The 114302-nt window shown below is 67.4% G+C and carries 99 protein-coding genes, 1 other RNA gene and 1 riboswitch (2 of these 101 cut by a window edge); of the genes, 66 read left to right on the plus strand and 34 right to left on the minus strand.

Translation table 11 applies throughout. The features are described from left to right. The 3 genes from KGR00_RS16255 to lipB form a co-directional block, all read left to right on the plus strand. Positions 1–164, plus strand: the end of a protein-coding gene (locus KGR00_RS16255; protein WP_224419665.1) for a D-alanyl-D-alanine carboxypeptidase family protein. 1069 nt of this gene lie to the left of the window's left edge; only the last 164 of its 1233 coding nucleotides appear in the window; the start codon falls outside the window, past its left edge; the stop codon is at positions 162–164. Positions 165–281: 117 nt separating this feature from the next. Next, positions 282–593, plus strand: coding sequence for a DUF493 domain-containing protein (locus KGR00_RS16260; protein ID WP_129138740.1), 312 nt, complete (start codon positions 282–284; stop codon positions 591–593). Further along, entirely contained in the window at positions 593–1273 is a 681-nt protein-coding gene (gene lipB / locus KGR00_RS16265; RefSeq protein WP_129138739.1) for a lipoyl(octanoyl) transferase LipB, read from the plus strand. The genes KGR00_RS16260 and lipB overlap by 1 nt, the downstream gene beginning before the upstream one ends. Before the next feature lie 102 nt (positions 1274–1375). Here the strand turns inward: lipB and KGR00_RS16270 are convergent, their stop codons facing one another. Further along, positions 1376–2362 (minus strand): LysR family transcriptional regulator, encoded by a 987-nt coding sequence (locus tag KGR00_RS16270; protein ID WP_129138738.1) that lies wholly within the window; start codon positions 2360–2362, stop codon positions 1376–1378. 177 nt (positions 2363–2539) lie between these two features. Between KGR00_RS16270 and KGR00_RS16275 the strand changes: the two genes are divergently transcribed. From KGR00_RS16275 to KGR00_RS16285, 3 genes are all read left to right on the plus strand, one after another. Further along, entirely contained in the window at positions 2540–3955 is a 1416-nt protein-coding gene (locus tag KGR00_RS16275) for an acetyl-CoA carboxylase biotin carboxylase subunit (protein WP_224419666.1), read from the plus strand. A gap of 13 nt (positions 3956–3968) precedes the next feature. Continuing rightward, a complete protein-coding gene (gene oadA, locus KGR00_RS16280) occupies positions 3969–5777 on the plus strand; it encodes a sodium-extruding oxaloacetate decarboxylase subunit alpha (protein WP_224419667.1) in 1809 nt (602 codons plus the stop codon). A gap of 211 nt (positions 5778–5988) precedes the next feature. Continuing rightward, positions 5989–6351, plus strand: a complete 363-nt coding sequence (locus tag KGR00_RS16285; RefSeq protein WP_224419668.1) for a DUF533 domain-containing protein — start codon at positions 5989–5991, stop codon at positions 6349–6351. A 66-nt stretch (positions 6352–6417) separates the two neighbouring features. Here the strand turns inward: KGR00_RS16285 and KGR00_RS16290 are convergent, their stop codons facing one another. Beyond that, on the minus strand, positions 6418–7611 hold the full coding sequence (locus KGR00_RS16290) for an ammonium transporter (protein WP_224419669.1): 1194 nt from the start codon (positions 7609–7611) through the stop codon (positions 6418–6420). 328 nt (positions 7612–7939) lie between these two features. Here KGR00_RS16290 and KGR00_RS16295 point away from each other — a divergent pair, with 328 nt between their 5' ends. Beyond that, the gene (locus KGR00_RS16295) at positions 7940–10450 is read left to right on the plus strand and encodes a DUF3141 domain-containing protein (protein ID WP_224419670.1); all 2511 of its coding nucleotides are present in this window, start codon (positions 7940–7942) and stop codon (positions 10448–10450) included. Positions 10451–10560: 110 nt separating this feature from the next. Here the strand turns inward: KGR00_RS16295 and KGR00_RS16300 are convergent, their stop codons facing one another. From KGR00_RS16300 to lipA, 3 genes are all read right to left on the minus strand, one after another. Further along, a complete protein-coding gene (locus KGR00_RS16300) occupies positions 10561–11040 on the minus strand; it encodes a methylglyoxal synthase (protein WP_224419671.1) in 480 nt (159 codons plus the stop codon). Then, on the minus strand, positions 11037–12509 hold the full coding sequence (gene pyk / locus KGR00_RS16305; protein ID WP_129138731.1) for a pyruvate kinase: 1473 nt from the start codon (positions 12507–12509) through the stop codon (positions 11037–11039). The genes KGR00_RS16300 and pyk overlap by 4 nt, the downstream gene beginning before the upstream one ends. A 356-nt stretch (positions 12510–12865) precedes the next feature. Further along, positions 12866–13927: a lipoyl synthase gene (gene lipA / locus KGR00_RS16310; protein WP_224419672.1), complete on the minus strand. Its 1062-nt coding sequence runs from the start codon at positions 13925–13927 to the stop codon at positions 12866–12868. A 378-nt stretch (positions 13928–14305) separates the two neighbouring features. Here lipA and topA point away from each other — a divergent pair, with 378 nt between their 5' ends. The 6 genes from topA (at position 14306) to KGR00_RS16340 (ending at position 20434) form a co-directional block, all read left to right on the plus strand. Further along, a complete protein-coding gene (topA, locus tag KGR00_RS16315) occupies positions 14306–16939 on the plus strand; it encodes a type I DNA topoisomerase (protein WP_224419673.1) in 2634 nt (877 codons plus the stop codon). Then, on the plus strand, positions 16936–17394 hold the full coding sequence (locus tag KGR00_RS16320) for a DUF6586 family protein (RefSeq protein WP_224419674.1): 459 nt from the start codon (positions 16936–16938) through the stop codon (positions 17392–17394). Before topA ends, KGR00_RS16320 begins: the two co-directional genes overlap by 4 nt. Before the next feature lie 47 nt (positions 17395–17441). Then, on the plus strand, positions 17442–17744 hold the full coding sequence (locus KGR00_RS16325; RefSeq protein ID WP_224419675.1) for a hypothetical protein: 303 nt from the start codon (positions 17442–17444) through the stop codon (positions 17742–17744). 112 nt (positions 17745–17856) lie between these two features. Continuing rightward, positions 17857–18966 (plus strand): cobalamin-independent methionine synthase II family protein, encoded by a 1110-nt coding sequence (locus KGR00_RS16330; RefSeq protein ID WP_224419676.1) that lies wholly within the window; start codon positions 17857–17859, stop codon positions 18964–18966. 127 nt (positions 18967–19093) lie between these two features. Beyond that, positions 19094–19930, plus strand: coding sequence for a transglutaminase family protein (locus KGR00_RS16335; RefSeq protein ID WP_224419677.1), 837 nt, complete (start codon positions 19094–19096; stop codon positions 19928–19930). A gap of 21 nt (positions 19931–19951) precedes the next feature. Then, positions 19952–20434: an NYN domain-containing protein gene (locus tag KGR00_RS16340; RefSeq protein WP_224419678.1), complete on the plus strand. Its 483-nt coding sequence runs from the start codon at positions 19952–19954 to the stop codon at positions 20432–20434. Positions 20435–20487: 53 nt separating this feature from the next. Here the strand turns inward: KGR00_RS16340 and KGR00_RS16345 are convergent, their stop codons facing one another. Next, on the minus strand, positions 20488–22422 hold the full coding sequence (locus KGR00_RS16345) for an aconitate hydratase (RefSeq protein WP_224419679.1): 1935 nt from the start codon (positions 22420–22422) through the stop codon (positions 20488–20490). Positions 22423–22801: 379 nt separating this feature from the next. Here KGR00_RS16345 and KGR00_RS16350 point away from each other — a divergent pair, with 379 nt between their 5' ends. From KGR00_RS16350 to KGR00_RS16375, 6 genes are all read left to right on the plus strand, one after another. Next, complete coding sequence (locus tag KGR00_RS16350; RefSeq protein ID WP_224419680.1) at positions 22802–24013, plus strand: thiamine pyrophosphate-dependent dehydrogenase E1 component subunit alpha; 1212 nt, start codon at positions 22802–22804, stop codon at positions 24011–24013. Continuing rightward, positions 24006–24983, plus strand: a complete 978-nt coding sequence (locus tag KGR00_RS16355) for a transketolase C-terminal domain-containing protein (protein ID WP_224419681.1) — start codon at positions 24006–24008, stop codon at positions 24981–24983. The genes KGR00_RS16350 and KGR00_RS16355 overlap by 8 nt, the downstream gene beginning before the upstream one ends. Positions 24984–25008: 25 nt before the next feature. Next, the gene (locus KGR00_RS16360) at positions 25009–26640 is read left to right on the plus strand and encodes a dihydrolipoyllysine-residue acetyltransferase (RefSeq protein ID WP_224419682.1); all 1632 of its coding nucleotides are present in this window, start codon (positions 25009–25011) and stop codon (positions 26638–26640) included. 19 nt (positions 26641–26659) lie between these two features. After that, positions 26660–28504, plus strand: coding sequence for a protein kinase (locus tag KGR00_RS16365; protein WP_224419683.1), 1845 nt, complete (start codon positions 26660–26662; stop codon positions 28502–28504). Positions 28505–28684: 180 nt separating this feature from the next. Beyond that, complete coding sequence (gene thpD, locus KGR00_RS16370; RefSeq protein WP_224419684.1) at positions 28685–29590, plus strand: ectoine hydroxylase; 906 nt, start codon at positions 28685–28687, stop codon at positions 29588–29590. Between the two features lie 135 nt (positions 29591–29725). Beyond that, on the plus strand, positions 29726–30322 hold the full coding sequence (locus tag KGR00_RS16375; protein ID WP_224419685.1) for a DUF4202 domain-containing protein: 597 nt from the start codon (positions 29726–29728) through the stop codon (positions 30320–30322). 31 nt (positions 30323–30353) lie between these two features. Here KGR00_RS16375 and KGR00_RS16380 read toward each other — a convergent pair whose 3' ends face one another. Together KGR00_RS16380 and KGR00_RS16385 are read right to left on the minus strand one after the other, a co-directional pair. Further along, positions 30354–32003 (minus strand): FMN-binding glutamate synthase family protein, encoded by a 1650-nt coding sequence (locus tag KGR00_RS16380; RefSeq protein ID WP_224419686.1) that lies wholly within the window; start codon positions 32001–32003, stop codon positions 30354–30356. Positions 32004–32430: 427 nt separating this feature from the next. Further along, positions 32431–33171 (minus strand): helix-turn-helix domain-containing protein, encoded by a 741-nt coding sequence (locus KGR00_RS16385; protein WP_224419687.1) that lies wholly within the window; start codon positions 33169–33171, stop codon positions 32431–32433. Between the two features lie 257 nt (positions 33172–33428). Between KGR00_RS16385 and KGR00_RS16390 the strand changes: the two genes are divergently transcribed. Beyond that, a complete protein-coding gene (locus tag KGR00_RS16390) occupies positions 33429–33971 on the plus strand; it encodes a hypothetical protein (protein ID WP_224419688.1) in 543 nt (180 codons plus the stop codon). A gap of 3 nt (positions 33972–33974) precedes the next feature. Here KGR00_RS16390 and KGR00_RS16395 read toward each other — a convergent pair whose 3' ends face one another. Then, positions 33975–34397: an STAS/SEC14 domain-containing protein gene (locus KGR00_RS16395; RefSeq protein WP_224419689.1), complete on the minus strand. Its 423-nt coding sequence runs from the start codon at positions 34395–34397 to the stop codon at positions 33975–33977. Positions 34398–34582: 185 nt separating this feature from the next. Between KGR00_RS16395 and KGR00_RS16400 the strand changes: the two genes are divergently transcribed. From KGR00_RS16400 to KGR00_RS16415, 4 genes are all read left to right on the plus strand, one after another. Next, complete coding sequence (locus tag KGR00_RS16400) at positions 34583–35776, plus strand: NAD(P)/FAD-dependent oxidoreductase (RefSeq protein WP_224419690.1); 1194 nt, start codon at positions 34583–34585, stop codon at positions 35774–35776. A gap of 45 nt (positions 35777–35821) precedes the next feature. Further along, entirely contained in the window at positions 35822–36226 is a 405-nt protein-coding gene (locus tag KGR00_RS16405) for a hypothetical protein (RefSeq protein ID WP_224419691.1), read from the plus strand. A gap of 131 nt (positions 36227–36357) precedes the next feature. Beyond that, positions 36358–37662 (plus strand): ergothioneine biosynthesis protein EgtB, encoded by a 1305-nt coding sequence (egtB, locus tag KGR00_RS16410; protein WP_224419692.1) that lies wholly within the window; start codon positions 36358–36360, stop codon positions 37660–37662. Between the two features lie 133 nt (positions 37663–37795). Continuing rightward, positions 37796–39655: a DUF3413 domain-containing protein gene (locus tag KGR00_RS16415; protein WP_224419693.1), complete on the plus strand. Its 1860-nt coding sequence runs from the start codon at positions 37796–37798 to the stop codon at positions 39653–39655. Position 39656: 1 nt separating this feature from the next. On the opposite strand, the gene KGR00_RS16420 is transcribed toward KGR00_RS16415, so the two are convergent. The 5 genes from KGR00_RS16420 to KGR00_RS16440 form a co-directional block, all read right to left on the minus strand. Further along, positions 39657–39872 (minus strand): hypothetical protein, encoded by a 216-nt coding sequence (locus tag KGR00_RS16420; protein ID WP_224419694.1) that lies wholly within the window; start codon positions 39870–39872, stop codon positions 39657–39659. 234 nt (positions 39873–40106) lie between these two features. After that, entirely contained in the window at positions 40107–40400 is a 294-nt protein-coding gene (locus KGR00_RS16425) for a YqjK-like family protein (RefSeq protein ID WP_129138707.1), read from the minus strand. Further along, complete coding sequence (locus tag KGR00_RS16430; protein WP_224419695.1) at positions 40387–40782, minus strand: phage holin family protein; 396 nt, start codon at positions 40780–40782, stop codon at positions 40387–40389. The genes KGR00_RS16425 and KGR00_RS16430 overlap by 14 nt, the downstream gene beginning before the upstream one ends. After that, positions 40782–41123, minus strand: coding sequence for a DUF883 family protein (locus KGR00_RS16435; protein ID WP_129138705.1), 342 nt, complete (start codon positions 41121–41123; stop codon positions 40782–40784). The genes KGR00_RS16430 and KGR00_RS16435 overlap by 1 nt, the downstream gene beginning before the upstream one ends. A gap of 57 nt (positions 41124–41180) precedes the next feature. Then, a complete protein-coding gene (locus tag KGR00_RS16440; RefSeq protein WP_224419696.1) occupies positions 41181–42131 on the minus strand; it encodes a phospholipase A in 951 nt (316 codons plus the stop codon). A 136-nt stretch (positions 42132–42267) separates the two neighbouring features. Between KGR00_RS16440 and mscK the strand changes: the two genes are divergently transcribed. After that, positions 42268–45636: a mechanosensitive channel MscK gene (gene mscK / locus KGR00_RS16445; RefSeq protein WP_343232817.1), complete on the plus strand. Its 3369-nt coding sequence runs from the start codon at positions 42268–42270 to the stop codon at positions 45634–45636. A 43-nt stretch (positions 45637–45679) separates the two neighbouring features. Here the strand turns inward: mscK and KGR00_RS16450 are convergent, their stop codons facing one another. Genes KGR00_RS16450 through KGR00_RS16470 form a run of 5 tightly spaced genes read right to left on the minus strand, consistent with a single transcriptional unit; the run spans position 45680 to position 50199 of the window. Then, a complete protein-coding gene (locus tag KGR00_RS16450; RefSeq protein WP_224419697.1) occupies positions 45680–46447 on the minus strand; it encodes a TlyA family RNA methyltransferase in 768 nt (255 codons plus the stop codon). Next, positions 46444–47556 carry an ABC transporter substrate-binding protein gene (locus KGR00_RS16455; RefSeq protein ID WP_224419698.1) on the minus strand — a complete coding sequence of 371 codons (1113 nt, stop codon included), beginning with the start codon at positions 47554–47556 and terminating at the stop codon, positions 46444–46446. Before KGR00_RS16455 ends, KGR00_RS16450 begins: the two co-directional genes overlap by 4 nt. Further along, entirely contained in the window at positions 47553–48917 is a 1365-nt protein-coding gene (locus KGR00_RS16460; protein ID WP_224419699.1) for a sensor histidine kinase, read from the minus strand. Before KGR00_RS16460 ends, KGR00_RS16455 begins: the two co-directional genes overlap by 4 nt. Then, positions 48914–49579 carry a response regulator transcription factor gene (locus KGR00_RS16465; RefSeq protein ID WP_224419700.1) on the minus strand — a complete coding sequence of 222 codons (666 nt, stop codon included), beginning with the start codon at positions 49577–49579 and terminating at the stop codon, positions 48914–48916. The genes KGR00_RS16460 and KGR00_RS16465 overlap by 4 nt, the downstream gene beginning before the upstream one ends. Further along, complete coding sequence (locus KGR00_RS16470) at positions 49576–50199, minus strand: helix-turn-helix domain-containing protein (RefSeq protein ID WP_224419701.1); 624 nt, start codon at positions 50197–50199, stop codon at positions 49576–49578. Before KGR00_RS16470 ends, KGR00_RS16465 begins: the two co-directional genes overlap by 4 nt. Positions 50200–50411: 212 nt before the next feature. Here KGR00_RS16470 and KGR00_RS16475 point away from each other — a divergent pair, with 212 nt between their 5' ends. From KGR00_RS16475 to KGR00_RS16485, 3 genes are read left to right on the plus strand one after another with little or no spacing between them, the layout of a single operon-like run. Then, a complete protein-coding gene (locus KGR00_RS16475) occupies positions 50412–51398 on the plus strand; it encodes a tripartite tricarboxylate transporter substrate-binding protein (RefSeq protein ID WP_129138698.1) in 987 nt (328 codons plus the stop codon). Positions 51399–51400: 2 nt separating this feature from the next. Beyond that, the gene (locus KGR00_RS16480; RefSeq protein WP_203234782.1) at positions 51401–51853 is read left to right on the plus strand and encodes a tripartite tricarboxylate transporter TctB family protein; all 453 of its coding nucleotides are present in this window, start codon (positions 51401–51403) and stop codon (positions 51851–51853) included. Beyond that, the gene (locus KGR00_RS16485; protein WP_224419702.1) at positions 51853–53367 is read left to right on the plus strand and encodes a tripartite tricarboxylate transporter permease; all 1515 of its coding nucleotides are present in this window, start codon (positions 51853–51855) and stop codon (positions 53365–53367) included. The genes KGR00_RS16480 and KGR00_RS16485 overlap by 1 nt, the downstream gene beginning before the upstream one ends. A 180-nt stretch (positions 53368–53547) precedes the next feature. Here KGR00_RS16485 and KGR00_RS16490 read toward each other — a convergent pair whose 3' ends face one another. Then, positions 53548–55572 (minus strand): hypothetical protein, encoded by a 2025-nt coding sequence (locus KGR00_RS16490; RefSeq protein ID WP_224419703.1) that lies wholly within the window; start codon positions 55570–55572, stop codon positions 53548–53550. Positions 55573–55604: 32 nt separating this feature from the next. Next, complete coding sequence (locus KGR00_RS16495) at positions 55605–56828, minus strand: carboxylate--amine ligase (protein WP_129138694.1); 1224 nt, start codon at positions 56826–56828, stop codon at positions 55605–55607. Positions 56829–57078: 250 nt separating this feature from the next. Between KGR00_RS16495 and ffs the strand changes: the two genes are divergently transcribed. The 8 genes from ffs to KGR00_RS16535 all read left to right on the plus strand — a co-directional run bounded on the left by ffs (position 57079) and on the right by KGR00_RS16535 (position 63040). Continuing rightward, an RNA gene (gene ffs, locus KGR00_RS16500) (signal recognition particle sRNA small type) lies at positions 57079–57175 on the plus strand. 342 nt (positions 57176–57517) lie between these two features. Next, complete coding sequence (locus KGR00_RS16505) at positions 57518–57790, plus strand: hypothetical protein (RefSeq protein ID WP_129138693.1); 273 nt, start codon at positions 57518–57520, stop codon at positions 57788–57790. A 127-nt stretch (positions 57791–57917) separates the two neighbouring features. Then, positions 57918–60023: a DNA polymerase III subunit gamma/tau gene (dnaX, locus tag KGR00_RS16510; RefSeq protein WP_224419704.1), complete on the plus strand. Its 2106-nt coding sequence runs from the start codon at positions 57918–57920 to the stop codon at positions 60021–60023. Between the two features lie 44 nt (positions 60024–60067). After that, positions 60068–60394 (plus strand): YbaB/EbfC family nucleoid-associated protein, encoded by a 327-nt coding sequence (locus KGR00_RS16515; RefSeq protein WP_129138691.1) that lies wholly within the window; start codon positions 60068–60070, stop codon positions 60392–60394. A gap of 109 nt (positions 60395–60503) precedes the next feature. Then, positions 60504–61109 carry a recombination mediator RecR gene (gene recR / locus KGR00_RS16520; RefSeq protein WP_129138690.1) on the plus strand — a complete coding sequence of 202 codons (606 nt, stop codon included), beginning with the start codon at positions 60504–60506 and terminating at the stop codon, positions 61107–61109. A gap of 33 nt (positions 61110–61142) precedes the next feature. Then, positions 61143–62297 carry a ribonuclease D gene (rnd, locus tag KGR00_RS16525; protein ID WP_224419705.1) on the plus strand — a complete coding sequence of 385 codons (1155 nt, stop codon included), beginning with the start codon at positions 61143–61145 and terminating at the stop codon, positions 62295–62297. Positions 62298–62300: 3 nt separating this feature from the next. Then, entirely contained in the window at positions 62301–62591 is a 291-nt protein-coding gene (locus tag KGR00_RS16530; protein WP_129138688.1) for a YcgL domain-containing protein, read from the plus strand. After that, positions 62591–63040 carry a YcgN family cysteine cluster protein gene (locus tag KGR00_RS16535; RefSeq protein ID WP_224419706.1) on the plus strand — a complete coding sequence of 150 codons (450 nt, stop codon included), beginning with the start codon at positions 62591–62593 and terminating at the stop codon, positions 63038–63040. The genes KGR00_RS16530 and KGR00_RS16535 overlap by 1 nt, the downstream gene beginning before the upstream one ends. A 109-nt stretch (positions 63041–63149) precedes the next feature. Here KGR00_RS16535 and KGR00_RS16540 read toward each other — a convergent pair whose 3' ends face one another. Then, entirely contained in the window at positions 63150–65249 is a 2100-nt protein-coding gene (locus KGR00_RS16540; protein WP_224419707.1) for a prolyl oligopeptidase family serine peptidase, read from the minus strand. Between the two features lie 53 nt (positions 65250–65302). Here KGR00_RS16540 and KGR00_RS16545 point away from each other — a divergent pair, with 53 nt between their 5' ends. The 9 genes from KGR00_RS16545 to KGR00_RS16585 all read left to right on the plus strand — a co-directional run bounded on the left by KGR00_RS16545 (position 65303) and on the right by KGR00_RS16585 (position 78012). Beyond that, on the plus strand, positions 65303–65731 hold the full coding sequence (locus KGR00_RS16545) for a hypothetical protein (RefSeq protein WP_224419708.1): 429 nt from the start codon (positions 65303–65305) through the stop codon (positions 65729–65731). A gap of 9 nt (positions 65732–65740) precedes the next feature. Next, positions 65741–67564: a vWA domain-containing protein gene (locus KGR00_RS16550; RefSeq protein WP_224419709.1), complete on the plus strand. Its 1824-nt coding sequence runs from the start codon at positions 65741–65743 to the stop codon at positions 67562–67564. Then, on the plus strand, positions 67557–68372 hold the full coding sequence (locus tag KGR00_RS16555; RefSeq protein WP_129138683.1) for a class II glutamine amidotransferase: 816 nt from the start codon (positions 67557–67559) through the stop codon (positions 68370–68372). The genes KGR00_RS16550 and KGR00_RS16555 overlap by 8 nt, the downstream gene beginning before the upstream one ends. Positions 68373–68532: 160 nt before the next feature. Next, positions 68533–70188 carry an AMP-binding protein gene (locus KGR00_RS16560; protein WP_129138682.1) on the plus strand — a complete coding sequence of 552 codons (1656 nt, stop codon included), beginning with the start codon at positions 68533–68535 and terminating at the stop codon, positions 70186–70188. A 161-nt stretch (positions 70189–70349) separates the two neighbouring features. Further along, positions 70350–74408: an ATP-dependent RNA helicase HrpA gene (gene hrpA, locus KGR00_RS16565; protein WP_224419895.1), complete on the plus strand. Its 4059-nt coding sequence runs from the start codon at positions 70350–70352 to the stop codon at positions 74406–74408. A gap of 43 nt (positions 74409–74451) precedes the next feature. Next, positions 74452–75594, plus strand: a complete 1143-nt coding sequence (locus KGR00_RS16570) for a beta-ketoacyl-ACP synthase III (RefSeq protein ID WP_224419710.1) — start codon at positions 74452–74454, stop codon at positions 75592–75594. Further along, positions 75591–76331, plus strand: coding sequence for a VacJ family lipoprotein (locus KGR00_RS16575; RefSeq protein WP_224419711.1), 741 nt, complete (start codon positions 75591–75593; stop codon positions 76329–76331). Before KGR00_RS16570 ends, KGR00_RS16575 begins: the two co-directional genes overlap by 4 nt. Positions 76332–76343: 12 nt before the next feature. Next, a complete protein-coding gene (locus tag KGR00_RS16580; protein ID WP_224419712.1) occupies positions 76344–77516 on the plus strand; it encodes a SpoIIE family protein phosphatase in 1173 nt (390 codons plus the stop codon). Beyond that, complete coding sequence (locus KGR00_RS16585; RefSeq protein ID WP_129138678.1) at positions 77503–78012, plus strand: STAS domain-containing protein; 510 nt, start codon at positions 77503–77505, stop codon at positions 78010–78012. Before KGR00_RS16580 ends, KGR00_RS16585 begins: the two co-directional genes overlap by 14 nt. 60 nt (positions 78013–78072) lie before the next feature. Here the strand turns inward: KGR00_RS16585 and KGR00_RS16590 are convergent, their stop codons facing one another. After that, on the minus strand, positions 78073–79776 hold the full coding sequence (locus tag KGR00_RS16590; RefSeq protein WP_224419713.1) for a methyl-accepting chemotaxis protein: 1704 nt from the start codon (positions 79774–79776) through the stop codon (positions 78073–78075). A 349-nt stretch (positions 79777–80125) separates the two neighbouring features. On the opposite strand from KGR00_RS16590, the gene KGR00_RS16595 reads away from it, so the two are divergent. From KGR00_RS16595 to KGR00_RS16645, 11 genes are all read left to right on the plus strand, one after another. Beyond that, on the plus strand, positions 80126–81328 hold the full coding sequence (locus tag KGR00_RS16595; RefSeq protein WP_224419714.1) for a Bcr/CflA family multidrug efflux MFS transporter: 1203 nt from the start codon (positions 80126–80128) through the stop codon (positions 81326–81328). Positions 81329–81434: 106 nt separating this feature from the next. Next, positions 81435–82481: a phosphate ABC transporter substrate-binding protein PstS gene (gene pstS, locus KGR00_RS16600; RefSeq protein ID WP_224419715.1), complete on the plus strand. Its 1047-nt coding sequence runs from the start codon at positions 81435–81437 to the stop codon at positions 82479–82481. A 113-nt stretch (positions 82482–82594) separates the two neighbouring features. After that, positions 82595–83533 (plus strand): phosphate ABC transporter permease subunit PstC, encoded by a 939-nt coding sequence (gene pstC / locus KGR00_RS16605; protein ID WP_129138674.1) that lies wholly within the window; start codon positions 82595–82597, stop codon positions 83531–83533. Between the two features lie 10 nt (positions 83534–83543). Next, complete coding sequence (pstA, locus tag KGR00_RS16610) at positions 83544–84383, plus strand: phosphate ABC transporter permease PstA (RefSeq protein WP_224419716.1); 840 nt, start codon at positions 83544–83546, stop codon at positions 84381–84383. A 23-nt stretch (positions 84384–84406) separates the two neighbouring features. Beyond that, complete coding sequence (pstB, locus tag KGR00_RS16615; protein WP_129138672.1) at positions 84407–85243, plus strand: phosphate ABC transporter ATP-binding protein PstB; 837 nt, start codon at positions 84407–84409, stop codon at positions 85241–85243. 293 nt (positions 85244–85536) lie between these two features. Beyond that, on the plus strand, positions 85537–86550 hold the full coding sequence (locus tag KGR00_RS16620) for a PstS family phosphate ABC transporter substrate-binding protein (protein ID WP_129138671.1): 1014 nt from the start codon (positions 85537–85539) through the stop codon (positions 86548–86550). Positions 86551–86665: 115 nt separating this feature from the next. After that, positions 86666–87922: a phosphate ABC transporter permease subunit PstC gene (gene pstC / locus KGR00_RS16625; protein WP_129138670.1), complete on the plus strand. Its 1257-nt coding sequence runs from the start codon at positions 86666–86668 to the stop codon at positions 87920–87922. Between the two features lie 22 nt (positions 87923–87944). Continuing rightward, positions 87945–89111 (plus strand): phosphate ABC transporter permease PstA, encoded by a 1167-nt coding sequence (gene pstA, locus KGR00_RS16630; RefSeq protein WP_224419717.1) that lies wholly within the window; start codon positions 87945–87947, stop codon positions 89109–89111. Between the two features lie 73 nt (positions 89112–89184). Then, complete coding sequence (gene pstB / locus KGR00_RS16635; protein ID WP_129138905.1) at positions 89185–90027, plus strand: phosphate ABC transporter ATP-binding protein PstB; 843 nt, start codon at positions 89185–89187, stop codon at positions 90025–90027. A 54-nt stretch (positions 90028–90081) separates the two neighbouring features. Then, a riboswitch (Fluoride riboswitch) is annotated at positions 90082–90178 on the plus strand. A 95-nt stretch (positions 90179–90273) separates the two neighbouring features. Beyond that, entirely contained in the window at positions 90274–90672 is a 399-nt protein-coding gene (gene crcB / locus KGR00_RS16640) for a fluoride efflux transporter CrcB (RefSeq protein ID WP_129138668.1), read from the plus strand. After that, the gene (locus tag KGR00_RS16645) at positions 90669–90995 is read left to right on the plus strand and encodes a DUF190 domain-containing protein (protein ID WP_224419718.1); all 327 of its coding nucleotides are present in this window, start codon (positions 90669–90671) and stop codon (positions 90993–90995) included. The genes crcB and KGR00_RS16645 overlap by 4 nt, the downstream gene beginning before the upstream one ends. Positions 90996–91022: 27 nt before the next feature. Here the strand turns inward: KGR00_RS16645 and KGR00_RS16650 are convergent, their stop codons facing one another. Continuing rightward, the gene (locus KGR00_RS16650; protein ID WP_224419719.1) at positions 91023–92210 is read right to left on the minus strand and encodes an acetyl-CoA C-acyltransferase; all 1188 of its coding nucleotides are present in this window, start codon (positions 92208–92210) and stop codon (positions 91023–91025) included. A gap of 131 nt (positions 92211–92341) precedes the next feature. Between KGR00_RS16650 and KGR00_RS16655 the strand changes: the two genes are divergently transcribed. The 5 genes from KGR00_RS16655 (at position 92342) to KGR00_RS16675 (ending at position 98729) form a co-directional block, all read left to right on the plus strand. Then, positions 92342–92920 carry a TetR/AcrR family transcriptional regulator gene (locus tag KGR00_RS16655; RefSeq protein WP_129138665.1) on the plus strand — a complete coding sequence of 193 codons (579 nt, stop codon included), beginning with the start codon at positions 92342–92344 and terminating at the stop codon, positions 92918–92920. Between the two features lie 238 nt (positions 92921–93158). Next, positions 93159–94829, plus strand: coding sequence for an AMP-binding protein (locus KGR00_RS16660; RefSeq protein ID WP_224419720.1), 1671 nt, complete (start codon positions 93159–93161; stop codon positions 94827–94829). Between the two features lie 16 nt (positions 94830–94845). Beyond that, a complete protein-coding gene (locus KGR00_RS16665) occupies positions 94846–95607 on the plus strand; it encodes an SDR family NAD(P)-dependent oxidoreductase (RefSeq protein ID WP_224419721.1) in 762 nt (253 codons plus the stop codon). Positions 95608–95736: 129 nt separating this feature from the next. Further along, a complete protein-coding gene (locus KGR00_RS16670; protein WP_224419722.1) occupies positions 95737–97548 on the plus strand; it encodes an acyl-CoA dehydrogenase C-terminal domain-containing protein in 1812 nt (603 codons plus the stop codon). A 131-nt stretch (positions 97549–97679) separates the two neighbouring features. Continuing rightward, a complete protein-coding gene (locus KGR00_RS16675; RefSeq protein ID WP_224419723.1) occupies positions 97680–98729 on the plus strand; it encodes an AI-2E family transporter in 1050 nt (349 codons plus the stop codon). Positions 98730–98804: 75 nt separating this feature from the next. Here KGR00_RS16675 and trxA read toward each other — a convergent pair whose 3' ends face one another. Further along, on the minus strand, positions 98805–99128 hold the full coding sequence (trxA, locus tag KGR00_RS16680; protein WP_129138660.1) for a thioredoxin: 324 nt from the start codon (positions 99126–99128) through the stop codon (positions 98805–98807). Positions 99129–99382: 254 nt separating this feature from the next. Here trxA and cysB point away from each other — a divergent pair, with 254 nt between their 5' ends. Beyond that, on the plus strand, positions 99383–100354 hold the full coding sequence (gene cysB / locus KGR00_RS16685; protein WP_129138659.1) for an HTH-type transcriptional regulator CysB: 972 nt from the start codon (positions 99383–99385) through the stop codon (positions 100352–100354). Between the two features lie 73 nt (positions 100355–100427). On the opposite strand, the gene KGR00_RS16690 is transcribed toward cysB, so the two are convergent. From KGR00_RS16690 to pabB, 4 genes are all read right to left on the minus strand, one after another. Continuing rightward, positions 100428–101048, minus strand: coding sequence for a phosphoadenosine phosphosulfate reductase family protein (locus tag KGR00_RS16690; RefSeq protein WP_224419724.1), 621 nt, complete (start codon positions 101046–101048; stop codon positions 100428–100430). 145 nt (positions 101049–101193) lie between these two features. Beyond that, the gene (locus KGR00_RS16695) at positions 101194–101982 is read right to left on the minus strand and encodes an ABC transporter ATP-binding protein (protein ID WP_224419725.1); all 789 of its coding nucleotides are present in this window, start codon (positions 101980–101982) and stop codon (positions 101194–101196) included. Further along, complete coding sequence (locus tag KGR00_RS16700) at positions 101979–103055, minus strand: iron ABC transporter permease (protein WP_224419726.1); 1077 nt, start codon at positions 103053–103055, stop codon at positions 101979–101981. The genes KGR00_RS16695 and KGR00_RS16700 overlap by 4 nt, the downstream gene beginning before the upstream one ends. A 23-nt stretch (positions 103056–103078) precedes the next feature. Beyond that, on the minus strand, positions 103079–104425 hold the full coding sequence (gene pabB, locus KGR00_RS16705; protein ID WP_224419727.1) for an aminodeoxychorismate synthase component I: 1347 nt from the start codon (positions 104423–104425) through the stop codon (positions 103079–103081). A 217-nt stretch (positions 104426–104642) separates the two neighbouring features. On the opposite strand from pabB, the gene KGR00_RS16710 reads away from it, so the two are divergent. From KGR00_RS16710 to prpD, 4 genes are all read left to right on the plus strand, one after another. Then, a complete protein-coding gene (locus KGR00_RS16710) occupies positions 104643–105365 on the plus strand; it encodes a GntR family transcriptional regulator (RefSeq protein WP_224419728.1) in 723 nt (240 codons plus the stop codon). After that, positions 105362–106240, plus strand: coding sequence for a methylisocitrate lyase (gene prpB, locus KGR00_RS16715; RefSeq protein ID WP_224419729.1), 879 nt, complete (start codon positions 105362–105364; stop codon positions 106238–106240). Before KGR00_RS16710 ends, prpB begins: the two co-directional genes overlap by 4 nt. A gap of 267 nt (positions 106241–106507) precedes the next feature. Next, positions 106508–107635, plus strand: coding sequence for a 2-methylcitrate synthase (prpC, locus tag KGR00_RS16720; protein ID WP_224419730.1), 1128 nt, complete (start codon positions 106508–106510; stop codon positions 107633–107635). A 96-nt stretch (positions 107636–107731) separates the two neighbouring features. Further along, complete coding sequence (prpD, locus tag KGR00_RS16725; RefSeq protein WP_224419731.1) at positions 107732–109216, plus strand: 2-methylcitrate dehydratase; 1485 nt, start codon at positions 107732–107734, stop codon at positions 109214–109216. Between the two features lie 140 nt (positions 109217–109356). On the opposite strand, the gene yacG is transcribed toward prpD, so the two are convergent. The 5 genes from yacG to pilB all read right to left on the minus strand — a co-directional run. Then, positions 109357–109593 (minus strand): DNA gyrase inhibitor YacG, encoded by a 237-nt coding sequence (yacG, locus tag KGR00_RS16730; protein ID WP_129138650.1) that lies wholly within the window; start codon positions 109591–109593, stop codon positions 109357–109359. Next, positions 109590–110231, minus strand: a complete 642-nt coding sequence (coaE, locus tag KGR00_RS16735; RefSeq protein WP_224419732.1) for a dephospho-CoA kinase — start codon at positions 110229–110231, stop codon at positions 109590–109592. The genes yacG and coaE overlap by 4 nt, the downstream gene beginning before the upstream one ends. Before the next feature lie 46 nt (positions 110232–110277). Next, on the minus strand, positions 110278–111144 hold the full coding sequence (locus KGR00_RS16740) for an A24 family peptidase (protein WP_224419733.1): 867 nt from the start codon (positions 111142–111144) through the stop codon (positions 110278–110280). Positions 111145–111362: 218 nt separating this feature from the next. Then, on the minus strand, positions 111363–112631 hold the full coding sequence (locus tag KGR00_RS16745) for a type II secretion system F family protein (RefSeq protein ID WP_129138643.1): 1269 nt from the start codon (positions 112629–112631) through the stop codon (positions 111363–111365). A 115-nt stretch (positions 112632–112746) separates the two neighbouring features. Beyond that, positions 112747–114302, minus strand: partial view of a type IV-A pilus assembly ATPase PilB gene (gene pilB / locus KGR00_RS16750; protein WP_224419734.1) — the 3' portion only. 259 nt of this gene lie beyond the right edge of the window; 1556 of the gene's 1815 nt are visible here — the last part of the coding sequence; its start codon lies beyond the right edge, outside the window; the stop codon is at positions 112747–112749.

The following is a 114302-nucleotide window of genomic DNA, read 5'->3' on the forward strand; positions in this document are numbered from 1 at the left end:
AGGCCCCGGTACAGGCCGGGCAGCAACTGGGCACCCTGCAGGTCAAGCTCGGCGACGAGGTGATCCGCGAAGAACCGCTGGTCGCGCTGCAGAGCGTCGAGCAGGGTGGTTTCTTCAAGCGCATCTGGGACGCGGTGCTGCTGTTCTTCACCGGGCTGTTCTGATCCGCATGTCCCTGCCGCCGCGTGGCGGCGGGCCAGGGTCGCGGCGACGTCGCGACCTTGGTCGATCTGGCGAGGTTGCGTAGAATACGCGCAGATACCCTTCATCGAGTGACCATCATGACCGACAAGTCCCTTCGGGATCTGCGTGTCGAGGCGCCACAGGCCGGCACCGGCGCGCCCAAGGTCGAATATCCCTGCGACTATCCGATCAAGATCGTCGGCGACGCCGCGGACGACTTCCAGGCCACCGTCATCGACATCGTCGAGCAGCACGCTCCGGGCGTCGACCGCACCACCATCACCGCCGTCGACAGCCGCAATGGCAAGTACCGCTCGGTGCGCGTGACCATCACCGCCACCGGCGAGGAGCAGTTGCGTACGCTGTTCGCCTCGCTCAAGGCCTCGGGTCGCGTCCACATGGTGCTGTAATGAGCGCCCTGGACGTCTATCGTCTCGGGCGTCTGCCCTATGAGCCGGTCTGGCGGGCGATGCGCGACTACACCGATACGCGCACGCCGGAGGCGCCGGACATGCTGTGGCTGGTCGAGCACGACCCGGTCTTCACCCAGGGGCAGGCGGGGCTGGCCGAGCATGTACTGATGCCGGGGGACATCCCGGTGGTCGCCACCGATCGGGGCGGCCAGGTCACCTATCATGGCCCCGGCCAGCTGGTGCTGTATCCGCTGCTCGATGTGCGGCGTCATCATCTGGGCGTGCGCGACCTGGTGACGGCACTGGAAAACGCCGTCATCGATGCCCTGGCCGAACACGGCGTCGAGGCGCGGGCCCGGCCCGATGCCCCGGGTGTCTACGTCGGCGAGGCCAAGATCGCCTCACTGGGCCTGCGCATCCGTCGGGGCTGCAGCTTTCACGGGGTGGCGTTCAACGTCGACATGGATCTCGCGCCCTTCGCGCGCATCAACCCCTGTGGCTATGCGGGCCTGGCGATGACCCAGCTTCGCGAGTGCGTCGCCGGCCCCGTGCGGCTCGACCAGGAGGCCTCGCGGCTGATCCGCTGCCTGGCGACGCGCCTGGGCATCGAGTCCCTCGTCGAGCATGAGGGCCTGCCCGCCGGGCTTGCCCCCGACGCCGCTTCCCGCGTCGGCTGACTCTCTGCCACGGGCCCCTTCGCGGTGCCGCAAACGACGAGCCCTCTGCAGGCGACTGCAGAGGGCTTTCTTGTCTTGCGAGCGGCAAGCTTCGGGCGTCCGTCAGGCGTCGACCATCGGCAGGCACACGAAGCTGGGGCCGGGGGCGGGTTCGATCGGGGCCTTGAAGTGGGCGTTGAGCTCCGGTAGCAGTTCGCGCAGAAAGCGCAGGAACAGTTCGGTCACCGGGGTCGGGTAGCGGTCCTTGGGATAGACCGTGCACCACGAGCGCTTGAGCGGGAAGCCGGGCAGCGCGGGGGAGGCGAGCAGCCCCGAGGCCAGTTCGAGCTGGACGGCCAGTCGCGGCAGCACGGCGACGCCGAGATGCGCCATCACGCCCTGCTTGATCGCCTCGTTGGTGCCCAGCTCCAGGGTGTGCGCCAGCGATACCCGCTCGCGGGCGACGAACTCCTCGAAGGCGGTGCGCGTCCCGGAGCCGGGTTCGCGCATCAGTACATAGTGCTGGGCGAAATCCTCGAGGGTCGGCTTCGCGGCGGTGAGCAGGGGGTGGCCGGGCCAGACGATGGGGATCATCTCGTTGTCGAGGATCGGCATGAAGGAGAGGTTGGCGTCATCCGGGACCATGCCCATGATCACCAGGTCGTCGCGCCGCTCGGCGAGGCGTTCCAGCGCCTGGCCGCGGTTGCAGACCCGCAGTCGGATATGGACCTCCGGGTAGCGTGCCCGGAACCGCGCCAGGATGTGCGGGACCACATACTGGGCGGTGGAAACCGCGGTCAGGTTGAGTTCGCCGCGGATGGTGCCGGCCAGCTCCGACAGTTCCATCTGCAGGCTCGAGACCTGACCGAAGATCGACTGCACGCTCGCCGCCAGGGCGTCCGCGGCCGGCAGCACGTGCAGGGTCTTGCCGGCGTACTTGAACAGCGGTTGTTCGAGGGCCTGCTCGAGCTGGCGAATCTGGGCGCTGACCGCGGGCTGGGTCAGGCCCAACTGCTCGGCCGCCCGCGAATAGGACTGCTGCCGATGCACGGCCTGGAAGACCTGCAGCTGTCGAAAGGTCAGTCGATTGAGCAGATGGGGGCGCGACATGGCGGTTTCCGCGTTAGGTATAAGCCGTAACTTATAGCTTGGCAAAAAAATATCAATTTTTCTATTGGCAACGAGCCGGGTAGCGTAAAAGGCACACCCTGCGAGGCCAAGGAAACGGGCAAGCAACCCGCTAGTTTTTCGCATGCCTGTCGTGGACGCAACCCTGGAGGACAGACCGTGTTCCGGAAACTGTTGATCGCCAACCGCGGCGAGATCGCCGTACGGATCGTGCGTGCCTGTGCCGAGATGGGCATTCGCTCCGTCGCCATCTATACCGAGCCGGACCGCTTCGCCCTGCACGTCAAGCGGGCCGACGAGGCGCATTTCGTCGGCGACGATCCGCTGGCCGGCTATCTCGACCCCCGGCGGATCGTCGATCTGGCCCGCGAGACCGGCTGCGATGCCATCCATCCGGGCTACGGCTTCCTCTCGGAGAACGCCGACCTGGCACGGATCTGTGCCGAGGCGGGCATTGCCTTCGTCGGCCCCGATGCCGCGGTGATCGCCAGGATGGGCGACAAGACCGCGGCGCGGGCCGCGATGCGCGAGGCGGGCGTGCCGGTCACGCCCGGTTCGGAAGGCAACCTGGCCGATCGCGAGGAAGCCCTGGCGCTGGCCGAGGAGATCGGTTATCCGGTGATGCTCAAGGCCACCTCGGGCGGCGGCGGTCGCGGCATCCGCCGCTGCGACGACGCCAGACAGCTCGAGCAGGCCTGGGACCGGGTGATCTCGGAGGCCACCAAGGCCTTCGGCAGTGCCGACGTCTTCATGGAAAAGTGCGTGGTCGAGCCACACCACATCGAGGTGCAGGTGCTCGCCGACCGCCATGGCCACGTCATCCACCTCTTCGAGCGTGACTGCTCGATCCAGCGCCGCAACCAGAAGCTCATCGAGATCGCCCCCAGCCCGCAGTTGACCCCCGAGCAGCGTGCCTACGTCGGCGAGCTGGCGGTGCGCGCCGCCAAGGCGGTGGGTTACGAGAACGCCGGCACCGTGGAGTTCCTGGTCAAGGGCAACGAAATCTACTTCATGGAGATGAACACCCGCGTTCAGGTCGAGCATACCATCACCGAGGCGATCACCGGGGTCGACATCGTCCGCGAGCAGATCCGTATCGCCGCGGGGCTCAAGCTGGCCTTCCGCCAGGAGGACATCCAGCACCACGGCTACGCGATCCAGTTCCGCATCAACGCCGAGGATCCCAAGAACGACTTTCTGCCCACGTTCGGCCGCATCACCCGCTACTACGCGCCGGGCGGGCCCGGGGTGCGGACCGACACGGCGATCTACACCGGCTACACGATCCCGCCGTACTTCGACTCCATGTGCCTGAAGCTGATCGTCTGGGGCCTGACCTGGGAGGAAACGCTGGATCGGGGCATTCGGGCGCTCAACGACATGCGCCTCCAGGGGGTCAAGACCACCGCGCCCTATTACCAGGAGATCCTGCGTCATCCCGACTTCCGCCGCGGCGAGTTCGACACCGGGTTCGTTCCCGCGCATCCGGAACTGCTCAACTACTCGGTGAAGCGCAACCCCGAAGAGGTCGCGCTGGCCATCGCCGCCGCCATCGCCGCCCACGCCGGACTATAACAAGGAGAGACTCATGAGCCCGATTCAACCCGCGCGGGTCCAGGTGACCGACGTCGTGCTGCGTGACGGCCACCAGTCGCTGATCGCCACCCGTTTGCGCACCGAGGACATGCTGCCGATCTGCCCGCAGCTCGACGCCATCGGCTTCCACTCGCTGGAGGTGTGGGGCGGGGCGACCTTCGATGCCTGTGTGCGCTTTCTCAAGGAGGACCCCTGGGAGCGGCTGCGCGCCTTGAAGGAGGCGCTGCCCAACACACCGCTGCAGATGCTGCTGCGCGGCCAGAACCTGCTCGGCTATCGCCACTACGCCGATGACGTGGTCGAGCGCTTCGTCGCCAAGGCCGCCGATAACGGCGTCGACATCTTCCGCGTGTTCGATGCGCTCAATGACCTGCGCAACCTCGAGACCGCCATGCGCGCGGTCAAGGCCAGCGGCAAGCACGCCCAGGGCACGCTGTGCTATACGGTCAGCCCGGTGCATACCCTGGCGATGTACATCGACCAGGCCCAGCGGCTGGTCGACATGGGTGCCGATTCGATCGCCATCAAGGACATGGCGGGCCTGCTCACGCCCTATGCCACCGAGGAGCTGGTCGCCGCGCTGGTCGAGGCGGTCGAGGTGCCGATCCACCTGCATGCCCATGCCACCTCGGGACTCTCGGCGCTGTGCCATCTCAAGGCCGTCGAGGCCGGTTGTCGTTATATCGACACCTGCAACTCGGCGTTCGCCGGCGGCACCAGTCATCCGTCCACCGAGTCCATGGTCGCCGCCTTCGCCGGGACCGATCACGACACCGGGCTCGACCTCGAGGCGCTCAAGGAGATCGGCGACTATTTCCGCGAGGTACGCAAGAAGTATGCCGCCTTCGAGAGCGAATTCACCCGCGAGGACGTCTCGGTACAGATCAATCAGGTGCCGGGCGGGATGATGTCCAACCTCGCCAATCAGCTCAAGGAGCAGAACGCCCTGTCGCAGATCCGCGAGGTGTTCGCCGAGATCCCGCGGGTGCGTGCCGACCTGGGGTATCCGCCGCTGGTCACGCCCACCTCGCAGATCGTCGGCACCCAGGCGGTGATGAACGTGCTGACCGGCGAACGCTACAAGACCATCACCAACGAGGTGAAGCGCTATCTGCAGGGCGGTTACGGCCACCCGCCGGCCGAGGTCGACGCCGGGATCCGGCGGCGGGCGATCGGCAACGAGCCGGTCGAGGAGGGGCGCCCCGCCGATGCGCTGGCGCCGGAGATGGCGCGCCTGACCCGGGACATCGGCGAGCTCGCCGAGGGCGAGGAGGACGTGCTGACCTTCGCCATGTTCCCCGAGCTGGGCCGCGACTATCTCGAGGGGCGCCGCGACGGCACGCTCACCCCCGAGCCGCTGCCCGCCCCGGATGACGGCGGCGGGCGTCCGGTTACCGAGGGGGTGCCCACCGAATTCGTGATCGACGTCCACGGTGAGTCCTACGAGGTGCAGATCACCGGCGTGGGCAGCATCGGCGGCAAGCGCCAAGTCTATCTGACCCTCGATGGCATGCCCGAGGAAGTCGTCTTCGAGGCCAAGGACGACTACGTCGGCGGCGGCGGTGCGGGGCGTGCCCAGGCCTCGCAGCCCGGTCATGTCACCACCTCGATGCCCGGCAACATCGTCGACGTGCTGGTCGAGGTCGGCGATTCGGTCGAGGAAGGCCAGGCGGTGCTGATCACCGAGGCGATGAAGATGGAAACCGAGGTTCACGCCCGCGTCGCCGGTAGCGTCAAGGCGGTCCACGTCGCCCGCGGCGATCGCGTCACCCCCGGCGAGGTGCTGATCGAGATCGAGTGACGCGTCGCGTCGCCTGGTGTCATGCTGACCCGGCCTTGTGCCGGGTTTTTTCCGTCGCGGCCACGATCGCCTATGCTGTCAGCGTTGCTACCCGGATTATTCGGCTAGCGGGGCGCATCGAGTCGCCGGGCGTCGGTCTTGTCACGCCGGCATCTGGCGCCTACCTGGCCCTCCTCAAGAGAGCCACCAAGGAACCAATGGGAGACACCTCATGGACGACAGACATACCTCCGACGAATTTGGCCGGTTGATCGACCGTTGCTGCGACCAGGCGGGTCGCGTGGATGCCCGCAGTGCCCTGGCAGGCGGGGCCCTGGGCCTGCTGCTCAGCAGTCGTCACGGCCGCGGCCTGCTGGGCAAGGCGCTCAAGTACGGCGTCGTGGCCGGGTTGGGCGCGCTGGCCTGGCAGACCCGTCGGCAGCGCAGCGGCTACGACGCCGACGAGGCCCGCGAGATGACCCGGCCGCCGGCGGCGAGGCCCGGGGACGGCGAACCGTCCGAGGCCGGCGACGCGCCGCGAGACGCCGGCGCCTCCGGCGAGGCACCGCGCGCTCCCGGCTTCCCCGGACCCTGACACGGGGCAACGCCCGAACCCGGCCGTTCGGGCGTCGTCCGCGGCCTGACGATCCCGGCCACGGGGTCAGTCACGACCCGGTGTGGCGCTGATCTTGTGCAGCGACAGGTCGGCGCCCTCGAATTCCTGCTCTTCGCTGAGGCGAATGCCGACGATGGCCTTCAATCCGCCATAGATGCCGGCCCCGGCGATCAGTGCCAGGACGATGCCCAGCAGCGTTCCCGCGCATTGCGAGGCGAGGCTGATGCCGCCCAGGCCCCCCAGCGCCTGCTGACCGAACAGTCCGGCGGCGATACCGCCCCAGGCGCCGCAGATCCCGTGCAGGGGCCAGACCCCCAGCACGTCGTCGATACGCCAGCGGTTCTGCGTCTGCGTGAACAGCACCACGAACAGCGCGCCGGCCACCGCGCCGGTGGCCAGTGCACCGAGCGGGTGCATGAGATCCGAGCCGGCGCAGACCGCCACCAGGCCCGCCAGGGGGCCGTTGTGAATGAAGCCGGGGTCGTTGCGGCCCAGCGCCATCGCCGCGAGGATGCCGCCGACCATCGCCATCAGCGAGTTGACGGCGACCAGTCCGCTGATGCCGTCGAGCGTCTGGGCGGACATCACGTTGAAACCGAACCAGCCGACCGTCAGCGTCCAGGATCCCAGCGCCAGGAAGGGGATGCTCGAGGGTGGATGGGCGGCCACCGCGCCATGGTGCGGATAGCGGCCCCGGCGCGCACCCAGCAGCAGCACCGCGACCAGCGCGACCCAGCCGCCAAAGCCATGGACCACCAGGGAGCCGGCGAAGTCATGGAAGGGCTGACCGAAGGTCGCTTCCAGCCAGGCCTGGATCTGCCAGTTGCCGTTCCAGACGATGCCTTCGAAGGTGGGGTAGGCCAGGCCTACCAGCAGCAGCGTGGCGGTGAACTGCGGGTAGAAGCGTGCCCGCTCGGCGATGCCGCCGGAGATGATCGCCGGGATCGCCGCGGCGAAGGTCAGCAGGAAGAAGAACTTGACCAGGCCGTAACCGTGATCGAGCGAGAGCTGCTCGGCGCTGGCGAAGAAGCCATTGCCATAGGCGATGGCGTAGCCGACCACGAAGTAGGCCAGCGTCGAGGCGGCGAAGTCGGTGATGATCTTGACCAGGGCGTTGACCTGATTCTTGGCGCGTACCGTACCCACCTCCAGGAAGGCGAAGCCGGCGTGCATGGCCAGTACCATGCAGGCGCCCAGCAGCAGGAACAGTACGTCGGCACTCGAGGGAATGTCAGTCATGGCGTGTGAGTTCGTTGTCTACGGGTTCGTTGCGGTGAACTAGCGGGGTCGTGCACTGCGGTAAAGGGGCTTGCACGTTTTGTGCCAGCTTTTTTATCGCCATTTCTCAACGGGTTGGGCGTAGGGTGAGCATTTCTGGTGCGTGTTGTGCGCTATTCGGGTGCGTCGTCGGGGATCTTGTGCACTGTTTTTGTGCTTTCGGGCGGTCTCGGTGCCACGGTTTGGCGCATTCGCCCGCAGGCCCGATTTTCATGATTGCCGGCTGCAACCACGCCCGGATGGCGTTATGCTGATCTTGCAGTGCAGCAAATTTCATCGGAGCCCACTCATGCTTCCCGTTCAAGCTTCTCTCGCGCGGACGATGTCGGCGTTCTGGGACCCCCTGGGGCTCGGTCAGGCCGCCATCGACTACTGGCGCGACACCGTCGAGCGCAGCGTGCTGTATCTCGACGTCATGCGCCAGCGCGGGAATCAGTATCTCGAGCATATGGAGCAGACCCGGCCCAGCGTGCTGGGATTCGAGGTCGAACTGCTCGTCGATGGGCGCGACTTGCCGCGTCCGGTCAACTACGAGTTGATGCGCATCGTGCCCCCCGAGGGCATCGAGATCGACGAGGACCGGCGGCCCTTCGTGGTCGTCGACCCGCGTGCCGGCCACGGGCCCGGCATCGGCGGCTTCAAGCCCGACAGCGAGATCGGCGTGGCGCTGCGTGCCGGGCATCCGTGCTACTTCATCGGCTTTCTGCCGTTTCCGGTGCCCGGCCAGACCGTGCTGGACGTCGTCGAGGCCGAGGCGCATTTCCTCCACGAGGTGATCGCGCGTCACCCCCAGACCGTCGAAAAACCGATGGTGGTGGGCAACTGTCAGGCCGGCTGGCAGCTGATGATGGCGGCGGCGCTCGAGCCCGACTGCTTCGGGCCCATCCTGATCGCCGGCGCACCGCTGTCCTACTGGGCCGGCGAGCGCGGCAAGGCGCCGATGCGCTACAGCGGCGGCATGACCGGCGGCAGCTGGGTCACCGCCTTCGCCAGCGACCTGGGGGCCGGCAACTTCGACGGCGCCTGGCTGGTGCAGAACTTCGAGAAGCTCAATCCGGCCAACACGCTCTGGACCAAGCAGTACCGGCTGTTCGCCAACATCGACACCGAGGCCGATCGCTACCTCGAATTCGAACGCTGGTGGGGCGGACACGTGGTGCTGGCCGGCGAGGAGATCCAGTACATCGTCGACAATCTGTTCGTCGGCAATCGCCTGAGCACCGCCCAGTTGCTGACCCGCGACGGGCGCCGCATCGACCTGCGCAACATCCGCTCGCCGATCGTGGTGTTCTGTTCCAAGGGCGATGACATCACGCCGCCGCCCCAGGCGCTGGGCTGGATCACCGACCTCTACGACAGCGTCGAGGACATCCAGGCCAACGAGCAGACCATCGTCTACTGTGTCCACGATACCACCGGCCATCTGGGGATCTTCGTGTCGGGCAGCGTCTCGCGCAAGGAGCATGCCGAGTTCACCGCCAACATGGACTACATCGACATCCTGCCCCCGGGTCTCTACGAGACGCAGGTCACCGAGCGCCCGCCCAGCGAGGCAGCACCGGTCGACGGCGATTACCTGCTCGAGTTCACGCCGCGAGGCCTCAAGGACGTCGACGAGATCGTCCAGCCGCTGCACGAGGACGAGCGGCGCTTTGCCACCGTGGCGCGGCTGTCGGAGATCAACCTGGGGCTCTACCAGCGCTACCTGCAGCCCTGGATGCATGCCCTGATGACCCCCGAAGCGGCACGCTGGATTCGCCGCATGCACCCCATCCGGCTGGGCTACAAGCTGCTGTCGGATCGCAACCCGGCGACCGTCCCGTTGCCGGTGATGGCCGATTACGTCCGTGCCAACCGCGCCCGGGCGGGGGAGAACAACCCCTTCCGGATCGCCGAACGCATGCTCTCCGACGACATCGTGCGCATGCTGGACAGTTATCGCGATGTGCGTGACCGCGCCACCGAGTGGACGTTCATGGAGATCTATGGCCAGCCCTGGCTGCAGATCCTGGCCGGGTTGGGCGTCGATCGCGGCGCGGTGCCGAGCCGCCGCCCCGGGCAGGAGCCGGAGCACCGTCGCTTCGTCAGCCAGCGCCGCGAAGAGATGCGCGCCAGGATCGATCAGGGCGATGTTCACGATGCCGTGATGCGGGCGATCATCTTCGTGCTCGGCGGGGCTCCGTCGACCGACGAGCGCAATTTCCAGCGCCTCAAGGCGACCCGCGCCGAAGTCGAGCCCAATCTCGACCTCGAACGGTTCAAGGCGCTGGTGCGCGAGCAGTTCTTCATTCTCAAGCTCGACCCGCAGGCCGCGCTCGGCGCGCTACCGACCCTGCTGGAAGGCGAGAGTGCCGAGACTATCGACGCGCAGCTGCAGCACATCGAGCACGTGGTCGAAGCCAGTGCGCCGCTCTCGGATCGCACCCAGGATCGCCTGGGAAAGGTCAGAACGTTGTTCCTTCGGGCGCGTCAGGCGGTGCGCGACGCGTCTCCGGTGACGGCCCTCGGTGGCGAGACCGGCAAGGCCGAGGTCGAGAAAGCCGAGGCCGAAGCGGTTGCCTCCGGAAAGCGCCAGTCCGGGACGCGCACGGCGCAGGACGGTGAAGCGTCAGGCGATGACACGGCCGAGACGCTCGCGGAAGCCCCACCGGCGGCGCAGCCAGCGGGTCAGGCGGCATCGGAAACCCAGCGATCGGGGCCGAGCGAGGGCACCACGAACCCCGAGGCGGCGGGCAAGGAACCGGGCCAGCGCACCACCGGCAACCGTCGCAAGCGCACGCCGCCGAAGCGCTCTTCCTGAGCCTGTCGCGGGTCCGCCACCCGCGCTGATCCGATGGCTCGTCGCGAAAAAAGGCGCCCCCGATAGTGATCGGGGGCGCCTTTTCACGTCTCGCCAGGGGGCTCGGGCCCTCAGGGCTGGGTACGCGAGGCGACCCAGTCGCTGGCGTCGGGAACATCGACGTCGTGATTTTCCGACAGATAGGGCGAGGTGATGATGAAGTCGGCGCTGGCGGCGTTGCAGGCGACCGGCACGTTCCACAGCGCGGCCAGGCGCAGCAGGGCCTTGACGTCCGGGTCGTGGGGCATCGGCGAGAACGGATCCCAGAAGAAGATCAGCAGGTCGAGACGCTGCTCGGCGATGCGGGCGCCGATCTGCTGATCGCCCCCCAGGGGGCCGCTCATCAGCCCTTCGACCGGCAGACCCAGGGTATCGGCGACACGCCTGGCCGTGGTGCCGGTGCCCAGCAGCTCATGCTGTGCCAGGGTCTCGCGCCAGTGCCCCGCCCAGTCCAGCAATTCCTGCTTCTTGCCGTCGTGAGCGATCAGCGCAATCCGCTTGCGACCCGGCAGGGTGCGCCGGGTATCGCGGCTGGGGCGCTGGGCGTTCATGCCTCGGCCCCCAGATCGAGGATCTTCAGGGTGTTGGTGCCGCCGTGGGCGTTCATGTGATCGCCACGGGTGAGGATCACGTGATCGCCGTCCTGGGCGATGCCGCGCTCGCGCAGCACCTGCAGGGCACGCGCGTCGAGGCCCTCGGCGGGGATGTCGGTGGTGTCGAAGGGCAGCGAGACCACCCCGCGATACAGCGCCATGCGCCGCTGGGCGATGGGGCTGTGAGCGAGGCCGACGATGGGCAGGCCGGAACGGATGCGGGAGGCGATCAGCGGCGTGTAGCCGGTAGCGGTCATGCAGGCGATCGCCGCCACCCCGGAGAGGTGGTTGGCGGCATACATGGCGGACAGTGCCACCGTCTCGTCGATCCGCGAGAAGCCCTCGTGGATGCGGTGCTTGGATTCCTGGGCGCTGCGCTCGCGTTCGGCGCCCAGGCACAGCCGGGTCATCGCCTCGATGGTCTCCACCGGGTAGTCGCCGGCGGCGGTCTCGGCGGAGAGCATCACCGCGTCGGTGCCGTCGAGCACGGCGTTGGCGACGTCGAACACCTCGGCGCGGGTGGGCAGCGGCGAGTCGATCATCGATTCCATCATCTGGGTGGCGGTGATCACCGCGCGGTTGAGCGAGCGGGCGCGCTGGATCAGGCGCTTCTGCACGCCGATCAGCTGGGCGTCGCCGATCTCCACGCCGAGGTCGCCGCGGGCCACCATCACCGCCTCGCTGGCGCGGATGATGCCGTCCAGGGTCTCGGCGTCGGCGACCGCCTCGGCGCGCTCGACCTTGGCCACCAGGCCGATCTCCGCACCGGCCTCGCCGAGCAGCTCGCGGGCGAGCTGCATGTCGGCCGCCGAGCGCGGGAAGGACACCGCGAGATAGTCGACGCCGATGTCGATGGCGGTCTTGAGATCCTCGCGGTCCTTGTCGGTGAGCGCGGCGGCGGAGAGCCCGCCGCCCTGCTTGTTGATGCCCTTGTTGTTGGAGAGCTTGCCGCCGACGCGCACCGTGGTGTGCACCCGCGGCGGTTCGACCCGCTCCACCGCGAGCTCGAGGCGGCCGTCGTCGAGCAGCAGCACGTCGCCCGGGGCGACGTCCTCGGCGAGGGCCTTGTAGTCGCAGCCGACCCGGGTGGCGTCACCGGCATCGCGTTCCAGCGAGACGTCGAGGACGAAGGGCTGGCCGGTCTCGAGGGTCACCGCGCCCTCGGCGAAGCGAGCGATGCGGATCTTGGGCCCCTGCAGGTCGCCGAGGGCGGCAACGCTGCGGCCGTGACGCTCGGCGGCCTCGCGCACCGCGGCCAGGCGGCGGCGGTGGTCATCGGCAGAGCCGTGGGAGAAGTTGAGGCGTACCACATCGACGCCGGCCTTGATCATCGCGTCGAGCACGCCCTCGCGATCGCTGGCGGGGCCGAGCGTGGCGACGATCTTGGTACGACGAATCGGGGCGTGGCCGTGCAATGCTTCCGGCATGAGTATCTCCTTAGCGGGCCGCTTTTCGTGAGCCTGGCCGTTTCGTGAGCCTGACTATAAAGGTGGCAAGAAAGCCTGAATGCGGAAACCGTTTTTTTCCGGGCGACAGGCGCCGGGCAGGTGGCATCCGTTTATGTAGTCATTTTACTACATAATAGTACAGCACAATGCCGGGTCACGGAAAAGGCCCGCCCGGCGGCAGCCGGACGGCCTGCCGTGTGCTGTCGACAGGATGGCCGAACGGGAACGCGTCCGGCGCCGGCGTATCGGCGCAGCAAGCGGCACGCAACGACGACGCCGGACTCTCCCATGAGAGTCCGGCGTCGTGACAGGGTGATGACGCTCGGTCCGGCGGGTCAGCTGACGTTGAGGGTGGGAATCCGGTTGGGATCGGTTTCCTGGCCGGGAACCTGGGCGGGGGAGGCGAGTTCCAGTCCCAGGTTGTTGTTCTCGAAGACCCGATCGGCCCGGTAGCTGGAACGCACCAGGGGGCCGGAGGGCACTTCCATGAAGCCCTTCTCGAGGCCCTGCTGGCGATAGCGCTCGAACTCCTCCGGCGTCACCCAGCGTTCCACCGGCAGGTGGTTGCGGGTGGGGCGCAGATACTGGCCCAGGGTGACGATGTCGACGCCGATGGCCCGCAGGTCATCGAAGGTCTGGAGGATCTCCTCGTCGGTCTCGCCGAGGCCGAGCATCAGGCTGGTCTTGGTGAGGATGTCGGGCCGGTGGCGCTTGGCGTGGGCGAGCACGTCGAGGGTCTTGCGGTAGCCGGCGCGGGCGTCGCGGACGCGATGGGTGAGGCGTTCCACGGTCTCGACGTTCTGGGCGAAGACTTCCAGGCTCGAGTCGACGACGCGTTCGACGTAGGCGGGCACCGCGTCGAAGTCCGGGGTCAGCGCCTCCACCACCACCTCGGGCGTGCGGGCCTTGATGGCGCGGATGCAATCGGCGTAATGGCCGGCACCGCCATCGGCCAGGTCGTCACGATCCACCGAGGTGAGCACGATGTAGCGCAGGCCCATCAACTCGACGGACTTGGCGGTGTTCTCGGGTTCCTCGGCATCCAGCCAGCCCTTGGGGTTGCCGGTGTCGACGGCGCAGAAGCGGCAGGCGCGGGTACACACCGAGCCCATCAGCATGATGGTGGCGGTGCCGTTGCTCCAGCATTCGCCCATGTTGGGGCAATGGGATTCGGCGCACACGGTGCTCAACCGGTGTTCCGAGACATTGCGCTTCACGGCATCGAAGCGTTCACCACCGGGTATCTGTGCACGCAGCCACTTCGGCTTGCGGCCGAGGGCGGGGTTGTCCGCCTCCTGCTGCCTGCGCTGCTTCATGCCGTCCTTGATCGCGGTCGCACCGTGTTCGTTGCGGTACTTTTCCCCGCTGGACACCGGTTTGGCGGTCCTGTTGCTCATGATCTGCGAGCCTCTCCGTTCGGCGGCTATGCGTCACGCCCACGCGTCAGTCAGGGGGCGCCCGTGATGTCAAAGCGGGACGGCCGGCGCCGGGCATGGCGAATCTATCGGTACGGGCGATAACTTAGCATATCGTCGGCTTGACTGGACAGGTGACTTGGTTGCTGGATCGCGCGAGGCCGCGGGCGGCGTCGCTCGCCTCTTGTGAATCCGGTCGTCCTCGGGCTAGGTTCAAGGGGCCGCCCGGCGCGACTGGCGTGATGCGGGTGGCTGGGGTAGGGTAGGCGCATTTTTCCGCCGGGAGCCCAGCGCTTCCGGTACGACGGACAGGTGCCGCGTCAACATTCGCTTGGCGGCGGCCAGTAAAAGTGGAGCACTATGGGCAAGTCACTGGTCATCGTCGAGTCGCCGGCCAAGGCCAAGACGATCAACAAGTACCTCGGCAACGACTACATCGTGAAGTCGAGCGTCGGCCATATTCGCGACCTGCCGACCAGCGGCTCCGGCAAGAATGCCAGCGATCCCAAGGAGCGCGCGCGTCAGGCCGCGGCGACCCGCAAGATGTCGCCGGACGAGAAGGCCGCCTACAAGAAGCACAAGGCCTGGAGCCAACTGATCCGGCGCATGGGCCTCGACCCGGAGAACGGCTGGGAAGCCAACTACGAGATCCTGCCCGGCAAGGAGAAGGTCGTCGAGGAACTGGCCAAGCTGGCCAAGAAGGCCGATGCCATCTATCTCGCCACCGACCTCGACCGCGAGGGGGAGGCGATCGCCTGGCACCTGCGCGAGACCATCGGCGGCGACGACGCGCGCTACAAGCGGGTGGTGTTCAACGAGATCACCAAGAACGCCATCCAGGAGGCCTTCAAGGAGCCGGGCAGTCTCAACATGCCGCGGGTCGAGGCCCAGCAGACGCGCCGCTTCCTGGACCGCGTGGTGGGCTTCATGCTCTCGCCGCTGCTGTGGAGCAAGATCGCCCGCGGGCTCTCCGCGGGGCGCGTGCAGTCCGTGGCGGTGCGCCTGATCGTCGAGCGCGAACGCGAGATCCGCGCCTTCGTGCCCGAGGAGTTCTGGGACGTGCATGCCGACCTGAAGCCGGCCGGTGGCGACGAGAGCGTGCGCTTCGAACTGGTGCGCCAGGACGGCAAGCCGTTCCGGCCCACCTCCGAAGCCGAGACCCAGGAGCGTATCGCCGCGCTGAGCAAGGCCGGCCTGGCGATCACCGCCCGCGAGGAGAAGCCGACCCGCTCCAAGCCCAACGCGCCGTTCATCACCTCGACGCTGCAGCAGGCCGCCAGCGGCCGGCTGGGTTTCTCGGTGAAGAAGACCATGACGCTCGCCCAGCGGCTCTACGAGGCGGGCTACATCACCTACATGCGTACCGATTCCACCAACCTCTCCCAGGAGGCGGTGAATGGCGTGCGCGACTACATCGGCAGCGAATTCGGGCAGCGCTACCTGCCGGAATCGCCCAACCGTTACTCCAGCAAGGAGGGCGCCCAGGAGGCTCACGAGGCGATCCGCCCCTCCGAGGTGACCCGCACCGCCGCCGATCTGGCGGGCATGGAGCGCGACGCCGAACGGCTCTACGAGCTGATCTGGCGTCAGTTCGTTGCCTGCCAGATGATGCCCGCCGAATACCTGTCGACCACGCTCACCGTGGAGGCCGACGGCTACGAGCTGCGCGCCAAGGGCCGGGTGCTCAAGTTCGACGGTTACACCCGGGTCATGAAGCCCGCCGGCAAGAAGGACGAGGACCAGACCCTGCCCGATCTGGCCGAAGGCACGGTCATGGAGCTGGTGAAACTCGATCCGCAGCAGCACTTCACCAAGCCGCCGGCGCGCTACACCGAGGCGAGCCTGGTCAAGGAACTCGAGAAGCGCGGCATCGGTCGGCCGTCGACCTATGCCTCGATCATCTCGACCATCCAGGACCGTGGCTACGTCAAGCTCGAGAACCGCCGCTTCTATGCCGAGAAGCTCGGCGACATCGTCACCGATCGTCTGGTCGAGTCGTTCGGCGACCTGATGGACTATAGCTTTACCGCTCGCATGGAGGACAGCCTCGACGAGGTGGCCGAGGGCGAGCGCAACTGGAAGGCGCTGCTCGATGCCTTCTACGCCGAGTTCCGCGCCGAACTGGAGCAGGCCGAGGGCGAGCAGGGCATGCGCCCCAACCAGCCGGTGCCCACCGACATCGACTGCCCCAAGTGCGGACGCAAGATGCAGATTCGTACCGCCTCCACCGGCGTGTTCCTGGGCTGCTCGGGCTACAACCTGCCGCCCAAGGAGCGCTGCAAGACCACCATCGACCTGATCCCCGGTGAAGAGGCGGTGGCCGCCGACGCCGGCGACGATGCCGAGACCGATGCCCTGCGCGCCAAGCACCGCTGCCCCAAGTGCGGCACGGCGATGGACAATTACCTGATCGACGAGACCCGCAAGCTGCATATCTGCGGCAACAGCCCGGATTGCGACGGCTACGAGATCGAGACCGGCAAGTTCAAGATCAAGGGCTATGAAGGCCCGACCATCGAGTGCGACAAGTGCGGCGCCGACATGCAGTTGAAGTCGGGGCGTTTCGGCAAGTACTTCGGGTGTACCAACGAGAACTGCAAGAACACCCGCAAGCTGCTCAGGAACGGCGAGGTCGCGCCGCCCAAGATGGACCCGATTCCCATGCCGGAGCTGGCCTGTCAGAAGGTCGACGATCACTATGTGCTGCGCGACGGTGCCAGCGGGCTGTTCCTGGCGGCCAGCCAGTTTCCCAAGAATCGCGAGACCCGCCCGCCGCTGGTCGCCGAGCTCAAGGCGCATGCCGAGGAACTGCCCGAGAAGTACCACTTCCTGCTCGATGCGCCGAGCGAGGATCCCGACGGGCGTCCCGCGCAGATCCGCTTCTCGCGCAAGACCAAGAGTCAGTACGTGATGACCGAGCAGGACGGCAAGGCCTCCGGCTGGAAGGCCACCTTCGAGGACGGCCGCTGGCAGATCGAGGACAAGCGCAAATGACCCCGCGAGGGCGCACCAATCAGTTGCTCTACCAGGCCGAACTGCTGCTCGAGGCGCCGGTCGGCGACGACGAGCACGCCGTGGCGCGGCGCATGGCCCAGGAAGAGGGCGCCCTGGCCACGCTGGGCCTGGCGCTGGATGCCACGCTGCGCGAACTCACCGAGCACGCGGCGCTGGCACGCCACGACTGGCGCGAGCTGCTCGGCCCTCAGGGCGAGGGGGTGGCCGAGTTGCGCCGCCTGCGCGCCCTGCGCGAAGACCCGGAAAGCTGGCTGGCGGGGCTCTGCCAGCGGCTCGACGCCCTGGCCGGGGTGGATGGCGTGGCGCGCCGCGAGCGTAGCGAATCGCTGATCGTCGCCGCCGACCGGATTGCGCTGGGCGACGAGTTGCGCGGATTCCTGCGGGCCTTCAAGGCCGAATTGACGGCGCTGCGTGAAACCAGTTTCGAATGGTGACGCCCGAGCGGCGTAAGTGATAAGCTGACGGCATGAGAACGACGACCATGGCCCATGCGCTGTGGTCGTTTTTTGTTGCCGTGGCACAAGACCGTAGCGAGGTGACCGTGTCAGAAACCGCTGTGCTGGAAATCGTCGAACTCGCCGATGGCGAAGTCATTCTGCGGCCCGCCGAGGGCGACGGCGAACCCTTGCTGAGCATCCGCTTCTCCGACGAGGCGGCCGATCTGCTGCGCCAGAGTCGCTTCGACGTGGCCCGCGAGATGATCGATCACGCGATCACCCGGACCCGGCTCTGGGAGGGGGATGCCAGTGACGAGGAGGTCGTGAAGCCGGGAACCGTCCACTGACGTTCACCGGCCATCATGAGCCGCTTTCATGATCATCCTGAAAAGTCTCCGTTAGCCAACTCATCATTCGCTCGGCATAGTGCGCTCCACACTCGAACGATGGAGCCGTACCATGCCGATGCCTCCCTTCCGTGCCGACACCGTCGGCAGCCTGTTGCGCAGCGACTCCCTCAAGCAGGCGCGCGCGCGCTTCCATGACGGCAGCATCGACGCCGGGACACTGCGTGACGTCGAGAACGAGGAGATCCGCCGGGTCGTCGCGCGTCAGGAGTCACTGGGCCTGAAGGCCGTTACCGACGGCGAATTCCGACGCGCCTGGTGGCATTTCGACTTCCTCGAGCGGCTCGACGGCGTCGAGGGCTACCAGGCCGAGCAGGGCATCCAGTTCCAGGGCGTGACCACCCAGGCGCGCAGCGTGCGGGTGACCGACAAGCTCGGCTTCCCGGCCGACCATCCGATGCTCGATCACTTCCGCTTCCTGGCCGACACGGTCTCCTCGGCGACCGCCAAGATGACCATTCCCAGCCCCAGCGTGCTGCACTTCCGCGGCGGGCGGCGCAACATCGATAGCAGCGTCTATCCGAGCCTCGACGGCTTCTTCGCCGATCTGGCCGACACCTATCGCGATGCCGTGCGCGCCTTCCACGCCGCCGGTTGCCGCTACCTGCAGCTCGACGACACCGTCTGGGCCTATCTGTGTTCCGCCGAGCAGCTGGAAGCGGTGCGCGAGCGTGGCGATGACCCGTCGCGGCTGCAGTCGATCTATGCCGAGGTGCTCAACCACGCCCTGGCCGGGCGGCCCGACGATCTGCATGTCAGCCTGCACGTCTGCCGCGGCAACTTCCGCTCGACCTGGATCAGCGAGGGCGGCTACGAGCCGGTCGCCGAGACGCTGCTGGGCGGGGTCGACGTCGATGCCTACTTCCTCGAGTACGACACCGACCGGGCCGGCGGTTTCGAGCCGCTGCGCTTTCTGCCGGAGGGCCACAAGCAGGCGGTGCTGGGGCTGATCACCACCAAGAGCGGCGAGCTGGAGCCGGCGGAGGCGATCGAGCGGCGCATCGAGGAGGCACAGCGCTTCGTCGCCCGGGACCAGCTATGTCTGAGCCCGCAATGCGGTTTCGCCTCCACCGAGGAGGGCAACCGCCTCAGCGAGGACGAGCAGTGGGCCAAGCTGGCTCGGGTGGTGGAGATCGCCCGGGACGTCTGGCCCGACGCCTGACGGCCGTCACCCGGCCTCGCGGTGCGGGGCCACGCCTAGATCCGGCCTGCGGGGCGACGAAAGATCGCGCTCTCGCTCCCTCCAGCGACTACGCTCTAGCTCTGGGACAGCGCAGGAGGGCGCGAGGATGCGGCTGAGGATCGGCTACGAGATCGTCTACGAGTGCCCGCAGGCGGTGCCGATGATCGTGATGACCCACGTGCACTATTCGCGGGCCTCGGATCTGGTGGCGCCGGATTATCTGGTCACGCTGCCGCCGTTGCCCAGCGAGCCCTACCGCGACTCGTTCGGCAACTGGTGCGTGCGGCTGGTGGCGCCGCCGGGACGCACCGTGATCGCCACCGATGCGGTGATCGACGACCCCGGCCAGCCCGATCGGGTGGATACCCAGGCGCCGCAATTGCCCGTGGAACGGCTGCCGGCCGAGACCCTGCTCTACCTGATCGGCAGCCGCTACTGCGAGACCGACCGGCTCTCCGACATCGCCTGGCAGCTGTTCGGCAACGGTCCCACCGGCTGGCAGCGCGTGCAGGCCATCTGCGACTTCGTGCACCGGCACATCAGCTTCGGCTACCCGTATGCCCGGGCGACCAAGTCGGCCTGGGAGGTCTATCACGAGCGCGGCGGCGTGTGTCGCGACTTCGCCCATCTGGCGGTGGCCTTCTGCCGGGCGATGAACATCCCGGCACGCTATTGCACCGGCTATCTCAGCGACATCGACATCCCCCCGCCACACGCCCCGATGGACTTCCATGCCTGGTTCGAGGCCTACCTCGACGGCGGCTGGTACACCTTCGACCCGCGCAACAACGACCGCCGGGTCGGACGTATCCTGATCGCCTACGGGCGGGATGCCGCCGATGTGCCGATCGCCAACACCTTCGGGCCCAACAGCCTGGTATCGTTTCGGGTCTGGACCCATGAAGACGACGGCGTGTCGCCCCTGGCGCACGGCCGGTCCTGACCCAGCGAGAGGGAGTGAGCCTTGGAGCGTGTTGCGATCCTGGTCGATGTGCAGAACGTCTACTACACCACCCGTCAGGCCTTCGGCCGGCATTTCGATTACCGGGCGTTCTGGCGCCGGGCCACCGCCGGCCGTGAGGTCGTCGCCGCGTTCGCCTACGCCGTGGAGCGTGGCGACGCGCAGCAGCGCCGCTTCCAGGAGATTCTCCGCGGGATCGGCTTCACGGTGAAGCTCAAGCCGTTCATACAGCGGCGTGACGGTTCCGCCAAGGGCGACTGGGACGTGGGGATCACCCTCGACGCCGTCGAGCTCGCCCCCGGGATCGAGCGCCTGGTACTGGTCTCGGGGGATGGCGATTTCGCGCTGCTGGCGGACCGGCTCGCCGAGCGTTTCGCCATCCCGACCGAGGTCTACGGCGTGAAAGCCCTCACCGCCGAGGCCCTGAGACGCTCGGCCTCGGCCTTCATCGCCATCGACGAGTCCCTGCTGCTGACGCCTTCCTGACGGGCCGTCGGAGCGCCGACCGCCGGATCGCCGGCCGCCGGATCGCCGGCCGCTCAAATATCGCGGTGACGCTGCATCCAGTTGATCAATCCGCCGTCGAGCAGCACCTCGACCTGCCGCGGGGTCAGGTCGTGGCGAAGCCGAACCTTGCCGTTGGGCGTCTCGGCGGGCACGGTATCGCCGTCCTCGAGCGCCTGGTGCAGCCCCGAGAAACGCAGCGTCTGGCCGGATTCCAGCGCGTCGTAGTCCGCATCGCTGTCGAAGCGCAGCGGCAGCACGCCGAAGTTGACCAGATTCTGCCAGTGGATGCGTGCGAAACCCTTGGCCACCACCACGCGCAGGCCCAGATAGCGCGGGGCGATGGCGGCATGTTCGCGGCTCGAGCCCTGGCCGTAGTTGCGCCCGGCGATCACGGCGTGGTCGCCGCTGTCGTGGGCATGGCCGACGTAATCCGCGTCGACGGGCCCGAAACAGAAGTCCGAGATTCGCGGGATGTTGCTGCGATAGGGCAGCACCTCGTTGCCGGCGGGCATGATCTCGTCGGTGGAGATGTCGTCGGCCATCTTGAGCAGAATGCTCAGCTCGAGGTCGTCACCGATCGGCTCGAATTCGGGCAGCGAGGCGATATTGGGCCCCTTGATCAACTGGACCCGCGAGGACTCCGATTGCGGCAGGGGCGGCATCAGGTTGCGGGTGTCGACGATCGGATCGCTCGGGTTGCCGACCCGGGGGACATCGAAATCGAGATCGCGGGGGTCGGTGATTTCGCCCCTGAGCGCCGAGGCGGTGGCGGTCTCCGGGCTGCACAGGAAGACCCGGTCCTCGCGGGTGCCGGAGCGGCCGGGAAAGTTGCGCGGCACGGTACGCAGACTGTTGGTGTCGTTGGCCGGGGCCTGGCCCATGCCGATGCAGCCGTTGCAGCCGGCCTGGTGGAGACGGGCGCCGGCGCCCAGCAGGCTGAGTACGTGACCGTCGCGGGTCAGGGTCTCGAGGATCGAGCGCGAGGTGGGGTTGACGTCGAACGACACCCAGTCGCTGACCTGGCGGCCCTTGACCATCTCCGCGGCGATGGCGAAGTCGCGATAACCGGGGTTGGCGGAGGAGCCGATATAGGCCTGGGTTAGGTTCTCGCCGGCGATCTCGCGTACCGGCACCACGTTGCCCGGGCTCGAGGGCCTGGCGATCAGCGGCACGACGTTGGCCAGGTCGATGGTCTCGTGCACGTCGTAGTCGGCGCCCTCGTCGGCCTCGAGCGGTGAGAAGTCGTCGCGGCGGCCCACCGACTCGAGGAAGTCTCTCACCGCCTCGTCGGCGGGAAACACGCTGGTGGTGGCGCCCAGTTCGGCGCCCATGTTGGCGATCACGTGGCGGTCCATGGCCGACAGGGTGGCGAGCCCCGGGCCATAGTATTCGATGATGCGCCCGGTACCGCCGTCGACGCCATGGCGGCGCAGCATCTCGAGGATCACGTCCTTGGCGCTGACCCAGTCGGGCAGCGCATTGGTCAGCTTGACGCCCCAGATCTCGGGCATCTTGAGATGAAAGGGTTCGCCGGCCATGGCCATCGCCACGTCGATACCGCCGGCGCCGATCGCCAACATGCCCATCGAGCCGGCGGCGGGGGTGTGGCTGTCGGAGCCGAGCAGGGTCTTGCCGGGTTTGCCGAAGTGCTGCTGGTGCGTCGGGTGGCTGACCCCGTTGCCGGCCCGGGAGAACCACACCCCGAGTCGTGCGGCGGCACTCTGCAGAAAGCGATGATCGTCGGGGTTCTTGTTGTCCTCCTGGATCAGGTTGTGATCGACGTACTGCGCCGAGACTTCGGTCTTGACCCGGTCGAGTCCCATCGCCTCGAGTTCCAGCATCACCATCGTGCCGGTGGCGTCCTGGGTCAGCGTCTGGTCGATGCTCAGGGCGATCGGCTCACCGGGGTGCATGCGTCCCTGCGCCAGGTGCGCGTCGATCAGTTTTTGCGCCACGTTCATGGCCATGGTGTTTCTCCTTTTGCGGGTCCTTCCTGCGTCCTGTCACGTTCGCTACCCCCAGTGTAGAAAACCTGACCAAGTCGACTAACGTTGCATGCCCGGGTGGCTGACTCGGGGTTTCGCATGTTCTATGTTACGTAAACGTCAATATTAGCCATGGCGCAGGCCGAGCGTTGAAAGCCGGCCCGTGGCGCGCGGTCGTGATGTCCCACCCTCGACGTTGCGGCCGGCTACATTGACGGGGAGGGATCGCCGCACGCGCCGTGGTCGCCGGCCGGGGCAGTGATCCGTTCCCCGGACGGTCGCTCACGAGGCGGCCGCTTCCCGCCGGTGCGTCGCGGCGCATCGCTCACCCCGTGATCCGGGACGAGACAAGGAACGCCAGATGAGTCAAACCAACAAGACTGCCATCGTTCACAAGCCGTCGTTCATGAACGGCGACGAGTTCCGCATCCCCGTCTTCAAGCTGCTCAAGCAGGACGGCACGCCCTACAAGCAGGCCAGGCTGCCCGAGCTCGACCGCGATCAGGCGCTGCGCATCTACCGCGCCATGCTCTTCACCCGCGTGCTCGACGAGCGCATGCTCTCGGCCCAGCGCCAGGGGCGGTTGAGCTTCTACATGCAGTCCACCGGCGAGGAGGCGACGGTGGTCGGCAGCACCGCCGCGCTCGACGACGGCGACATGATCATGGCCCAGTATCGCGAGCAGGGCGCGCTGGCCTATCGCGGCTTCGGCCTCGACGAGTTCATGGACCAGCTGTTCGGCAACGAACACGATCACGGCAAGGGCCGTCAGATGCCGATCCACTACGGCTCGAAGGCGCTCAACTACCTGACCATCTCCTCGCCGCTGGCCACCCAGATCCCCCAGGCCACCGGCTATGCCTACGGGCAGAAGATGGCCGGCGAGGGGCACTGCACGATCACCGTGTTCGGCGAGGGCGCGGCCTCGGAAGGCGACTTCCATGCCGCGCTCAACATGGCGTCGGTGCATCGCGTGCCGGTGATCTTCCTGTGCCGCAACAACGGCTACGCCATCTCCACGCCGGCTCACGAGCAGTTCTCGGCCGACGGCATCGCGCCGCGCGCCTTCGGTTACCGGATGAAGGTGATCCGTGTCGACGGCAACGACATCCTTGCCGTCTACCAGGCGACCCGTGAGGCCCGCAAGCTGGCGGTGGAGGACAACCAGCCGGTGCTCATCGAGGCAATGACCTACCGGCTCGCCGCCCACTCCTCCTCGGACGACCCCTCCGGCTATCGTAGCCGCAAGGAGGAAGAAGCCTGGCGGGACAAGGACCCGATCCTGCGCATGCGGTTGTGGCTCGAGGGGCAGGGCTGGTGGAGCGACGACGACGAGAAGCGCGAACAGGAGGCCCGTCGCCGCGAGGTGCTCGAGGCGATGAAGGCCGCCGAGAAGCGCCGTCCACCGGCCCTCGAGACCCTGGTCACCGACGTCTACGACCGGGTGACGCCGGCACTCGCGCAGCAGCTCGCCGATCTCGAGGTCCACATTCGCAAGTATCCGGACGCCTACCCCAAGAGTGCCCCCTATCTGGATGACGACACGGCGGCAGGAGGGCGCGATCATGGCTGAGATGAACCTATTGCAGGCCATCAACAGTGCCCTGGACACGGCGATGGCCGCCGACGACAAGGTGATCTGCTTCGGTGAGGATGTCGGCGTGTTCGGCGGGGTGTTCCGCGCCACCAGTCATCTGCAGGAAAAGTACGGTCGCGATCGCTGCTTCAACACCCCGCTGGTCGAGCAGGGCATCATCGGCTTCGCCAACGGCCTGGCGGCGCAGGGCTCGGTGCCGGTGGCGGAGATCCAGTTCGCCGACTACATCTTTCCGGCCTTCGACCAGATCGTCAACGAGACCGCCAAGTTCCGCTATCGCTCGGGCAACCTGTTCGACGTCGGCGGCCTGACCATCCGCACGCCCTACGGCGGCGGTATCGCCGGTGGCCACTACCATTCCCAGTCGCCGGAAGCCTATTTCGCCCATACCCCGGGGCTCAAGGTCGTGGTGCCGCGCAACCCGCATCAGGCCAAGGGGCTACTGCTGGCGTCGATCCGCGATCCCAACCCGGTGCTGTTTCTCGAGCCCAAGCGGCTGTACCGCGCCGCCGTGGGCGAGGTGCCCGACGAGGACTACGAGCTGCCGCTGGGCGAGGCGGAAATCACCCAGGCGGGCTCGGACATCACCCTGCTCGCCTGGGGCGCGCAGATGGAAGTGCTCGGCAAGGCGGCGGAGCTCGCCGAAAAGGCGGGCATCTCCTGCGAGATCATCGACCTGCGCAGCATCCTGCCCTGGGATGTCGAGACGGTGGCCGAGTCGGTGCTCAAGACCGGCCGGCTGGTGATCAGCCACGAGGCGCCGCTGACCAGCGGTTTCGCCGCCGAGATCGCCGCCACCATCCAGAGCCGCTGCTTCCTCTACCTGGAGTCGCCCATCGCCCGGGTGACCGGTCTGGACACGCCGTTTCCGCTGACGCTGGAAAAGGAGTACCTGCCGGATCATCTGAAGATCTTCGAGGCGATCAAGGCCACCATCGATTACTGAGCGGCGCGTTCGGGAGAGACAGGACATGAGTGATTTCATTCTGCCGGACATCGGCGAAGGCATCGTCGAGTGCGAGCTGGTCAAGTGGCTGATCCAGGAAGGCGACACCATCGAGGAGGACCAGCCGGTCGCCGAGGTGATGACCGACAAGGCACTGGTCGAGATCCCCGCCCCCCACGCGGGGCGCGTGACCCGGCTCTACCATCGCGAGGGCGAGACCGCCCGCGTGCATGCCCCGCTGTTCGCCGTCGAGCCGCTGGACGGCGCCTCGCCCGACGAGGCGACTTCGCCGACCGACCAGGCGGCGAGTCGGACCGATGAAGCGCCGAGCGCGATGGGCGCATCCGACGTATCGAGCGGCGCCACGCAGGACGCGCCCGGTTCCGCGGACGAGGCGGCGGCGAGCGAGGATTTCATCCTGCCGGACATCGGCGAGGGTATCGTCGAGTGCGAGGTCGTCGAGTGGCGCATCCGCGAGGGTGACGAGATCGAAGAAGACCAGCCGGTGGTCGACGTGATGACCGACAAGGCGCTGGTCGAGATCACCGCGCCCAGGGCGGGGCGCGTCACGCGGCTCTACCACCAGCCGCGGGAGAATGCCCGCGTGCATTCGCCGCTGTTCGCCTACGTGCCGCGTGACGGGCAGGTCGAACGTCCCTCGACACCGGCGCGACACGCGCCGGCGGGCCGCGCCCCGAGCGAGGCGTCGTCCGGTGCCGAGCGCGCCGCCGGTACGGGCAAGGGACCCCACGGGCGGATTCCGGCGAGCCCGGCGGTGCGACGCCTGGTGCGCGAACTCGGCGTGCGGCTCGAGGACGTGCCGGGCTCCGGCAAGCACGGTCGGGTGCTCAAGGAGGACATCCTCGCCTTCGACAAGTCGCGGCGCGACGAAACCCCGATAACGGCCGGAGCCAGTGAGGCAACCGCCACGACCGAGCGGGCCGAGCAGGGCGAGGTGCGCGTCGAGCCGATCCGCGGGGTGCGTGCGGCGATGGCCCGGCGCATGAGCGAGGCAGCGTCGACCATCCCCCATTTCAGCTACGGCGACGAGATCGATGTCACCGAGCTGCTGGCGCTGCGCGAACGGCTCAAGCCGATGGCCGAGCGCGACGGCACCCGGCTGACGCTGATGCCGTTGATCATGAAGGCGCTGGGGCTGGCGGTGACGGCCTATCCGATCCTCAACAGCCGGATCAGCGACGACGGCAGCGAGATCCACTACCAGCCGCACTGCAACGTGGGCATGGCGGTGGATAGTCGGGCGGGGCTGCTGGTGCCCAACGTCAAGCGCGTCGAGCGGTTGAGCATCCGCGAGATCGCCGACGAGGTGGCGCGGCTGACCGAGGCCGCCCGCGAGGGGCGGGTGAGTCAGGCCGACCTGCAGGGTGGCACCATCAGCATCTCCAATATCGGCGCGCTGGGCGGCACCTATGCGGCGCCGATCATCAACCCGCCGGAGGTGGCGATCGTCGCCCTGGGTCGGGTCCAGACCCTGCCGCGCTTCGATGCCGACGGCAAGGTGGTGTCGCGGTCGATCATGACCATCACCTGGTCGGGCGACCACCGGATCATCGACGGCGGTACCATCTCGCGCTTCTGCAATCGCTGGAAGGAGTACCTCGAGGCACCGCAGACGATGCTGCTCGACATGACGTGAACGCAAGATAGAGGGCGGCATGGCCCGGGATACGCTCGAACAGTTCTACATCCCCGAAGAGCAGTCGATCTACCTGCTCAGTCACGACGACGCCCGCAAGCTCAAGGACTGGGTCGCGCTGTGCCGCACCCAGCTCGAGCAGCTCGGCTATCGCGACATCGAACTGGTCGGCAAGGGCGCCTACGGCTTCGTCTTCGCCGGTGTCTCGGCGCATGAGGCGCATCACGTCTTCAAGTTCTCGCGGATCACCCTGCCGCAGCACCTTCAGGATCGCCTGGAGGAAGAGGCGTTCATGCTCGAGCAGGTCGATCACCCGCGGGTTCCCCGGCTGGTCGCCTTCCAGCGCATTCGCCGGCAGTCGATCCTGGTCATGGAACGCGCGCCGGGCATCAACCTCGAGGAGTATTCGCTGCGCCACGGTCGTCTGCCGCCGCGGCTGGTGGTGCGCATCGCCGCCCAGATCGCCGACATCCTGCGCGGCCTGCGTCGCGAATCCGGCCCCCACGGCAAGCCGATCGTGCATGGCGACATCAAGCCCTCCAACCTGGTCTTCGATCCGCGCAGCGAGACCGTGGCGCTGATCGACTGGGGCTCGTCGGTGTTCGCCCAGCTCGACGCCAACGGCCAGTTCATCTCGACCAGCGTCATGGAGCTGATGTCCGACGACCTGCAGCACACCAACGCCCGGCTGGGGGATGTCTATTTCATCGGCGAGGAGCAGCTGGGCGGCGGGCTGTCGTCGCCGCGCTTCGACGAGCAGGGCGCGGCCGGCACGCTCTACGCGTTGGCCTCGGCGCAGTCGTGTCGTTTCGGCCATCGGGCGATACCCGCCACCGCGCTGGGCCTGCCCGTCGAGTTCGCCCGGGTGCTCGACGGCATGCTCGATGACGACCCGCAGCGTCGCCGTCGGGCCGGTGACTATTTCCTCGCCGAGATGCCGCGCCTGTCGCGGCTGGTGATGCTCGATCTGCCGGAGCCGCCCGAGCCGGCGCTGGTGCCGGTCTGGGTGCGGCCCAGCCGGCGCGAGATCGATACCGTGGTCTACAGCTCGCGCAAGTCGTTCCTGCGCGAGGCGGCGGCCGCTACCGACACCCTCAGCGCGGTCAACGACGTCCAGCTCGACCGCTACTACAAGAACTTCATGCAGGGCATGGGCGAGACCGAGAAGGCCTTCCTCGCCGCGGTCAGCCGCCTTGGTCGTTATCCGGTGGTGGGCGGGCTGGCGGTCCGCTGGGAAAGCGACGGCGTGTACATCGACAGCGTGCTCAACCTGCACGACCTGTCGCGCCGCACGGCCTTCATCGCCGCGGTCAACAACATGGTGACCCTGGCGCGGGCGATCTACCGTCGCGGCGTGTTCAAGAGCTGCCTGTTCAATGCCCGCGATACCCTGCACATCGACCGCGCGGGGCCCGACGAGCCGTTTCATCCCGGGCCGGACATGACGCTGCCCTATGAGGTGAGTGCCGCGCCCGATCTCGAGGATCGCACCCGCATTCACTCCTACTTCGAGGACGGCCCGGATCCCGAGGAGTTCCTGCAGCTCCCCGAGGCGATCATGCAGCAGCTGGAAGCGCTCAACGCGATCCACCACACCGGCCTGATCATCTTCGAGGCGTTGCCGAACCACCTCAAGATTCACAGCTATTACCGCTTGCTCGACCCGGCGCGCGAGGCGCAATTCCGGGCCTGTCTCGACGCCATGCTCGCCGCGGTGCCGTTGATCCGCGGACTGGGGGTGTCCGGTTACATGAAGATGCCCTACAAGGACACCAAGGTGTTTTCGCACATCGAGCAACTGCCGGCGCGGTTCTATCCCCGGGACCCGCGGGGTGAAGGGCAGGCGCGACAGCGCGATACCTGAGTCGTTGTCGATTTAACCTATATTAAATACAAAGCGTGCTTAGGGGGTTACCGTGGCGGCATCGGACGACATCCGACGCCGTCACCGGCTGTGATTGTTGAGGCTTTATGTAACGTCTACGTTTAAGGTCAAGCAGCCGAAAGTGACGCTGTAGCAAGCAGACTAATGGAGGAGTTTGCGATGAAAGAGACCCAGGATCTTTTCCCGACCCGGCTCGAACGAAAACTGGGCATGTTCGAGCGTATCGACCCCGTGGTTCACAGCGAAGGTGAACAGCGCAAGGGGCCGCTCAGCGAAGAGCAACTCGACGAGTTCGACAGAAAGGGCTTTCTGTCCTTCGAGGGTTTCTTCTCGCCGGACGAGATGGAGAGCTTTCTGCAGGAGTTGCGCGATTACGAGGACGACGCGGACCTCAAGCTCTCCGAGGGGACCATCCTCGAGCCCGGCAAGGAGGAAATCCGCTCGATCTTCGGTATCCACGAGGTATCCGAGCGTTTCAGCCGGCTGACTCGCGACCCGCGGCTGCTGGCGATGGTTCAGCAGATCCTCGGCAGTGATGTCTACATCCACCAGTCGCGGATCAACTACAAGCCCGGCTTCAAGGGCAAGGGCTTCGACTGGCATTCGGATTTCGAGACCTGGCACAGCGAGGATGGCATGCCGCGCATGCGCTCGGTGAGCTGCTCGATCATCCTCACCGACAACGGCGAGTTCAATGGCCCGTTGATGCTGGTCCCCGGTTCGCACAACTACTTCGTGCCCTGCGTGGGACGCACCCCGGAGGACAACTACAAGGAGTCGTTGAAGAGCCAGGACATCGGCGTGCCGGACGACGCCAGCCTGCGCGACCTGATGGTCGAGGGTGACATCGAGGCGCCCAAGGGGCCGGCCGGTTCGCTGGTGATGTTCGAGTGCAACACCCTGCACGGGTCCAACATCAACATGTCCTGCTGGCCGCGCAGTAACCTGTTCTTCGTCTACAACAGCGTCGAGAACACCCTGCACGACCCCTACTGCGGGAATCGCCCGCGGCCGGAGTTCCTCGCCAACCGCAAGGACTGGCGTCCGCTGACCCCGGTCGAGTGAATCGCACACCGCGAACGCCGATCCCCTGCGACGGGCACCCCTCGGGGTGCCCGTCGCGTCTGTGCGCCCCCGGCGTTGGCGCTCTCCACGGCATGCCGTAAGGTGGAGGGCGGGTTGACCCAGGAGGAGATCGGCATGCTCGATACCGACACCCGCTTCACGCGCGCCATCGCACGACTCGATGCCTTGCACGCCGAGGATCCGCGCACCGTGCGGGTCGAGGGCGAGACGCTGCCCTACGAACTGCACTATGCCCGCTGCATGAGCGCCTGGCTGGACCGGGTGCTGCCCGAGGCCTCCGAGGCCCTGCGGCTGGCGGTTCGCGCCCAGCATCTGCAACGCTGGCAGGTGCCTCGCGACGATTACCCACGCGACCGACCCGGCTATCTGACCTGGCGTCGCGATCTGGGGCGGCGTCAGGCGGAAACGGCGGCCGGGATCCTGAAGGCGGTGGGGTACGACGCGGCGACCGGCGAGCGGGTCGCGAGCCTGATCCGCAAGGAAGGGCTGCGCCGCGATCCCGAGACCCAGGCGCTGGAGGATACCGCCTGCCTGGTGTTTCTCGACAACGAGTTCGCCGCGTTCGCGGCCCGCCACGACGACGACAAGATCCTGCGTATCCTGCGCAAGACCTGGGCCAAGATGTCGCCGCGGGGCCACGAGCTGGCGATGACCATCGACCTGCCGGAGGCGGCGCGGGCACTGGTCCAGCGCGCCCTGGGCGCCGCCTGAAGAGTGCCTCGGCCATGCCTTCTCCGGCGCTTCAGCGCAGCTTGGTCTGGCGCCGCTCCAGCTCCTCCTCGGGGGGGCGGAAGGCGTCGGCGCGGGCGCTGTCCCAGAAATGCCGGTACACCTGGTGGGTCGGCGTCCCCTCCAGCAGCTCGCCCGGGGCGAGATAGGCATAGAGCGTGTCCAGGGTCTGGACCTCGGTCGGCGAGGCACGCCGCAGGACGTGTTCGGGGCCTAGCTGGCCGGGGTGGGTCAGGCCCGCGGCGGCCAGCATCTCGGCCAGTGCCTCGAGGGTGTTCTCGTGGAACTGCCGGACCCGCTGCGACTTGTCGGCGACATCCAGCTTGCGCCCGCGTTGCGGGTCCTGGGTGGCCACGCCGCTGGGGCAGCGGTCGGTGTGGCAAGACATCGACTGGATGCAGCCCAGCGAGAACATGAAGCCGCGGGCGGCGTTGCACCAGTCGGCCCCCAGGGCGATGGTCCGCGCGATGTCGAAGGCCGAGATGATCTTGCCCGAGGCGCCGACGTGAATCCGTTCGCGCAGCCCGGCGCCGACCAGGGTGTTGTGGACCAGCAGCAGCGCTTCGGTCAGCGGCATCCCCAGCCGATTGATGAACTCCAGCGGTGCCGCGCCGGTGCCACCCTCGCCACCGTCGACGACGATGAAGTCCGGGCGGGTATCGCTCTCGAGCATCGCCTTGACCAGCCCGAACCACTCCCAGGGGTGACCGATGGCCAGCTTGATGCCCACCGGCTTGCCGCCGGAGAGATGGCGTAGCCGGGCGATGAAGGCCATCATCTCCAGGGGTGTGGTGAAGGCGCTGTGGCCGGCCGGCGAGACCACGTCCCGGCCCATCGACACACCGCGGGTGGCAGCGATCTCCGGGGTCACCTTGGCGGCCGGCAGAATGCCGCCGTGCCCGGGCTTGGCCCCCTGGGAGAGCTTGATCTCGATCATCTTGACCGACTCGAGCGTGGCGTTCTCGACGAAACGCGACTCGCTGAAGCTGCCGTCGTCGTTGCGACAACCGAAGTAGCCCGAACCGATTTCCCAGACCAGGTCGCCGCCGTGGCGGTGGTAGGGCGAGATCGCCCCCTCGCCGGTGTCGTGGTAGAAGCCGCCGTCGCGCGCGCCCCGGTTGAGGGCGCTGATCGCATTGGGCGAGAGCGCGCCGAAGCTCATCGCCGAGATGTTGAACACGCTCGCCGAGTAGGGCTTGTCGCAGTCGGCACCGATCACCAGCCGGAAGTCGTGATCGTCGATCGTCGCCGGATGCAGCGAGGGGCTCATCCACTCGTAGCCCTCGGCGTAGAGATCCAGGACCGAGCCGAAGGCCTTCTTGTCCGAGACGTTCTTGGCACGCCGGTAGACCAGCGAGCGTTGCTCGCGGGAGAACGGCTGGGCGTCGGTGTCCGATTCGATGAAGTACTGACGAATCTCGGGGCCGATGGACTCCAGGCCGTACCGGAAGTGGGCGAGTATCGGATAGTTGCGGCTTACCGTGTGGGACTTCTGCCGGATATCGTAAGTGCCCAGTGCGGCCAGGGCGGCGAAGATCGCGGCCGCCCAGCCCCACCCCGAGGCCACGGGCCACAGCCCCAGCGAGACGACCAGGCCGATCAGGCTGGCGATATAGGGGGCATAGCGGAAGGGGAGGCGACTCAACAGCGAAGGTTGGTGCATCGGTGGGCTCCTGTCGACGATGCGGGGCAGTCCAGGACAGGCCGTCACGCGTTGTCAGCCCGTCATGATGAGAGGACCGATTATCCCCCGTGTCGTTCCGTCGTCCCAGTAGTACCGTCATCGATACGACCCACGCCCTTTCGGTCGCCAGACTGAAAAGGGGCGTCGTCGAGGCCATGACGCATCTCCGTCGAAGGCATGGCCCCATCCGCCGCGACACGTCGCGTATCGTGGCTTGACGACTCGGGGTGGCGCTATCCGGCCGGTCAGCCAGGCGAGCCCTAAGAAAACGCTGCCTAAATAGCTGCGCGGGCCGATCACTTTGTTGTGCGGTGCGCGGAATCCTCACCTATACCCCATAGGCTCCGGTTCCTGTGCGCCGTACGCCTCGTGCTTGACACCGCTCGCTGATTTATTCAGCGCTTCCCTAACGGCCTTCGCCTTCCGCCAGACGATTCAGCCCGTCGCTGTCGAGGATCTCGAACTCGCGCCCGCGGGTGGTCATCAACCCCGACTGCTGAAAACGCCCCAGCAGGCGGCTCACGGTCTCGACCGCCAGCCCCAGGTAGCTGCCGATGTCGGCCCGCGACATGGCCAGCCGGAAGCGGTGGGGCGAATAGCCGCGGCGCTGGAAGCGGGCCGACATGGCCACGAAGAAGCTCGCCAGCCGCACGTCGGAGGTTCGTCGCAGCAACAGGCGCACCAGCATGCGCTCATGATGGAGCTCGCGACTCATCACCTGAAAGAGGTGCTCCCTGAGCCCGATGACGCTGTCGCCCTGGCCGTCGAGATGGTGATAGGGGATCTCGCAGACGGTGGTGGTCTCGAGGGCGGTCACCGTGCCTGGATAGCGCCGTTCGCCGAGGGCATCGAGTCCCACCAGCTCGCCCGGCAGGAAGAAATGGGTGATCTGGTCCTCTCCCGACGGGCAGCGCGAGGTCTGCTTGAGACTGCCCGAGCGCACGACGAACAGGCTGGAAAAGGGCGACTCCTGATGGAGCAACGTCTGCCGCTTGTGCAAGGGCGGCCACTGGCGGGTCAGCGATTCGAACCGCTCGACATCCCGGAGCGTGAGGGTCGAGGGAACGCACAGCGCGCTCAGACTGCACGTCTGGCAGCGCAGGTCGTGCGAGCCGGCGAATCGCATGAGGCGGCTCGGCTTCGTCATGTCAGCCACTCCCTGATGCTCTGTCCCACGGTGAGTATGGAAGAGCATGAACGAGTAAAAAGACTGGTATTTGCCATCTGGCCCGGACTGAGTTTGCTGGTTGCCTGCCCTTCATTTCCGGACGCATGACGTCCATCAAAGTTTACTTGGTATTCGCTGGGTACATTGCGCGCCATGAGAGGGCCTCAAGACCCTTTCGGGATCGGGCATGACCTGTTGTCGCGCCCGGACAGACCTGTTCACAAGGGAGACCGACGATGCCGTGCGCGTTCGATAACAAGACAAGAGCCATCCTGCCGGAAGAGGGGCGCTTTCCGGCCATCGCGCATGAAGCCGACGAGACAGCGCGTTATCGCCAACTGGCCCTGCGCTTTCTGACCTATCACCCCGCCCTCAGCCGCCTGCTCGAGACGCTGGCCGAGGAGAGTCGGCGGCGGGCTTTGGCATTGGCGAGCACGGCCCGCGGGCTGCAACTGTTCGATCAGGTCTCGCTCGATCAGGTTTCGTTCGATGCCAATGTCCGTGCGATGGCCGAGGCGCCATCCTGCGAGCAATTCTTCGTCACCGATGAAGTGATGGGGTCGGCATTGCTTGCCGAGGCCCAGGAACAGGCGGAGGTCTCGCTGGAACGCTACCGTGCCTGGCTACGGGTCAACGCGGTCACCGACTGGCAGGCGCTGCTCGAGACGATCGTCACCCAGAAAAGCGCCGAATGCCGGATCCTGCAGGAAAGCCAGCCGGGCTGGCGGGAGGCGGCCGTCATCCCGCTGATGCCCCTGTTGCGCCGTCGCAGGGCCTAGCGGTCAGCCCGCCTGCCGCGAGGTCGGCGGCGTTTCCTGGCCGGCCTGGCCGTCGGGCAGCTCGCAGACCCAGGCCATGGCCTCGTGCTTGTGGTCGTTGGAGAAGACGCGAACTTCCAGCGGCTTGAAGAGGTGGTTCTCCAGCGCGGCCAGCGGGCGCATCCACAGATGGTCGGACACCGCCGCGGCGCGATGGAAGTGACCGAGCTGGCCGACCTGGGTCAGGCCGTAGCCCAGATCGCGCAGCAGCGCCGAGGCGGTCATCCAGCGCAGGGCATCGAGTTCGGTGTAGAGGCTGACCCGGGGATGGTCCTGCTTGGCGGCCTCGATGGCGTCGATCGCCTTCTGAAGTTCGCTGGCGTCGAGTCGGCCGCTCAGGCGCAGGGCGACGACATGCGGCGCTGGGGCGGTGATCATCTCGAGCATGATGACGACTCCTGGCGAGGTTTCATTGAGCGTAGCAGAGCGTCTGCGCTCGGGCATCGACCGCCGCCGACGTTGGGCCCGAACGCGGGCGCGGCGCTCAGGCCGCGAAAGACATGCCGCGCTGTCGCGACGCGGCGGGGCTGGTAGAATGCCGGCCTCGTCACGCCATGACCCGGAGTCCTCGGATGAGCGCCAGGAGCTGTTCCAATCCCGATGTGGTGATCGTCGGCGCCGGTGCCGCCGGCCTGATGTGCGCCCTGACCGCCGGTTACGCCGGGCGACGCGTGCGTGTGCTCGACCACGCCAGCAAGCCCGGCAGGAAGATCCTGATGTCCGGCGGCGGGCGCTGCAACTTCACCAACATGGACACCGGGCCGCACAACTTCTTCTCGCAGAACCCGCATTTCTGCATCTCGGCACTCAAGCGCTACCGCCCCGAGCATTTTCTCGAACTGGTCGAACGCCACGGTATCGAGCCGGTCGAGAAGGCGCCGGGCCAGTTGTTCTGCGCCGACTCGTCGCGCCCGATCCTCGACATGCTGCTCACCGAATGCGACTGGGCGGGCGTGGACATCCAGCTCGCGACGACGATCGAGCGCGTCGAGCGCCATGGCGAGGGGATGCGACTGACCACGTCGGCGGGAACCCTCGACACCGGCGCGGTGGTGATCGCCACCGGCGGGCTGTCGATCCCCACCATGGGCGCCACTGGTTTCGGCTACGACGTGGCCCACGCGTTCGGCCTGGCGGTGACCGAGACCCGCGCCGCCCTGGTGCCGTTCACTTTGACCTCGCAGTGGAAGGCGCGCGCCGCCGCGCTGTCCGGTGTCGCCTGCGAGGTGGAGGCGCGCTGCCGGAACGGGCGCTACCGCGAGCCGCTGCTGTTCACCCATCGCGGGCTCTCCGGGCCGGCGATGCTGCAGCTCTCCAGCCACTGGCAGCCGGGCGACGCCCTCGACATCGACCTGTTGCCCGGTGTCGACGCCTTCGCGGCGCTGCGCGAGGCCCGCGAGACCGCCCCGCGCCGCCACGTGTCGAGCTGGCTGGCGGAACGCCTGCCCCGGCGGCTGGCCCAGGCACTGATCGAATGGCACGGCGACGACGGTGTGCTCGCCGAGGCTTCCAACGCCCAGCTCGAGGCCTGGGGCGAACGCCTCAACCGCTGGTCGATCAAGCCCGCCGGCACCGAGGGCTGGCGCACCGCCGAGGTCACCCTGGGCGGCGTGGATACCCGGGCCCTGTCGTCGAAGACCTTTGCGGTTCGCGAGCTGCCGCAACTGCGCTTCATCGGCGAGGTGCTCGACGTCACCGGCGAGCTGGGTGGTTACAACTTCCAGTGGGCCTGGGCCTCGGGCGTGGCCTGCGGGCTGTCGCTGTGAGAGGTCGGGCAATGGCACGCCCAGGGGGGGGGGGGGCGGGCGGTCATGAGGCGGATCGGCAAGTGCTTGGGGGCGCTGGGCCGCCCGGGCCGTCGTGACCGCGGCGACCGTCAGGCGCTGATCGTCTGCGGTCTGGGCTACGCGAGCTACCGGCTGCTGGCACGCATCGCCGCCTCGAGACGCTACACGGCGGTGGCGGTGATCGACGACGAGCCCTGGAACCACGGCACCGAGGTGGAAGGCGTGCGCGTCCATTACCCGAGCGAGGCCGCGTCGCTGGCCCGTCGGCATGGCGTGGTCGCCGTGGTGCATGACGAGCCGGCGACGCTCGCCATGTTCGACGGCGCGACCCGCGCCGCCCTGGGCGAGGCGGGCGTGCCCGTGGTGCGACTGTCCGGCGCGGCGCCGGAGTCGCTCGAGACGCAGCTGCGCGCGGCACGCGGCCACTGATCTCGTCCGCGCGTTCATGGGGGAACGGATTACCGCGGGCTGAGGCGGCATGGCTTGAAGGTCCATGACGAGCACCTACGCTGAGTGAGCAGCGATCCTTCACGGATGAATCCCCCGACAGGAGCGTCACCATGCCTTCCACCGCCCGGCGCCTCGATGGCGATACCCTGGAAAATCGTCACCTCAAGGAGTGGCTGCGCCGCTATCAGCGTGTCCGCGCGGCCAGCGAAGCGATCTGCGCGCCCCTCGCGACCGAGGATCACGTCGTGCAGAGCATGCCCGACGTCAGCCCGCCCAAGTGGCATCTGGCCCACGTCAGCTGGTTCTTCGAGGCCTTCCTCCTGACGCCCTTTCTGGCCGGTTACCGCACCCTCGACCCGGCCTACGACTTTCTCTTCAACTCCTATTACGAGACCCACGGCACGCCGTTTCCGCGGCCGCGGCGCGGGCTGATCTCGCGCCCCACGGTGGCCGATGTATACCGTTATCGGGCTCACGTCGACCAAGCCATGGGTGAGCTGCTCGAAGCGCCGCCCGCCGAGCATCTCGCCGAGATCCGGCGTCGGGTCGAGCTGGGCCTGCACCATGAGCAGCAGCATCAGGAACTGCTGCTGATGGACATCAAGCACATCCTGGCCCAGAACCCGCTCGATCCGGTGTATCGTGACGATCTCGCCACAGCCCCGTCTGTCGACCCGGGTCCCGTCGAGTGGCTGGGCTATCCCGCCGGCCTGCACCACATCGGCCACGCCCCGCACGAGGACGGCTTCGCCTTCGATAACGAGACGCCGCGCCACCGGCGCTTTCTCGAGGCCTTCGAGCTGGCCAGCCGGCCGGTGACCAACGGCGAATTCCTGGCCTTCATCGAGGACGGCGGCTACCGGCGGCCCGATCACTGGCTCGCGGACGGCTGGCAGCAGGTCAACGACGCCGGCTGGCAGGCGCCGCTCTACTGGCGGAAGCAGGATGGTGCCTGGTGGCACATGACGCTCGGCGGGCTGCGAGCGCTGGATCCCGCGGCGCCGGTATGCCACGTGAGCTTCTTCGAGGCCGATGCCTATGCCCGCTGGGCGGGTGCGCGGCTGCCCGACGAGGCCGAATGGGAAATCGCCGCCCGCGACGCGGCACTGGCAGGCAATTTCGTCGAGCAGGACCACCTTCAGCCGATGGCCGCGGCGCCAACGCCGCACCGGCCGGGCCAGCTGTTCGGTGACGTCTGGGAGTGGACGGGCAGCGCCTATCGTCCCTATCCGGGCTTTCGGTCGCTGCCCGGGAGTCTCGGCGAATACAACGGCAAGTTCATGTCGGGGCAGATGGTCCTGCGCGGGGGCTGCTGCGCGACACCGCAGGCGCACCAGCGGGTGACCTATCGCAATTTCTTTGCGCCCCACGCGCGCTGGGCCTTTTCCGGGGTACGGCTCGCCCGCGAGGCCTGACGTGGTCGACGACGCCGGGCGAGCGAGGGTCGGGAAAGGCGGTACCGGGCGCAGCGGTCGATGGCGGTCCGTGTGCATCGCCCGGAGGGCGTGACATACTACGCGCCTTTCGAGTCAATCGTGTTACCGCTTCATGACCCCGACATTCCTCGCTGGTTACCGCCGACGTCTGCGTGGCACCCTGGCCTTCGCGCTGATCAACCTGGTCGCGGTGTGGCTGATCGCCCTGCGCTATGCCCCGTTTCTGGCGGTGCCCCACGACCCGATGGGCATCGCCTATCTGATCGTCACCTGGGTCGGTCATTTCGGCCTGCTGGTGCTGCTGGCCTGGCTGGTACTGGCCGTCCTGGGGCTGGTTCTGCCACGCCGCGTGCTGTGGCTGCCGGCCGCCGTGCTGGCCGCGGCGGGGCTGGCGCTGATGCTGGTCGACACCGTGGTGTTCGCCCAGTATCGCTTCCACATCAATCACTTCATGGTCTCGCTGTTCCTCGACGACAAGAACGGCGAGATCTTCAGCTTCACCGGCTCGACCTGGCTGATCGTCGCAGGCGTGGTGACGGGGCTGCTGCTCGTCGAGAGCTGGCTGGCCCGGCGCCTGCTGCGCGCGGATGGCGTTCGCCGGCTGCCGCTGTGGCGGGGCGTCGGCGTCCTCGTCGTCGCGCTGCTGGCCAGTCATGCGATCCACATCGTCGCCGACGCGCGCTATCAGCGCAGCGTGACCCAGCAGGTCAACATCTTCCCGCTGCTGTTCCCGGCCACCGCCAAGGGCTTCATGAAGGCGCACGGCTGGCTCGATCCGCGGGCGATGCGTGCCGCGCGTGCCGATATCGTTCACGATGCCCCGGACGACATCGCCTGGCCGAAGGCACCGTTGCAGTGTGATCCCGGCACTTCGCCGCCCAACGTGATGGTGATCCTGGTGGATACCTGGCGGCACGACGAGGTCGGCCCGGAGATCACGCCACGTCTCCTGAGTGAACTGGAGGGGGAGGGGCGCCGCTACCGGCATCACTTCAGCGGCGGCAACAGCACGCGCACCGGGGTGATGAGCCTGTTCTACGGACTCACCGGCAACTACTACCATCGCCTGGAGAACTCGCAGACGCCGTCGCTGCTCATCGAGCAGTTGCAGGCCCAGGATTACCGGCTGGGCATCTTCGCCTCGGCGAGCCTGGACAGCGTGGGTTTCGACCGTTCGATCTTCGCCTCCGTGCCGGAGCTGCCGTCGGCGCCGTCGGGGGTTACGCCGGCCGAACGCGACCGGCAGATGACCCGCCACTGGCTCGACTGGCAGGCCCTGCGTCGCGAGGACGACGTGGGACGGCCGTGGTTCGGCATGCTGTTCTACGACGCTCCCCACGGCTACAGCGTGCCCGAGGGCGGCGAGACCCCCTTCACGCCCTCGGCGGCGAACATGGACTACCTGGCCCTGGGGCCGAACACCGATCCCGCGCCGTACTTCAATCTGCACCGCAACGCCGTCTACAACGTCGACCGGCGCATCGCGCGGGTCATCGAGGATCTCAAGCGCCACGGCGAGTGGGACGACACCCTGCTGGTGATCACCGGCGACCACGGCGAATCCTTCGACGATTTCGGCGACAACTACTGGGGACACAACAGCCATTTCGCCCCGCCGCAGACCCAGGTGCCGATGCTCCTCCACGGCCCCGGCGTCGAACCCGGCGAGGTCGAGGGCATGACCAGTCATCTCGACGTGGTACCGATGCTGATGCGCCACGCCCTGGGGTGTCGCAATCCCGTCGACGACTACAGCCAGGGCCGCGACCTGCTCGACCCCGGGCTGGATCACGACTGGGTCACGGCCAGCAGCTATCTGGATACCGCGATCATCGAGGACGACCGGATCACGGTGATCGACGGCGCCGGTGACTGGAAGGTCGTCGACCGCCGTCTCGAGCCGCTCGAGGAGCAGGTGTCACCGGCCGTGCAGGCGGCGATGCGGACGATGCGCCGGTTCTACGCCCGTTGACTCAGCGTCTGAGCGGGCGCGGGACCTTGCGCGAGCGGCGACGATACAGCCAGCGCGTGGCCCGGCCCAGGCCGAGCAGCACGGCGAAGGGCAGGATCAGCAGCACGGCGAGCAGTTGACCCAGCAGCACGCCGATGTCGAGCAGCAGGAGACGCTCGGCGAGGCGCTCGAAGCGCGCCGCAAGACGGTGAAGGAACCTCGGGACCGGTATCGCCATGACGGGGCGCTCCGCGGACGCATGTCGTAACGGGCCCGACCGAAGGGGCGCCGCAATGAATAGACAGTGAGTCTGCGCCGGTTAACTTAAGCCGGACTTAACGCATCCGCGGGAAGGTGTCGGCCACGCGAGGCGACAATCGGTTCCGCCACGATATGATCCGAAGGGAGAGAGGACAGCGACAGTTCGGGGAGCGGGTAGGGGTGGCGATCCGGGGGATCGCCACGTGGCAGGCTAGTGACGGTGCATCGAGCGATACACCGCGCGGACCCGGTTGGCGAGCAGCAGTCCGGTCATCAGGCGCCGTATCAGCCGACCCGTCGAACGGGGCCGACGCAGGCCCCGCCAGGAGACCATGCCCAGGGCGGCGAGGGTCGGCGCGCGCCACTGCATGAGCCGTTCCCAGCCGTGGTCGACGGGGGCCGTGGCGTCGCGCCAGTCGCGCAGGGCCATGGCCATGTCGAGGCGTTGCTGGAGTATCTGGGTTTCCAGCTGGTCGCGATACGCGAGCCGCTCACGATGATTCATGAGAGGACTCCAGTATCTGCCGGTCCTGACCGAGATGGCTGAGTGTCGCTTCCATCAGCCGGCGCTGTCTGGCGGTGCGTCTGGCCTTGATCGCCAGCCCCGCGGAGAGCAGCAACAACACCCCGGCACACAGCGCGATGGCCAGCAGGCGGTGATCTTCCCAGTAGACCACCACGACCAGCAGCAGCAGCATGCCGACACCGAACGAGAACAGGATCAGGCTGGCACCCGCCATCAGCAGAATCGAGACCAGCCGGTCCCGCTCGAGTTCCAGCTCCAGCACGGCGAGCCGCAGACGCGACTCGCCGGTGGCGACCAGGGTGGCGAGCAGGCGGCGGGCCGCCGAGATGACGCGTTCCGCCGGTCCTTGGCGAGCCGCCATCAGCGACGACCGAGCAGCAGGCCGACCACGACGCCGACGGCGGTACCGATGCCGATGCTGGTCCAGGGATTCTCGTGGACGTAGCGATCGCAGATGTCGGCGCTGTCGAGCATGCTGTCGCGGGTATCGTGATAGAGCTTCTCGCCACGTGCTTCCAGCCGGGCGCGCGTTTCATGCAGGCGCTGCTGGGCACGATCGCGCATTTCCTTGATGTTGCCGCGGGAGTCCTCCGCGGTGGCATTGACCAGTTCCTCGACCGTGCGAGACAGGTTGTGCAGATCTTCCTTCAGTTGAGCCGTGCTGGTGTCACGATCGGAGTGCCCGGTGGGGTACATGGCCATGAGTGTCTTCCTTTGACGGTGAATGACGCTTTCATCATAGCAGCGTGATTTGACGGTTCAACGGCTGCCCGGAATACCGGCGAGAAAGGTGTTGAGGCTGAAGCCCAGCCCGAGCCGCTGCACGTCGTTGTCGTAGTCGATCAGGCTTTCTCCGTAGCCGTCGTAATACTGGACGTAACCGCGAATCTTGCCGGCCAGCGGGAAGGAGTAGTCGAGCTGCACGCCGTAGTGATTCTTGCCGGGATTGCCCCTGACCAGCATCGACAGTTCCTGGTCGCCGAAGGCGCGCACCAGGGTGACGTCGCCGTAACCGATGTAGTTCTCGAGGTCGGGGTTGTCGTCCTCGGCATCGCTTTCCGGTATCCGCCAGTGAGGCGCCACGCTCAGCGCCCATTCGCCGCGCTGGAAGAGCATGTCGGCGTAGAGCCGGTTCCAGCTGCGCGACAGGGTCTGGGAGCGGCCGTTGGACTGATGCGCGAAGCCCACCCGGTTGATGGTGTTGGTCCAGCCCAGCAGCGTGAGGTCGTTGTCGAAGCTGACGAAGGCCTCGGGTTCGTAATTGGTCTCGCGAAACGGCGACGAGGCATCGGAGTTGTAGGCCTGCCACCAGCTGCGCTGGGTGTAGGCGAAGTAGAGATCGCCGTTGTGACCGAAGATGTCCTCGAGCACGTTGATCTTGAGGCTGACCTGGAACTTGACCTCGGCGTTGTCGGCGTTGGCGTTGTCGCTGATGGCGTCGAAATCCGTCTGGTTGGGGTCGGTGTTGTAGGTCCAGGGCAGCAGGTAGTTGCGGCGATAGACGGTGATCGCCAGCGGGTTGCGGTTGGAGTCGCGCTCCAGCTCGCGGCGGGTCTGTGCCTGTTCGAGCACGGCCTCCGTGGCCGGGTCGCTGGGCTGGTCGGTGGTGTCCTCGGCGTCGCTCGACTGGGCGTGGGCGGTCAGCGGCAGGGCGAGCATCAGCGAGATCATGCACAGGGGGAATGCCTTCAGCGCGGTCGGCGAGGCCATAGAAATACGTCCTGTAGGAGACATCAGAGGTCCGTTTCTACCACGCTTCGCCGGCAAGTCAATTATCGCCTCGATTGCCAAGGGTCGCCGGTCGCCGCACAATCGCTGCGGCGAAGCGAGTGGACGAGGGGCGGATGTGATCAAACGGCGATGGATGACGATGCTGGCGGCGATCCTGATGGTCCTGCCGGCCGCCCTGACGGCCCGGGCCCAGGAAGCCCCGGACCTGCCCGAGCGCGACACGGTCGAGCAACGCCTCAAGACCCTCGAGGACGTGGCCAAGCCCGACGCCGGCCAGCAGCAGACGATGGACACCTTGAGCGCGGTCCTCGCCACCCTCGACAAGATCGCCGCCGTCGAGAAGGAGCGCGCCGATCTCGAGCAACGCCTCGAACAGGCGCCGGCGGAGATCGAACGGCTCGAGCGCTCGGCCAGCGAGGCCGACAATCGCGGCGTGCCCAGCGCCAAGGCGCTCGAGCAGCGCTCCCAGGAAACCCTGGAGGCCGATCTCGCCCAGACCCTGGATGAGCTGCAGAGCCTGCAGAATCGGCTCGCCGATGCCAACTCGCGGCTGATCGCCACCCAGACGCTGCCCGAGCGGGCCCAGCAGAACATCACCGAGGCCCTGCAGAAGCTCGAGGACCTGCGCCTGGCCGACAGCGACGCCGCGACGGCCGAGGATTCCCCCCAGGTCTGGCTGGACCAGGCCGAGATGCAGCTGGCGGAGAGCCAGCTGGCCCTCAATCGCCGGCAGCTGGCCACCAATACGCGCCTCAACGCGCTGGCGGAGCGTCGCCGCGACGCCCTCAACCGCCAGATCGACACCGTCCAGGATACCCTCAACCTGATGCAGGCGGTGCTCGACCAGCGACGCCGCCAGCAGCTCGAGTCGGCGGTGACCGAGGCGGCGAGCCGCGATCCCTTGATCGCCGCCGGCCACCCGGTGGTCATGAAGGCCCAGTCGCTCAATCGCGAACTCAGCCAGACGCTGCTCGAGGCGATCGATCGTCACCACACCTACGAGCGCGAGGGCATCAAGGTGCGCACCCAGCTCGATCGGGTACGCCAGGTGCAGCGCACCCTCAACGAGCAGATCGAGGCGATCCGCGGCAGCCTGCTGCTGTCGCGGATCCTGCGCGAGCAGCGCCGCGAGCTGCCCAAGGTCGAGGCCCTCGACGGCCTGCAGGAGGAGATCGCCGACATCCGCCTCAAGCAGTTCGAGCTGAGCCGTCAGCGCGAGGATCTGCTGGATGTCGAGGCGCTGGCCCGCCAGCAGCTCGACGCGGCCGGCGTCGAGGCCACCCCGGCGCTGATCGATTCCCTGGAGCGGCTCTACAAGTCGCGCCGCGAACTGGTCGATCAGCTCGAACAGGAATACGGCGAGCTGCTCACGGCGTCGATCGATCTGCAGCTCAATCAGCAGCAGTTGCTGTCGATCAGCCGCTCGCTGCGCGCGACCATCGAGGAACAGCTGTTCTGGGTAGCCAATCGCAGCCCGCTGAACCTGAGCTGGCTGCGCCACCTGCCGGCGACCGTCGCCGGCAACCTGGCCCCGGAGGCCTGGCGGCAGGAGGCGAACGCGCTCTGGCAGCCGCTGGGCGCCCGAGCGCTGTGGGGGTTGCCGCTGTGGCTGCTGGCCGGGGTCCTGTTGCTGCGCCGCCGGCCCATCAAGCGCCAGTTGCTGACGCTGCATGACGAGATCGGCCGCCTCAAGCGCGATACCCAGATGCACACCCCGCGGGCGATCGTGCTCAACATGCTGCTGGCGATCCCCTGGCCGCTGCTGCTGGGTGGCGCGGGTCTGGCACTGTGGCTCGGGGGTACGGGGCTGCTCGCCAGGCTCGGCGAAGCCGTCCTGCATCTGTCGCTGGCCTGGGCGGTGATCGAACTCGCCCGTCGCTTGCTGGTCAGCGACGGGGTGGCGATCCGTCACTTCCACTGGCCGGCGAAGTACGCCGCCCGCTTGCGTCGCCTGCTCTGGTGGCTGGGCATGGCCCTGGTGCCGGTCCTGCTGATCAGCACGCTGGCCCAGGACGGCGGCGCCTCGCTGGAGTCGCGCCCGCTGGCACTGCTGGTGCTGCTGGCCGGGCTGCTGGCGATGAGCGTGGTCATCGCGCGGCTGATCCTGGCCCACACGCCGTTCTTCGGGGTCAAGGTGTTCCGCCTGGCGCTGGGGCTGGCCCTGGCGGCGGTGAATCTGGTGCTGGCCGGGCTGATCGTGCTGGGCTACGAGTACACCGCGCTGCAACTGGTCGGCCGCTTCGTGATCAGCCTCTACATCCTGGGCGGCTGGATCCTGGTCGAGGCGGCGGTGGTGCGCGGGCTGGCAGTGGCGGCCCGGCGTCTGGCCTACCGCCGGGCGGTGGCGCGGCGCCGCGCCCAGGTCCAGGAGGGCGCCGAGGGCGGCCTGGAAGTCGTCGAGGAGCCGCCGCTGGATCTCGATCAGGTCAATCAGCAGTCATTGCGCCTGTCGAAGCTGATCCTGTTTCTCGGCTTCACCCTGGTGCTCTATCTGGTGTGGGCCGATCTGCTGACCGCGCTTTCCTATCTCGATCACATCGCGGTGTGGACGATCACCCAGGGGGCGGGCGAGGCGATCAGCCAGACGCCGATCACCATGGCCGACGTGTTGACCAGCCTGGTGACGGTGGTGCTGACCTTCCTGATGGCGCGCAACCTGCCGGGGCTGCTCGAGGTGATGGTGCTGTCGCGGCTGTCGCTCAAGCAGGGCAGTGCCTATGCCATGTCGTCGCTGCTCTCCTATGCCATCGTCGGCGGCGGGGTGGTCGCCGCGCTGGGCACGCTCGGGGTGTCCTGGAGCAAGCTGCAGTGGCTGGTGGCGGCGCTCGGCGTGGGGCTGGGCTTCGGCCTGCAGGAGATCTTCGCCAATTTCATCTCGGGGTTGATCATCCTCTTCGAGCGGCCGGTGCGCATCGGCGACACCATCACCCTGGGCAATCTGCACGGCACGGTCAGCCGCATCCGCATCCGCGCCACCACGGTCACCGATTTCGACCGCAAGGAAATCATCATCCCCAACAAGACCTTCGTCACCGACCAGCTGATCAACTGGTCGCTGTCGGACACCATCACCCGTGTGGTGCTGAGCTTCGGCGTCGCCTACGGCTCGGACCATCGCCGGGTTCACGCGCTGCTGCGCCAGGCCGCCGACGAGAACCCGCGGGTCCTCGCCGACCCCGAGCCGCAGGTGTTCTTCATGGCCTACGGGGCGAGCACGCTGGACTTCGAGCTGCGCATCTTCGTCAACACCCTCGGTGACCGGCTCTTGGCCACCGACGAGATCAACGGCCGGGTCGGCGAGCTGTTCGCCGAGCACGGTATCGAGATCGCCTTCAACCAGCTCGATGTCTGGCTGCACCGGGCCGATGGCACCGTCGCCCGGATCGAGAGCAGCGCCTCTCCGTCGGGCACGGCGCCGGGTGGCTCGCCGCCGTTGACCGATCCCGGCGCGGCTGGCGTCGAGGACAACGACGCCGGCCGCTGAGCGGGGCCTGTCCCTCGGCAGGCGATGGGGGCCCGTGCCCGGCTCAGTCGAGCCGGGCGTGAAGCAGGAATTCCCGGTTGCCGTCACCGCCGCGGATCGGACTTTCCCGCCAGGCGGCGAGCGTGAAACCCAGCGTGGCGCAGCAATCGCGGATGCGCGTCTCGACCTCGGCGTAGGCGGCCGGGTCGGTGACGATGCCGCGGGCGTCGACCCGCCCCGGGCCCAGTTCGAACTGCGGCTTGACCAGCGACAGCAGCTCGCCGCCCTCGCCGAGCACCCGGGCCAGCTCGGGGAGGATCAGGGTCTGGGAGATGAACGACACGTCCATCACCGCGACCCGGGGCCGCTCGCCGGCGTGGCGTGCCAGGGCGGCGGCGAGCCGCGTGTCGGTACTCATCGCCCGGGCGTTCAGGCCTTCCAGGCAGGTGACGCGGGCATCCGCGCGCAGGGCGGGGTCGAGCTGGTCGTGGCCGACCTCGATGCCGATCACGTGTCGGGCACCCCGGGCCAGGGCACAGTCGGTGAAGCCGCCGGTGGACTGGCCGACGTCCAGTACCAGCCGGTCGTCGAGACGCAGGGCGAGATCGTCGAGCAGGGCCTCGAGCTTGAGGCCGGCCCGCGAGACGTAACGCTCCTCGGGGTCGTCGGCGATCGCGAAGCGGGTGTCTTCCGGCCATTTCTCGCCGGGGCGGGTGAGAACGCGCTGGGGCGTGTCGGCCAGGCTCACCCGGCCGTGGCGGATCAGCCGCTGGGCGCGGGTCCGCGAGCGTACCAGGCCCTGGGCGAGCAGCAACTGGTCGAGGCGCTTCATGGCGGGGATGTCTCCTGGGGGGCGGCGGCGCCGATCGTGCCGCGTCGGAATTCGCGTGTCCAGCGTGCCAGCAGGGCCTCGCGCTTGAGCCGGTCGAGGGTGGCGAGCAGTCCCGGGCCGATGCGGATCGGCCGCAGGGCGTCGCCGAGCCGTTCGCGCAGGGCGTTGGCGGTGCCGGGGCCGTCGAGGGCCGGGTGGATCGCGCCCAGGGTGGTCAGTTCGCTGATCGCACGCTGCCCGGCCTCGCTCAGCAGGTAGTCCAGGAACCGCCGTGCGGCCCGGGGGTGCGGGGCATCGCGGGGGATGAAGGCCAGCCGCTGGGTGACCAGCGCATAGTCGTCGGGCACGGCGATCTCCAGGCCCGGATGGTCGCGCACGAAGTCCCGCGCATAGCTGCCGAGCAGGTTGTAGCCGAGCAGATAGCGACCGGCGGCCAGGCCCTCGAGCATTTCGCGGGTGGTGCCGACCAGGGCGGTGTCGACGCTGCCCAGGGAGGCGACCAGCTCCCAGTAGCGTGGCGAAAGGCGGGCTTCCTCGATGGCGTAGGAGTAGCCGGCGCCGCTGAGCGTCGGGTCGTAGGTGACCACCCGGCCCTCGAGCGCCTGGCGGTGCTCGGTGAGCAGGTCGAGCAGCCCGGCGTGGCTGGTCACCGCGCCGAAACGCTCGGCGAGTTCGCGCCGGTAGACGATCACCACCGGCTCGAAGGTGATCGCGAACAGCTCATGGCGCCAGCGGGCCCATTCGGGCCAGGCACGCGCGGCGGGGCTCTCCAGCGGCTGGGCATAGCCGTCGTTGGCCAGCCGGTATTGCCAGGGCATCGCCGAGGAGAGCACCACGTCGGGGCGCGGGTCGGTCTCGTCGTCGAGGAAGTCGCTGTAGACCGCCAGGGTGGTGAGGTTGTCGTAGCGCAGCGCGATGTCGGGGTTGCGGTGGTGGAAGTCCTCGAGCAGCGGCGCGATCAGCGGCGTGTCCAGCGCGCCGTGGATGGTCAGCGCCGTGCCGGTTCCGCCGGCCCGGGCCGGGTAGTCGAGCCGCGACTGGGCGCCGGCCGTGCCGGCCGGGGCGAGGCCCAGCAGCAGACTCAGGAGCAGGGCAAGGGCGGGTCTCATTCGCGGTCTCCCAGGAACAGCAGGGTGGCACGCAGGCCCCGCCCCGCGTGACCGTCGGCGAGGGTCAGCCGGGCATGGTGCGCGCGGGCGATGCCGTCGACGATCGCCAGACCCAGCCCCGAGCCGTCGCCGGTCTCGGCGCCACGGTGAAAGGGGCGCAGCATCAGCAGGCGCTGCTCGGCGGGGATGCCGGGGCCGTCGTCCTCGACCTCGAGGGTCGGCGGCAGGGCGCCGACGCGCACGGTGATGCGCCTGGCGCCATAGCGCTGGGCATTGTCGATCAGGTTGTTGAGTGCTTCCTCGAGCTGCCAGTCGATGCCGTCGATCATCACCGCCTCGTCGGGGGCCTCCAGGCCCAGGTCGATGCCCCGACGATGGCAGGCGGCCAGGGCATGGCGCGTGGCGCTGCGGGCGGTCTCGACCAGGTCGAGACAGGCCGGGGCGGGCGCGGCTTCGGGGTTGTTGAGGCGAGTCAGCGACAGCAACTGCACGGCCAGCCGCGCGGTACGCGCGCTAGCGCCTTGGATCGCTTCCAGCGCGGCGCGCCAGGCCTGCGGGTCGTCCTGGCGCAGGGCCAGTTCGGCACGCGCCGAGAGCCCGGCGAGCGGCGTGCGCAGCTGGTGCGAGGCGTCCCCGACGAAGCGTTCCTGGTTGGCGCGCACGCGGCGCATGCGGGCCAGCAGGTCGTTGAGGGTCTCGCGCAGTTCGGCCAGCTCGCGGGGCAGCTCCAGCGCCAGCGGTGCCAGGGTGCGCGGATCGCGCCCGCGAATCGCCCGGCGCAGGCGGGTCAGCGGAGCCAGGGCGGCGCGGACCGCCAGCAGTACCACGGCCACCGCGAGCAGGGCCATGATCGCGATCCGGCCCAGGCTGCCGGCGAACAGCGACAGGGCGAGCCGGTCGCGCCCCTCGCGGGTATGCGCGACGCGCACCTCGAAGCGCTCGCGCTGGCTCCAGCCCTCCAGACGGGAGGCGCGCACGCCGAGACGCAGGGCCATGCCGTGCCAGCGGATATCGCCGTAGTGCAACGCCGTGTCGTCCGCTGTCGTCAGCCCGGGCAGCCGGGCGTTGCCGGTGATGAAGTTGTCGCGGTCGTCGTAGAGGGCGTAGAAGACCCGTTCCTGGGCGTCGGTGGCGAGCATGGCCAGCGCCGCCGGCGGCAGGTCGAGCCAGAGCTGGTCGTCCTGCCACTTGACCTGTTCGGCGATGGCCAGCGACGAGGCCTCGAGCAGGCGATCGAAGGCCCGATCGGCGGCGTCCCGGGCGCTCAGGTAGGCCTGAACGAGCATCAGCGCGCCCAGCCCCAGCAGCGGCAGCAGCAGCCAGGTGGCCAGGCGCCGGTAGAGGCTGTGGGTGGCGCTCACGGGGTGGCCAGCAGGTAGCCGAGGCCCCGCACCGTGCGCAGCTCGACGCCGCTGTCGGCCAGGCGGCGCCGCAGGCGGTGGACGTAGACCTCGATGGCATTGTCGCCGAGGCTTTCGCCGGCAAAGGCCTCCCCGGCGAGCTGGGCCTTGTCGACCGGCTCGCCGGCGTGGCGCATCAGGCAGCTCAACAGCCGCTGTTCGCGGGGCGGCAGGTTGAGTGGTTCATCGCCGAGGGTGAAGCGTTGCGCCAGGGCGTCGAAGGCCAGTGCCCCGACCTGCAATTGGCCGCCGCTCTTCTGGCGGCGGCGCAGTAGGGCCCGGACGCGTGCCTCGAGCTCGTCGAGGGCGAACGGCTTGGCCAGGTAGTCGTCGGCCCCCAGATCGAGGCCGCGCACGCGGTCCTCGATCGCCCCGCGGGCGGTGAGGATGAGCACCGGCGTGTCGCGATCGTGGCGACGCAGGGCCTCGAGCAGGTCGAGGCCACCGGTGCCGGGCAGGTTGAGATCGAGCAGGATCAGGTCGAAGGCGTGCGCCTCGGCGAGGCGCTCGCCGGCCTGGTCGCCGTCGGCGAGGGTGGCCACCGCGTAGCCCTCGAGACGCAGGGCATCCTGCAGGGTCTCCGCGAGCAGGGTGTCGTCCTCGACCAGCAGCAGCCTCGTCACGGCGCGGCCTCGGCGCGTTCGGCGCGGGGCGCGTCGCCCGGGCGGCGGGCCAGTTCGGCCAGGGCGGCGTCCAGTTGCCGGGCGGCGCGTGACGGGTCGAGCCGCCCCGCGGGCCCCGACAGGGCCAGCCACAGCGCGCGTTGGTCGGCGTCGTCAGCGATCGGGCGGCAGACCATGCAGCCACCGGCTAAGTCCAGGGCCGGCGCGTCCGCCGTCGCCCGCCAGCGCGTGCCGGGGCGCAGGTCGTGTCGCAGACCGCTGGCGGGCAGGGCGACCAGCCGGCATTCGACGTGATCGTCGTCGGCCTCGAGCAGTGCGGCGGTTTCGCCGCTGGCTTCGGCCAGCCCCTCCAGCACCGGCTGGATCCAGGTCTCGAGGCGGCGGTTGGGCAGGTGGCGGCGTGCCAGACGCACCGGCGACCGGCCCAGCCGAAAGCGCCCGTCGCGGTCGCGCTGCACGTAATCGAAGCGTTCCAGCGAGCCCAGCAGGCGCAGCAGGGTGCTCTTGTAGAAGCCGGTGGCGGCGGCCAGTTCGGCGAGCGTGAAACGCTCCTGCGGGGCATCGAAGACCTCGAGGATCGTCAACGCTCTTTCCACCGCCTCAACGCGGTCCTGTGCCATGGTGTCAGTGTGCCTCGTGCGATCGCGTGATCGGAAACATCCGTCATTGAACTTTGGTCGCAAGTCGTGGGATAGGCGTTGACGCGCTATGGCGAACTGCCTAGTTTCCACCCTAAGGAACGCCGTTCTTCCTTACAGAATTGTAAGGTGGCTGACAGCGTCCTGCAAGTGAGCCTTCATTCCTGATCCACTTTTCTCAGGGGACTAGAACAATGTCGATGAGAACGCCTCTCAAGTTTCTCGCCGCCGCGTCGCTGACCCTCAGCGCCGGCCTGGCGATGGCCTTCCAGCCGTCCGGCAAGGTCGACTGCATCGCGCCCGCCGATCCGGGCGGCGGCTGGGATTTCACCTGCCGCAGCGTGGGCAAGGTGCTCGAGGATCTCGATCTGGTGCCGGCCAGCGTCCAGACCACCAACATGGCCGGCGCCGGCGGCGGGGTGGCCTATGCCCATACCGTCAGCAAGCGCGACGACGATCCGCAGTTGCTGGTTGCGGCGTCCACCGCCACCACCACGCGTCTCGCCCAGGGCCAGTTCCCGGGCATGACGGCCGATGATGTCAACTGGATCGGGGCCGTGGGGGCCGACTACGGTGTCATCGCCGTGGCCAAGGATTCCCAGTACCAGAACCTCAACGACCTGATGGACGCGCTGAAGAAGAATCCCAAGTCGGTCAAGTTCGCCGGCGGCAGCGCCAACGGCGGCTGGGACCACCTCAAGGTCCTGATCACCGCCAACAAGGCCGGTGTCGAGAATCTGCCGAAGATTCCCTACCTGTCGTACAACAACGGCGGCGAAGCGATGACCCAGGTGGTCGGCGGTCACGTCGATGCCTTCACCGGCGACATCTCCGAGGCCCAGGGCTTCATGGAGTCCGGCGACCTGCGCGTGCTCGCGGTGCTCTCCGACGAGCGTCTGCCGGGCAAGTTCGCGGACATCCCCACCGCCAAGGAGCAGGGGATCGATTCCATCGGCGCCAACTGGCGTGGCTTCTACATGCCGGGCAAGGTCTCCGATGACGCCAAGCAGTACTGGGTCGACGCCATCGACACGCTCTACAAGAGCGACGAGTGGAAGGACGTCATGCAGAAGAACGGGCTGATGCCGTTCCATCCGGGTGAAGGCCAGTTCGAGCAGTACGTCAAGAGCCAGATCCAGGACATCCAGAACCTGTCCAAAGAAATCGGGCTGATCAAGTAATGCTGCGTCTTAACGACCGGGTCTTCGGTCTGCTGATGCTCGCCCTGGCCGTCGCGTACGGCTGGGGCGCCCAGCAGTTTCCCGAGCCGTTCGGCGGCGCCGAGGCCGTCGGACCCAAGACCTTCCCGACGATTCTCAGCGTGGTGCTGGCGGCCTGCAGTCTCTACCTGATCGTGCGGCCCGACCCCGGTAATCCCTGGCCGAAGGGACGCACGGCGCTGGAAATGCTGATCGCGGTGGCGGTACTGATCGCCTATACCCTGATTCTCGAACCGGTGGGCTTCGTCCTGGCCACCATGCTGGCCATCGGCACCCTGTGCTGGCGCATGGGCGCGCCGCCGTTGCGTGCCTACCTGAGCGGCCTGATCGGCGGCATCGCGGTCTTCGCGCTGTTCAACTACGTGCTCGAGCTGCCGCTGCCCTGGGGCGTGCTGGCCTTCCTGGAGGGACACTGATGGATACCCTCAATTACTTGATGGACGGCTTCGGCGTCGCCCTGCAGCCGCACAACCTGATGTTCGCGCTGATGGGGGCCTTCCTGGGGACCCTGATTGGCGCACTCCCCGGGCTCGGCCCGGCCAACGGCGTGGCGATCCTGATCCCGCTGGCGTTCACCCTGGGGCTGCGTCCCGAAACCGCGCTGATCATGCTCACCGCGGTCTATGCCGGGGCGATGTACGGCGGGCGCATCTCGTCGATCCTGCTCAACATTCCCGGTGACGAGCCGGCGATGATGACCTGTCTCGACGGTTACCCGATGGCCAAGCAGGGGCGCGCCGCCGAGGCGCTGGCGATCTCCGCGGTGGCCTCGTTCATCGGCAGCCTGATCGCCACCGTGGGCCTGATCCTGCTGGCGCCGCTGCTGGCCAAGTTCGCGTTGACCTTCGGCGCGGCCGAGTACTTCGCGCTGTTCGTGCTGGCCTTCGCCACACTGGGCGGCATCACCGGCAAGAATCCGGTCAAGACCATCCTCGCCGCCGCGCTGGGGCTGATGATCGCCACCGTGGGCATCGACCTGTCGACCGGCGTGCAGCGCTTCACCTTCGGTACCCTGGAGCTCTACGAGGGCGTCGATTTCATCATCGCCATCGTCGGCCTGTTCGCGGTTTCCGAGCTGCTGGTGTTCATCGAGGAGAAGGCCGGCGCCGGTCGCGAGATGATCAAGGTCAACAAGCTCTCGCTGAAATGGAAGGACATTCGCGAGATCCTGCCCACCTCGTTCCGCGGCGGCGTGATCGGTTTCGTCTCCGGCGTGCTGCCGGGCGCCGGCGCCTCGCTGGGCAGCTTCATCAGCTACACCCTCGAGAAGAAGATCCTGGGCAGCAAGAACCGCTTCGGTGAAGGCGATTCGCGCGGCGTGGCCGCGCCGGAATCCGGCAACAACGGGGCCTCGAGCGGGGCGCTGGTGCCCATGCTGACCCTCGGCGTGCCGGGCAGCGGTACCACCGCGGTGCTGCTGGCGATGCTGATCTCCTTCAACATCACGCCCGGGCCGCTGATGTTCACCCAGAACGCCGACGTGGTGTGGGGTGTCATCGCGGCGCTGCTGATCGGCAACTTCCTGCTGCTGGTGCTCAACATTCCGCTGGTCGGGGTGTTCGTCAAGCTGCTCTCGGTGCCGCCGATGTACCTGCTGCCGATGGTGACCATGGTCGCCTTCGTGGGGATCTACTCGATCAGCCACTCGGCCGTCGACCTGTACTTCATGGTGGCCTTCGGCGTGGCCGGCTACTTCCTGCGCAAGCTGGAGATCCCGTTGGTGCCGGTGATCCTGGGCATGCTGCTGGGCCCGGAGATGGAGAAGAACCTGCGTCACGCGATGCAGATCTCCGACGGTGACTGGACGATCCTGTGGAGCAGCCCGCTGGCGATCACCCTTTGGGCGGTCGCTATCGCCGGCCTGGTCCTGCCGGTGATCGTCGGGCCGATCCTGCGGCGTCGCATGAAGGCCGGCAACCAGCCCGACTGAGCGCAGTCCGGCTGAGCGCAGCCCGACTGAGCGCAGCCCGACTGAGCGCCGAATCGACGGCGTCATTCGACGCCGAATGACAGACCCCGCCGGGTTTTCCCGGCGGGGTCTTTGCATGGTGGGTTCTTGGCGCGCGACATGCGGCCCGCGGCGCGTCGTGTCGCCCCGGGGCCGGCGGCGTCAGGCGGGGCCGGAATGGGCCTGGAGATCGGCAGCGGGTACCCGGTTGGCGCCCCAGCTGCGATGAATGTAGCCGATCACCCGGTCGAGCTCCTGCTGGGTGACGTTGGCCAGTTCGCCGCGCTCCAGCGGGTCGTAGTGGAAGATGTAGAGGCGCGAGGCGAACTGCTCGAAGGGCAGCGAGGCCTCGCCGAAGCGCTCGCCGTGACCGGCGGTGCTGACCTTGACGTCGTCGCCCCAGTCCTGGCCGCTGTCGTTGTTGGGGTTGAAGAAGTAGGCGCGCATGGTGTCCTGCGGGTCGAGGTTGACGCGCAGCAGGGTGATGGCGTGCCAGCCGATGAACCGCGCCGCGCTGTCGGTGACCGCGATGCCCGCCGGCTGCGGATGGATCAGCGGCTGATTGCCGTTGTAGAAGGGGTGGTAGCTGGCGTAGAAGTGGCGCAGGAAATCCTCGAGCTGATCGAGCTGGCCGGTCTCGACGTCGACGTTGATGCGAAAGCCGCGCCCGGCCCACCAGCCGTGGAACTCCGGGTTGACCCAGCGGTGGGGGTCGCCCTCGCGGCCGATGCAGCGTCGGCCCATCTCGGCGTAGATGCGGTCGAGATGCGGCACCACCAGCAGCGAGACCGGGTCGAGGTCCATCGGCAGATTGGTGGCCACCCCGGAAAGGCTGGCCATCGACGACAGCGGCATGCCCTCGAAGTGCATGATGATCTCGTCGTCACGGGCCGCCCAGGCGACCATCTGCAGCAGATAGTCGGGGTCGTTGTAGGCCCACATCGACAGTGCCCTTGCCGACTGGCAGGTGGGGTTGTTGCCCTGGCCGACGCCCAGCGGCAGGCCCAGCATGCACAGCACCCCTTCGAGCAACCGGGCCCGTGGCGAGACGGCATCGCCGTAGGCCATGCGCATGCGTTCCTGCGACCAGGCCGACAGCGGCAGGCCGATCTGGCGCCACAGCGCCGGCGCCACCGGCGGCTGGTAGAGGATGCCGCGCTCGAGCATCAGCGCCAGGCCATAGACGGCCTGCGGGGTGGCCGGATGCACGCCTTCCTCGATCAGCGCCTGGACCAGTTGCCGGTAGCACAACAGGCAGTCGCGGCCGGTCGCCGACAGGCCCAGCGCCTCGGCGAGCAGGTGGTCGCCATGGTCGAGCAGGTGGCGCAGCAGCACCGGATGATAGGCCGAGACCAGGCCGGTGTCGTGCATCGCCCGGGCGAAGCCGGTGGCCTCGTACTGCAGGGCGTTGGCGTCCATCGGCTGGAGGCGTTCGGCATAGACCTCGAGCCCGGGGTCCTCGCGGCAGGCCTGGGTGGGGCCGAACAGGCTGCTGACCAGGCGGTCGGCGCCCTGGCCGCTGGTGCCGAGATCGATGTCGGGGTTGGCCTGGCAGACGGCGATCTGGGTGATCATGCGCTTGACGGCATCGACCTGGATGGGGCGCTGCTGGAGGATGCGCCAGATCTCGTCGATCAACTGGTCGATGACGTGCTCGTAGCCGATGGTGTCCGCCAGGTGGGCGAACAGGGCGCGGGTCAGCAGCGCCAGCCGCCCCTGGGTCTCGCGTTCCGCCTCGCTGGGCGCGGTGAACAGGAGCTCGAGATTGATCGCCAGCACTTGTGTCAGGTAGTGGTGCGCCTGTTCGGCCGAGATCTGTGGATGCTCGTAGGCCGCGCGTGCCACCGCCAGCAGGCGCAGTTCGCTGAGCGCCTCGAGCACCACGGTGTCGGGGTCACCGCTCTTGAGGGAGTGCGGTGTCAGCGATGGAATCAGGATCTGGGGGTAGGCCCAGTCGGAGCCGATGAAGACACCAGCTTCCTCGAGGGCCCGGGCGCGCCGCTCGATGGCGGCGCACCCCCCGTCCTGCAGCATCACGCGCCTGGCGGTGTCGAAGACCCGCCGGACCTTGCCGGGCTTGGCGAAGTCCCGGGCGTTGGCCAGTAACTCGGTCGCCTCGTCCAGCTTGGCCAGCAAGCCGTCCAGCTTGCCGGCCTCCGTGTCTTGGTCGCCGTTATGGGTCGTCACACGGACTCCTTGTCCCCGAGGATATGGCGCGATTATACATAGAAGTCGAGCTCTTCCTGATGCTTGAGCAGATCGCGCATGGTATGAGGGTCGTCACCGAAGAAGTAGACCAGCCCCCAGTGGGTGCCGAACGCCGTGCGCTTGGTCACGGTTTCCTCGAGCGGTGCGGTCAGTTCGTGGGACTCGAAGTAGGGGTGATCCTCGGTCTCCTCGGGGATTTCCAGGCGACTCACCACGCGCCGGCGCGGGTAGACGCCGAAACAGCCGGCATGGCCCTTGGCATCGACTACCTCCTTGGGGAAGAAGGCCTTGACCTCGTCCTCGGTGGTCTTGGGGTCGAAGACCATGATGGTCGCCTGATAGGCGTTGAAGCCATAGGCGCGTTCGAGCAGCTCGAAGACCTTGAAGCCGGGCGGGCGATAGGCGACTTCGCCGAAGTACATCTCGCCATCGCTGGTGACGAAGTATTCCGGATGGATCAGCCCGAAGTCGATGTCGAAGGCCTTGATCAGCTTCTCGATCTGCGCGGTGATCTGGGGGCGATATTTCTCGAGTTCCGGTGTGGCCGGGACGAAGACCGAGTAGCCCAGCGTCACGTATTCGGAGATGTTGAGGAAGGCGATCTTGCCGTCGTGGATCCACGCTTCCACGGCGAACTCCCAGCCGTCGAGGTGCGATTCCATGAGGACCGGAAATTCCTCCTCGGGGATGGTGTCGACTTCGTCCGGGGTACGGATCACCCGGTGGCCCAGGCAGCCGGCCTTGTCGAAGGCCTTGAGGTGAATGGGGTCGTTGGGATCGCCGTCGAGCTTGAGCAGGGTCTGGTTGACGCGCTTGAGAAAGCGGATCACGTCCTCCTTGTCGTGGGCCTCCTCGAAGATGCCCACGCGGATCCCGCCCAGCTGGGCGCGCCGCTTCATGAGGGCCTTGTCGCGCAGCAGCAGGGCCTGGCCGTAGAGCCGGGGGTTGTCGAGCAGCACCGAGTTGATGGCGCCGGCCCATTCCACGGTCTCCTCGAACAGCGGGATCGCCACGTCGACGCCCATGTCGCGGAGCGTTTCGGCGATCTCCAGGGAGCGGTCGTTGAGGCGTTCGAAGTTCCATGACAGGTACGGAATGTCATGCTGCTTGCAGTAGTCCTCCGCCCAGTCGGGGGCGACCACCACGTAGCGTCGATCGAAGTCCTCGGCGGCCTCGACGGCATTCAGGCTCCAGCCAAGCAGTGCGACGTAGCCCTTGTTGGGGTCCTTGTTCATGACAATGTCTCCTTGCAGTCGAGTTGCGTCTGTCACCTTACCCCACAGCCTAGACGAAATCCGCCGGCTGCCTGCGCTCGATCAGCGATGTTCTACAGGCTTGCGGGCCCGGTCCGGCGCTGTTATAGTGCTGCGGCGCTCGAGGCAAGTGCTTGAATGCAATCGTGTTCAAGGTCTTGAAGCCCGAGTGTTTCGACCGTGCTGACGAATTTTTCGTGTTTTCAACGCTGGTCGATGACTGTGGTGGCCCCGTCGGTCCTCCCGCAACGCTAAACCGCAAACCCCGCCAGGCCCGGAAGGGAGCAACGGTAGTGGTGGCTGCGTGTGCCGGGATGTGGCTGGCGGGGCCGCCTCCATTTCAGGCCCCGGATTTCGTGCCCCGTTCTTCTGCGGGCCGTTTGTTCGAGTCCCCCCGGGTGCCTCGCTTTTCCCCTCGCCCTGATTCGCTCGCCATCCTCTGGCGGCGTTGCGTCGTGCCCTGGGTGCGACAATTTCCCCCACCGCCGAGGCGGCACCCCTCATCCGTGCAGGGGTCCACGGGTTGCCGGCGGCAGGCCCTGTGAACAGAGGCTCGGTTCGCCCCGCGCGTTGACCCTGTGCGCCGGGGTGCTAGGGTGCTGTGTTGTCGTCCGGCAACATTCTCATACTCATAGCGAACCAACGGTTATTACAGGTACGCAGGTCCCGGTATGGCCATTTATTCAGTGAGCTACGATCTCTATCAGTCCCGCGAATACCACGAATTCCATGAGCGACTGGCGGCTTACGAGCACTGCTGGGCCATGCAGGGTCAATGCCTCGTCAGGACCCCGGAAAGTGCCACCGAGCTGCGTCGGGGCCTGATGGCGCTGATCGACTACCATGATGTGCTTTTCGTCTGTCGGGTCGGCGAGGACTGGTCGGGCGTGGGTACCCAGTGTGGCGGCTGGCTGGACAGGTGGCTGCCGCGGGTCTGCCATTGAACGGTGGTGTCCGGCGCCTTTCCGCTCCCGTTGCGAACCGCTAGAATGAACGTTTTGTGCGTCCACGCATTCTCAACGGGCGGTCATGTACTGGCCCGGTCTCCAGCCGCAAGGACTTCCGCGCTGCATGAGCTATCAGGTACTGGCCCGCAAATGGCGGCCGCGCACCTTCCATGAACTGGTCGGTCAGGAGCACGTCCAGCGTGCCCTGGTCAATGCCCTGGATCAGGGTCGCCTGCACCACGCCTATCTGTTCACCGGGACGCGCGGCGTCGGCAAGACGACACTGGCGCGGATTCTCGCCAAGTGCCTCAACTGCGAGCAGGGTGTGACCTCGTCGCCCTGCGGCGTCTGTACCACCTGCCGCGACATCGACGAGGGGCGCTTCGTCGACCTGATCGAGGTCGATGCGGCCTCGCGCACCAAGGTCGAGGATACCCGCGAGCTGCTCGACAACGTCCAGTATGCCCCCACCCAGGGGCGCTACAAGGTGTACCTCATCGACGAGGTGCACATGCTGTCGACGCACAGCTTCAACGCCTTGCTCAAGACCCTCGAGGAGCCGCCGCCTCACGTCAAGTTCCTGCTGGCGACCACCGACCCCCAGAAACTGCCGGTGACGGTGCTGTCGCGCTGTCTGCAGTTCTCGCTCAAGAACATGCCGCCCGAGCGTATCGTCGACCACCTGCAGCGGGTGCTCGAGGCAGAGTCGGTGAGCTACGAGGAACCGGCGCTGTGGCTGCTGGGCAAGGCCGCCCAGGGGTCGATGCGCGACGCCATGAGCCTGACCGACCAGGCGATCGCCTTCGGTCAGGGCGCGGTGCGCCACGCCGATGTCTCGGCGATGCTGGGCACGCTCGATCATCGCCATCTGCTGGCGCTGGTCGAGGCGCTGGCCGAGGTCGATGCGGCGCGTGCGCTCGCCGAAGTGGCGAGCCTCGCCGAGCAGGGCCCTGATTTTGCCGGCGTGCTCGACGACCTGACCGGCATCCTGCACCGTCTGGCGATCGCCCAGATGGTGCCCGAGGCACTCGACAACGGGCATGGCGATCGCGACACCCTGCTGGCGCTCGCCGCCCGTTTCACCGCCGAGGATGTCCAGCTCTACTACCAGATCGGTCTGCAGGGACGTGGCGACCTGGAACACGCGCCCGACCCGCGCACCGCGCTGGAGATGACCCTGCTGCGCATGCTCGCGTTCCGCCCGCAGGGCGTTCCCAAGCCGCCGCAGACCCCGCTGCCGTTGCGTGGCGAGCGTTCCGGATCGGATACGCCGCCCGCGCCATCCGACGCGCCGCCGCCGTCGGGGGGCGTCGAGCCCGCGCCGGCCGCCAAGGCGGTGGCCGATGAACCGGCCCCGGACGTCGCCCCCGAGGCCCTCGATGCCCCTCCCGCGGCGCCGCTGTCGCCAGCTTCGACGAATGGCGGCGAGGGCGCCGCCGACCCGGCGGCTGTCAGCGAGTCGCGATACGCGCCGCCCGCGGAGCCCGAGCCCGAGGCTCACGCGGGGTCGCCAGCGTTCCCTGACGCGGGGGCGGGCCCCGATGTCGATGAGGCGCCGCCGCCGTGGGACGTTCCTCCCGACGCGCTTGTCGAGGCGCGCGACGACGCAAGCGATGCCAGCGAGGCCGGCGAGGCCGGCGTCGCCATGGATGAGGCGCCGGTAACCCACGCGAGCGCTGTACCGGCGCCGCCGAGTGACGAGAGTGAGCCGGAGGTCGCGATGCGCCCCGAGGCGCCGCTCGATGCCGAAACCGGCCATGCCGAGAGCGCCGGGGCCGAGGCGAACGCCGGGGTGCCCGCCGGGGCCGAAGCGGCGCTGTCGCCCGGCGAGGCGCTGACCCAGGCCGACTGGCTGGCGCTGTTTCCGCGCCTGGGGCTCGCCGGTCTGACGCGCAACCTGGCGGCGCACTGTCTGGTCGACGGCGACGACGGTGGGCAATTGACGCTGCGACTCGATCCCGGTCAGGCGGCGATGCTCGCCGAGGTCCACATTGAGCGCGTGCGCCAGGCGCTGGCCGCGGCGGGCGTCGAACGGCGGGTGGTCATCGAGCCGGGCGAACTGCCGCCGGGGGTGGAGACGCCCAAGGCGCGCAGCGATCGCGAGGCCCGCGAACGTCACGCCGAGGCGGTTGAAGCCTTGCGCCATGACCCGCATATCCAGGAACTGGAACAGGCCTTCGGTGCGCGGCTGATCGAGCAGAGCGTATCGCCGCAGTCCGCATCGGACTGAACCATCGCCGCCAAGGCGGCCAACACTCCACGACGAGGTGCAGCATGTTCAAGGGCGGAATGGGCAACCTGATGAAGCAGGCCCAGGAAATGCAGGAAAAGATGCAGCAGGTGCAGGAGGAGATCGCCCGTGCCGAAGTCACCGGCGAAGCCGGCGCCGGCATGATCAAGGTGACCATGAACGGTCGCCATGACGTCAGCAAGGTCGACATCGACCCGAGCATCCTCGAGGAGGACAAGGAGATGCTCGAGGACCTGCTCGCCGCGGCGGTCAACGATGCCGTGCGCAAGGTCGAGAACAACTCCCGTGCCCGCATGGAAGAAGCCACCGAGGGGATGAACCTGCCGCCGGGTTTCAAGATGCCGTTCTGAGCCGCTGCTGCCCCGCGTCTCGTCCTCGCGTCGCCGCCGAGCACGCCATCGGCGGTGACGGGGGCCGCCAAGGACGCCCCTCGATGCCCGTATCGGAAAGAGACCATCCATGAGTTTTTCGCCGCTTGTCGACCGTCTGCTCGAGGCGTTGCGCGTGTTGCCCGGCGTCGGGCCGCGCACCGCCCAGCGCATGGCGTTGCACCTGCTCGAGCGTGACCGCGACGGCGGGCGCCGCCTCGTCGAGGTGCTCGGCCGGGCCCTCGAGGAGGTCGGCTACTGTCAGCGTTGCCGGACCCTGACCGAGGAGAGCGTCTGCGCGCTGTGCCGCAGCCCCCGGCGCGACCCGGCGTTGCTGTGCGTGGTGGAGTCGCCCGCCGACATGCTGGCGATCGAGGATGCCGGCGGCTACCACGGCCACTACTTCGTTCTCCACGGCCACCTCTCGCCGCTCGACGGCATCGGTCCCGAGGACATCGGCCTCGACCAGCTCGACACCCGCCTCGACGAGGGCGGGGTCGAGGAGGTCATTCTGGCCACCAACCCGACCGTCGAGGGCGAAGCCACCGCCCATTACATCGCCGAGCAGATCCGCGAGCGTGGCCTCAGTCTGTCGCGGCTGGCCTACGGCGTGCCGATGGGCGGCGAACTCGAGTACGTCGACGGCGGCACGCTCAGTCGCGCCTTCAACGGCCGTCTGCCGTTCCGCGGCGAGTGAATCGCCTTGTCGCGCCCCAACTCCAGGAATCCCATGCCCCTAGAACCGATCAGTCACTGGATAGACACCCCCGAGGAACTCGATACCGTCTGCAGCCGCCTCGCCGATGCCGAGTGGCTGGCCGTGGACACCGAGTTCTTCCGCGAGACCAGCTTTCATCCGGTGCCGGCGCTGGTCCAGCTTTCCCGCGGTGACGTCGCCTACCTGATCGACCCTCAGGCCGTCGCGGCGACGCCGGCCCTGCAGCGCCTGCTGGGGCCCGAGGGGCCGACCAAGCTGCTGCACGCCAGCAGCGAGGATCTCGAGGTGCTCCACAACTGGAGCGGGGTGGTACTCCAGCCGCTGGTCGATACCCAGGTGGCTCAGGCGCTGATCTCGGAGATCCCGTCGATGGGCTATCAGCGCCTGGTCGAGCACTGGACCGGCGACGTCCTGCCCAAGGACGAGACCCGTTCGGACTGGCTGGCGCGGCCGCTCTCCGAGGCCCAGCAGCGTTATGCGGCACTCGACGTGATCTATCTGCCGCGGGTCTGGGCGGCACAGCGCGAGGCCCTGCTCGCCGACGCGCGCCTGGCGTGGCTCGAGGCGGATTGTGCGGCGCTGGTCGACCAGGCACTGCGCAGTGCCCAGGGCGATGCCGAATGGTATCGCCGCCATCGCCAGTTGTGGCGTCTGGGCGCGCGGGCCATCGCCGCCTATCAGCGGTTGACGGCATGGCGCGAGGCCGAGGTGCGCCGCCGCGACCTGCCGCGTAACTGGCTGGTCAGCGACAAGGTGCTGTTCGCCATCGCCGAGTCGATGCCCGGTAGCCGCTACGAACTGGCCGCGGTGGAGGGCGTCAAGCCGAGCCTTGTCAAGCGCGAGGGCGATACCCTGCTGGGCCTGGTGCGCGATGCCGCCCAGCTCGACGAGGCCGAACTGCCGCCGGCGCTGCCGTCGCCGCTGTCGGCGCCGTTCAAGCGTCGTCTCAAGGCGCTCAAGCGTGCGGTGGGCGCGATCGCCGAGGATCTGGGCATCGCCCCCGAGGTGCTGGCTCGGCGCCGCGACCTGGAGGCCCTGGTGGTCGCCGATCTGGAAGGTCAGCCGTTGCCGTTGCCCGAGGGCTGGCGGGGCGAACTGCTCGGCGATGCGCTGGTCGCCGCGCTCGAATCCGCGGCCGACACGGCCCAGAACCCGGTCAACGAGTAAGCCATGGACAAGACCCTTTGCGAGATCTTCCGCAGCCCGCGGAAAGAGGAAATGTATCTCTACGTGGACAAGCGCCGCGGTCTCGAGCCGGTGCCCGAGGAACTGCTCGAGCGCTTCGGCAAGCCGCAACCGGTCATGACCCTGCTGCTCGGCACCGAGCGCAAGCTGGCGCGTGTCGACACCGCGCGGGTCATCGCGGCCATCGCCGAGAAGGGCTACTACCTGCAATTGCCGCCGGCGAAGGACGCCTACCTGCTGGATCTCTATCGCACGCCCACCGAGGGCCGCTACTGATGCGCGAGCGTTTCTGGGAGCGCTATCCGCTCGCGGAACTCGACGGCGCGGAGTGGGAAGCGCTGTGCGACGGCTGCGGACGCTGCTGCCTGCTCAAGCTGGAGGACGAGGAGAGCGGCGACATCGCGACCCTCGACCTGGCGTGCCAGCTGCTCGATATCGGCGCCTGCCACTGCAGTGACTATCCCAATCGCAGCGCCCGGGTGCCCGGCTGCGTGCCGCTGACCCTGGCGCGCATCGAGGAATTCCGCTGGCTGCCGGGATCCTGTGCCTACCGGCGCCTGAGCGAGGGGCGCGGGCTGGCCGAGTGGCATCCGCTGGTGTCGGGGGATCGCGACAGTGTCCGGCGGGCCGGCATCAGCGTGGCGCCCTTTGCGGTGTCCGAGACGACGGTCCCGGAAGCCGAGTGGGAGGATCACATCATCGACGTGCTGCCCTGCGAGGATTGACGGGCTCGTCGACCTCGACGCTCCTTACCGGGCCCTGTCGCGATCGCTTCGCCCGCCGCCGAACGCGAGCCGATGGCCCGCGCCCGGTCGAGTTTCGGGCGTGCGTCGCTCATTCGACGTTCGCCAGCCCCAGCGCCCAGAGCAGGAAGGCATCCTGGCGGGCGTTGTCGCGCCAGGCCTTGAAGCGTCCCGAGGCACCGCCGTGGCCCGAGGTCATGTCGGTCCGCAGCAGCAGCGGGCGGCGCGGGTCGGACGGACGTGACGCGTCCAGCTCGGTGAGCCTGGCGTAGAGCTTGGCGGGTTCCCAGTAGGGCACCCGCGAGTCGTGCCAGCTGCCCTGCAGGAAGATCGCCGGATAGGCCTGCTCGGAGAGGTTGTCGAGCGGCGAGTAGGCGCGGATGCGTCGGCGTGCCGCGGGCTCGTCGGGATTGCCCCATTCGCTGTACTCCGCGGTGGTCAGCGGCAGGTCGGGGTTCTCCATGGTGCGCAGCACGTCGACGAAGGGCACGTCGAGCACCGCCGCACGGAAGGCGCCGGGGTCGAGGTTGAGGCTCGCCCCGACCAGCAGGCCGCCGGCGCTGGCGCCGTAGGCGGCGATCCGCTCGCCGTCGGCCATGCCGGTGGCGACCAGCGCCTCCCGGGCGGCCAGGAAGTCGCGGAAGCTGTTGGTCTTGTGTTCCAGCTTGCCGGCCAGGTACCAGGGTTCGCCACGATCGCCGCCGCCGCGCACATGGGCCACGGCGAAGGCCACGCCCCGCGACAGCAGTTCGAGCCGGGCCACCGAGAACCAGGGGTCGAGCACTTCACCGTAGGCGCCGTAGCCGTAGAGCAGGGTGGGCAGCGGCGCCTGGCCCCAGAGGTCGGCGCGTGCCACCACCGAGACCGGGATGCGTTCGCCGTCGTGGCCGGTGGCCCAGAGGCGCTCGCAATGCAATTGCTCGGGGGCGAGGTCGCCGTGGATCGGCTGTGCCTTGAGCAGGCGCCGGGCGTCGCTGTCGAGATCGTGCTCGATCCAGCGTACCGGCAGGGTGAAGGACTCCTCGCGCAGGCGCAGGCGTCGGGCGTGAAAGTCCGGCGTATCGCCCAGCGCCAGGCTGCAGGGCGCCTCGGGCAGCGGCAGTCGATGGTCGCGAACGATGCGGCCGTCGGCGTCGAGGTCGATGACGCGCAGATGGACCTGGGCCTCGTCGTGGTCGCGCTCGGTGACCACCAGCCCCCAGGCGAAGGCATCGACGCCTTCCAGCGTGTGCTGGTCGCGATGGGCCAGCAGGGGGCGCCACTCGCCGGGAGAGGACTCGTCGGCCACTTCCTCGTCGGCCACTTCCTCGTCGGCCACGTCCAGACGGAAGTGGGGCGCCTCCCGGTTGTGCAGGATGTAGAACCGCCCAGGGCGGTGGTCGACACCGTATTCGACCCCGGCTTCTCGCGGTCGCACGCAGCGCGGTGGGGTCTCCGGCGATCGGGCGGGAATCAGGTGGCACTCGCTGGTGTCCTTGGACGCGGTCTCGAGCACCAGCCATTGCCGCGACCGGGTCTTGCCCAGGCCCACCCAGAATTCCGGGTCCGCTTCCTCGAAGATCGCCACGCTGGCGTTCTCGGCATCCTCGGAGCGGCTGTCGAGACGCCAGACGCTGGCCGGGCGCTGGGTGGCGTCGTAGCGGGTGAAAAACAGCGTGCGATCGTCCTCGGCCCAGGTCAGCTCCGGGCCGATGCCGGCGAGCAGGCAGCGCTCCTCGCCGCTGGCGAGATGCCGCAGGTAGAGATCGAAGTACTCGTCGCCGCGGGTGTCCTGGGTCCAGGCCAGCCATTGCTCGTCGGGGGAGATGGCCATGTCGCCGAGTTCGAGGAAGTGGTGTTCGCCGGCACGGGATTCGAGGTCGAGCAGGCACTCTCGCCGTTCGGCGTTGTCATTGGGGTGACGCCACCAGACCGGATAGTCGGCGTCGGACGCGGTCTCGCTCCAGTAGGTGAAGCGTTCCAGCGGCGTGGCCAGGCCGGTGACCGCCAGTTCGCGGCGCGCCAGATGCCCCTGGTAGAGGGCGTCGACCAGGGGCTCCAGCGGCGTGAACCAGGCGTCGCACTCCCGGTTGGCGGCTTCCAGGAAGGCGCGCACCGCGGGGTCGTCGCGCTGCTCGAGCCAATGCCACTGCGGGTCCTCGGAACGTTGGAAGGTGCTGACGGGCGGTGAGCTTGGCGGCTGTGCTTTCATTGGACGCGGTGTACCATGATGAAACGAATTGTATAGAGGGAGAATCTAAGGCGATGCTGATATCCGACTCGATGCCGCTGCTGTGGTTGAGCTACGTGGCATTGTCGCTGGTCGTGCTGGTCACTGGCTACCTGGCGATCCGCTGGCTGCCCCGCCTGCCGCGTTTCGTGGTGACCGGACTGGTCGCCGGACTGATCTGGATGCCCTGCAGCTTCACGCTGCCGCTGCTGGACAAGGATGCCGCCTATCATGGCATGGCCCCGGCGGTGGTGGTAGCCGGGATCGCCGTGCTGCAGCACGATGGCGCGGCGCTGGCGTCGGCCGTCCCGCTGTTGATCCTGGGCATCGCGCTGGGCGGGGCCGCCGCCGCTGGGTTGGCGTTCTGGCTCGGCCGCCGGCAGGCGCAACGACACGACGACAGTGGCGATGATGGGGGCGGAACGGCGGCCTCGACGCGACGTCAGGAGCCGGTGATCGGCTGAGGAAACACCATGCAATGGTTGATGACGGCGGCGCTGGCACTGTCGTTGCTGGTCAACGCGACGGCCCGGGCGCAGGCGCCGGATACCGCCGACGTGCGCCTGGTCTTCGACGTCTCCGGCAGCATGAAGCAGAACGACCCCAACCGGCTGAGTGCCAGTGCACTGGAGTTGATCGTCACCCTGTTGCCCTCGGGCGCCCGTGGCGGCCTCTGGACCTTCGGCAGCGAGGTGGCCAACCCCTTGCCGCCGACGACGATCGATGATGCCTGGCGCCAGCGTGCGCTCTCGCTCAAGCCGGCCCTGCTCGACTATCAGCAGTATACCGACATCGAGCGGGCGGTCCGTCAGGCGGCCGATGCCCCGCCGACCGACGGCAAGCGGCACCTGATCCTGCTCACCGACGGCATGGTCGATACCCCGGGCGGGGCGGACAAGGCGGCGCGCGACGAGGCCTCGCGCAAGCGCCTGATCGACGAGCTCGCGCCGGTGCTGCATGACGACGACGTGGTGGTCCACACCATCGCCTTCTCGCCGAACGTCGATCTCGATCTGCTCGAGAACCTGGCCCAGAAGACGCAGGGGCTGACCGCCGTCGCCGAGGATCCCGAAGCGCTGCTGCGCGCCTTCCTCGATGTCTTCGACCGTATCTTCCCGCGCGACCAGGTGCCCCTGGAGGCGGGGAGCTTCCCCATCGACGAGCGGGTCGACGCCTTCTCGTCGCTGCTCTTCCATGGTCCGCAGGCCCCGCCGCTGGCGTTGATCGCCCCGGACGGCACGCGTTACACCGTCGATGACCATCCCGATGACGTCCGCTGGCAGCACCAGCCGCTGTTCGACATCATCCACATGCCGGCGCCCATCGCGGGGCAATGGCGTGTCGAGGGCGAGGTGGGGCCGGACAGCCGGATCAGCGTCGAGTCGCCGCTGGCCCTGCGCACCCGCGAGCTGCCGACCACCCTGTACCAGGGTTTCGAGACGCCCATCGAGGCCTGGCTGACCCGGCCCGATGGCGGGGTCGGCGAAGGCGAGGGCGGTTCGCCGGTCTCGCTGCGTGCCGAGCTGCGCGACATCGACGGCAGGGTTCGCCAGACGGTGCCGTTGACCGCCCAGGGCGATCATTACCGCGGCGTGCTGGCGCCGCCCGAACAGGCGGGCAATGCGCGCCTGGTGGTGGTCGCCGAGAATGACGACTTCATTCGCGAGCGGCGCCAGGCGGTCAACGTGCTGTCGCCGATCGCCGCCCGGGTCGTGGGTGACAACGCGCGGGTCGACCTGCACGCCGAGCATCCCCGGCTCGATGTCGACAATACCCAACTGACGGCGACCCTCCAGGGGCAGATGCTCGACGTCGTGCCACAGGGCGACAGGAATTGGCGGATCGATCTGCCCGATGTGGCCAGGGGCGTGGCGGTCCCGCTGACGGTCTGGGCGCGGGTCACGCTGGATGGCGAGACCCGCCGCTTTACGCTGCCCGAGGTGACGCTCAATCCCGGGGCGGCCACGTCGCTGCATGGCGTCAGTCTCGATCGGCCGGGCGGCCACATCGAGACGCTCGACGAGGAAGAGGAACAGCAGGCCGCTCCGCCATCCTCGTCGCTGGACCGGCTCGGCGACAGCGTCGACCAGTGGCTGGATGCGCTGCCGTCCGGGGTGCGGTCGTTGTGGCAGGCGGCCCCGCCACCGTTCAGGGACTACGTGGCCTCGCATCGCCACGATCCGCTGGCCTGGGCGTTGCTGATCGCGGGTCTGCTGGTGGCGATACTGTTGCCGGTGGGGCTGCGCCGGCGTCGCCATCGCCAGCGCGCCACCCGCCGGGAGGAGCCTCATGTGTGAGCTCTTGGGCATGAGTGCCAACGTGCCCACGGACATCTGCTTCAGCTTCGCGGGCTTCTTGCGTCGCGGCGGCGGCACCGGGCCGCATCGCGACGGCTGGGGGATCGCCTTCTACGAGCAGGGCGGCTATCGCGACTTTCGCGACCCCCATCCCTCGGTGGACTCGCCGATCGCCCGCCTGATTCGCGACTATCCGATCAAGTCCCATGTGGTGATCAGCCACATTCGGCAGGCCAATGTCGGCGCCATCGAGCTGGCCAATACCCACCCCTTCACCCGCGAGATGTGGGGGCGGCCCTGGTGCTACGCTCACAATGGCCAGCTGGGCGATTGGCAGGCCCTGCCGCTGTCGTTCTATCGCCCGGTGGGCAGCACCGACAGCGAGCACGCCTTCTGCTGGCTGCTCGGCGAGCTGCGACGTCGCTTCCCCGAGCCTCCGGCCTCGCCCGATGCGCTGTGGGCGACACTCCATGCCCTGTGCGAGCGGCTGCGCGGGCTGGGCGTGTTCAACCTGCTGCTCTCCGATGGCCGCCATCTGTTCGGTTACTGTTCCACCAAGCTGGCGCACATCACCCGGCGTGCTCCGTTCGGTCGTGCCCAGCTCAGCGATACCGAGCTGACCGTCGACTTCAACGAGCACACCACGCCGAACGACATCGTCTCGGTGATGGCCACCGAGCCGTTGACCGCCAACGAGGACTGGACGCGCATGGCGCCCGGCGACTTGCTGGTGTGGCGGGACGGTGAGATCGTGGCTCGCTATGCTGCGAAAGAGGCATCGGGGAAGGAGACAGTAAGTGAACGGTAGTTTCAATCGATCGTTTTACAGCGCGTGGTGCCTGCGCTAAGGTGGCAACGCGATCCCGGCCCGGGTTTTCGCCGCTCCCGATGAGTGAGCGGGGGACTGCCCGAGAGCCGCACAAAAAGACAGCGTATCGACCTCGTCGAGCGAACCTGCGGAGATCTTCATGAACCAGCACGCCAGCGATGCCATCCTCTCCGGCCCGCCTCTCGAGGGCCTCGACGAATACGCCTCGGTCACCGATGTCTTCGAGGCCTCGGTCGAACGCTTTGCCGACAAGCCGGCGTTCAGTTGCATGGGCCAGGTTCTCAGCTACCGGGACGTCGATCGGCTGTCGGCGGACTTCGCGGCCTGGCTGCAGACGCAGACCGACCTCGAACCCGGCGACCGCATCGCCATCCAGTTGCCCAACGTGCTGCAGTTCCCGGTGGCGGTATTCGGCGCGCTGCGTGCGGGGCTGGTGGTGGTCAATACCAACCCGCTCTACACCGAGCGTGAAATGCGTCACCAGTTCGCCGACTCCGGTGCCAAGGCGATCGTGATCCTCGCCAACATGGCGTCCAAGCTCGAGGCGGTTCTCGACAAGACCGAGATCCGCCACGTGCTGGTGACCGAGATGGGCGACCTGCACGGCTTCCCCAAACGGGAACTGATCAATTTTGTCGTGCGCCACGTCAAGAAGCTGGTGCCGCGCTATTCGCTGCCCGGGGCCCAGCGCTTTCGCCAGGCCCTGGCCGCCGGTCACAAGACCCGTTTTCAGCCGGTCGCGCGGGCTCCCGAGGATATCGCCGCATTGCAGTACACCGGCGGCACCACCGGCACCGCCAAGGGCACCATGCTCACCCACCGCAATCTGGTGGCCAACATGCTCCAGGCCCGCGCGGTGATCAGCGACGTACTGGGCGAGGGCTGCGAGACGGTGATCGCGCCGCTGCCCGTCTATCACATCTACACCTTCACGGTGAATTGCCTGTTCCTGATGGAAACCGGCAACCACAGCGTGCTGATTCCCAACCCGCGCGACATCGCCGGTTTCGTCAAGACGCTCAAGGCGCAGTCGTACACCGGCTTCGTGGGTCTGAACACGCTGTTCAACGCCTTGTGCAATCGCGACGACTTCCGGGCCCTCGACTTCTCGGCGCTCAAGCTGACCATCTCCGGCGGCATGGCGTTGACCAAGGCCACGGCCGAGCGCTGGGAGGCGGTCACCGGGTGCCCGATCACCGAGGGCTACGGCATGACCGAGACCTCGCCGGTGGTCTCCTTCAACCCGCCGGCGTCGCCACAACTGGGCACCATCGGCAAGCCGGTGCCGGGGACATCGGTCAAGGTCGTCGATACCGACGGCAACACCCTGGCGCTCGGCGAGCCCGGGGAGCTTTGCGTCAAGGGGCCGCAGGTGATGAAAGGCTACTGGAATCGCCCCGAGGACACCGCCGAGACGCTCGATGCCGACGGCTGGGTGCGCACCGGCGACATCGCCGTCTTCCAGGAGGACGGTTACATCCGCATCGTCGATCGCAAGAAGGACATGATCATCGTCTCGGGGTTCAACGTCTATCCCAACGAGATCGAGGACGTGGTCGCGGCCCACCCCGACGTGGCCGAGGTCGCGGCCGTGGGCATCCCCGACGACAACAGCGGCGAGGCGATCAAGCTGTTCGTGGTCGCGCGCAACGAGAGCCTGGATGCCGAGACACTGCGCGCGTGGTGCAAGCGCGAGCTCACCGCCTACAAGGTGCCCCGCTTCGTCGAGTTCCGCGACGAATTGCCCAAGACCAACGTGGGCAAGGTGCTGCGTCGCGAACTGCGCGATTCCTGAGAGCGACCGACGAGTTGGCCCCCGGCGGCCCCTAGGCGATACAATAGGGGGCTTGCCCGTTTCCGAGAATCCGGATCGTCGCACCGACGATCCGGCGGCATACCCCGGCATCGACACCTCGTCCACGGCGGTGGACGAGGTGTCTGCGTCGCCACGTGACGATGCCGCGTCGAGAGTGCCGGGCGGGCCGGCCGTCTGTTGAACTCAGCGAGGATGACTTGAGCGCTACCGCTTCGAAGCCCGATTCTCTCAAGGCGTTGGAAACCCGTCGCCGCCAGTTGCCGCACTGCATGTTGCGCGACGCCCACGATCAGGGCCGTCGCCTGGCCAAGCTGGCGGGTCGCGCCCGCGGCGGCAAGCCGATCGATCGTGCGCTGCGCGATGTCGATTCGCGCCTGGCCGCTTCCCGGGCGTTGCTGGAACGCCGCCGCCAGCTGCCGCTGACCCTCGACTACCCGCCGACGTTACCGGTGGCGGAGAAGCGGGAATCGATCCTCGCCGCGCTGCGCGAGCATCCGGTGGTGGTGGTGGCCGGCGAGACCGGGTCGGGCAAGACCACGCAGTTGCCCAAGCTGTGCCTGGAGCTCGGCCTGGGGCGGCGCGGGCTGATCGGCCACACCCAGCCGCGCCGGTTGGCGGCGCGCTCGGTGGCCGGTCGTCTGGCCGAGGAGATGGCGGTGCCGCTGGGCGAGCAGGTCGGCTATCAGGTGCGCTTCACCGATCACACCGCGGATACCACCCTGGTCAAGCTGATGACCGACGGCATCCTGCTCGCCGAGACCCAGCACGATCCGGACCTCGAGCGCTACGAGGCGATCATCATCGACGAGGCCCACGAGCGCAGCCTCAACATCGACTTCCTGCTCGGCTACCTCAAGCGGCTCACCGAGCGACGCCCCGATCTCAAGATCATCATCACCTCGGCGACCATCGACGTCGAGCGCTTCTCGCGGCACTTCGCCCGCGACGGCAAGCCGGCGCCGGTGGTCCAGGTGTCCGGGCGCACCTATCCGGTCGAGGTGCACTATCGCCCGCTGGTGCGCGAGACGGAGGACGAGGAGGATCGCACCCTGCAGGAGGGCATCCTGCATGCGGTCGAGGAGATCGAGGCGATCGAGCGCGAGAAACGCTGGTACAGCGGCCCGCGCGACGTGCTGATCTTCCTGCCCGGCGAGCGGGAGATCCGCGAGACCGCCGACACCCTGCGGCGTGCCGATCTCAAGGGTACCGAGATTCTGCCGCTCTACGCGCGGCTTTCCAACGCCGAACAGAACCGGGTCTTCCAGTCCCATGCCGGGCGACGCATCGTGCTCGCCACCAACGTCGCCGAGACCTCGCTGACCGTGCCCGGCATCCGTTATGTCATCGACCCGGGGCTGGTGCGCATCAGCCGTTACAGCTATCGCGCCAAGGTCCAGCGTCTGCCCATCGAGCCGGTCAGCCAGGCCAGCGCCGATCAGCGCAAGGGACGCTGCGGGCGCATCAGCGAGGGGGTGTGCCTGCGCCTCTACAGCGAGGAGGACTACCTGGCGCGCCCCGCCTATACCGAACCGGAGATCCAGCGCACCAATCTCGCCTCGGTGATCCTGTCGATGCTCTCGCTCAAGCTCGGCGATATCGAGGCCTTCCCGTTCGTCGACGCCCCCGACTCGCGCTTCGTGCGCGACGGTTTCCGGCTGTTGTTCGAGCTCGGCGCGGTGGATGCCGACAATCGCCTGACCCCACTGGGACGCCGTCTGGCACGGCTGCCGATCGATCCGCGTCTGGCGCGCATGGTGCTGGCGGGGGCCGAGCAGCAGTGCCTGCGCGACGTGCTGATCGTGGTCAGTGCGCTGGCCGTCCAGGACCCCCGGGACCGGCCCGCCGACAAGCGCCAGGCCGCCGACCAGAAACACCGCCAGTGGAACGACCCGGATTCCGACTTCGTCGCCTGGCTCAACCTGTGGCACGGCTTCGAGGCCGCCCGCGAGGAACTCTCCGGCAACCAGCTGCGTCGCTGGTGTCGCGAGCAGTACCTCAGCTACCTGCGCCTGCGCGAGTGGCACGACACCTTCCGCCAGTTGCGTCAATTGCTGCGCGACATGGACATCGTCGTGCCCGGTGCTACCCAGCTCACCCGACGCGACACCGACGGCGAGGCCCCGGCGCGCGAGGCGAGCCGCCAGGCCTACGCCTCGATCCACCAGGCGCTGCTCGCCGGGCTGCTGTCGAATCTCGGGCAACTGGTCGAGAATCGCGAATACCTCGGGGCGCGCAACCGCAAGTTCCTGATCCATCCCGGCTCGGGGCTGGCCAAGAAGTCACCCAAATGGGTGATGGCCGGCGAACTGGTCGAGACCTCGCGGCTGTTCGCCCGCGACGTCGCGCGTATCCAGCCGGAGTGGGTCGAGCCGCTGGCCGGCCATCTGGTCAAGCGCAGCTACAGCGAGCCGCACTGGGAGATGAAGCGCGCCCAGGTGGTGGCCTTCGAGCAGGTCACGCTGTTCGGCCTGCCGATCGTCGCCCGGCGCAAGGTGCATTACGGGCCCATCGCCCCGCGCGAATCCCGTGAACTGTTCATCCGCCGCGCGCTGGTCGAGGGCGAGTACCGCACCCAGGCGGCGTTCTTCGCGCACAATCGCGCGCTGATCGGCGAGGTCGAGGATCTGGAGGACAGGGCGCGCAAGCGTGATATTCTCGTCGACGAGGAAACGCTGTTCGATTTCTACGATCAGCGGCTCCCCGAGGACGTCGTCAACGGCAAGGGGTTCGAGCACTGGCGGCGCGAGGCGGAGCGTGACGACCCGGACGTGCTCAAGCTCGACAAGGCCGCGCTGATGGCCCGCGCGGCGGACGAGGTCAGCGAGGCGCAATATCCGGATACCCTGACGCTGGGCGGGGTGAGTTATCCGCTCGGCTATCATTTCGCGCCAGGCGCCGAGGACGATGGGGTGACCCTGACCGTACCCGCCGCGATGCTCTCGCAACTGCCGCGCCATCGCCTCGAGTGGCTGGTGCCGGGGCTGTTGCGCGAGAAGTGCATTGCCCTGCTCAAGTCGCTGCCCAAGTCGGTACGTCGCCAGGTGGTGCCGATCCCCGACTGGGTCGATGCCGCGCTGCAGACGCTGTCGCCGGACGACGTGCCGCTGACCGAGGCCCTCGGCGAGTTCCTGCGGGTCAAGACCGGGCTGCGCCTGACGCCCGACGACTGGCGGACCGATCCGCTCGAGCCCCATCTGCGGATGAACATTCGGGTCGTCGACCATGCCGGCCAGGAGCTCGGGCAGGGGCGCGATCTCGCCGCGCTGGAGGCACGCTTCGCCGAGGCAGCCACCGCCGGGGCGCGGGCGCTGGACAGTGCCGGCGACACCCGCGAAGCGGTGACGGCGCTGCCCGAGGCGCCGTTGCCCGAGTCGCGTACCACCACCCAGGCGGGCATCCGCGTCGAGGCCTACCCGGCGCTGGTCGAACGCGCCGGCGACGAACTGGCCGTGGAACTCTTCGATCACCCCGACAAGGCGCACGAGGCGCACCGTCAGGGCATCAAGCGTCTGGCGATCCGGCGTCTGTCCGATCCGGTCAAGCGGCTGCGCCAACTGGACGGCATCGAGCGCTGCGCGCTGCTCTTCGCCAAGGTCGGCAGCAAGCGACAACTCGTCGACGATCTGGTCGAGGCGGTCTTCCTGCACGAGATCGCCGCCGATCCCCTGCCGCGCTCCCGGGACGCCTTCGAGGCGCGCATCGCCGAGCGCCGGGGCGAGCTGGTACCCCGGGGCGAGGCGCTGGTCACCACGGTGCTCGCGGCGCTGGAAGGGCACCTGGCGGTGACCAAGGCGTTGAAAGGCCAGCTCAACCTGTCGCTGGCGCTGGTCTACAACGATCTCAAGGCGCAGATGCAGCGGCTCGTCCATCCCGGCTTCATCAGCGAGGCGGGGGGCTGGCTCGAGGAATACCCGCGTTACATGGAAGCCGCCGCGATCCGCCTCGAGAAGGCGCCTCGCGAGCGGATGCGCGACCAGATGCTGATGCAGGAGATTCAGGATTTCGAGACCCGGCTGGCCAATCGCCGCGACAGCGAACGGCGCAGCGGGCGCGAGGACCCGGCGTTGACCGAGTTCGGCTGGTGGATCGAGGAGTTGCGCGTTTCGTCGTTCGCCCAGCAACTGGGCACGCGGATGCCGGTCTCGGCCAAGCGGCTCGAGCGGCGCTGGGCCGAGATCACCGGACGCCGCCCGCAGTGAGCGGGCGCGATCACGGCGGGGGACACCGCCGGAGGAGACGACCATGACACGAGCCGTGATTACCGGCACCGGCCTTTATACACCGCCGCACGCCATCGACAACGCCACCCTGGTGGACGCTTTCAACACCTGGGTCGACGACGAGAACCGCCGTCATGCCGAGGCCATCGCCCGCGGCGAGCGGGAACCGCTGCTCCACTCGAGCAGCGAGTTCATCGTCAAGGCCTCGGGCATTCACAGTCGCTACGTGCTCGATGCGTCGGGCATTCTCGACCCCGAGCGGATGCGGCCACGTCTGCCGCAGCGCACCGACGACGAGCCGTCGATCCAGTGCGAGATGGGCCGCGCGGCGGCGCTCGAGGCACTGGATCGCGCCCGGGTCGCCCCCGCTGACGTGGATATGCTGATCGTCGCCTGTTCCAACCTCGAGCGGCCCTATCCGGCGGTCGCGGTGGAGCTGCAGGCGGCGCTGGGGACCCGCGGCTTCGCCTTCGACATGAACGTGGCCTGCAGCTCGGCGACCTTCGCCATCGAGATGGCCGCCAACGCGGTGCGCAGCGGCAGCGTCAAGCGCGCCCTGGTGGTCAACCCGGAGATCTGCTCGGCGCATCTGAACTTCCGCGATCGCGACAGTCATTTCATCTTCGGCGATGCCTGCACCGCGCTGCTCGTCGAGGACGAGGCGGTGGCCGTGGCGCCGTCGCGCTTCGCGATACTGGGCACGCGCCTGGTCACCCGCTATTCGAACGCCATTCGCAACAATGCCGGCTTTCTCAATCGGGTCACCGACAGCGATCCGCTGGCCGCCGACAAGCTGTTCGTCCAGGAGGGGCGACGGGTGTTCAAGGAGGTCTGTCCGCTGGTCGCCGACCTGATCAGCGCTCATCTGGCCTCGCTGGATCTCGACGGCGACGCGCTGTCGCGGCTGTGGCTGCATCAGGCCAATCGCCACATGAACGACCTGATCGCGCGTCGCGTGCTGGGCCGCGACCCGAGCCCGGCGCAGGCGCCGATCATCCTCGATCGCTATGCCAACACCAGTTCGGCCGGATCGATCATCGCCTTCCACCTGCATCACGACGACCTGCCGGATGCGGCGCTGGGGGTAGTGTGTTCCTTCGGAGCCGGATACAGTGCAGGCAGTGTGATCCTCCGTAAGCAAAGCGCACACAAGGTGAACGAATGAATCGATGGAGTAAGGGGGTGCTGGCAGCCGTGGCGGGGGTGACGCTCGCCGGCTGCGCCAGCCAGGGAACGGCGCCTGCCAACCCGCAGGACCCATGGGAAGGGTTCAACCGCAAGGTGTTCGCCTTCAACGACACGCTCGACCGCTATGCGATCAAGCCGGTGGCGCAGGGCTACGATTTCGTCACGCCGCAGCCCGTGCAGGATGGCGTCACCAACTTCTTCTCCAACCTCGGCGAGTTGCGGACCATCCTCAACAGCGGCCTGCAGTGGAAGTGGGGCAATGCCGGCGTCGCCACGGGGCGCTTTCTGATGAACACCACCCTGGGGCTGGGCGGTTTCCTCGATCCGGCCACCGGGGTGGGCCTGACCGAGCACGAGGAGGATTTCGGGCAGACCCTGGCCGTGTGGGGGGTCGCCGAGGGGCCCTACGTGGTACTGCCCGTGCTCGGCGGGCGCACGCTGCGCCACGCCGGCGGTCTGCCGGCGGACTGGTATGCCGATCCGGTGAGCCATGTCGAGGAGGACAGTACCCGTTACGGCATTCGCGCCCTCGACGTGGTCAACTACCGTGCCAGTGTGCTCGACCAGGAGAAGCTGATTCAGGGGGATCGCTACAGCTTCCTGCGCGATACCTATCTGCAGCGCCGCCGCTTCGAGATCAACGACGGCAAGACCGGCGAGGATCCGTTCGCCAATGATGATTTCGACTACGATGCCGGCGACTTCGCCCAGTGAGAGTCCACCTCCATGGACAAACCGCGCACTCTGATCGGCCTGCTCGATCTACCGGGTAGCTCGCGCGACGCGCTGGCCGAGACGCTCGGCAAGGGGCGCTTCGCGGTGGCCGCGGCCGAGCGTCTCGAGGACCTGCCGGACGGCGTCGAACTGATCGTCGCCCACGTCCGGGCCGTGCCGAGCCGGGAATGGCCGGCCTTGTCGCGTCGTGTGCCGACCGTGGTGGTCACCGAGTCGCGTCTCGACGAGGAACTGCTCCACGCCGTCGACTCGGGGCTGGTCGACTATCTGGTCGAACCGCTGCGCCACGGCGACGTGCTGCGCCGCCTGGTGGCGCGGGCCCTCGAGCACCAGCAACTGGCCGAGGAGCACGCCCGTGATCGGACGCGCCTGGCGGAGCTCAACGAGAACCTGGAAACCCATCTGGCGATGCTGCGTCTCGACCAGCAGGCCGGGGGGCATATCCAGCGCAAGCTGCTGCCGCCCGAGTCGCTGACCCTCAACGGGGTGCGCTGCGATTTCCGCCTGGTGCCATCGCTGTATTTGTCGGGGGATTTCCTCGATTTTCAGCGTTTCGATGCGCGTTACAGCGTGTTCTATTTTGCGGACGTGTCCGGGCACGGGGCCTCGTCGGCCTTCGTCACGGTGTTGCTCAAGTACCTGTGCAACCGCTGGCTGAACGACTGGGACGGCGATTCCCCGGAAACGCTGCCGGCGCGCTGGCTGGCGCGGCTCAATCGCGAACTGCTGGATACCGGCATCGGCAAGCACGCCACGCTGTTCGTCGGGGTGCTGGACGCCGCGACGCACCGGCTGCACTATTCGCTGGGCGCGCAGATGCCGATGCCGCTGTGCGATGACGGCCAGTCGCTCGAGGCGCTGGCGGGGGAGGGGATGCCGGTGGGGTTGTTTCCGGGCATCGACTACCCCAACTACTGTCTCGAGCTGCCGGCGAGCTTTCGGCTGTGGCTATGCTCCGACGGCGTGCTCGAGTGCCTGCCCGGCGAGACGCTGACCGCCAGGCTCGATGAACTCAAGCGACGCATCACGGCGAGCGGCGACATCCGGACGTTGCTCGCCGGCCTGGGCGTGGAGCGTGACGACGACACGCCACACGATCAGGAAGAACTTCCGGATGATCTGACCATCATGACGCTGAGCGGTTTCAACCATGGCAACCAATGACGGGCGACTCAAGGCGGCCTTCGAGGCCGGCGTGTTCGTGCTCAAGTTGTGCGGCGACGTTCGTCTGACCCTGTGCGCGACGCTCGACAACGAGGCGCAGCGGCTTGCCGACATGCCGGGGCTGACCTCGGTGATCGTGGACCTGCGCGAGGCGACCAACGTCGACTCCACGGCGCTGGGCTTTCTGGCCAAGGTCGCGCTGGCGGTGAAAGGGCGCCTGAGCCATCCGCCGACCATCGTCGTCGATCATCCCGACGTGCGGCGCATGCTCGACGTGATGGGCTTCTCGCGTTATTTCACGCTGGTCCAGGCGCCGATCGCCGAGCCCGGCGGGCTCGACGAGCTGCCTGCGGTCCAGGCCGACGAGGGCGACCTGCAGGAGCGTATCCTCGAGGCGCATCGCATCCTGATGCACATGAACGAGCACAATCGCGAGGAGTTCAAGCCGCTGGTCGAACTGCTCGAGGCGCAGCAGCAGAATTCCCCCATCGACTGAGCGGTCGGCCGGCGCCAGCGTTGGCCGGTCTGGCTCTCGGCGTCTCGCAGCCGCGCTGTTTCAGGCGAGCGCCGGTTGTCCCGCGTTGTCGCGCTGCGTCGCTGCCGGGCCGGTGGATGCCGGCGCGCGGAGCGCTGTCGGTGCCTCGGGCTCGGCAGAGGCGGCGTCCGGGTCGGTATCGGCGGCCGGGATGGCGGCGGGTGTGCCGATGTCGACACGGAAGCGGGCCACGCCGTCGCGCAACTGGTCCGCATCGCGCTGCAGGGTCCGGGCGATCTCGCTGGCTTGCTGGGCACGGCGGCGATTGCCCTGGGTGACGCCTTCCATCTCGCCGACCGCGGTGTTGACCTGCTCGAGGCCGCGGCTCTGTTGATGGGAGGCATTGGCGATCTCGCTGACGAGGTCGCTGACCTGACCGATGGCCTCGACGATCTCCTGCATGTTGCGACCGGCTCGTCCGGCGAGGCGTACCCCGGCTTCGACCCGTTGATCGGCATCGTCGATCAGTTCACGAACCTGGCGGGCGGCGGTTGCCGAGCGTCCCGCGAGATTGCGGACCTCGCCGGCGACCACCGCGAAGCCGCGCCCCTGTGAGCCGGCCCGGGCCGCTTCCACCGAGGCGTTGAGGGCCAGGATGTTGGTCTGAAAGGCGATGTTGTCGATCAGCGCGACGATCTCGCCGACCTGACGGGAGCCCTCTTCGATGCCGCGCATGGTGACGGTCATCTCGTCCATGACCTGCCCCCCGTCGCCCGCCCGGTCCGCCGTGCTGGCGGCCAGATCGCTGGCGCGGTTGGCATTGTCGGCGTTGTGGGCGACGGTGGTGGTCAGTTGATCGAGGCTTGCCGCGGTCTCTTCCAGGGAGGCGGCCTGACGTTCGGTGTCGTCGGAGAGCTCGGCATTACCTTGGGCGAGTTCGCGGACCCGCTCATGGACCGCTTCGCCGCTGTTGCGCACCCCGCTGACCGTCGACGCCAGGTGGTAGCGCAGTTCCTCGAGCCCCAGGAAAAGCCGGCCGATCTCGTTGGAGCCGCGTGTCTCGACGGGATGGGACAGGTCGCCGTCGCGCATTCGCGTGAAGTGGGCCAGCAGATCGCGCAGCGGCCCGGTGACATGGCGCGCCATCCAGCGCAGCATCAGACCGCCCAGCACCAGGCTGACGAGCAGGCCGCCGGCGATGGCGATGTCGAGCAGCACGCTCATGGCGTTGAAGGTCTCGACCAGGGCCGCGCCACGCTGGCGCGAGGTCATGAAGAAGTCATCGGCGCTGGCCATGAAGGTGTCGCTCATCTTGCTGACCCGCGAGCGGCCCGATTGATAGCCCTCGACGTCGCCATCCTCGAGGCTCATCAACTGCAGGGAGAGGCCGGTGTTGAGCAGCGACTGGAAACGCTCGGCGAGTGCCTCGGCCGCCTCGACCTGGCCGGGCTGCGGGGGGATGGCCTGAAAACGTTCGAAGGCCTGGCTGGCCTGGGCGAGCAGGGTCTTGGCTTGCTCGATGACCGGACCGGGTCGATCGAAGGAGGGCTTGGCAAGCAGGGCGGCGGCACGATCCATCGCCACCCGGGCGCGCAGCATGTCGATGTAGGCCCGATCCAGGGCGGAGGATTGTTCGACGTGGATCTGATCGAGGGTGCCGAAGGTCTGGCGACTGAAATGGTTGGCATACAGACCCAGAGCGCCGACGCTCAGCACCATGAGGCAGAAGACGGCCAGCACGGCAATCCAGGTCATGCGGACGGACAGGTTGTCGAAGGTTTTCATGAAGGACCCCTGCGATGGTTCGAATTCTTTTCATGCCGGCCTGGAGGCGGCATCGGGGTCGGTTCTAGCAGGGGCATGTTGCAGTTTGGCTAAGGAAGCGCTGAACAAATAGGCGAACGGGATGAAGCGCAAGGCGTCCGGAGCACAGGAACCGCAGCATATGGGGTATATGTGAGGATTCCGACCGGGCTGGCGTTCCGGCACCGCGCAACGCGGCGATTCGTCGGGGACGCCGAGTTCGTGCAGGTATTTGTGCAGTGTTTCCCTAATGGGCGGTATCGCCCGGGCAATCGCCCGGGCCTGCTATGATGGTCGCCCGACCCGATCGTTCATTGATGTAAGGAAACTCATGTCGCCGATCACTCCTCGACGGATCGCTCTGCTGGTGGCGGCCAATACGGCCATCGCGCCGCTGGCGATCGATGCCTATCTTCCCGCCATTCCGGCGCTGGCCAGGACCGTCGACGCCAGCGTGCACCTGACCGAGCTGTCGGTGAGCCTGTTCCTGTTCGGCTTCGCCCTCGGCCAACTGATCTTCGGGCCGTTGTCGGACCGTCTCGGGCGTCGCCCGGTGCTGCTCGGCGGGGTGTCGGTGTTTCTGCTGACCAGTCTGGCGATCACCCAGGTGGAGTCGCTGGAGATGCTCTGGGCGTTGCGTTTCCTGCAGGCACTGGGCGGCGGGGCCTCGGTGGTCAATTCGGCGGCGATCGTGCGTGACTGCTTCAGCGGGCGCGAGGCGGCCAAGGTCCTGTCGACGATGGTGATGATCCTGATGCTGGCACCCCTGGTGGCCCCGGCACTGGGCAGCGTGCTGCTCTATCTGGCGGACTGGTGGCTGATCTTCGCCTTCCTCGCCGGCTATGCGGGCTTCGTGATGTGGCTGCTGCACCGTTATCTGCCCGAGACCCACGGCCGCGATCCGGACGCGCCGAACTTCGTGCAGGTGCTCGGCAACTATCGCAGCGTCCTCGCCCATCGCGAGGCGATGGGCTACATCTGTGCGGTGTCGATGTCCTTCGCCGGGATGTTCGCCTTCATCACCGGATCGCCGTTCCTCTACATGGAGTATTTCGACCTGTCGCCGGCGGCCTATCCCTTCGTGTTCGGCGCCAACATCGTGGTGATGTCGGCCTCCAATCGCGTCAATATCCGCCTGCTGCGCTATTTCACGCCGCAGAACAATCTGCTCTGGGGCCTGGCGATCCAGCTGACCATGGGGCTCGTGCTGCTGGCGGTCTTCGCCCTGGGCTGGGATTCGCTGTACACGGTGGTCCCGCTGCTGGTGGTGTTCGTCGGCATGCAGGGGCTGATCGGTCCCAACGCCATGTCGTCGATGCTCGATCACTTCCCGCACATGAGCGCCACGGCGACCGCCATGCAGGGCAGCATCCAGTTCTCCTGCGGGGCGCTGGCCGGGGTGCTGGTCGGGGGCTTCCAGATTCCCAGTGCCTGGCCCATGGTGCTGACCATGGTCGGTGCCGCGGTGATCGGCAACGTCGGGGTTCGTCTGCTGTCGGGGCCCGCCCTGCGCCAGGCATCGGCAGCGGCCTGACTCGCAACTGACACGGAAGCGACATATTGCCCGACTAATCTTTACCTCGCTCAAGCTCAGTCCGCCCCGATGGGGCGGGCCCATCGAACAAGCGAGGAGAAGTCCCATGTTGAAGCGTGTCGCAGCCACACTGCTCACCGGCTCACTGGTCCTGGGGGCGCATGTCGCCAGCGCGGCGGAGAGCATTACCGGCGCCGGCGCCACCTTTCCCTATCCCGTCTATTCCCAGTGGGCGGACACCTATCAGGACAAGACCGGGGTCGGCCTGAACTACCAGGCGATCGGTTCCGGGGGCGGCATCAAGCAGATCGTCGCCAAGACCGTGACCTTCGGTGCCAGCGATGCGCCGCTCAAGCCCGAAGAGCTCGAGCAGCATGGCCTGATGCAGTGGCCCATGGTGATGGGTGGCGTGGTGCCGGTCGTGCACATCGACGGGATCTCCCAGGGCCAGCTCAAGCTGGACGGCAAGACCCTGGCCGACATCTATCAGGGCAAGATCACCCGCTGGAACGACGCCGAGATCGCCAAGCTCAACCCGGACCTCGAGCTGCCCGATGCCGCCATCACCCCGGTCTACCGCGCCGAGGGCTCGGGCACCAACTTCCTGTTCACGCATTATCTGGCCCAGGTCAGCGACGATTTCGCCAACAGCATCGGTGAAGGCAAGTCCGTGGCCTGGCCCGCCGGGGTGGGCGCCAAGGCCAACGCCGGTGTCGCCAACCAGGTCGCCAGCACCGGCGGGGCGATCGGTTACGTCGAGTTCGCCTATGCCCAGCAGAACGACCTCAACTACGTGACCATGCAGAACCAGGCCGGCGACTACGTCGAGCCGAGCATCGAGAGCTTCAAGGCCGCCGCCGCCAACGCCGACTGGAAGAACGCCCCCGGCTTCTACCTGGTGCTGACCAACCAGCCCGGCGAGAAGAGCTGGCCGATCACCGGGGCCTCTTTCATCCTCATGCACAAGCAGGTTCAGGACGCCAAGGCCGCCAAGCAAGCCCTGACGTTCTTCGACTGGGCCTACCGGAACGGCAACGCCGCCGCCGAGAAACTCGACTACGTGCCGATGCCCAAGAACGTCGCCGCGATGGTCGAGGACAAGTGGCGTCAGATCGAAGGCCCCGACGGCAAGAAGGTCTGGACGCAGCAGTAACCGGACGCCAGCGCCGACCGGCTGCGGGCCATCGCCCGCAGTCTTTCGTCGTCGGCAGCCTCTCCTCGGGCGGGGCGTCGTCCCCGCCGCTGCCAAGGGACTCGATGCTTTCCATGACCACGTCAACGACCTCCGATGCCCGGCACTTGCTGGGCGCGAGCGACAACGAGCTGAGCGCGCTGAAGCGCAACGGCTTCATCGACCGGCTTTTCGAGACCACCACCCGGCTGTTCGCGCTGTTCGTGCTGCTGCTGCTGGGCGCGATCCTGGCCTCGCTGGTGGTTTCCGGCTGGCCGGCGCTGCAGACCTTCGGCCTGGACTTCTTCACCATCGACCGCTGGGCGGCCAACATCGAGAAATTCGGTGCCCTGCCGGCGGTCTACGGCACCCTGATCACCTCGCTGATCGCGATCGTCATCGCCGTGCCGGTGTCGTTCGGCATCGCCATCTTCCTCACCGAGAAATGCCCGGTGATGCTGCGACGCCCGCTGGGCATCACCGTCGAGCTGCTCGCCGGGGTGCCCTCGATCATCTATGGCATGTGGGGCGTCGAGGTGCTGGCGCCGTTCCTGCAGAGTCATTTCCCCACGCTGTTTCCCGCCGGCACCGGCCTGGCGACGGCGGGGTTGATCCTGGCGGTGATGATCATCCCGTTCATCACCGCCATTACCCGTGACGTCATGGTCACGGTGCCGCCGATCATGCGCGAATCCGCCTATGGGCTGGGCTGTACCACCTGGGAAGTGGTGCGCAGCGTGATCTTTCCCTCGGTACGCGGCGGCCTGGTGGGCGGGGTGATCCTCGGCCTGGGCCGGGCGCTGGGCGAGACCATGGCGGTGACCTTCGTGATCGGCAACAACCTGTTCTTCCACGCCACCCTGACCGGGCAGGGCACCTCGATCGCCGCCCTGATCGCCAACCAGTTCCCGGAGGCGGATGGCATCCAGCGCTCGGCGCTGCTGGCGCTGGGACTGTTGCTGTTCGTGATCACCTTCATCGTGCTGGCAATCGCCCGCCTGATGCTCAACCGCTATGACCGCAAGTCGGCCTGAGGAGGCGCGCATGTATTCCGTCTATCAACGTCGACGCCTGATCAACCGCGTGATCATGGGCTTCTGCATCGCGGCGGCCGCTTTCGGTATCGCCTGGCTGCTGCTGATCCTCTGGTCGCTGGTGGTCAAGGGCGGCGCGGCGCTGTCGCTGTCGGTCTTCACCGAGCGCACCCAGATGAATGGCGGCGGGCTGGGCAACGCGATTCTCGGCAGCCTGATCATGACTGCGCTGGGCACGCTGTTCGGCTCGATCATCGGCGTGGCGGCGGGCACCTGGCTCGCCGAATACGGCGGCAAGTCGCGGCTGGCGAGTGTCATCCGCTTCATCAACGACGTGCTGCTGTCGGCGCCGTCGATCATCGTCGGGCTGTTCATCTATGCCGTGGTGGTCCTGCAGACCGGGCACTTCTCCGGCTGGGCGGGGGCGCTGTCGCTGACCGTGATCATCATCCCGGTGGTGATCCGCGCCACCGAGGACATGCTGCTGCTGGTGCCCAACACCCTGCGCGAGGCGGCCGCCGCCCTCGGGGCGCATCGCTGGTGGGTGGTGACGCGCGTCTGCTACGCCGGCGCCCGCGCCGGCATCGTCACCGGCATTCTGCTGGGCTGTGCGCGGATCAGCGGCGAGACGGCGCCGTTGCTGTTCACCTCGTTGAACTCCAATCAGTGGAACTTCTTCGATCTGAACAGCGAGATGCCCAACCTGCCCATGACGCTCTACCAGAACATGACCATCAATTCGTTCATCCCGCGGCAGGTCGAACTGGCCTGGGCGGGGGCGCTACTGCTCACGGTGGCGATCCTGCTGCTGAACATCGTCGCCCGTGTCGTCTCGCGCCAGCGCGGCTAGCCAATGCTCAAGAGGAGTTGCCCATGACCACCGCATCCGAAGGCCTGGTCCCCCGTTTCTCCCGTCCGGAGGCCTGGGATCAGGCCAGGCCGGCCGTCGCCGATGCCGAGGCGAAGCTCCGGGTCGAGGATCTGAATTTCTATTACGGCAGTTTCCAGGCGCTCAAGTCGATCAGCATGGACGTGCCCGCCAATCAGGTCACTGCCTTCATCGGGCCGTCCGGCTGCGGCAAGTCGACCTTGCTGCGCTGCTTCAACCGCATTCACGATCTCTATCCGGGGATGCGCAGCGAAGGCGCCATTCAGCTCGACGGTCAGAACATCAACGATGCCCGGGTCGATACCAACCTGCTGCGGGCGCGGATCGGCATGGTCTTCCAGAAGCCCACGCCGTTTCCGATGACGGTGCACGACAACATCGCCTTCGGTGTGCGCCTCTACGAGCGCCTCAACGAGCGCGACATGGAAAACCGTGTGCAGTGGGCCCTCGAGAAGGCGGCGCTGTGGGACGAGGTCAAGGACAAGCTTCACCAGAACGGCCAGGCGCTGTCGGGGGGCCAGCAGCAGCGCTTGTGCATCGCCCGGACCATCGCCGTGAAGCCCGAGGTGATCCTGCTCGACGAGCCGACGTCGGCGCTCGATCCGATCTCCACCGGCTACATCGAGGATCTGATCAACGAGCTGAAAGCGGATTACACCATCGTCATCGTCACCCACAACATGCAGCAGGCGGCCAGGGTCTCGGATGTCACCGCCTTCATGTACCTGGGCGAGCTGATCGAGTGCGACGAGACGCCGAAGATCTTCACTCAGCCCGGCGATAGCCGCACGGAGGACTACATTACCGGGCGCTACGGCTAAGGAAACGCTGTATAAATGCCTGCGCGAGCGAATCGCTTCGTTGCGTGGTACTCGAAAACTCGCCTAACTTCATGTTATGCCTCGTTTTCTGCGTTCCATGCGCCTCGCGCTTCATCCCGCTCGTCGATTTATTCAGCATTTCCCTAAGCGTCTCAGCACGCGGCCAGTGTGTGACCGGGAAGGGATTTCCGGTCCAACTCGCCACGCCTGTCGACTGTCACGAAGCTGTCATCTTTGTGCGGCATCTTGGGTTCCGCGAAGGTTGAACACTCTCATCGACAGGAGTTACCCGCATGAACCGCATCCTGAAGACCACCGCCGTTGCCGCCGCCGTGATGGGCGTGGTCGGTGTCGCCCAGGCCCGCGAGCAGCTGCGCATCGTCGGCTCGAGCACGGTCTACCCGTTTGCCAGCTATGTCGTGGAAGAGTTCGGTGCGACCACCGACTATCCGACGCCGGTCATCGAATCCACGGGCTCCGGCGGCGGCCTGAAGCTGTTCTGTGCCGGTGTCGGTGACGATACCCCGGACATCACCAACGCCTCGCGTCGCATGAAGACGTCCGAGTTCGAACGCTGCGAGAAGAACGGTGTCACCGACATCACCGAGGCGACGATCGGCTACGACGGGATCGCCTTCGCCGAATCGAGCAGCAACGAGCCGATCGATCTGAGCCGCGAGCAGATCTTCCTGGCGCTGGCCGCCAAGGTGCCGCAGGACGGCAAGCTGGTCGACAACCCCTACAAGAAGTGGAGCGACATCGATTCGTCGCTGCCCGATCGCGAGATCTCCGTCTACGGGCCGCCCACCACCTCCGGTACCCGTGACGCCTTCGAGGAGCTGGTGATGGAAGCCGCCTCCGAAGACATGAAGGCCTATGGCGGCGAAGCCTACACCGACATCCGCTCGGATGGCGCCTACATCGACGCCGGCGAGAACGACAACCTGATCGTTCAGCGTCTGGCCGAGGACACCGACGCCTTCGGCATCTTCGGGTATTCCTACCTGGAAGAGAATTCCGACACCCTGATCGGTGCCAGCATCGATGGCGTCGAGCCCACGCCCGAGGCGATCAGCTCCGGCGAGTACCCGGTGTCACGCTCGCTGTTCTTCTACGTCAAGAACCAGCACGCCGACAGCGTGCCGGCGATGTACGAGTACGCCAACCTGTTCATGACCGAGAAGATGATCGGTCCGATGGGTTACCTGAAGGGCCTGGGTCTGATCCCGCTGCCGGACGACATGCGCCAGGCACAGCGCCAGCAGGTCGAGAACCACGACAAACTCGAACTGGCCGACCTCAAGTAAGCTGCGTCGCCGCATGAACGAGGCCGGCGACGCGAGTCGTCGGCCCGTTTTCATGTCAGGCCCCGGCCTTGGGGTGCCGTCCCCCAGGTGACGGGGCCGTAGCGAGAGACCGATTATGCTGTCCAATCTGACGTTTCTGACATTCTGTGTGGCCTTGGCGGTGCTCGGGCTGATCGCCTTCATCGTGGCACGCGCCAAGGCCTCCCGGACGCGCCAGGCCGGGGTGGCGATGTACGCCCAGCCCGATCAATATGCCTGGTTCTCGGTGCTGGCCACGGCCGGCCCGGCCATCGCGGTGGGCGCCGTCGGCGCTTTCGTCATGCTGCTGCTGGGTGCCGAGATTCCCACTCCCTACCTGCTCGCCGCGAGCCTGGTGATCGCCGCCATCGGGCTGTTCGTGGGGGTCAGGCAGGTGCGTCCCGACTTCCACGCACGTCAGGCCATCGAGCGGGTGATCCGCCTGGCGCTGGCGGGGGCGGCCCTGGTATCGATCGTCACCACCTTCGGCATCCTGCTGTCGATCGTTTCCGAGGCGATCCGTTTCTTCCAGATGCAGGGCCTGTGGGATTTCCTGACCGGCACCACCTGGTCGCCGGGCGACAGTTTCCTCGCCGCGGCCGGACGCGGTGGCGAGTCCGCCGGCGGCGCCCAGTTCGGGTCGGTACCGTTGTTCGCCGGCACCTTCATCATTTCCCTGATCGCCATGCTGGTGGCGATTCCGGTCGGCCTGCTGGCGGCGATCTACATGGCCGAATTCGCGCCGCCGCGGGTGCGTACCCTGGCCAAGCCGGTGCTGGAGGTGCTGGCGGGCATTCCCACCGTGGTCTATGGCTTCTTCGCGGCGATCACCGTGGCGCCGATCATCGTCGACATCGCCGGTTTCTTCGGCCTCGACGCCTCCTACAACAACGCCCTGGCGCCGGGCGTGGTGATGGGGATCATGATCATTCCCTTCATCTCGTCGCTTTCCGATGACGTGATCAATGCGGTGCCCGACAGCATGCGCGAGGGCTCGCTGGCGCTGGGCATGACCAAGGGCGAGACCATCAGGAGCGTGGTGCTGCCGGCGTCGCTACCGGGGATCATCTCGGCGTCGCTGCTGGCGGTCTCCCGGGCGCTGGGCGAGACCATGATCGTGGTCATGGCTGCCGGCATGCGCCCCAACCTGACCGCCAACCCGCTCGAGGACATGACCACGGTGACGGTGCGCATCGTCGCCGCCCTGACCGGCGACCAGGAGTTCGAGAGTGCCGAGACGCTCTCCGCCTTCGCCCTGGGTCTGGTGCTGTTCGTGGTCACCCTGGTCCTCAACATGGTGTCGGTACTGATGATTCGCCGTTTCCGCGAAAAGTACCGCTCCAACAACCTGTGACACGACGAGGTTCGTTACGCTCATGAGCCAATCCTTCGACGCCATCACCGCCCAGCTCAAGCGGCGCCATCGCCGCTCGGCCAACCTCAAGCGGATGTCGATGGGCGCGCTGATCCTCGCCGCGACCTTCCTGGTGGTGTTCATCGGCGACATGCTGGCCAAGGGCCTGCCGGCCTTCCAGCAGGCCCAGATCCAGGTCGAGGTGACCTACAGCGAGCAGGCCCGCGAGATCCCGCCCGCGGCGGTGGGCGACGACGTTCGCTCGCTGGTCAGCCGCGGCTATCTGCGCCTGATCCCCTCGCGCATGGAGGACGATCCCGACCTGCTCGGCACCCAGCGCATGGAGTGGGTGATCGCCGACAGCGCCGTCGATCAGTACCTCAAGGGGCACGACTCGAAGCTCAGCGCCAAGCAGCGCCGGCTCGTCGACCGCCTGGCCGAACAGGGGCGTGCCGAGCTGCGCTTCAACACCACCTTCTTCACCACCGGCGACTCGCGCATGCCGGAGATGGCGGGCATCGCCGCGGCGGCGATGGGCACGGTGATGACGTTGATCGTGACCATGGCGGTGTGTTTCCCGATCGGGGTGATGACCGCGGTCTATCTCGAGGAGTTCGCGCCCGACAACCATCTCACCCAGATCATCGAGATCAACATCAACAACCTCGCCGCGGTACCCTCGATCCTCTTCGGTCTGCTGGGGCTGGCGATCTACATCAACTTCTTCGGCGTGCCGCGCTCCTCGCCGCTGGTGGGCGGGCTGACCCTGGCGCTGATGACGTTGCCGGTGATCATCATCGCCACCCGCACGGCGCTGCGCAGCGTGCCGGACGGTATCCGCCAGGCCGCCTTCGGCGTGGGCTGCTCGCGCTGGCAGGTGGTGCGCGATCATGTCCTGCCGCTGTCGCTGCCGGGCATCCTGACCGGCTCGATCATCGGCATGGCCCAGGCGATGGGCGAGACCGCGCCGCTGATCATCGTCGGCATGGTGGCTTTCATCCCCGACGTCTCGGCCTCCTTCGCCAATGCCGCCACGGTGATGCCGGCGCAGGTCTTCACCTGGGCGGGCGACCCGAGTCCGGCGTTCGTCGAGAAGACCGCCGGCGGCATTCTGGTCCTGCTGGCCGTGCTGATCACGCTCAACGCCACCGCCGTGTTGCTGCGCAAGAAATTCGAACGTCGCTGGTAAGTCGGCGACACTGTCGAGGACACGATTCATGCTCAACGAACAGATTCTCCGGACCAAGGGGCAGACCCACGACATGCCAACGGGCGATCCCACCCGACCTCACGCGCCGCAGACGGGGCAGCCGGGCGAGCCGGTCAACCGCAACGAGGAGGCCAACCACGAGCTGAGCATTCGCGTGCGCGATCTCAACCTCTGGTACGGCGAGCACCAGGCGCTCAAGAACATCAACATCGATGTCTACCAGAAGAACGTCACCGCGCTGATCGGCCCCTCGGGCTGCGGCAAGTCGACCTTCCTGCGCTGCCTCAACCGCATGAACGACCTGATCAAGAGTGTACGCATCGAAGGGCTGGTGGAGATGGACGGCCGCGACGTCAACGAGGCGAAGATGGACGAGGTGGCGCTGCGCCGCCGGGTGGGCATGGTCTTCCAGAAGCCCAATCCGTTCCCCAAGTCGATCTACGAGAACATCGCCTATGCGCCGCGCATGCACGATCTGGTGGGTCGCAAGAGCGAGCAGGACGAGCTGGTCGAGCGGGCGCTGCGCGATGCCGGGCTGTGGAACGAGGTCAAGGACAAGCTGCATCAGCCGGGCACCTCGCTGTCGGGGGGCCAGCAGCAGCGGCTGTGCATCGCCCGGGCCATCGCCGTGCAGCCCGACGTGATCCTGATGGACGAGCCGACCTCGGCGCTCGATCCGATCTCGACGGCGACCATCGAGGACCTGATGGACAAGCTCAAGCAGCAGTTCACCATCGTCACGGTCACCCACAACATGCAGCAGGCCGCCCGCGTGGCGGATTACACGGCGTTCTTCCACCTCGGTGAGCTGATCGAGTACAACGACACGCGGATGATGTTCTCCAACCCGCACACCAAGAAGGCCGAGGACTACATCACCGGCCGCTACGGCTGATCGTCTACGGCATGGCGGCGGCTTGAAGCCGGCCGGCGGCCATGCTACATCTAGTGACGACTCGGAGATGGCATACCTCCGGGCGTCGCCTTGATCAGGCAACCAACGACGCCGAACCATCGCTCACGCGATTGATGATGCCTGCGAAGCGCCCGAGGTGCGTGCGTAGCAGGTGTCGTCGTGTCTCCCGCCGCCTCGTTCGCTTCGTGTTGCACGTTTTCGTCAGGCAACAGGAAGGATCGCTTCATGTGGACATCGGTAGTGGCCATCGGCGCGGGCGCGGCGATCGGCGCCAATCTGCGCTGGTTGCTGGGCCTGTGGCTCAACGCGCTGTTTCCCTCGCTGCCCCCCGGAACGCTGGCCGCCAACTGGCTGGGCGCCTGGTTGATTGGCGTGGCGATCGCGCTGTTCGCCCAGTTGCCGCAGCTTTCCCCGGAATGGCGGCTGTTCGTCGTCACTGGCTTTCTCGGTGCCCTGACCACCTTCTCGACCTTTTCCGCCGAGATGCTCACCACCCTGCAGTCGGGCAAGTGGGGCATGGCCCTCGGCGGTATCGCGCTGCACGTCGCCGGCTCCCTGGGCATGACGGCCCTGGGCATGGCGACGTTCGGTGTCGTGAAAACCCTGGCAGGAGCCATCAAATGACCTCACTCGACAGCGGTTACGAACTCCTCTTCATGGCGCCGGAGTCGCGTCGGCACGCTGGCGAGCCGGTACTCGACGCGGTGGTGGAAGCCGCCCGGACGCTGGGCATCACGCGCTACACGCGGCGTGCCGACGTGATGAGCGCCGGCGAGAACGGCCATGTCCACGCCGCGCATTTCTTCGAGCTGGCCGATCGGCCGTCCGAGGTGATGTTCGTGCTCGAGCCGACGCTGGCCGAGCGGCTGATCGAGGCGGTGGACACGGCGGGCATCGATGTCTTCTGCCTGCGCCGCCCGGTGGAGTACGGCCACCTGGGCGACTGAGCGGTCGCCCGGCGGCATCTATCGAGTCTAGTCGAGCAATTCCACGGCCACGGCCGTCGCTTCGCCGCCGCCGATGCACAGGCTGGCGATGCCGCGCCGCCCGCCGCGTCGGCGCAGCGCATTGATCAGGGTGGCGATGATCCGCGAGCCGGTGGAGCCGATCGGGTGGCCCTGGGCGCAGGCGCCGCCGAACACGTTGACCCGCTCGTGGGGCAGACCCAGATCGTCCATGGCGATCAGCGTGACCACCGCGAAGGCCTCGTTGATCTCGTAGAGGTCGACGTCCTCGGCCCGCCAGTCGAGCCGCTCGAGGAGCTTGCCGATGGCGCCCACCGGGGCGATGGTGAATTCGCTGGGGTGGCGGGCGTGGGTGGCGTGGCCGACGATACGCGCCAGCGGTTTCAGCCCGCGGCGTTCGGCGGCGTCCGCGCTGGCCAGCAGCAGCGCCGAGGCGCCATCGGAGATCGAGCTGGCGTTGGCGGCGGTGATGGTGCCGTCGGCCGAGAAGGCCGGACGCAGCGAGCGAACCCGGTCGAGCCTGGCGGTGAAGGGTTGCTCGTCGTGCTCGACGACGTGCTCGCCCTGACGGGTGGTCACCGTCACGGGGGCCAACTCGTCGACGAGCTCGCCATGCTCGTGGGCGGCCAAGGCTCGTTCCAGCGAGGCGATGGCGAAGTCGTCCATGCGCTCGCGGGAATAGCCGCGGGCGTCGGCGACCTGCTGGGCGAAGGCGCCCATCAACTGCCCGGTCTCGGCATCCTCGAGCCCGTCCAGGAACATGTGATCCTTGAGCTCGCCGTGGCCGAGCCGATAGCCGCTGCGGGCCTTGGTCAGCACATGGGGGGCGTTGGACATCGACTCCATGCCGCCGGCGAGCAGTAGCGCGCCGCTGCCCGCGCGAATCGCGTCGTGGGCCAGCATGGTGGCCTTCATGCCCGAGCCGCACAGCTTGTTGACCGTGGTCGCGCCGATGGCGTCGGCAATGCCGGCCTGGCGCATCGCCTGTCGGGCGGGGCCCTGCTTGACGCCGGCGGGCAGCACGCAACCCAGGATGCCCTCGTCGATCCAGTCGGGATCGATGGCGGCGCGCTCGATGGCGGCGCGGATGGCCACGGCGCCGAGTTGCGGGGCAGTGAGACTCGACAGGCTGCCCAGCAGGCCCCCCATCGGCGTTCTGGCGGCAGAGAGAATGATGATATCGTTGGCGTTGGTCATGGTTCGCTCCCGGCGAAAGGCCGGCTCGGGGCATCGTGTGACGATGGTCCGCGAGCCGGCCGACGGGCGCGTTGACCGCACCCGGGGCCTGTGGTTTGCTCGGTAAAAACCAAGCAAGCGCTAGTGTAAAAATGACTCTAGAGAATGCCTCGCCACGCCGCAAGGAGCTGGTGCGCCTCGCCGCTCGTCTGTTCGTCGAAGAGGGCTTCGACCGTACCACGGTGCGCATGCTGGCCCAGGCGATGGGCATCAAGTCCGGCAGCCTGTTCCATCACTTCCGTGACAAGCAGGCGATCCTGCACGCCGTCATCGAGGAGGGCACGCACAATGCCCTGAGCCTTGCCCGCAAGGCGCTCGCCGAAGCCGGGCCCGACCCGCGGGCGCGCCTCGACGCCATGGCGCGTGCCCATCTGCAGACCCTGCTCAGCGATCGCAACGCCCACGTGGTTGCGCTCTACGAGTGGCGGCGGCTCGACGACGCCTCCCACGAGGCGCTCGGCCATCTGCGCGATGCCTACGAAGGACTCTGGCAGCAGGTCATCGACGAGGCACTGGCCGCCGGCCTGATTCATGGCGATCCGTTCCTGGTCCGGCGTTTCGCGCTGGGCGCGCTCAACTGGACGGTGCGCTGGTACGACCCCGACGGCAGTCGTTCCCCCGAGACGCTGGCGCGCGAACTGGTGGCGATGATCACCTCGTCCCGACCCTGACGAGCCGACCCGGCCTGGACTCGACCATGGTCTAGCCATTTCCCTGACGGCATGCCTTGCTCCGCCGCCGGGAAGCTTCTAGCTTCAGGTCAGGATTCATGAGGTTGACGTTTACGTCAACTGAAGAAGAGCGGGCCGGTTCGCCAGGCGGTAATCAGGCCGGTGGAAAGTCGGCTCTTCCCGATGAGCACAACAAACACAACGAGCCCGAACGGGGCGTCAGTCAGGAGGGCACGCCATGTATACATCCACGAAGCCGGATGAAGGGCCGGGCCGATCCGAGGCCTTCTCCATGGACGCCGTCATGGAGCGGATCGACGATCATCGCGACGGCAGGCTCAACGCCTTCGAGGCCTGTTGTGGGCGCCACCTGCGCCAGGGGCGCGGTGGGGCGACGGCGCTGGTCCACGAGGATACCGAGATGCGGGTCACGTCGCTGAGCTACGCTGAGCTGGCCGCCGCCAGCGAACGGCTGGCCGGCTGGCTCGCAAGCCGTGGCCTGGGCGAGGGCGATCGCATCGCCTGCATGCTGCCGCGCTCGCCGCAACTGCTAATTGCGGTGTTCGCCACCTGGCGCATCGGCGCGGTCTATCAACCGCTGTTCACCGCCTTCGGCCCGGACTCGGTGGATTATCGTCTGGGCCGTGCCGACACCCGGCTCGTGATCACCGATCATGCCAACCGCAGCAAGTTCGATGGCCTGACACACAGTCTGCCGGTCCTGACCGTCGGCGGCCCCCTCGGCGATCACGGCGACGACCTGGACTGGGACGCCGCGCAAGCTCACCCGCCCATCGAGACGCCGGCGCCCCGGCAGTCCCTGGATGCCCCCTTTCTACAGATGTTCACCTCCGGCACCGTGGGCAAGCCCAAGGGCGTGGCCGTGCCGCTCGCGGCGCTGCCGGCCTTCGCCCTTTACATGGAACTGGCCGTGGGCCTGGAGGCCCATGACCGGTTCTGGAACATGGCCGATCCGGGCTGGGCCTATGGTCTCTACTATGCGATTACCGGCCCGTTGTTGCTGGGCGTGGCCACGCATTTCTGCGAGACGGGGTTCAGTGCCGAAGGCGCCTTGGCGTTCTTGAAGCGCCACCGCATCACCAACTTCGCCGCCGCGCCCACCGCCTACCGACTGATGAAAGCCTCCGGATTGTTCGACGAGGCCCGCGAGTGTCTCGAACTGCGGCGGGCCAGTTCGGCCGGCGAGCCGCTGAACAGTGAGGTGGTGAACTGGGTGGAGAAGGCCCTGGGGTGTCCGGTGATGGATCACTATGGCCAGACCGAGACCGGCATGACCTGCTGCAACCATCATGCCCTGGCGCATCCCCGCCACGTCGGCGGCATGGGGGTGCCGTTGCCCGGCTATCGGCTGGCGGTCCTCGACGCCGAACACCGCGAGTTGCCCCCGGGTGAGCCCGGGGTGCTGGCGGTGGATATCGCCAATTCGCCGGCACACTTCTTCGCCGGCTACACCTGGCAGGAGAAGCACCCCTTCGTCGATGGTTACTACCTGACCGGCGACGTGGTGATGTACGACGAGGCGGGGGTCTTCCAGTTCGCGGGACGTGGCGATGACATCATCACCACCGCCGGTTACCGGGTGGGGCCCACCGACGTGGAAAACTGCGTGCTCAGCCACCCCGCCGTGGCCGAATCCGCCGCCGTGGGCCAGCCCGACGCGATCCGCGGCGAGATCATCAAGTCTTACGTGGTGTTGCGCGAGGGCATCGAGGCCAGTGACGAACTGGCCGAGGAGCTTCGTCGCCATGTCCGGGAGCGGCTCTCCGCTCACGCGTTCCCGCGGGTGATCGAGTTCGTCGATGCCCTGCCCAAGACGCCCAGCGGCAAGATCCAGCGTTTCAAGTTGCGCGCGGATGCCGCCGATCAGGCGGCCAGGACTGCTCTCTGACCCGGGAGGTTTCTCGATGCAAGTCAAGGACAACAACTTTCTGATCACCGGGGCCGCCTCGGGATTGGGCGCGGCCACCGCGGAGCGCCTGCTGGCCGGCGGTGCCCGCGTGGTGCTCTGCGATCGCAGCGAGCACGTCGAGGCACGTGCCCGGGAGTGGGGCGAACGTGCAGTCGCCGTGCGCGGCGACGTGTGTCGTGCCGACGACATGCAGGCCGCCGTCGATCGCGCCGTGGCGCTGGGCGGGCTGCACGGGGTGGTGCATTGCGCCGGGGTGGTCAGTGTCGCCAAGCTGCTCGACCGCGAGGGCCGGCCGGCCGATCTCGACGCCTTCGCCAAGACCGTCGAGATCAATCTGGTGGGCACCTTCAACGTGCTGCGCCTGGCGGCGGCGGCGATGGCCGACAATGCGCCCCAGGACGAGGATGGCGAACGCGGCGTGCTGATCGACACCGCCTCGATCGCCGCCTTCGACGGTCAGGTCGGCCAGGCCGCCTACAGCGCCTCCAAGGCCGGGGTGGCGGGGATGACCCTGCCGCTGGCCCGCGAACTGTCGCGCTACGGCATTCGGGTGATGACCATCGCCCCGGGCGTCTTCGAGACGCCGATGATGGCGGGCATACCCGACGACGCGGTGGCTTCGCTGTCGGCGGCGGTGCCGTTTCCCAAGCGGCTGGGGCGCGGCGAGGAGTACGCGGCGCTGGCCGAGCAGATCGTCGCCAACGTGATGCTCAACGGCGAGACCATTCGCCTCGACGGGGGCATTCGCATGCAGTGAGCGGGAAGCGGGAAGCGGGAAGCGCTAAATTTAAACGAACGCTTGACTCGTCATGCCGGGCGGGGCTAATTTCAAACATGTGTTTGAACGCGGCCCGGACCGCGTTGCGCCCCATTCGAGGAGATCCCCATGCCCGACTATCAGGCCCCGCTGCGCGATCTGCGCTTCGTCATGAACGAGATGCTCGACTACCCCGGCCATTACGCGCGTCTGCCGAACGGCGAAGAGGCCACGCCGGACATCGTCGAGGCGATCCTCGAGGAGGGCGGACGGTTCACCCGTGAGGTGCTGTTGCCGCTGAATCAGAGCGGTGACCGCGAGGGGTGTCTGCTGGAAGGCGGTGAGGTCAAGACACCTCAGGGCTTCAAGGAAGCCTACGCCCAGTACGTCGAGGGGGGCTGGCCGGGGCTTTCCGCCGAGGTCGAGCATGGCGGTCAGGGGCTGCCGGCCTCGCTGGCCCTGGCCCTGTCGGAGATGATCTGTGCCAGCAACCTGGCCTGGGGCATGTATCCGGGGTTGTCCCACGGCGCGGCGGATGCGCTGCGCCATCACGGCAGCGAGGCGCAGAAGGCCGCCTACCTGAGCAAGCTGGTCGAAGGCGTGTGGACGGGCACCATGTGCCTGACCGAGCCGCACTGTGGCACCGACCTGGGGCTGATCAAGACCCGCGCCGTGCCCGAGGGCGACGAGGGCTATCGCATCACCGGGACCAAGATCTTCATTTCCGCCGGGGAACACGACCTGGCGGAAAACATCGTGCATCTGGTGCTGGCCAAGCTGCCCGATGCCCCGGAAGGCTCGCGGGGCATCTCGCTGTTCGTGGTGCCCAAGTACCTGCCCGATGCCGACGGCAACCCGGGCGAGCGCAACGGCGTGACCTGCGGCTCGCTCGAGCACAAGATGGGCATCCACGGCAACGCCACCTGCGTGATGAACTTCGACGGCGCCCTGGGCTATCTGGTGGGGCCGCCGCACAAGGGGCTGGCGTGCATGTTCACCATGATGAACGAGGCGCGTATCGGCGTGGGCATCCAGGGCCTGGGCCTGATGGAGGCGAGTTACCAGAACTCGCTGGCCTATGCCCGCGATCGCTTGCAGATGCGCGCCCTGTCGGGGGCCAAGGCCGCCGACAAGCCGGCGGATCCGATCATCGTGCATCCCGACGTGCGGCGCATGCTGCTCACCCAGAAGGCGCTGGCCGAGGGCGGGCGCATGCTGGTGATGTACACCGGGCAACTGGTCGATCTCGCCGGTCATGCCACCGACGCCGCCGAACGTGAGCGCGCCGAGACGCTGCTGGGCCTGCTGACGCCGATCGTCAAGGCCTTTCTCACCGAGCTGGGATTCGAGGCCACCAACGAGGGCCTGCAGGTCTTCGGCGGTCACGGCTTCATTCAGGAGTGGGGCATGGAGCAGTTCGTCCGCGATGCCCGCATCACCCGGCTCTACGAGGGCACCACCGGCATTCAGGCGCTCGACCTGCTGGGCCGCAAGGTGCTGATGAGCCAGGGCGAGACGCTCAAGATCTTCACCAAGGAGATCCACAAGTTCTGCCAGGCGCACGCCGACGACGAGGCACTCAAGCCCTTCGTCGAGCCGCTGGCGACCCTCAATGCCGAATGGGGCGAGCTGACCCTGGCGGTGGGCATGAAGGCGATGGGCGACCGCGAGGAAGTGGGCGCGGCGAGCGTCGATTATCTGCTCTATTCCGGCTACGTCACCCTGGCGTATCTGTGGGCCCGCGCCGTGGCGAGCGCCGAACGGGCGCTGGCGGAGGGCACCGATGACGCGGCCTTCTATCGCGGCAAGCGCGCCACCGCCGACTTCTACTATCAGCGGCTGCTGCCGCGGACCCGCGGGCATGCGGCGATGATCCGCGCCGGTGGCGAATCGCTGATGGCGCTGGACGAGGATGACTTCGCCCGGGGCTTCGCCATCTGATAGTACGGCATTGCTGGAATTCTCGACCCCGCGTCGGTTGACACTGGCGTGGGGCTTTCGCGTCGCGGACGATTGTCGTCCGGCGGCGATGCCGCCATCATGGGGGCAACGCAATTGCCAGGATGGCCGGCATGGACCACGACGTCGACCGTAAGAAGCGCGACATCCCCCTCAACCTGACCCTGACGCTGGCGGCGCTGGTGGTCATCATCGGCGGGATGAAGCTGGGTGCCGACCTGCTGGTGCCGTTGCTGTTGTCGCTGTTCATCGCCGTGATCTGCACGGCTCCGGTGCACTGGCTGTATCGCCTGGGTGTCAGCCGGCGCCTCTCGGTGCTGCTGACGCTGGTGATCCTCGGACTCTTTCTCACCCTGCTCGGCACCCTGCTGGCCAGCAGTTTCGCGACCTTCATGGAAGCGTTGCCGCAGCTCGAGGACGAGCTGCGCAAGCATTACCTATCGCTGCTCAACTGGCTCAGCAACATGGGCGTCCACGTTCAGCCCCGGCGCATGTCGGAATGGCTGGATCCCACCACCGCCACGCAGATGGTGCCGACGTTCCTGGGGGGGATCGGCAATCTGCTGTCGCAGAGCGTGCTGATCATGCTGCTGGTGATCTTCATGCTCTTCGAGACCCTGGACTTTCGCGAGAAGGTCGCCCAGTCGCTGGACAATCCGGCGCCGAGCCTGCGGCGTTTCAAGGAGTTCAGCCACAATCTCAAGCGCTATCTGGCGATCAAGACAGTGATCAGTCTGATCACCGGGACGTTGATCTATCTCGCCTGTCTGCTGCTGGGGGTGCAGTTCCCGCTGCTGTGGGGGACGCTGGCCTTCAGTCTCAACTACATCCCCAACATCGGCTCGGCGCTGGCCGCCGTTCCCGCCGTGCTGCTGACCCTGGTGATGCCCGACGGCGGTCTAGCGAAGGCGAGTGTGCTGGCGCTGGCCTACCTGCTGGTCAATTTCGTGATCGGCAATCTCATCGAGCCGCGGGTGATGGGCCACACCCTGGGGCTGTCGACCCTGGTGGCCTTCCTCTCGCTGGTGGTGTGGGGGTGGATCCTGGGGCCGGTGGGGATGCTGCTCGCGGTACCGCTGACCATGACGCTGAAGATCGCCCTCAACAGCCACCCGGAAACACGCTGGCTGGCGCGGATGCTGGGCGGACGAGGCGAATATTGAGGCTGGCCGCGAACACGACAACGCCGCCCCCTCGGCGCAGGGGCGGCGTTGCGAGACGCGGGTGATCGTCGGCGATCAGGCGTTCTGATCGATGAACTGGATCAGCTGTGACTTCGACTGGGCACCGACCAGCGAGGCGACCTTGGCGCCGGACTTGAACAGCATCACGGTGGGTACGCCGCGTACGCCGTGCTCGGCGGCAATGTCCGGAGCATCGTCGACGTTGACGCTGACGACCTTGAGGTTACCGGCCTTCTCGTCGGCGACTTCCTCGACCACCGGCGCCATCATCTTGCAGGGGCCGCACCAGGGCGCCCAGAACTTCAGCAGGACCGGCTGCTCGGCCTTGAGGACTTCCTGCTCGAAGTTGGCGGTGGTGACATCGACGTTGTTAGCCATGTGAATCTCCAGATTGCTTGCGCTGACTCTAGCGTAGTCGGTCGATGGTAGCCCTGGACGCTATCGCTGGCAAATGGCCATTGCCAAGCGCCGCGATAGGGCCGCGCTATGAAAATGGCTGGCGCTTGCTGGTGGGAATCGACCCGACTATCATGCTCTTATATTCGATTATGTGATCGATTGAAAGAGCTTTTATTTCCTCAAGAAATTAAAAAGCGGCACCCAGGAGCCCGCGGGTCAGGAGTCGTGCACGCATGAAGCTGCAACAGCTACGTTACATCTGGGAAGTCACCCGGCACAATCTCAACGTCTCGGCGACGGCGCAGAGCCTGTTCACCTCGCAGCCGGGCATCTCCAAGCAGATCCGCCTGCTCGAGGACGAGCTGGGCGTGGAGATCTTCGCCCGCAGCGGCAAGCATCTGACCCGGGTCACCCCGGCCGGGGAGTCGATCATCGACCTGGCCGGCGAGGTGCTGCGCACCGTCGACAACATCAAGCAGGTCGCCCAGGAGCACAGCGACGAGCGTCGCGGCAGCCTGGCGATCGCCACCACCCACACCCAGGCGCGTTACGCGCTGCCGCCGCTGATCAGCGAGTTCACCCGCAAGTACCCCGATGTCGCGCTGCACATGCAGCAGGGCACGCCCAAGCAGATCGCCCAGATGGTCAGCGAGGGGCAGGCCGACTTTGCGATCTGCACCGAGTCGCTGGAACTGTTCAACGACCTGGTGCTGCTGCCGTGCTATCGCTGGAACCGCTGCGTGCTGGTGCCCGAGGACCATCCGCTGGCCAAGCTCGGCGAGCTGACCCTCGAGCGTCTCGCCGAGTACCCGCTGGTCACCTACGTCTTCGGTTTCACCGGGCGCTCGCAGCTTGACGATGCCTTCCGTGCCAAGGGGCTCAGCCCCAACGTGGTGCTCACCGCCGCCGATGCCGACGTGATCAAGACCTATGTACGGCTGGGCATGGGCGTGGGCATCGTCGCGCACATGGCCGTCGATCCGCAGACCGACGGCGACCTGGTCCCGCTGGATGCCGGGCACCTGTTCGCCAGCTCGACGACCAAGATCGGTATCCGCCGCGGCACCTTCATGCGTGGCTACATGTACGACTTCATTCAGCGTTTCGCGCCGCACCTCGACCGCGACCGGGTCGATGCCGCACTGGCCGCCGGGCCGCGTCACGAGCAGACGTTGTTCGACGGTATCGAACTGCCCGTGCGCTGACCCTCAACCCATCCCGAACGCAGAGAACCCCGCTGGCGGCGGGGTTCTCTGCGTTTACGGGGGTAGCATTGAATCAGTGCTGCAGGTGCAGGCCGCACTCGCGCTTTTCCTCGACCTTGGTGGGGTCGAAGTAGTCGAAGTTGTTGGGCAGGTCGAAGCGCTGCAGGTACTGGTACATGTCCTTGGCGGTCCAGTGCAGGACCGGCGCCACCTTGATGAGGCCGTCGGCGTTGACCGAGACGGGCTGCATCTGGGCACGCTGGGCGGTGTCCTCGGCGCGCAGCGCGGTCAGCCAGACCTGCGGGTTGGTCTCGCGCAGGGCGCGCTGGAACGGCTCGAGCTTGACCTCCTCGGTGAAGGCGGCGTGACGCGGGTCGTCGATGCCCGGCAGCGGCCCGTCCAGCGCCTCGCGATGCGCCCGCGAGCGGCGCGGATGGTAGATGGTCAGATTGAGCGACAATCGTCTGGCGAGCTCGTCGGCGAAGCGGTAGGTGGCCTCGGTGTTGTAGCCGGAGTCCATCCAGACCACCGGGATGTCGGGCTGAAAGCGCGTCGCCAGATGCAGGATCACCGCCTCGAAGGGGCGGAAGTTGGTGGTGCAGATCGCCCGCTTGTCCAGGCTCAGGGCCCAGCGGGTCAGGCCTTCGGGGTCGTGGCCCAGCTCCTGATTGACCGCATCGATGTCGAGATCCATGGAAGGCTCCTTGAAGGGGGCGAGGCGGTGCCTCGGGAATGCGCCTACCGTATCAGAGCCCGCCGGATCGCCCCCAATACTGTTTGGTTCGATTCTTATATGGCCGGATTGGCTAGCGAACGCCGCGCCGTTAGAAGAAATGGTCCTAGTAGCGCGAGGGCGTCCTGCGGCTGGCCGCCAGCGGCGTGACGCGTGGTGGTCCCTCCGCCGGCCAGGTGACTTCGGCCTCGATGGCGTAGACCTCGCGCAGGCGCTCGACGGTGAGCACCTCGCCGGGCGGCCCCTGGGCGACGGCGCGCCCCGCGTCGAGCATCCACAGTCGCGAGGCGTAGCGGGCCGCCAGCGTCAGGTCGTGGACGGCGAGCACGACGATGGTCCCGTGTAGCCGGGCGTGCTCGCCGAGCCAGTCGAGGGTCTGGAGCTGATGCTGCAGATCGAGCGCGCTGGTGGGCTCGTCGAGCAGCAGCAGGCGCGGCTCGCGGGCCAGCGCCTGGGCGATCGCCACGCGCTGGCGCTGGCCGCCGGAGAGGGCGGTGAGCTGGCGTTCGGCGAGCGGCTCGAGTTCCAGTCGGGCCAGGGTATCGCGAACGCGGCGCAGGGCGCTCGGGCCATCGCCGGGCGCCAGGGTGCGCACGGCGAGCAGGACCGCCTCGAAGACACTCAGCCGGCTGCCCGTTTCGGTCGACTGGGGCAGGTAGTAGAGACGCCGCGCGCGGGTCTCCAGCGGCTCGTCGTCGAGGGCACGGCCGTCGAGGATGAAATGCCCGTGAGCGCGCTGATGGCCGGCGATGGCGCGCAGCAGGGTTGACTTGCCGGCGCCGTTGGGGCCGATCAGGGCGGTCAGCTCGCCCGGCCGCGCGTCGAGCGGGCCGATGTCGTGAAGGACCTCGCGCCCGCCCAGCCGGCAGCGCAGCGACTCGATACGCAGACTCATCCCCACGGCTCCCGGCGGCTGCGCAGGACCAGCGCGGCGAAGAACGGCAGGCCGATCAGGGCGGTGAGGATCCCCAGCGGAACGATCAGGCCGGGGATCAGCGTCTTGGCGAGCAGCGAGGTCACGCTCATGATCAGCGCGCCGCACAGCGTCGCCATGGGCAGGAAGACGCGTTGGTCCTCGCCCACCAGCAGCCGGGCGATATGCGGACCGACCAGCCCCACGAAACCGATGGTGCCCACGAAGGCGACCGCGGTCGCCGCCAGCAGCGAGGTGCCCAGCAGCACGCGCAGCCGCAGACGCCCCGGATCGACGCCCAGCGAGCGTGCCTGGGTCGCGCCCAGGCCCAGGGCGGTGAGCCGCCAGCGCGACCGCCAGAAGCCCAGGCCACAGAGCGCGAGCACCAGCGCGGAAAGCGCGACCGTCGTCCAGCTGGCGCGCTCGAGGCTGCCCAGCGACCAGAACATCAATTGCTGCAGCGCTTCGGCGGAGGCCACGAACTGCATCAGGCCGAGCAGCGCATTGAAGAAGAACATGATGGCGATGCCCAGCAGCACCAGCGACTGCACGCTGACCCCGCGCCAGTGGTTGACGGCCCACAGCGTCAGCGACGCCAGCATCGCCAGCAGGAAGGCATTGCCGGCGGTCAGCCATGGGCCGGCCAGTGGCATGACGCCGATACCCAGGATCAGGCTCAGCGCGGCACCGAAGCTCGCTGCCGACGAGATGCCCAGGGTGAAGGGATCGGCCAACGGATTGTTGAGAATGGTCTGCATCTGGGCGCCGGCCATCGCCAGGCTGGCGCCCACGAGTACCGCCATCAGCGCGACCGGCAGGCGGATCTGCCAGACGATCGCCCTGAGCGTCGACGAGACGCTCTCGGGCGAGACGAGGGCCACCATGACCCGGGGCAACGAATAGCCCCCCGGGCCCAGCGCGACATCGCCGAGCAGGCTGGCCAGGGTCAGTGCCAGCAGGCCGCCGAGCAGCCAGTACTGTCGTCGCTGCCGCGCCCGGTAGCGGGCAATGCTGTCATCCCGGCAGCGGGATGACACGGCTGGATTCGTGGGCATGCGGGATTCCCGTTCCGCGGTCCTCATCGGGCCAGGGCATCCATCAGTCGACCGATCTTGGTCAGCGACTCCTGGTACTCGGCTTCCTCGTCGGAATCGGCGACCAGCCCGCCGCCGCCCCAGACATGCAGGCGTCCGGCATCGGCGATCACGGTACGAATCGCGATCGAGGTATCCATGTGGCCGCGCACGTCCACGTAGCCCAGGCTGCCGCAATAGACACTGCGCTGGCAGGGCTCGAGTTCGTCGATGATCTGCATCGCCCGGACCTTGGGCGCGCCGGTGATCGAGCCGCCGGGGAAGGCCGCGGCCAGCAGGTCGAGCGCCGCATGACCGCCGGCGAGTTCGCCGCACACCACGCTGACCAGATGGTGCACGTTGGCATAGCTCTCCAGGCCGCACAACTGCGGCACCCGCACGCTGCCGGGGCGGCACACGCGGCCCAGATCGTTGCGCAGCAGATCGACGATCATCACGTTCTCGGCACGGTCCTTGAGGCTGTCCAGCAGCGCCTCGGCGTGGCGCCGGTCCGCCTCGGGCGTGTCGCCGCGCGGTCGGGTGCCCTTGATCGGTCGGGTCTCGACGCGGCCCTCGCTGACCTCGACGAAACGCTCCGGCGAGACCGAGAGCACGGCCTTGTCGTCCCAGGCGAGGAAGCCGCCGTAGGGCGTCGGCGTGGCCCGGCGCAGGCGACGATAGGCCTGCCAGAGGCTGCCCCGGTACGCGGCGCTGAAGCGCTGGGTGAGGTTGATCTGGTAGCAGTCGCCGGCGCGGATATAGGCCTGCACGCGGCGAAAGCGCCGGCCGTAGTCGGCGCGGTCGAGTTCGGCGGTGAAGGGGCCGGTGAGCGTGAAGTCGTCCTCGGCCGGCGCGGGCTCGGCCAGCCAGGCCAGTACCTCGTCGCGCCGCGCCGCGCTGGCCACCAGCCAGGCCTCGTGCCGCTGGTGATCCTCGATGAGCGCCCAGTCGTAGAGCCCCAGCCGGCAGTGGGGCAGCGTGGTGGCGGGGCGTGCGCGGCCCTCCAGCGGTGCCAGGCGCCGGTTGAGATCGTAACCCCAGTAGCCGATCAGGCCGCCGAGAAAGGGCAGGTGACTTGGCGGAGCCTGGATATCCAGGCTGTCGAGCAGGGCCTGCTGGGCGGCGAAGGGAGCGTCGGGCAGGGCCAGCCCGCTGTCGCTGTAGACGCGCCCCTCGGCGTCCACTTCGAAGCGTGCCCGAGGGTCGCTGGACAGGATGTCGTAGCGTCCGCCGGGGCCATGGGGCTTGCCGCTGTCGAGCAGCACGGCCCCCGGACGCCGGCGCAGTGCCTCGAAGCGGATCGTTGGGTCGCCGTGATAGGGCAGGGGGACGATGTCGAGTCGGGTGGTCATGCGAAACGGCCTGACAGAACGAAGGCATAGTCTATCAGTGTCATCACGGCGGCGCCGATGGTTGACGGGCGGGGCGTTGTCGACAATCAGGTGCCGAGGCCGGACACCCACCTACGCCCAAAGGCGAACGGGGCGAAGGGCAATGGGATGTTGACGGCTCGGGGCCAGCTGTCTAGAGTGCAGAAATCCGTGAATTGTCGACAATGGCAGGCAACCCATGCAGGACAACCGTGTCCCCGAAGTCCGTACCCTGGCCGAGCGGGTGTTCAACCAGCTCCAGGATGCCATCGTACGCGGCGAACTGGCGCCTGGCACCAAGATCACCGAGCCGGGGCTGGCCAAGACCTATGGCATTTCGCGCGGGCCGTTGCGCGAGGCGATGCGTCGCCTGGAGACCCATCGCCTGATCGAGCGCGTTCCGCATGTCGGTGCCCGGGTGGTCAAGCTCTCGATGCGCGAACTGCTCGAGCTGTTCGACGTGCGCGAGGCGATGGAGAGCATGGCCGCCCGGCTTGCCGCCCGCCACATGACCGCCGAGGAGATCGCCGGGCTGCGCGAGGTGCTCGCCGTCCACGAACGCCAGAGCGACCTGTCCCGGGGCGAGGCCTATTACCAGCGCGAGGGCGATCTCGACTTTCACTATCGCATCGTCCAGGGCAGCCATAACCGCATGCTGATGACGTTGCTGTGCGACGACCTCTATTACCTGGTGCGGCTCTACCGCACTCAATTCAGCGCCAGCGGGGCGCGGCCGCACCGTGCCTTCGTCGAGCACCACCGCATCGTCGACGCCATCGAGGCCGGCGACGAGGAACTCGCCGAACTGCTGATGCGCCGCCACGTCAGTGCCTCGCGCGAGAACGTCGCCGAGCGCTACGCCGCCGTGCTCGAGCAGGAAGCCGGTACCCCCGTCGCCCCCATCCAGAGGAAAACGTCATGACCCGACTCACCCCCGGGGCGCGCTTTCGCGCCGCACTCGACGCCAACCGGCCGCTGCCCATCGTCGGCACCATCAATGCCTACACGGCGCTGATGGCCGGCAAGGTCGGGCACCAGGCCATCTATCTCTCCGGTGGCGGCGTCGCCAATGCCTCGTTCGGCCTGCCGGACCTGGGCATGACCACCATGAACGACGTGGTCGAGGACGCTCATCGCATTACCGGCGCCACCGACGTGCCGCTGCTGGTCGACATCGATACCGGCTGGGGCGGGGCCTTCAACATCGCCCGCACCATCAAGGAGATGGGCCGGGCCGGCGTCGCCGCGGTGCACATCGAGGATCAGGTGGCGCAGAAGCGCTGCGGTCATCGCCCCAACAAGGCGATCGTCTCCAGGCAGGAAATGGTCGATCGCATCAAGGCCGCGGCGGACGCCCGGCTCGATCCGGACTTCTACCTGATCGCGCGGACCGACGCCTTCCAGAAGGAGGGGCTCGAGGCCGCCATCGACCGCGCCAACGCCTGCGTCGAGGCCGGCGCCGACGCGATCTTCGCCGAGGCGGTGCACACGCTCGACGATTATCGTGCCTTCTGCGAGGCCATTGATGCTCCGATTCTCGCCAATATCACCGAGTTCGGCGCCACGCCGTTGTTCACTCAGCAGGAACTGGGCGAGGTCGGCTGCCGCATGGTGCTCTATCCGCTGTCGGCGTTTCGCGCCATGAACGCCGCGGCGCTGGAGGTCTATCGCAGCATCCACGACAAGGGGCATCAGCACGATGTCGTCGACAGGATGCAGACCCGCGACGAACTCTACGACTTCCTCGACTACCATGCCTTCGAGCGCAAGCTCGACGAACTGTTCGAGCAGGAATGATGGAGGGAGCGGCTCCGGCCGTGCCGGGAGTTCCTTATCGACCTCGACAATGTCCGGCGCCGGGGCAAGGCGAAGCGAGGGTCTTTTGCCAAGGCCGGAAAGTGTTCCTTTCCATTCCGGCATTTCCGCCATCCATGGCGGTCAGATGGCAAAAGTAGCGCCCAAGGATGGGTTTACAGCGCCCTCGCGGAGGCTTGCCCTCGGAGTACCCCGGCCACGGGCGATAACATTGGTGTACATCACTACAAAGCGGCAAGGAGACACGTCATGGCAGAGAAGACCCCCAACACCGCCGGGCTGCGTGGCCAGAGTGCCGGCAGTACCGCGCTGTGTACCGTCGGCAAGGAAGGCTCGGGCCTGACCTATCGCGGTTACGACATTCATGACCTGGCCGAGCACGCCCGCTTCGAGGAGGTCGCCTACCTGCTGCTCAAGGGCAAGCTGCCCAACCAGAGTGAGCTGGATGCCTACGTCGCCAAGCTCAAGACCCTGCGCGGTCTGCCCGAGCCGCTCAAGGCGGTGCTCGAGCAGATCCCCGCCGACGCCCACCCCATGGACGTGATGCGCACCGGGGCCTCGATGCTCGGCAACCTCGAGACCGAGGAAAGCTTCGACGAACAGCAGGACCAGAGCGATCGCATGCTGGCGGCCTTTCCGTCGATCATCAACTATTGGTACCGCTACTCCCACGACGGCGTGCGTATCGACACCGAGACCGACGACGACTCGGTGGGCGGGCACTTCCTGCACCTGCTGCACGGCAAGCCGGCCTCCGAGCTGCACGCGCGGGTAATGAACGTCTCGCTGATTCTCTATGCCGAGCACGAGTTCAACGCCTCGACCTTCACCGCCCGTGTCTGCGCCTCGACCCTGTCCGACATCCACAGCTGCGTGACTGGGGCCATCGGTACCCTGCGCGGCCCGCTTCACGGCGGTGCCAACGAGGCGGCGATGGCGATGATCGAGGACTGGCGGACCCCCGACGAAGCGGAGCGCGAGATTCTCGGCAAGCTCGAGCGCAAGGAGAAGATCATGGGCTTCGGCCATGCCATCTACCGCGACTCCGACCCGCGTAACGCCATCATCAAGCATTGGTCGAAGCGTCTGGCCGAGGACGTCGGCGACCAGCGTCTCTACGCGGTGTCGGAGCGCTGCGAGGCCGTGATGTGGCGCGAGAAGAAGCTGTTCTGCAACGCCGACTTCTTCCATGCCAGCGCCTACCACTTCATGGGCATCCCCACCAAGCTGTTCACGCCGATCTTCGTCTGTTCGCGGCTGACCGGCTGGTGCGCGCACGTCTTCGAGCAGCGTGACAACAACCGCATCATCCGCCCGAGTGCCGACTACACCGGGCCGGAGAAGCAGGAGTGGCTGCCGATCGAGCAGCGCCAATAATCTGATTTCGAGCTTAGAGCTTAGAGCTTAGAGCTTAGAGCTTAGAGCTTAGAGCTTGAAGCTTATAGCTTCGAGCCTATACACCAAGGAACCAAGATGAGCGCCAACGTCGAACAGAACCAGCGTCCGGATTACGACGCCGAACTCCAGCAGATCGCCGACTATGTGCTCGGCTACCGGATCGACAGCCAGGAAGCCCTGGACACCGCCCGCAACTGCCTGATGGATACCCTGGGTTGCGGCCTGCTGGCACTGCGCTTCCCCGAATGCACCAAGCACCTCGGCCCGGTCGTCGAGGGCACCGTGGTGCCGCACGGCGCGCGGGTGCCGGGTACCCAGTTGCGTCTCGACCCGGTCAAGGCGGCCTGGGACATCGGCGCGATCATTCGCTGGCTGGACTACAACGACACCTGGCTGGCCGCCGAGTGGGGCCACCCCTCCGACAACCTGGGTGGCATCCTCGCCGTCGCCGATCATCTGTCGCAGAAACGTGTCGCCGAGGGGCTGGCGCCCTTGACCATGCGCGACGTCCTCGAGGCGATGATCATGGCCCACGAGATCCAGGGGGTGATCGCGCTGGAAAACTCCTTCAACCGCGTGGGGCTCGACCACGTGGTGCTGGTCAAGGTCGCTTCCACCGCGGTGGTCGCCAAGCTGATGGGCGCCGACCGCGAGCAGTTGCTGTCGGCGCTGTCCCATGCCTTCGTCGATGGCCAGTCGCTGCGCACCTACCGCCATGCGCCCAACGCCGGGTCGCGCAAGTCCTGGGCGGCGGGCGACGCCACCTCGCGGGCGGTGCGCCTGGCCGACATCGCCCTGCGCGGCGAGATGGGCATCCCCGGCGTGCTCTCCGCGCCGCAGTGGGGCTTCTACGACGTGCTGTTCTCGAAGACCAACAAGGACCAGAAGCTCAAGCCGGAGGATCAGCGCCGCTTCAACCTGCCGCAGGATTACGGCACCTACGTGATGGAGAACGTGCTGTTCAAGATCTCCTTCCCGGCGGAGTTCCATTCGCAGACCGCCTGCGAGGCCGCGGTTCGGCTGCATCCCGAGGTCAAGGACCGGCTCGGCGAGATCGACAAGATCGTCATCACCACCCATGAGTCGGCGATCCGCATCATCTCCAAGGTCGGCGAACTGGCCAATCCGGCGGACCGCGACCACTGCCTGCAGTACATGACCGCCGTGCCGCTGGCGTTCGGCAACCTGACCGCCGAGCACTACGAGGATGCCTTCCACGCGGCGAACCCGATCATCGACGAGCTGCGCGAGAAGATGGTGGTCGAGGAGGACGAGCGCTACACCCGCGAGTACCTGGAGGCGGACAAGCGCTCGATCGCCAATGCGTTGCAGGTGTTCTTCACCGACGGCAGCAAGACCGAGAAGGTGGCGGTGGAGTACCCGGTCGGTCACCGCCGGCGTCGGGAGGAGGGCATCCCGCTGCTCGAGGCCAAGTTCAAGGCCAACCTGGCGACGCGTTTCCCGGCCGGACGCAGCGAGCGGATCTTCGCGCTGTGCAAGGACCAGGCGCGGCTCGAGAGCACCCCGGTGCATGCCTTCATGGATCTGTTCGTGATCTGAGCCCGAGAGGATGCTCTTTCGGTAAACCACGCGAGTCGGGAACGAGTTCCCTCCCACAGGACTTCAGACCGCTTATGAGCGGAGCGGATTGTGTGGGAGCGAACTTGTTCGCGATGCGGTGTTTGTCGGTCACCGGAGAATCACTGCTGCCCGCCGCGCTCCAGGCGGTCGATCAGGGCGTCGAGGTCGGCTTCGTCCATCGCCGGTTCGCCGGCGATGCGGTGGGATTCGTCGGCCCAGGCACCGAGATCGATCAGCCGGCAGCGCTTGGAGCAGAACGGCCGGTAGGGGTTGTCGGCCGACCACACCACCAGGGTTCGGCACTGGGGGCAGGCGACTTCGAGAGGACGCTTGGCGTCGCGGGCATCCGAGGTCATGACGGGTCACCGGGTCGTTGAGTGGAAGCAGCGGCGAGCTGCCGGTAATGGGCATCGAGCCGGGCGACCTGCGCCCGCAGGGCATCGAGATCGCCCTGATTGTCGATCACGTCGTCGGCCCTGGCCAGCCGCTCGTCGCGGGGCATCTGTGCGGCGACGATCGCCCTTGCCTGTGCCTCGTCCACGGTGTCCCGCGCCGTGGTGCGCGCGACCTGCAGGGCTTCCGGCACGTCGATCACCAGACAGCGGTCGACCAGTGCCGCCTGACCCGACTCGAAGAGCAGCGGCGAGACCAGCAGATGATAGGGCGCGCCGCTCTGGCTCATGCGCTCGAGGTGAGCCAGCAGCCGCTGGCGAATGCGCGGGTGGGTCACCGACTCCAGCCAGGCGCGTTCGTCGGGCTCGGCGAAGATCGTCTCGCGCAGCCGCCGCCGGTCGAGCCGGCCCTCGGCGTCGAGGACCCCGCGGCCGAAGTGTTCGGCGATCTCGGCGAGTGCCGGCTCGCCGGGCTCGACCACCTCGCGGGCGACGTCATCGGCGTCGACCCAGGGCACCCCCAGCTCGGCGAAGGCGCGGGCCACGGCGCTCTTGCCGGAGGCGATGCCGCCGGTCACGCCGATGGTCAGCGGTTGGCGCATGGTTGTCCTCTGGTTCTTCCCGATGGGTCGTCGCGGCGGCCGGACGTCAGCCCAGCAGCAGCGACTGGTAGGCGGCGATCAGTGGCGCCCCGAAGAGTAGCGCGATCCACCCGGCCATGGCCAGGAAGGGGCCGAAGGGGATCGGCATGCCGCGCAGCCGGGGCATGACGAGTTGGGCGACGATGCCCACCACGGCGCCCACGCCCGCCGAGAGAATCAGCAGCAGCGGCAGCATCTGCCAGCCCATCCAGGCGCCCAGCGCGGCGAGCAGCTTGAAATCGCCGTAGCCCATGCCCTCCTTGCCGGTGGTCAGCTTGAACAGCCAGTAGAAGGCCCAGAGCACCAGATAGCCGACGACCGCGCCGAGCACCGCGCTTTCCAGCATCAGGGGCTGGAACAGCCATTGATAGAGCAGGCCGGTCCAGAGCAGCGGCAGGGTCAGCAGATCGGGAAGCAACTGGGTGCGCAGGTCGATCACCGCCAGGGCGAGCAGCGTCAGGCAGGCGCCGATCAGCGCCAGGCTCGCCGGCGTGGCGCCATGGATCGTCACCACCGCCACGGCCAGTACGCCGCCGGCCAGCTCGACCAGCGGATACTGGGGGCTGATCGGTTGGTGGCATCCGGCGCAGCGGCCGCGACGCTTGAGATAGCCGAGCAGGGGGATGTTGTCGTGCCAGGCGATCGGCGAGGCGCAGTGCGGGCAGTGAGAGCCGGGGGTGAGAAGGTTGACTCGGGGCAGGGCGGCCACCTCCGGGTCCGGGTCGCGCTCCAGTGCCGCACAGGCTTCCTCGTGCCACTGGCGCATCAGCATCGGCGGCAGCCGGGCGATCACCACATTGACGAACGAACCCAGGCAAAGGCCCAGCACCGCGACCAGCGGCCACAACAGCAGAGGCGGAAAATCGGCCGGCAAGGGAGACTCCTTCTAATCGTCGGCGGGCATCGGCGCCAGACGGTACCATAGCCGCGCTTTCCTGGCATGAAAGCTCTGGCACGGCTGCAGTCGAGGTGCGTCACGAGCGAAGACGAGACAAGGCGACCTTCATCGAGGCAGCGCGAGTTTAGCAGCGCTAAATGAGTGTGCCGAAATGGAGGTCAACGCCGTATCGTCGAGCGCAGTAGCACCGTTGCCTATATCGCGTTGCCCAGCTCGAAGATCGGCAGATACATCGACACCACCAGCCCGCCGACCAGTACCCCCAGCACCACGATGATGAAGGGTTCGAGCAGCGAGGTCAGGGCATCGACCTTGTTGTCGACCTCTTCCTCGTAATAGTCGGCGACCTTGTTGAGCATGGTATCCATCGAGCCGGCTTCCTCGCCGATGCCGACCATCTGGACCGCCAGGCTGGGGAACAGCCCCGTGGAGCGCATCGCGAAATGCAGTTGCTGGCCGTTGGACACGTCGTCGCGGATGCGCAGCACCGCGCGCTCGTAGACCCGGCTGCCGGTGGAGCCGGACGCGGTCTCGAGCGATTCGACCAGCGGTACGCCGGCGGCGAAGGTGGTGGCCAGGGTTCGCGAGAAGCGAGCCACGGCCGACTTGTCGAGAATGTCGCCGATCACCGGCAGGCGCAGGGCCAGCTTGTGCAGCCGATAGGCGAAGCCCGGCGAGCGCCTGGCCCCCTGCTGAATGGCGACGATCGTCGCGACCAGCGCCAGTAACCCGGGCAGCCAGTAGGCCTGGGCGAATTCCGAGAAGGCGATGGTCATGCGAGTCATCGCCGGCAGCTCGGCGCCGAAGCCCTGGAACAGGCTCTCGAACTGCGGCACCACCTTGATCAGCAGCAGGGCGGTCACGCCGATGCCCACCGCAATGACCGCGGCGGGGTAGTAGAGCGCCTTGCGGACCCGTGCCTTGAGCGATTCGACCTTCTCCTTGTAGAGCGCCACCCGCTCGAGCATGCGATCCAGGGAACCGGATTGCTCGCCGGCCTCGATCATGTTGGCGAACAGCCGGTCGAAGTGGCGTGGATGCTGTCGCAGGGCATCGGAGAAGCTGGCCCCGGCGGCGACATCGTCGGCGAGCTTCTGCACCAGGTTGCGCATCGCCGGGTTCTTGAGGCTCTCGGTGACCACGTTGAAGGCCTGGAGGACCGGCACCCCGGCGCGGATCATCGTCGACATCTGGCGCGAGAAGAGCATCACGTCGCGTGGCTTGATGCGCCCGGTACCGCCGAACAGGCTGCTCTTGCGGCGGATACTCTTGACGATGATGCCTTGCTTGGCCAGCTCGCGTTCGACCTCGCCACGCTGCACGGCGACGATCTCGCCGTCGACGTTCTCGCCCTTGCCGTTCTTGCCCGTCCAGCGCCAGCGATAGAGCTGTGTCTTCTCGCGCGACCGGGACTTGCCCCGCGCCTTGTGATGGCGCATGTCCTGCGTCGATGTGGTAGCCATGATCATTCCCCGCGCCCATCCAGAAGGCGGCTTGCGTTTTTGGTGTTATCGGCCGCCGCGGCGGCCGCTTTACGCTCCCTCTTTGCGAGGAGTGAGTATTGTCGTGCCGCGTCGCTCAGTCCTTGGTGACCCGGTTGATCTCCTCGAGGCTGGTCACGCCCTCCAGGACCTTCTGCAGACCGCTGTGGCGCAGGTCCGCGTATCCCTGGCGATGGGCCTCGGCGGCGATGTCCAGGGAGCTGGCCTCCTGCAGGATCAGGCGGCTGATCGCCTCGTCGACGGGGACCACTTCGTAGAGCCCGACCCGCCCATGGTAGCCCAGGGTACACTGCTTGCAGCCCACCGGCTGATAGATCGTCGCATCGCGCAGCTGGGCGTCGCTGAAGCCCTCCTCGAGCAGCGCCTCGCGGGGGATGTCGGCGGGCTGGCGACAGTTCGGACACAGCTTTCGGGCCAGGCGCTGGGCGATGATCAGCGACACGGAACTGGCGATGTTGAACGGTGCCACACCCATGTTGCGCAGGCGCGTCAGCGTCTCGGCGGCGGAATTGGTGTGCAGCGTCGAGAGTACCAGGTGGCCGGTCTGCGAGGCCTTGACGGCGATCTCGGCGGTTTCCAGATCGCGGATCTCGCCGACCATCACCACGTCCGGGTCCTGACGCAGGAAGGCGCGCAGGGCGGTGGCGAAGTCGAGGCCGATCTTGGGTTGCACGTTGACCTGGTTGACGCCGGGCAGCTTGATCTCCACCGGGTCCTCGGCGGTGGAGATGTTGCGCTCGGCGGTGTTCAGCAGGTTCAGGCCGGTATAGAGCGTCACCGTCTTGCCGCTGCCGGTGGGGCCGGTGACCAGGATCATCCCCTGGGGCTGGGCCAGGATGCGCTCGTAGATCGCCTTCTGCTTGGGGCTGAAGCCCAGCACGTCGATGCCCAGCTTGGCCGAGGCGGGGTCGAGCAGACGCAGGACGATCTTCTCGCCGTAGACGGTGGGCAGCGAGTTGACGCGAAAGTCGATCGAGCGGTTCTTGGACAGCCGCAGCTTGATCGCGCCGTCCTGGGGCAGGCGGCGTTCGGAGATGTCGAGCCTGGCCATCACCTTGAGGCGTGCGGCGATGCGGGTGCGCATGTTGAAGGGCGGCCGGGCCACTTCGAGCAGCACGCCGTCGATGCGATAGCGCACCCGGTAGCTGGTCTCGTAGGGCTCGAAGTGGATGTCCGAGGCGCCACGGCGGATGGCGTCGAGCAGCAGCTTGTTGACGTACTTGACCACCGGCGCATCGTCGCCGGAGGCGGTGATGCCGCTCTCGGCATCTTCCTCGAGCGACTGTTCGCCGTATTCCAGGCCGTCCAGACTCTCGTCGTCGAGGGCCTCGAGCATGCTGTCGGCATCGCTCTGGGCCAGGTAACTCTCGACCGCGGGTTCGAGCTGGTCGATCGGCGCCAGGACGCCCTCCACCGAGAGGCCGGTGGCGAACTGCAGCTCGTCCAGGGCGGCCAGCGTGGAGGGGTAGGGCACGGCGACGGTGAGGCGGTGCTCGATGCGCATCAGCGGCAGGATGTGATGCGTGCGCAGGACCTTTTCGGGCATCTCCCGCGCCGGCGGCAGGATATCCCGGCGCAGGGCATCGAGATCGAGGATCGGCAGGCCGTACTCGCGGGCCGCCGCCTGAGTCG

The organism is Modicisalibacter sp. MOD 31.J, assembly GCF_020147985.1.
In the GTDB taxonomy this organism is placed as follows: domain Bacteria; phylum Pseudomonadota; class Gammaproteobacteria; order Pseudomonadales; family Halomonadaceae; genus Modicisalibacter; species Modicisalibacter coralii.

Coding starts and splice junctions, on each gene's coding strand:
- KGR00_RS16260 (WP_129138740.1), top strand. CDS start 282: ATGACCGACAAGTCCCTTCGGGATCTGCGTGTCGAGGCGCCACAGGCC.
- lipB (WP_129138739.1), top strand. CDS start 593: ATGAGCGCCCTGGACGTCTATCGTCTCGGGCGTCTGCCCTATGAGCCG.
- KGR00_RS16270 (WP_129138738.1), bottom strand. CDS start 2,362: ATGTCGCGCCCCCATCTGCTCAATCGACTGACCTTTCGACAGCTGCAG.
- oadA (WP_224419667.1), top strand. CDS start 3,969: ATGAGCCCGATTCAACCCGCGCGGGTCCAGGTGACCGACGTCGTGCTG.
- KGR00_RS16285 (WP_224419668.1), top strand. CDS start 5,989: ATGGACGACAGACATACCTCCGACGAATTTGGCCGGTTGATCGACCGT.
- KGR00_RS16290 (WP_224419669.1), bottom strand. CDS start 7,611: ATGACTGACATTCCCTCGAGTGCCGACGTACTGTTCCTGCTGCTGGGC.
- KGR00_RS16295 (WP_224419670.1), top strand. CDS start 7,940: ATGCTTCCCGTTCAAGCTTCTCTCGCGCGGACGATGTCGGCGTTCTGG.
- KGR00_RS16300 (WP_224419671.1), bottom strand. CDS start 11,040: ATGAACGCCCAGCGCCCCAGCCGCGATACCCGGCGCACCCTGCCGGGT.
- pyk (WP_129138731.1), bottom strand. CDS start 12,509: ATGCCGGAAGCATTGCACGGCCACGCCCCGATTCGTCGTACCAAGATC.
- lipA (WP_224419672.1), bottom strand. CDS start 13,927: ATGAGCAACAGGACCGCCAAACCGGTGTCCAGCGGGGAAAAGTACCGC.
- topA (WP_224419673.1), top strand. CDS start 14,306: ATGGGCAAGTCACTGGTCATCGTCGAGTCGCCGGCCAAGGCCAAGACG.
- KGR00_RS16320 (WP_224419674.1), top strand. CDS start 16,936: ATGACCCCGCGAGGGCGCACCAATCAGTTGCTCTACCAGGCCGAACTG.
- KGR00_RS16325 (WP_224419675.1), top strand. CDS start 17,442: ATGGCCCATGCGCTGTGGTCGTTTTTTGTTGCCGTGGCACAAGACCGT.
- KGR00_RS16330 (WP_224419676.1), top strand. CDS start 17,857: ATGCCGATGCCTCCCTTCCGTGCCGACACCGTCGGCAGCCTGTTGCGC.
- KGR00_RS16335 (WP_224419677.1), top strand. CDS start 19,094: ATGCGGCTGAGGATCGGCTACGAGATCGTCTACGAGTGCCCGCAGGCG.
- KGR00_RS16345 (WP_224419679.1), bottom strand. CDS start 22,422: ATGGCCATGAACGTGGCGCAAAAACTGATCGACGCGCACCTGGCGCAG.
- KGR00_RS16350 (WP_224419680.1), top strand. CDS start 22,802: ATGAGTCAAACCAACAAGACTGCCATCGTTCACAAGCCGTCGTTCATG.
- KGR00_RS16355 (WP_224419681.1), top strand. CDS start 24,006: ATGGCTGAGATGAACCTATTGCAGGCCATCAACAGTGCCCTGGACACG.
- KGR00_RS16360 (WP_224419682.1), top strand. CDS start 25,009: ATGAGTGATTTCATTCTGCCGGACATCGGCGAAGGCATCGTCGAGTGC.
- KGR00_RS16365 (WP_224419683.1), top strand. CDS start 26,660: ATGGCCCGGGATACGCTCGAACAGTTCTACATCCCCGAAGAGCAGTCG.
- thpD (WP_224419684.1), top strand. CDS start 28,685: ATGAAAGAGACCCAGGATCTTTTCCCGACCCGGCTCGAACGAAAACTG.
- KGR00_RS16375 (WP_224419685.1), top strand. CDS start 29,726: ATGCTCGATACCGACACCCGCTTCACGCGCGCCATCGCACGACTCGAT.
- KGR00_RS16380 (WP_224419686.1), bottom strand. CDS start 32,003: ATGCACCAACCTTCGCTGTTGAGTCGCCTCCCCTTCCGCTATGCCCCC.
- KGR00_RS16385 (WP_224419687.1), bottom strand. CDS start 33,171: ATGACGAAGCCGAGCCGCCTCATGCGATTCGCCGGCTCGCACGACCTG.
- KGR00_RS16390 (WP_224419688.1), top strand. CDS start 33,429: ATGCCGTGCGCGTTCGATAACAAGACAAGAGCCATCCTGCCGGAAGAG.
- KGR00_RS16395 (WP_224419689.1), bottom strand. CDS start 34,397: ATGCTCGAGATGATCACCGCCCCAGCGCCGCATGTCGTCGCCCTGCGC.
- KGR00_RS16400 (WP_224419690.1), top strand. CDS start 34,583: ATGAGCGCCAGGAGCTGTTCCAATCCCGATGTGGTGATCGTCGGCGCC.
- KGR00_RS16405 (WP_224419691.1), top strand. CDS start 35,822: ATGAGGCGGATCGGCAAGTGCTTGGGGGCGCTGGGCCGCCCGGGCCGT.
- egtB (WP_224419692.1), top strand. CDS start 36,358: ATGCCTTCCACCGCCCGGCGCCTCGATGGCGATACCCTGGAAAATCGT.
- KGR00_RS16415 (WP_224419693.1), top strand. CDS start 37,796: ATGACCCCGACATTCCTCGCTGGTTACCGCCGACGTCTGCGTGGCACC.
- KGR00_RS16420 (WP_224419694.1), bottom strand. CDS start 39,872: ATGGCGATACCGGTCCCGAGGTTCCTTCACCGTCTTGCGGCGCGCTTC.
- KGR00_RS16425 (WP_129138707.1), bottom strand. CDS start 40,400: ATGAATCATCGTGAGCGGCTCGCGTATCGCGACCAGCTGGAAACCCAG.
- KGR00_RS16430 (WP_224419695.1), bottom strand. CDS start 40,782: ATGGCGGCTCGCCAAGGACCGGCGGAACGCGTCATCTCGGCGGCCCGC.
- KGR00_RS16435 (WP_129138705.1), bottom strand. CDS start 41,123: ATGGCCATGTACCCCACCGGGCACTCCGATCGTGACACCAGCACGGCT.
- KGR00_RS16440 (WP_224419696.1), bottom strand. CDS start 42,131: ATGGCCTCGCCGACCGCGCTGAAGGCATTCCCCCTGTGCATGATCTCG.
- KGR00_RS16450 (WP_224419697.1), bottom strand. CDS start 46,447: ATGAAGCGCCTCGACCAGTTGCTGCTCGCCCAGGGCCTGGTACGCTCG.
- KGR00_RS16455 (WP_224419698.1), bottom strand. CDS start 47,556: ATGAGACCCGCCCTTGCCCTGCTCCTGAGTCTGCTGCTGGGCCTCGCC.
- KGR00_RS16470 (WP_224419701.1), bottom strand. CDS start 50,199: ATGGCACAGGACCGCGTTGAGGCGGTGGAAAGAGCGTTGACGATCCTC.
- KGR00_RS16475 (WP_129138698.1), top strand. CDS start 50,412: ATGTCGATGAGAACGCCTCTCAAGTTTCTCGCCGCCGCGTCGCTGACC.
- KGR00_RS16485 (WP_224419702.1), top strand. CDS start 51,853: ATGGATACCCTCAATTACTTGATGGACGGCTTCGGCGTCGCCCTGCAG.
- KGR00_RS16495 (WP_129138694.1), bottom strand. CDS start 56,828: ATGAACAAGGACCCCAACAAGGGCTACGTCGCACTGCTTGGCTGGAGC.
- KGR00_RS16505 (WP_129138693.1), top strand. CDS start 57,518: ATGGCCATTTATTCAGTGAGCTACGATCTCTATCAGTCCCGCGAATAC.
- dnaX (WP_224419704.1), top strand. CDS start 57,918: ATGAGCTATCAGGTACTGGCCCGCAAATGGCGGCCGCGCACCTTCCAT.
- KGR00_RS16515 (WP_129138691.1), top strand. CDS start 60,068: ATGTTCAAGGGCGGAATGGGCAACCTGATGAAGCAGGCCCAGGAAATG.
- recR (WP_129138690.1), top strand. CDS start 60,504: ATGAGTTTTTCGCCGCTTGTCGACCGTCTGCTCGAGGCGTTGCGCGTG.
- rnd (WP_224419705.1), top strand. CDS start 61,143: ATGCCCCTAGAACCGATCAGTCACTGGATAGACACCCCCGAGGAACTC.
- KGR00_RS16530 (WP_129138688.1), top strand. CDS start 62,301: ATGGACAAGACCCTTTGCGAGATCTTCCGCAGCCCGCGGAAAGAGGAA.
- KGR00_RS16535 (WP_224419706.1), top strand. CDS start 62,591: ATGCGCGAGCGTTTCTGGGAGCGCTATCCGCTCGCGGAACTCGACGGC.
- KGR00_RS16540 (WP_224419707.1), bottom strand. CDS start 65,249: ATGAAAGCACAGCCGCCAAGCTCACCGCCCGTCAGCACCTTCCAACGT.
- KGR00_RS16545 (WP_224419708.1), top strand. CDS start 65,303: ATGCTGATATCCGACTCGATGCCGCTGCTGTGGTTGAGCTACGTGGCA.
- KGR00_RS16550 (WP_224419709.1), top strand. CDS start 65,741: ATGCAATGGTTGATGACGGCGGCGCTGGCACTGTCGTTGCTGGTCAAC.
- KGR00_RS16555 (WP_129138683.1), top strand. CDS start 67,557: ATGTGTGAGCTCTTGGGCATGAGTGCCAACGTGCCCACGGACATCTGC.
- KGR00_RS16560 (WP_129138682.1), top strand. CDS start 68,533: ATGAACCAGCACGCCAGCGATGCCATCCTCTCCGGCCCGCCTCTCGAG.
- hrpA (WP_224419895.1), top strand. CDS start 70,350: ATGCCGCGTCGAGAGTGCCGGGCGGGCCGGCCGTCTGTTGAACTCAGC.
- KGR00_RS16570 (WP_224419710.1), top strand. CDS start 74,452: ATGACACGAGCCGTGATTACCGGCACCGGCCTTTATACACCGCCGCAC.
- KGR00_RS16575 (WP_224419711.1), top strand. CDS start 75,591: ATGAATCGATGGAGTAAGGGGGTGCTGGCAGCCGTGGCGGGGGTGACG.
- KGR00_RS16580 (WP_224419712.1), top strand. CDS start 76,344: ATGGACAAACCGCGCACTCTGATCGGCCTGCTCGATCTACCGGGTAGC.
- KGR00_RS16585 (WP_129138678.1), top strand. CDS start 77,503: ATGGCAACCAATGACGGGCGACTCAAGGCGGCCTTCGAGGCCGGCGTG.
- KGR00_RS16590 (WP_224419713.1), bottom strand. CDS start 79,776: ATGAAAACCTTCGACAACCTGTCCGTCCGCATGACCTGGATTGCCGTG.
- KGR00_RS16595 (WP_224419714.1), top strand. CDS start 80,126: ATGTCGCCGATCACTCCTCGACGGATCGCTCTGCTGGTGGCGGCCAAT.
- pstS (WP_224419715.1), top strand. CDS start 81,435: ATGTTGAAGCGTGTCGCAGCCACACTGCTCACCGGCTCACTGGTCCTG.
- pstC (WP_129138674.1), top strand. CDS start 82,595: ATGACCACGTCAACGACCTCCGATGCCCGGCACTTGCTGGGCGCGAGC.
- pstA (WP_224419716.1), top strand. CDS start 83,544: ATGTATTCCGTCTATCAACGTCGACGCCTGATCAACCGCGTGATCATG.
- pstB (WP_129138672.1), top strand. CDS start 84,407: ATGACCACCGCATCCGAAGGCCTGGTCCCCCGTTTCTCCCGTCCGGAG.
- KGR00_RS16620 (WP_129138671.1), top strand. CDS start 85,537: ATGAACCGCATCCTGAAGACCACCGCCGTTGCCGCCGCCGTGATGGGC.
- pstC (WP_129138670.1), top strand. CDS start 86,666: ATGCTGTCCAATCTGACGTTTCTGACATTCTGTGTGGCCTTGGCGGTG.
- pstA (WP_224419717.1), top strand. CDS start 87,945: ATGAGCCAATCCTTCGACGCCATCACCGCCCAGCTCAAGCGGCGCCAT.
- pstB (WP_129138905.1), top strand. CDS start 89,185: ATGCCAACGGGCGATCCCACCCGACCTCACGCGCCGCAGACGGGGCAG.
- crcB (WP_129138668.1), top strand. CDS start 90,274: ATGTGGACATCGGTAGTGGCCATCGGCGCGGGCGCGGCGATCGGCGCC.
- KGR00_RS16645 (WP_224419718.1), top strand. CDS start 90,669: ATGACCTCACTCGACAGCGGTTACGAACTCCTCTTCATGGCGCCGGAG.
- KGR00_RS16650 (WP_224419719.1), bottom strand. CDS start 92,210: ATGACCAACGCCAACGATATCATCATTCTCTCTGCCGCCAGAACGCCG.
- KGR00_RS16655 (WP_129138665.1), top strand. CDS start 92,342: ATGACTCTAGAGAATGCCTCGCCACGCCGCAAGGAGCTGGTGCGCCTC.
- KGR00_RS16660 (WP_224419720.1), top strand. CDS start 93,159: ATGTATACATCCACGAAGCCGGATGAAGGGCCGGGCCGATCCGAGGCC.
- KGR00_RS16665 (WP_224419721.1), top strand. CDS start 94,846: ATGCAAGTCAAGGACAACAACTTTCTGATCACCGGGGCCGCCTCGGGA.
- KGR00_RS16670 (WP_224419722.1), top strand. CDS start 95,737: ATGCCCGACTATCAGGCCCCGCTGCGCGATCTGCGCTTCGTCATGAAC.
- KGR00_RS16675 (WP_224419723.1), top strand. CDS start 97,680: ATGGACCACGACGTCGACCGTAAGAAGCGCGACATCCCCCTCAACCTG.
- trxA (WP_129138660.1), bottom strand. CDS start 99,128: ATGGCTAACAACGTCGATGTCACCACCGCCAACTTCGAGCAGGAAGTC.
- cysB (WP_129138659.1), top strand. CDS start 99,383: ATGAAGCTGCAACAGCTACGTTACATCTGGGAAGTCACCCGGCACAAT.
- KGR00_RS16690 (WP_224419724.1), bottom strand. CDS start 101,048: ATGGATCTCGACATCGATGCGGTCAATCAGGAGCTGGGCCACGACCCC.
- KGR00_RS16695 (WP_224419725.1), bottom strand. CDS start 101,982: ATGAGTCTGCGTATCGAGTCGCTGCGCTGCCGGCTGGGCGGGCGCGAG.
- KGR00_RS16700 (WP_224419726.1), bottom strand. CDS start 103,055: ATGCCCACGAATCCAGCCGTGTCATCCCGCTGCCGGGATGACAGCATT.
- pabB (WP_224419727.1), bottom strand. CDS start 104,425: ATGACCACCCGACTCGACATCGTCCCCCTGCCCTATCACGGCGACCCA.
- KGR00_RS16710 (WP_224419728.1), top strand. CDS start 104,643: ATGCAGGACAACCGTGTCCCCGAAGTCCGTACCCTGGCCGAGCGGGTG.
- prpB (WP_224419729.1), top strand. CDS start 105,362: ATGACCCGACTCACCCCCGGGGCGCGCTTTCGCGCCGCACTCGACGCC.
- prpC (WP_224419730.1), top strand. CDS start 106,508: ATGGCAGAGAAGACCCCCAACACCGCCGGGCTGCGTGGCCAGAGTGCC.
- prpD (WP_224419731.1), top strand. CDS start 107,732: ATGAGCGCCAACGTCGAACAGAACCAGCGTCCGGATTACGACGCCGAA.
- yacG (WP_129138650.1), bottom strand. CDS start 109,593: ATGACCTCGGATGCCCGCGACGCCAAGCGTCCTCTCGAAGTCGCCTGC.
- coaE (WP_224419732.1), bottom strand. CDS start 110,231: ATGCGCCAACCGCTGACCATCGGCGTGACCGGCGGCATCGCCTCCGGC.
- KGR00_RS16745 (WP_129138643.1), bottom strand. CDS start 112,631: ATGGCTACCACATCGACGCAGGACATGCGCCATCACAAGGCGCGGGGC.